We start from the raw sequence: 109,957 nt of genomic DNA on the forward strand, positions 1-109,957 counted from the left end.
CGCCGCGGGCGACTGTCTTCTGGTCAACGACACCGTGACGTTTCATCCCGCGCCGATGCGACCACTGATGGCCGCTCGCCCCGACGCTTTCCGCGGAGTGGTCGACGTCAGCCTGTGGCAGCGGGCTGTCGACACCCACGACGTGTTCGACACGAACCTCATCCCCGAGGCGTCGGTGGGCCCGCTCGAGCATTGCGCGACCGTCTGGATCATCACGCAAGCGGACCCGGGCGCCCCCAAACGCGAAGAGGGAGTGGCGATTCCGCCCGGCCCGCTGTTCGGCGGCACCCGCGCGTTCGCTGTCACCCACGACATGGGCTTCCGGCTGGTCGAGCGGTGGCAGTTCAGCCTGGTGCAGGTGATCCGGGCGCAGCGGTAGGCGTCAGGTGTTGCGCCCGCTGAGGGCGTCACGCACTCGGTCGACCAGGCCGGCCCCCGGTGCGAGGAGCTTGTTGGCCGGCGGATGATCGGGCGCCAGCGGGTGCGGCCGTGTCGGCGCCATTGCCTTGGCGCGCTGGAACTTCCCGCTCAGCTCGTGCAACTCCTCGGGCGCGCAGGAATCGCGGAGCTCGGCAAGCATGTCGTTCTCTTCGTCCTCGATGTGGTGGCGGATCTCGCCGATGAGTTTGCGGACCAGGTCGTCGTACTCGGGGTCGTCGCTGCCGGCCTTTTCGATCGCCTTCATGATCTCCTCGGCCTCGGCGTGCTCTTTCAGCTCGTGATCGGCGAGCTCGTCACCGTCGGGCAGCACGCTTCTGGCGGCCGGATAGAGGTACTGCTCCTCGGCGACGGCGTGCCGGACGATGCCGGCGATCACGTGCTCGACGAGATCGGGCTGGCTGTGCGGGTCGCCGCCGGTTTCGATCTCGGTGAAGACGCTTTCGAACTCGCGATGGTCGGTGATGATGTCGTCGACGATATTGCCGGTATCAGCCATGGTCACCCTCCTCGAGTGAGGCGGCTACCCGCGTGCTGGGCGGCCAAACCTATGCACCTGGAGTCGCTACGCGAATCCGAACACCGGCGGAATGACGAGAACGACCAGCGCCGCCCAGATTCCGAACGTGGGTAGGTACCGGGTCTGCCAGCGTTCCATGGTCGCGAAATCGCGCCGGCTGCGCAGGAAGCCGACGAGCAGGTATGCCGACCACGACAGGTTGACCAGCAGCACCAGGTTCAGGCCGAGCGCGGTCACCTTGTTCGGCGTGAAGCCGAATTCCGCTATCCGCGTGAGCATCGCGACCAACATCAGCACGTCGACCGCCAGCGCGCTGAGCACGAGCACGAGCTGCAGTCGGTCGAACAGGTCCGCCGGCGCCAATGGGTCCCGGGCGGAGATCGCGTACAGCAGCAGGCCGAGAACGAGAACCAGGATGAGGTCCATCAGGATCAACAGGTTCCGGTCGACGTCGACCAAGCTGCCCTCCGCGATGAACGACGCGAGCAGCACGAGCAGCATGATCGTGGTCAGCGGGGTGAACACCCGGGTGAGCACGGGCGCGATGTTCTCCACCACGTTCTGCTTGGCCTCGACGAGCCATGCGGCGACGAGGATCCCGCCCGCCACGCCGATCGGCACGATCCAGTCCTCGATGGCCCATTCGACATCGGTGCCGAGCGCCTCGAACGCGCCGACCGTCAGCGCCATCAGCACGCCGGCGCCGAGGGCGAGCAGGGTCAGGTACACCACCCACTCGCCGGTGAACCGGATGAAATCCATTCTCCGCCGGTCGGATCGCCACTTTCCGCCGACGTAGGCGAAGCCGACGGCGAACCACAACGCGATGGGCGCGTGGATCGTGGCGATCACCGCAGTCGCGCCATCCGGATCGAACGGGTACACGTTGAGCACGACGGCCGCCACGACGAACGGCAGCGTCAGCGCCGCGACCAGGCGCAAGCTCAGCCGGCGCTTCCAGACGAAATAGCCGATCGGGAACGGAAGCACGAAAAGACCGGCATTGCGGGCGAACACCTCGTCGGTGAGCACGGCCGATCCGACCTTGAGCGCCACTGCCCCGCCGAGCGCGAGCGCGAAGACGACGAACAGCTCGCTTCGCCGCTGTCGCCCATCGGCACCCGGTTCGGCCGTCAAGATCAATTGCTTCCACAGCCGGTCGGAATGCTCCTGCGCGAACTCGCGGGAGATGCTGTGCACGTTGCCCATGCGCTTCACCGCGACCAGGAACGCCTCGTCGCTCATCAGGCCGGCGGAGGACAGGTCGGCGATCTGGTTGCGCAGGTGGTCTTCCATCTCGTCGGCGTCGGCGGCCGAGATCGCCCGATGCCGCTCGACGTAACCGCGCCACTGGCCGATCTGCGATTCCAATGCGGCGTCGGAGTCCATCACGCCCATCCTTGCGCCGTCGGAGGAGGTAGCGGGACGCTGCGCCATACCTGGTCGAGCATGCCTGCCACCGTCTCCCACTGAGTTCGCCGCTCGGCGAGCATCTTTCGACCGGCGTCGGTGATCGCGTAATGCTTACGGCGACGCCCGCTGTCGGAGACGCCCCACGACGCCGTCACATATCCCAGGCGCTCGAGCCGATGCAGCAGCGGATACAGCATTCCGTCCGTCCATTGGATCCGTCCGCCGGACAGCTCCTGCACGCGCTTCAAGATGGCGTATCCGTAGGACTCACCGTCGGCGAGGATGCCCAGCACAAGCGGCGTCGCCGAGGCCGCCACCAGATCCTTGTCGATATACATAGCGCCGCTAGCCTAGCAGTTCTAGGTATAGCGCGTGCCATCTTCGTTGCGGCGAGTGACCTCGAGCGCGTCGAGCCTTTCCAGGAGCGGCACCGCGACCCGGCGGGTGGTGTTCATCGCGCGCTTGGCGTCGGCGACGGTGAACGGCTGCGGCAATGCGTTGAGAACCGCTGCGGCACGGTCGAATACGTCCGGGCCGAGCACCACACCGTCGGCGATCTTGGTCAACCGCTTCGCGCGGATCGCCGCCGCGAGTTCGCGCGGTCCCAGCTCGAGGTCGGCCAGCTCGTCGGCCTCCGGCGCGCGGAACGGCTCGGCGGCCAGCCACTCCTCCACCGTCCGCACCGCCTTCTCGACGCGCGCCGGCAGCCCCGCACCGGGCCGGCGCACCACCCCGTCGACGGCCTGCAAGTCCGTGCCCGCCAGCAGGGCGGGCAGCAGTTCGCCGGCAGGCAGACCCGCCTGCTGCCGCAGCGCCTCCAACGGCATGCCCGCCGCGACGTCGTGTTCGGCGGACCACCGTGCGACGGCCGTCATCATCTGTTGCCGCCGCTGCGCCCACCAGCCGTCGTCGACGACCCACTCGCCCACCCACGTGCCGCCGGTGTCAAAACCCATGGCGCGCAACTCGTCAACGCGGGCACACGGCGGCCGGCGCACGCGTCCGGTCGCCAGCTCCTCGCCCCGTTCGCGGGCCGCGCCGCGACGCCGCAACGCCGGCGGCCACACGTCGAGCACCTCGATACCCGCGGCGATGCGGTGCTCACCGGGGTCGCGCAACAGTCCGATGTCGCCGACCCGCAACGGCAGCGGCCGCGCGAACCGCAGCCGGGCGCCCGCCGTGCCGAGCGGCCGAACGCGCACCGGCACCGCCGCCGACCCGATGTGCAGCACCAGCTGCGGGTGCAGTCGGTGCGATTCACTGGGTTCCCTCAGCAGCACGTCGATCTCGGCGGTGTCGAGCCACGCACCCGGGGTCCGGACGGTGTCGCCGCGGCCGATGTGCCGGCGGTCGACACCGCGCAGGTTCACCGCGACGCGCGCGACGGCGCCGACCTCCGAGCGGTCCTGGCCAAGCGACTGCAGGCCGCGGACCGTGACCCGTCGTCCGGTGTGCTCGAGTTCGGCGCCGACGCGCAACGTGCCTGCCGCCAACGTCCCGGTCACCACCGTGCCCGCGCCCCGGACGGTGAACGAGCGGTCCACCCAGAGCCGCACGTCGGCGTCGCGGTCGGGAAGAGGCAGCCCGTCGACAAGCGAAACAAGATGTGTGCGAACAGCATTCAGATCAGTGCCGAGAACGATCGGCGCATCGGGCAGCCGCTCGCGCACCTGCGCGATCGCGCTGGCGGGATCGGCAAGGTCGGCCTTGCTGATCACCACCAGCAGGTGCCGAACCCCGAGCGCTCGCAGCGCGTCGAGATGCTCGTCGGACTGCGGCATCCACCCCTCGGTCGCGGCGACGACGAACACGATCGCCGGCACGGGCCCGACACCGGCGAGCATGTTCGCGACGAACCGCTCGTGGCCGGGCACGTCGACGAACGCGATCTCCCGCCCGTCGAGCGTCGTCCAGGCGAACCCCAAGTCGATGGTCAGCCCGCGGCGCCGCTCCTCGGCCAGCCGGTCCGGCCACATGCCCGTGAGCCGTTCGACGAGCGTGGACTTGCCGTGATCGACGTGGCCCGCGGTGGCTACGACGTACACGCCAGCACCGCCTCGGCCAGCACGCCGTCGTCATCGGCGGCGACGGTGCGCAGGTCGAGCAGGCAGCGGCCGGCTTCGAGCCGGCCGACCACCGCGGGCGTCCCGGTGCGCAGCGGCGCGGCGTAGGACTCGGGCAGGCTGACCGCGGCGCTCGGCAGCGAGACGTCGGGAGCGCCGCCACCGCCGACCGCGGCGATGCACTCGACCGCCTCCGCGCCGGGCAGTTGCGCGGCAAGCTGCTGCGCCCGCGCCCTTAGGTCGGCGATGTCGGCGTCCAGCGCTTGCGCGACCGGTGTCGGCGGGCCGGCCAGCGTGGCCTCCAACGCGGCGAGGGTCAGCTTGTCGACGCGCAGCGCCCGCGCCGCCGGGTGTCGTCGCAGCCGTTCGATGAGCTCGGCGTCGCCGAACAGCAGACCGGCCTGCGGCCCGCCGAGCAGCTTGTCCCCGCTCGCGGTGACGAGGTCGGCGCCGTCGCGCAGCATCGTGGTCGCGTCGGGCTCGTCGGGCAGCAGCGGATGCGGGGTGAGCAGGCCCGAACCGACGTCGGCGACCAGCGGCACATCCAAACCGGCAAGCTCGCGAGTGCCGACCGTCGACGTAAACCCGGTAACCGAGTAGTTCGACGGGTGCACCTTGAGGACGAAGCCAGTGTCGGCCCCGAGCGCGTCCGCGTAATCACGCAGGTGGGTGCGGTTCGTGGTGCCGACCTCGCGGATGCGCGAACCGGTCGACTCCAGCAGCTCGGGCAGCCGGAAGCCGTCGCCGATCTCGATGAGCTCGCCGCGGCTGACGACGATCTCCTTGCCCGGCGCCAGCGTCATCGCGGCGAGCAGCAGCGCGGCGGCGTTGTTATTGACCACGTGCACGCCGTCCGCGGCGGGGACCGCTCGGGCCAGCGCGGTGAGCGCGCCGCGACCGCGTCGGGCCCGGCGACCGGTCTGGAGGTCGAACTCGACGTCGGTGGCGCCGCTCGCGGTGACGATCGCGTCGACCGCGGCCTGCGACAGCGGCGCCCGTCCGAGGTTGGTGTGCACGACGACGCCGGTCGCGTTGATCACCGGACGCAGTGTGGCCGCACTCGTCGGCAGTGCCGCGACCGCGTCGTCGGCGACCCGCTCCGGCGCGATCTCACCGGATCGCGCACGCTGTTGCGATTGTGCGACAACGGTTTTCACCAACGTACGGCCGAGCACCCGCGACGCCTCGGCGAGGCGCGGATCGGCGAGCAGGACGTCGGTGCGCGGCACGCGCCGGCGGGGGTCGGTCATCGGGCCACCCGGCGATTTCGGTGTAGTTGGTTGCGCTGACCGCAACTGTGTACACCGAAATCGCAAACGCATGCGCGCCGAACTCGCATGAGGCCATCATGGCCCATGGCCGCGATCGGGTACACCGATCACATGTTGACGTCGGTGGGACACGGCGCGCTGGACAGATCAGCGCTCACGCAGTTGCTGAAGGGGGCGGGCATCGAAGCGCTCGTCGACATCCGCCGCTACCCGAACAGCAGGCACAACCCCGACGTGGAGACGTCCGCGATCGCCGCGTGGACCCGGGAGGCGGGGCTGGACTACCGCTGGGAGCAGCGGCTAGGTGGGCGCCGGAGCCTGCCCGCCGGAACCGAGACCGAGGACCCGTGGTGGCGGGTCAAGCAGTTCGCCGCCTACGCCGCCTACACCCGCACCGACGAATTCACCGACGCGCTGGGCGACCTCGTCGAGCAGTCGAAACGGCAGCACACCGCGATGATGTGCAGCGAGTCGGTGTGGTGGCGCTGTCACCGGCGAATCGTCGCCGACGTGGCGGTGCTGAGGCTTTCGGTGCCGGTCGGGCACCTCATGCACGACGGCCGGGTGGTTGCGCACGCGCCGTCGGAGGGCGCGCGGATCCGCGACGACGGGCTGGTGGTGTGGGACGCGGACCCGGGCTGAGCGAGCGCGATTCGGGTGTAGTTGGTCGCGGTGAGCGCGACCGGCTACACCGAAATCACCGAGGGACCGTGGCGGAGGCGGACGGGAATCGAACCCGCCAGCGACAGAATCTGCCGCTCAGCGATTTTGAAGACCGCGCCGGTCACCAGACCGGATACGCCTCCCTGACCCACCGCCCGATCATGCCAGGCAGCATGGAGGCCGTGACCGAGCAGACGACCTACCGGCTGACCCAGTACGCGCACGGCGGCGGCTGCGCATGCAAGATCCCGCCCGGCGAACTCGAGGACGTCGTGCGCGGGTTGACCCACGCCGCGCCGCGGGATCCGGTCGGCGAGTTGCTCGTCGGGCTCGACGACGGCGACGACGCGGCGGCGGTGCGCATCGACGACGGGGTCGCGCTGATCGCGACGACGGACTTCTTCACCCCGGTGGTCGACGACGCCTATGACTGGGGGCGGATCGCGGCGGCCAACGCGCTGTCGGATGTGTACGCGATGGGTGGACGGCCGGTCGTCGCGGTGAACCTGCTCGGCTGGCCGCGCGACGTGCTGCCGTTCGAGTTGGCCGCAGAGGTGTTACGCGGCGGCATGGACATGTGCGTGGCCGCGGGCTGTCATCTGGCCGGCGGGCACAGCGTGGACGATCCGGAGCCGAAGTACGGTTTGGCCGTCACGGGTATCGCGGATCCGAATCGGTTGCTGCGCAATGACGCCGGTAAGGCGGGGCTGCCGCTGTCGTTGACGAAGCCGCTGGGCGTCGGGGTGCTCAACAGCCGGCACAAGAACACCGGCGAGACGTTCCCCGCGGCCGTCGAGGTGATGACGGCGCTGAACGCCGACGCCGCACAGGCAGCCGTCGCGGCCGGTATCGAATGCGCAACCGACGTAACGGGTTTCGGGCTGCTGGGCCATCTGCACAAGCTGGCCCGCGCCAGCGGCGTCACCGCGGTGATCGACAGCACCGCGGTGCCCTACCTCGACGGCGCGCGGGATGCGTTGGCGGCCGGCTATGTCAGCGGCGGCACCCGGCGCAACCTCGACTGGGTCGCCCCGCACGTCGACCTGACAGCGGTCGACGAGGACGAGGCGCTGCTGCTGGCGGACGCGCAGACGTCGGGCGGTCTGCTGATCGCCGGTGAGATCCCGGGTGCGCCGGTCATCGGTGAACTGGTGCTGCGTGGACAGCACTCGATCGTGGTGCGCTGACTGGCTTTACCGACCCAGTCAGCCGAACTTCATGCGGGGCGTGTGGTTGCCGACGGATCCCGGTCGGGGCGATCGGAGAACTCGGGGTTGGTCACGGGTTCGGCGGAATCGTCCTGACTGGAGACGAATTCAGGTTTCTGGGGATGGGAGAACAGGTCGTACGACTGCATGCAGCAAGTCCTTCGTTACGTTCCGCGGCGGACGATGTCGAACGTGTCGCGCGGTGTCGAATCGCAGGCTCATCGGCTTTCGAAGGGATTCGATGGCTGCTAACCGGAGAAGGTCTGCTTCCAGGCTACACCCGGCGGTGCGGATGCCGATGCTCAGCGGGTGGCCCCGTTGATCTGCGGCGTGGAGATCATCCCCTTCTCGACACCCCACATGAGCGCGATCGTGCGGTACTCGCCGGTGGAGATCAGGTGGACGAGCGCCTGGCGCAGCGACTCGGCCAGCCCCGAGCCCTTGGCCACCGGCCAGCCGTAGAGCGCAGAGTTGAACACGTCACCGGCGGCTTCCAAGGCCCCGCCCGAGGTCTTGATCGCGAACCCCGTCACCGGGGAATCCGCGGCCATGGCGTCGACCTCGCCGTTGATCAGCGCCGCGTTGAGATCGTCCTGGGTGACGTAGACGACCTTGTCGATCGGCGCCGACCCGGCCGCGACGCAGTCCGCGCTCTTGGCCGGGATCTCCTCCGTCTCCTGCAGCGACGCGTACGAGACGCCGATTCGCAGCCCGCACGCGTCGGCCGGGGTGAGTCCGGACCCGGCGCGCTGCGCCCACAGCGTGCCCGCCCGGAAGTAGGTGACGAAGTCGACCGACTCCTCGCGCTCCTTGGTGTCGGTGAACGACGACATGCCCACGTTGAAGTCGCCGGCGCGCACCGACGGCAGTATCGCCTCGAACGCGGTTTCGCGGTATTCCGGCACCAAGCCCAACGTCCGCGCGACCGCGTTCATCAGGTCGACGTCGAAGCCGACGATCTGCCCGGTGGCGTCCTTGAATTCGTTTGGCGCATAAGGGGTGTTGACGCCGATGACGAGCCGGCCCGTCGACCGGATCTCCTCGGGCACGGTCGACGCGATCGCTTCTACGGCGCCGGGCGCGGCGGTCGGCGTCGCCGTCGTGGCTTCGACGCCGGCCGGTTTCGTGTCGTTGCGATCGGCGCCGCCGCGCCACTGCAGCACGCCGAAGGTGCCCAGCGCCGCCACCAGCACCACCGACCCGGCCACCGCCAGCACCCGCCGCGACACCCGGGGCTTGCGCGCCGGCGCCCGTCGGGCCTGGTGTCGGCCGCTGCCCGCGGTGCGCACCGGGGCGTTGAGCGCCCGGCGCGCGGCCTCGGCCAGGTCACCCGCCTTCTGGTAGCGCTTGGCCGGTTTCTTGGCCATGCCCTTGGCGTTCACCTCGTCGAAGGCCGCCAACCGCGGGTCGACCGCCGACGGTTTGGGCACCTCCTTGGTCATGTGGCCGGCGATCTGCTGCTCGAGGCTGTCGGCCGGATAGGGCCGCACACCGGTGAGGCATTCGTAGAGCACGCAGGCCAGCGCATAGATGTCGGCGGTCGCATCGACCGGCTTGCCCTCGAAGCGCTCAGGGGCCATGTACGCCATCGTCCCCAGCGTGCTGCCGGCGGTCGTCAGGCCCTTCTCACCTGCGGTGCGCGCCAACCCGAAGTCGATGAGGTAGACGAAGTCGCGCTCGGTGATGAGAATGTTCGACGGCTTGATGTCGCGGTGGATCAGGCCCGCCGAGTGTGCGGCGTCCAGCGCCGTGGCGACCTGCTCGACGACCTTGACCGCCAGCGCCGTGTCGATCGCCTTACCGGTGTCGGTGAGGACCGTGCCGAGGTTGCTGCCCTCGATGAGCCGCATGTCGAGGTAGAGCCGGCCGTCGATCTCGCCGAAACCGTGAATCGGCACCACATGGGGGTCGTTGAGCCCGGCGGCGGCCTGCGATTCGCGTCGGAAGCGCTGTTGGAACGTCTCGTCGGCGGCCATGCTGGGCGGCAACACCTTCAGCGCGACGATGCGATCGGTTCTGGTGTCGTAGGCGCGGTAGACCTCGCCCATTCCTCCGCGGCCGATCAGCTGCTGCAGCTGGTAATGCCCGAATGGCGTCGCATCCACCGTCTCTATTAGCCCCTCGACAGCGGCCAACCCCGCATCGTGTGTCGATTGAAGCTACCTCATGTTTGCCAGCGACGCTGAGCAAACGACGCTGCCGCTGATCGACGGCTCGGGCCGGCGGGCGGACACGCTGCTGCCGGGCGCGCTCGCGGAAAAAGACGATGTTTGAGGATTGACGCTGGTGGTAAAAGCACCGGCATGTTGATCAACGTGACGAAGTTTTCACCGCTCTTCGTGGCGGGCGCGGCCGCAGCCGCGATCGCTGCCGCGCCCGTAGGCTTCGCTTCGCCGTCGTTCCTTCCGACCGGTGGCTTGTCGGGCTGTGTCGACCCTGACGGCACGAGCTGCGCGGCCCCCGCACCTGCGCCGGCTCCCGCACCAGCGCCGGCTCCCGCCCCTGCGCCCGCTCCGATGCCCGGTGCCTGGGTCCCGCCGCCTCCGCCGCCTCCGCCCGGCGCGCCCGCTGTGGCCGGCGCCGTTCCGGGTGGACCGGGCGGCGTGGCCGGACCCGAGGGCGCGGCCGGCGCCATCCCCGGCGGACCGGGCGGCGTGGCCGGACCCGAGGGTGCCGCCGGCACCATTCCCGGCGGACCGGGCGGCGTGGCCGGACCCGAGGGCGCGGCAGGCGCGATTCCCGGCGGCCCCTCCGGCGCGGCCGGACCGCAGGGCGCCGCAGGCTGCATTCCCGGCGTCGGTTGCGGCGGCGTGCCCGCCACCGACATCCCCTGAGCGGCTTACGTAGCCGATGACGTGTCGGCGGTGGCGGGTCGGGATTCACCTTGACCCGCCGTCGTCGGCCCGGCAATCTTCCTCGCCGCCACGGTGATTCGCGCGCCACGGTGCGGCGTCATGATCACGTGCTTGAGCTTCTGCCGCTCGCCCGCCGCGCTGGTCGTCGCCAACTCGACGCGCCGCAGCACCTCGCGCAGCACCACGCGCATCTCCACCATCGCGAATCCCGCACCCAGACAACGCCGATTGCCGCCACCGAACGGCAGCCACGTGGTCGGGCTCAGCGTCACGCCGATCATCCGGTCCGGATCGAAGCGGTCGGGTTCGGGGTAGATGTCGGCGTTGTCGTGCACCAGCGAGATGCTCGGCACCACCATAACGCCTGCGGGCAGCCGGTACCCGCCGATGTCCACCGGCTCGGTCAGCGTCCGGCCCACGTCGGGCACCACCGGACGGATCCGCAGCGTCTCCTTGGCGATCGCGTCGAGGTACTCCTCATCGCCGGATTCCGCCGCGCGCACCGCCTTTGCGAGCACATCCGGGTGGCGGGTCAACCGCTCCAGCGCCCACGACAGCCCGGTCGCGGTCGTGTCGTGGCCGGCCACCAGCAGCGTCATCAGCTGATCGCGCAATTCCCGGTCACTCATGCCGGCCCCCTCGTCGACACCGGACCGCACCAGCATCGCCAGCGCGTCGGTGCGGTCGGCGAGGTGCGGATCGGCACGGCGGTCGGCGATCTCCGCATACAGCAGCCGGTCGGCCTCGGCCATGTTGTGGCGCAACCGCTTCCACAACCGGTGGTTCAGCAGCTTCGGCTTGGCGATCGCGAGCGACGCCCACGGCCCCACGCTCAACAGCCGCGGCATCACCTCCCGTAGCGCCGCCAACCGCTCCGGGTCGCTGGCGCCGATCACCGTCCGCAGGATCACCTCGAGCGTGATCTCCGACATCTTCGGCGCCGCCGCGAACGGCTTACCCACCGGCCAGCCGGCGATGTTCTCCGCGGCGATCTCGGCCATCACATCCGCCTGACGCGCGACGGCGTCGCGGTGGAACGGCGCCATCATCAGCCGGCGGCGCTCGCGGTGCACGTCCTCGTCGATCACCAACACCGAGCTGTCCCCGAGCAGGCCGGAAAGCATCGAATTCGCCTCGCCCGCATGGTAGATACATGGGTCACCGGCGAACACGGTCTTGATGTCGGCCGGGTCGCCGAGGTAGACCATCGGGCCGACCATGGAGTTGGCCAGCGTGAAGACCTTGCCGTAGCGGCGCTGGCACATCGACACGATCGGCGTCCACCACCGCATCATCAGCAACAGCAACGCGAACGACGGGAGCCGAGGCCCCGGCGGCAGTGCCGACTCCTTTGTTGGACTCATGCCTAATAGAGTACGTCCGCAACGCGCTCGACGGAATGGCTCCTCGGCACTGGACACGGGCTAAGTTGTCGGCGGGTCGCTACCGACGTGGCCCCCAACCGGAGAAGATCGTTGACTCATGCGCGTTGACGGGCGGGACATCACCGTCTCGGGCAGCCTGCTGCAGCCACTGACGAGGCGGACCAACGACATCGTCCGCGTCGTGCTCGCCGCGCTGTTCCTCGCGGTCGTCGTCACCAGCTCGCTGATCACCCGCAACGAGTGGGTCGCGCTGGAACGCTCGATCTCCGAGATCGTCGCCGTGTTGACCCCGACCCAGGCGGACCTGGTCTACCTCGTCTACGGCATCGCGATCGTCGCGCTGCCGTTCGTGATCCTCGTCGGCCTGATCCTGTCGCGGCAGTGGAAACTGCTCGGCGCCTACGCCGCGGCCGCCGCCATCGCAGGGTTGGCGTTGTCGATCAGCGGCTTCGGACTCACGGCGCCGCGGTGGCACTTCGATCTGTCCGGCCGACTCGACACGTTCTCCTCACAGTTCGTCGACGACCCCCGCTGGATCGCGATGCTCGCCGCGGTGCTCACCGTGTCGGGGCCGTGGCTGCCGACCCGCTGGCGGCGCTGGTGGTGGGCGCTGCTGCTGGCGTTCGTGCCGATTCACCTGATGATCAGCGCGGTGGTGCCGGCCCGCTCGCTGCTCGGGCTGGCCGTCGGCTGGCTGATCGGGGCGCTGGTCGTGCTCGTCGTGGGCACGCCCGGGCTGGAGGTGCCGCTCGACGGCGCCGTGCGGGCGATGGCCCGCCGCGGGTGCGTCGTTTCCAGCATCCAGGTGGTGCGGCCGGCCGGCGCCGGCCCGCTGCTGCTCAACGCCACCTGCGAGGAGCAGCAGTCGACGGCGGTGATGGAGCTGTACGGCCCACACCAGCGCGGCGGCGGTGTGCTGCTGCAGCTGTGGCGCAAGGTGCGGCTGCGCGACCGCGAGACCGCGCCGCTGCATGCGTCGATGCGCCGCCTCGTCGAACACCGCGCGCTGATGGCCATCGCGATCGGCGAGCTCAAGATCGCGAACACCTCGACGATCGCTGTCGCCGCGCTCGACCGGGGCTGGACGCTGTACGCGCACACCCCACCGCGCGGGATACCGATCAACGAGTGCGTCGAGTCGATACCCGTCGGGCGCGTGTGGGAATCGCTGCGCGAACTGCACGACTGCCAGATCTCGCACGGCGACCTGCGCAGCAGCGAGATCACCGTCGACGAAGACACCGTGTTGTTCGGCGGGTTCGACTACGCCGAGTACGGCGCCACCGACGCCCAGCTGCGCACCGACATCGCTCAGCTGCTGGTGACGACGACGCACCTTTACGACGCGAGTTCGGCGGTGCGCGCGGCGATCGACGCGTTCGGCAAGGACACCGTGCTGACCGCGTCGCGACGGTTGACCTCGGCCGCGATGTCGCCGGGCATCCGCCATTCCGTCGAAGACGCCAAGGCGGTGATCTCCGCCGCGCGCGATGAGGTGAAGCGCCAGACCCGCGTCGACGAGATTCGCACCGAGACCGTCACCCGGTTCACCCGCAGCCAGGTGATCCAGTTGGTGCTGCTCGCCGCGCTGGTCTACGTCGCCTATCCGTTCATCAGTTCGGTGCCGACGTTCATCACCGAACTGCGCACCGCGAACTGGTGGTGGGCGCTGCTGGGCCTGACCGCGTCGAGCCTGACGTATCTCGGTGCGGCGGCGGCACTTTGGGCGTGCGCGGACGGACTGGTGAACCTACGTGGTCTGGTCGTCATGCAGGTGGCGAACAAGTTCGCGGCCACGACGACGCCCGCGGGAGTCGGGGGGCTGGCGCTGTCGGCCCGGTATCTACAGAAGGGCGGCGTCAGCCCGATGCGCGCCACCACCGCCGTCGCCCTGCAGCAGTCAGTCCAGGTGATCACCCACCTCGGGCTGCTCATCTTCTTCTCCACCGCCGCGGGCGTATCGGCCGACCTGTCCCGCTTCGTCCCGAACGCGACGCTGCTGTACCTGATCGGCGGTGTGCTGCTCGGGCTGATCGGCACGTTCCTGTTGGTGCCGAAACTGCGCCACTGGCTGGCGACGGCGGTGCGGCCGCGACTGCAGGAGATGATCGGCCACCTCGTCGCGCTGGCCCGCGAGCCCCGGCGGCTGGCGGTGATCATGGCGGGGTGCGCGGCGACCACCCTCGGCAACGCGTTCGCGCTGTGGGCGGCGATCGAGGCGTTCGGCGGCGACACCTCGTTCGTCACCGTCACCGTCGTGACGATGATCGGCGGCACGCTGGCCTCGGCGGCGCCGACGCCCGGCGGTATCGGCGCGGTCGAAGCGGCGCTGATCGGCGGATTGGCCGCATTCGGCATGCCCGCCGCGGTGGCCGTGCCGTCGGTTCTGCTCTACCGGGTGCTGACGATCTGGCTGCCGGTGTTCGCCGGCTGGCAGGTGATGCGCTGGATGACCAGAAACGGGAAAATTTAGCCTGGTGTCGAGCGTCCTCCACTGCCCGACGGACCGAGCAGTGGAGGTAATGTCGACACATCGTGTCGAACAGCCTGCGCGATAGTTGGCCAGTCGATCCCTCAATTGCATCTAAGGGCGGACCGTGACAGGAACATCAGGAACAAAGCAAAGCTCGGCACCACAGGCACAGTCGAAGTGGCTGTCGAAATCCGCATCGGAAACCCGCGGCTCGGACAAGGACGAAGTCCAGTTCCACTACGACATCTCCAATGACTTCTTCAAGCTGTGGCAGGACCCGACCCAGACCTACAGCTGCGCCTACTTCGAGCGCGACGATTACACGCTCGAGCAGGCCCAGCGGGCCAAAGTCGACCTGTCCCTCAGCAAGCTCGGCCTGCAGCCGGGCATGACGCTGCTCGACATCGGCTGTGGGTGGGGCTCGACGATCGCGCGTGCGGTGGAGAAGTACGACGTCAACGTCATCGGCCTGACGCTCTCGGAGAACCAGAAGCAGCACATCGAGGACTACTGGTTTCCCAAGCTCAAGAGCGACCGGAAGATGGAAGTCCGGCTGCAGCCGTGGGAGGAATTCGAGGGCAAGGTCGACCGGATCGTGTCGATCGGCGCGTTCGAGCACTTCGGCTTCAACAAGTACGACGACTACTTCAAGAAGACGTTCAGCTGGCTGCCCGACGACGGCGTGATGATGCTACACACGATCATCATTCCCGAGGATGAGGAGATCAAGGCCAAGGGCCTGCCGCTGACCATGTCCCGCGTGAGATTCATCAAGTTCATCATGGACGAGATCTACCCCGGTGGACGTTTGCCACTGGCGTCGATGGTGCGGGAACACGCAAACAAGGCCGGCTACACGGTCACCCGCGAACAGCACCTGCAGCCGCACTACGTCAAGACGCTCGATACCTGGGCAGCGAACCTGGAGGCCAAAAAGGACGAGGCGATCGCGATCACCTCGGAGCAGATCTACGAGCGCTTCCGCAAATACCTGACCGGTTGTGCAGACCTTTTCCGCGAGGGCTACACCGACGTCGCTCAGTTCACGTGTGAGAAGGCGGCTGCTTAGCCCATTTACGAAAAGTGCGATATATAAGTTGGTCGTTACGCGGTCGTCGGGGTCACGTAACACCCGCATAGGAGGCCAATCGAAGATGTCGGATAGTTCGGGGACGACGATGAAGGTGGCGTACGAGGACGTTCAAGCGCACTACGACATCTCGAACGATTTCTTCGGTCTCTTCCAGGATCCGACACGGACCTACAGCTGTGCGTTCTACGAGCGTGACGACATGACGCTCGAAGAGGCGCAGATCGCCAAGATCGATCGCGCGCTTCGCAAGCTCGACCTCCAGCCGGGGATGACGCTGCTCGACGTCGGCTGCGGCTGGGGCTCGGTGATGAAGCGCGCGATCGAGACCTACGACGTCAACGTCGTCGGGCTGACGCTCAGCCGCAATCAACGTGCGCTCGGCCAGGAGATCCTCGACGCGGTCGAGACGGACCGCTCGCGGCGGGTGCTGCTCAAGGGCTGGGAGGAGTTCGACGAGCCGGTCGACCGCATCGTCTCCATCGAGGCGTTCGAGGCGTGGCCCAAGTCGAAGTACAAGGCGTTCTTCGACACGTGCTACCGGCTGATGCCCGCCGACGGCCGGATGGTGCTGCAGACGATCATGGGACACCCGCTCAAGCGCTGGCCCGAGATGGGGATTCCGATCGTGATGTCGGACTTGAAGTTCATGCGGTTCATCGCCAAGGAGATCTTCCCCGGCGGCGCGGTGCCGTGCGACGAGGACGTCTACGAGTACGCGGGCAACGCGGGTTTTTCCGTCGAGGAACTCGACACGATGACCCCGCACTACGTCCGCACGCTCGACACCTGGGCGGAGAAACTGGAGGCCGCCAAGGACCAGGCGATCGCGGTGACGTCGCAGGAGGTCTACGACCGGTACATGAAGTACCTCGTCGGGTGCTCGGACTTCTTCCAGCGCAACGTCAGCTACGTCGGGCAGTTCACGCTCACGAAGGCTCAGTAAGCGCCGAACGCAAGCGACACGTTGTCGCCGCCGAGGCCGAACGAGTTGCTGATCGCGTAGCGGTAGTCGCCGCTGCGGGCGTTGTCGGCGACGACATCAAGGTCGATCTCGGGGTCTGGTTCTTTCAGGTTGAGCGTGGGCGGGATGACCCCGTCGCGCAGCGCCTGGACCGTCAGCACCGCCTCGATGGCGCCGGCGGAACCCAGAGAGTGCCCCAGGGCCGCCTTCGGTGCATAGACCGCCGGGGCGTGGTCACCGAACGCGTTACGGATGGCGCGGGCTTCGGCCAGATCACCGAAAACGGTCCCGGTGGCGTGCGCGTTGATGTGGTCGATGTCCGTCGGTGTCAGTCCGGCCAACTCGATCGCCCGGGTGATCGCGTCACCGGCCCGCAGGCCGTCGGGGTCGGGCTTGACGATGTCGTAGCCGTCGGAGGTGATGCTTGCGCCCATCAGCCGGGCCAGCGGTTGCGCCCCCCGCGCCTTGGCGTGCTGCTCGGTTTCGATGAGCATCAGCGCGCCGCCTTCGCCGAACACCATGCCGTCGCGGTGCTTGTCGAACGGGCGACAGGCGCCGGCCGGGTCGTCGTTACTGGTCGACAGCAGCTCTTGCATGCAGAACGCCGCGACCGGCACTGCCTCGATGTGGGTCTCGACGCCCCCGCAAATCACCATGTCGGCCTCACCGAGGACGAGCTGTCGCCACGCCAGGGCGATGGCCGCGGCACCCGAGGCGTCGGCCATCACCGGTGATATCACGCCCGCCTTCGCCTGTCGGTCCAATCCGACGGCGGCGGCCGCGCCGTTGGGCATGTACATCTGAATCGTCAGCGGAGAGACAGCGCGCAGGCCCTTCTGCCGCCACAGGTCGTGCTGGAGCGGAATCTCTTCCGTGCTGCCCAACGCCAGCCCGACCGACACCGACAACCGTCGGGTGTCGACCTCGGGCTCGCCCGCGGCCGCCCAGAGCCTGCGGCTCAGGACGGTGGACATCTTCTGCATGTACGACGTCCGGCGCCGCTCCACCCGCCCGAGCTGTTCGTCGAGATCCTCCAGAATGGCCCCGCCGATGCGCACGGGCGAGTCGAACTCCTCGATGAACCACTTGTCGAGGGGCCGGATGCCGCTTCGGCCCTCCTGGAGTTGCTGCCAGGTGTCCTCGGCGTCGGCCGCCAGCGAGGTGGTCGAGACGACAGCGGTCACCACGACGTCGGGGAATGCGTCGCCAGTCTTGAGCGCGGCCATGCCGGATGCTCCTCTGTCCGTTCACACGCCAGCTGAATATGTTGAGGTATCACTGAATACCTTAAGACCCCAGCGGAACTTGGACGACTTGTGGTTGAACTCAATGTGCTCGGCGAGCCGCTGCAGCCGTGCGGCACCGACCCGATGACCGGTTTCTACCGCGACGGCTGCTGCTCGACCGGTCCGGAGGACCTCGGCAGCCACACGATCTGCGCCGTGGTGACCGCCGACTTCCTGCGCCATCAACGCTCGATCGGCAACGACCTGTCCACACCGCGTCCGGAGTACCGCTTTCCCGGTCTGCAACCGGGCGACCGCTGGTGCGTCACCGCGGTGAACTGGTTGAAGGCCCATCAGGACGGCTTCGCCGCGCCGGTGGTGCTGGCGTCGACGCACGAGCGCACGCTCGAGGTGGTCCCGCTGGAGGCGCTGCGGGAGTACGCGGTCGACGTGCCCGACGACCTCGGGTCGTTGTAGCGCCGTTCCGGCGGCGGCCGCACGCGACCCGGAATACCGTGAGCGGATGGCAGAACAATCGCAGGCGGTGACGATCTCGCATCCGCCTGCCGCGGTGCTGCGGGCTGTCAATCCGGTGATCGGCCGGTTGTTGCGCAGTCCGCTGGCGGGGTCGTTACGCAAGCAGATGATGGTCGTCAACGTCACCGGGCGGAAGTCGGGTCGAAGGTACTCGATTCCGGTGAGCGCGCACCGGATCGACGGCGACCTTTACGCATTGACCAGCGCGCCGTGGAAGAACAACTTCCACGACGGGGCGATCGCCGATGTGCTGGTCGATGGCCGGATGACGACGATGCGCGGTGAGCTGATCACGGATCCTGGCGCCGTCGCCGACCTCTCGCACCGGTGCGCGCAGTCCTACGGCGCAAAGCGGGCGCAGACCATGATGGGGTTGAAGTTCCGCGACAACGGGATTCCGACCGTGGAGGAGTTCACCGAACTGGTGCGCCGGGAGCGCTACGTCGCGGTGCGGTTCGTGCCGGCCTGACGTCCTGGCGTCCCGGCGTCCTGGCGTGCTGGCCTTAGGGCGTCCTGGCGTCCTAGCGTCGAAATTGCACTGAGGGTCGTGAATAGCGGCGCGCAACAGCCCTACGCGCAATTTCGAGCCTAGGAGGCGGCAGGCGGGCGTCGGCTATCCAGTGCTTAACCACCAAATGGGTTGCGGCGCAAGGGTGATGCCGATTGTCGGGATGCCTCCCGCGGCTACGGCTGGTCGAGCAGACGCTGCGGGTGCAAGCCGTCGACGGCGCCGACGAACGGCGGATGGATGCTGTAGCCGATCATGCGGCGAATGTCGGCGGAGACCGTACGGGCGATGTCGCGAGGGACTGAAAGGGTGAAGGCCTCCATCGGTCGCAGCCATGGCTGGCAGTACTGGGCGGTGACGGCAAGCCGCGCTTGGGCGGTGGTGTTGGCGCCGCCGCCATGCCAGAGGGTGCCGACGAAGAGGACGCAGGAGCCGGCCGGCATGACGACGGGGAGCGCGGGGTCGTCTGGCCCGGGCCGACGCTTGCCCCAGCGGTTGCTGCCCGGGTAGAGCACCGTGGCGCCGTTGTCGGCGGTGAAGTCGTCGATCGCCCAGATCGTGGCGGCGGCCAAGGGCGGTCGCGGTCGCGGGATCGGGTAGAACCCGTCGTCGTGGTGAGCGAGCTGGGCCGACTCTCCGGGTTGAATGTTGATGGCCTGCAGTGCCGACAGCAGATAGTTGGCCATCAGGAGCCGGTCGAGGACCGCCAGCACCCGCGGATGATCGACCAGCCGGTCGCATGCCCGCGTCCTGCTCAGCACGCTGTAGACGCGTTGGGTGCGCCGTCCCTCGAACGAATTGCGGCCGGGATGTGCGAGGTACGGTCCGACGGCGTCGCGGATCTGCTGACACTCGTCGGCGCTGAGCAGGTTCTTCCAGATGACGTAGCCGTCGTTGTCGAGGGCCGCCATGTCGGCGTCGACGATCGCGGGGTCGACCGAGGCGCCGCTGCTGGGCGTCCACTTGTATCGGTGCGCCAAGTCGCCCCGGAGGTCCTCGAGCGTGGTGTCGGGCTCGTCGTCGATGCTCATCAGCCCCTCTTCCTGGCCGGCACACGTTCGACCGGCCTATACGGAACAGTGGACCTCGGTTGGCCGCTGGTCAAGCGTCCACCGTCTGGTGCGGTTAGGGCATCCGGGATGCCGCAATCGGCTGACTGTGTTGGCGTTGGCTGATCGGAGTGTGGGGTTCGGGGCGCAGTCGAGATCGACGGTCGGCTGTCGGATTTGCGGGACGGCGTCGCCAGGCGTTTGGTGTGTTCTCTCATGTCGTAAATTGCCTGGTGTGAGCTGAGGGTTGCATTCCGTACCTGGGTACGGATTTATCGTCGGTGTATGGCAATCGGTGAGACATCGGGCTGGGTCCCTGAGTCGTGCTCGTTACCGACGCTTGAGCGGCCGCTGCGGGTCGCGGAGTTCGACCGATTGTTCGGCGAATCGGTGCTGCAATCGACGCGGGTGAGTAGCACTCGGTTGGATCTAGTACTGGCCGCTGAATGTGAGCCCACAGCGCGTGATCTGGCCGCCAGAGAGCTCGGCTGCTGTTCCTTCTTCGGCTTCGAGTTCGACTGGACTGGTTCGGATCTGGTGATGCACATCGGAGTTCCGGACTCGCGGACCGAGGTGTTGGATGCACTGGAGGTGCGGATATGCGCCGTTACCGGGAGCGGTGAGTTGCGGTGAGCGAGGCGGGGTTGCGCAGTGGCCAAGTTGCTGCGGCCGCTGGGGTAAATGTCGAGACGCTGCGCTATTACGAGCGGCGCGGCCTGCTTCATGAGCCGCAGCGGAAATTGGGCGGGCACCGGTTATATCCGCCCGAAACGGTGACGACGACGAGGGTGATCAAAGCCGCACAGCGTCTGGGCTTCACCCTGGAAGAGGTCGGTGACCTGTTGGACGCGAGCCGGCTCGCTGGCCGCTCGGACATTGGGTTGAACGCCCGCGCTGGGATCAAGTTGGCCGAGGTCGACCAAAAGCTGGCCGAGCTGAACGCGGTGCGCGACACGCTGCGCGCGGCACTCGCTGCAGGGTGCGATGACCTTCTGGCTTGCGTCGAGAGCCCCTGTTGCCCTTTACCTTTCACCACAGACGATGATCAAGCCGAGGCGAGCGGGGATGTTGCGAACAGTGGGCACGTTTGAGCCTGATGCACATTTCGGCAGTGTCTTGGCCGCCTATGGTGGCGTGTTCATCGCCGGCTCGCTGGCATGGGGATGGCCCTGGATGGATTTGGGCCCGATCGTGAGATGTCGTCGGCGCCTTGGTGTGCCTGGCCGGTGTGGCGGTGATCATGAGTGCACCACGTGGGCACTGACTGGCTGGAAAGGCGCAGCGTGATCGAGTTCCTGCCCCAGCCTACGGGGGATGTTGTTGGTATAAGGGTTGGCGGAAAGTTGAGCCGACTCGACTACCGTGACGTGCTCGCACCGCGCATCGAGTCCTTGCTGGCGCGCTTCGACACGCTGAGAGTGCTGGTCTTCATGGACGAGTCCTTTGAGGGCTGGAGCGTCGCTGCGGCATGGGGCAACACGATTTTCGATCTCAAGCATCGCCAAGACTTCGACAAGATCGCGATAGTGGGCGCGCCGAGATGGGAGGCATGGTGCGTGAAAATTCCTGCGACGTTGCTGATGAAGGGCGACCTGCGAACCTTCCGTCGCGATCAACTCGACGATGCATGGGAATGGCTGCGTGCATGAGCGCAACGGGGCTACTGGCTACGTCACTGCGAGCAGCGCTTTGCCCGGCAGTACCGCATGACGTCGTCGTTCGGCCCTATGGTGGCCTGCCGCCGAATGCCGGGCTCGGTGGCGGCATCGCAGAATTCCGGCCGTCCAATGAATGACACCGATGCAGGGCGGGTACGCAAATGATCAGCGCGTTTGGGCTTGAGCAGGAATCGCCCCAGAGGCTGAATCGTATAGAGACGATATGTTGCCCGACTCCGGCGCTCTGAACAGTTCACCCCGATCGAGGAAGGATCATGGCTTTTCGATTGAACCCGGGTCGAGTCGTTCCCGCAGTCTTGTTCGTCGGTGTGCTCGCCGGTGCCCCCGCTGCCGTGGCGGGGCAACAGGGCCTCGCGACCATGCAGCCTGCCGCACAAAGTGATTGCCCGAACGCGCCGACACACGGTATCTGGTCCACCAACTGTCTGCCGAGTGTCGATGTCCCGCCCGAGCACGTCGACCTCCGTGGACCGAACCAGCTGCCGACGCTGGATGGAATTCCGTGTTCGCCCGGCGAGTGCATCGGCCGCGCTCAGACTCTGCCCTGACAGCGCGAGGATGCGTCACGCTGGCGAGCGGACGTCACCTGCTGGCATCTTGGCGACGCCACCGTGGAGATCCTCAACCTGCTCGCTGACCACTGCTGACTCGCCTTGGCGAGCCGACGACTCTCGACTCGCCGTGGCGAGCAACGCCCGACCCACCCAGACCGGCCGCGACGCCGTCGATCCTTCCTGCGGGCTTTCCCCGGACCCCACCAGGGACTACCAACCCCGAAACGTCCCCACCGGCCGCCCAAAGAAAAAGCCCGAACCCTAAAACGTGGGTTCGGACTATTCCGATGTCGTGAGACATCACAGAGTGGCAGGTGCAGGATTCGAACCTGCGTAGGCGTAAGCCGACGGATTTACAGTCCGAGAAACCCTGTTTCACCGCGTACGGGCGTGACCGCGATCCTGCCGTGAACTGCGCAAAGTGTTCCGCTGTGTGTCGTCGTGTGCCAGCGTGACCCGCGCGAGTTGTGACAACCGCGTGACAATTCGAGACACCGCCCACTGAGAGCTAGCGGTTCGAGATCCGAGCCCGCGCCGGGGCCGTCGAAAACGCTGCAGTGGGTGTTGAGCGGCGGCCCGTACACCGTGGTGTCACATATCCGGCAGATCCAGGAGGTGTGCCCGCCGCCGTGCCCCTGGCACACTGCGTGACCGACGAGGACCCGGCCGGCGGCCAGCAAGCCCGGGCCGATGGTGTAGCGAGCGGATTCTTCGGCGGCGATATAGGCCACGTGTTGCGGTTGGCCGTGCCACGCGCCGTCGAGGAGGCCGAGAGTGGCTTGGGCGGCGAACCAGCGCGCGGCACTGGACTTCCCGGCGCCCGGCCGGCCGGCGAACAGGCGAGGGTTCCGAGTTGGATGCGGCCGCGCCCGTTATAGGTCCAGGCCCACACGGGTACGGCTGTGTTGATCTGGTCGCCGCGCGTCCACCGGATCTCGCGGCCGGTGGCGGGCGGTGCGGCGGGGCCCAGCAGGGTTTCGGCGGCGACTTCGCAAACTTGACCGTTGGATTTCGGTTCGGGGATTCGGCGGGGCCCAACCTTCGCGGCGCTCCCCCGCCGCGCGGAGGCGAGTGTGGCGCGGATTTCGGTGTCGGGCAGGCCAGCTGAGCGGGCGGCGTTGGTGAGAGCGGCCTCGACTTGCTGGGCGTCGAGTGCGCCGGCGTCGACGAAGCTCGACAGGTTGAACGCGGCGCGGTTCAGCGTGTGGTTGCGGGTGCCTTCGGGCGCGGTTTGGACCGCGGTGATTTCGTCGCGGAGGGCCTTTTCGGCGTAGGCGGGGTTGTGGCCGCCGGCGCCGACATGCATCGTGATCGTCGACCCGCTTATGTCCACCATCACCGCCACTGCCGACATCAACAAGAACAACGAGGTCCGCGCCCAGGTGCAGCCCTGGGCGCGCATCGCCGACAACATCGGCGGCATCGTCATCGGCGTAGCGCACCTACGCAAGAACAGCGCAGGCGACGTCGTCGCCGCCGTCACCGGATCCTCCGCGCTCGGCGAGCTCGCCCGCGCCGTCTTCGGCTTCGCCAAAAACAACGAGAACGACACCCGCGTCATGAGCCAACACAAGAACTCCACCGGCTACGAAGACCTCTCGCTGACCTACCAGATCGAGTCCACCACGGTGCGCGTCGCCACCGGCGAGATCGCCGAAGTCGGCACCTTCAACATCCTCTGCGACTCCGAGATCACCGTCGAAGACATCGTGTCCGACCCCACATCGGCCAACGGCGCCAACCTCGAATGCCAACGCTGGCTCGAGGACTACCTCGCCGAACAAGGAGCCTGCGCGTCGCGCGACGTGAAGGCCGAAGCGCACAAATCGATCGGCGTCTCCGCATCCTCTGTCGACCGCGCAGCAAAGAAATTGAAGGTGGTTATCGAGTCCCATGGGTTCCCTCGGCGCACCTACTGGCGGCTGCCTGACACAGTCACGTCAGCCGATCCGACACAGCCACGTCACCAGTCACCTCATGAATAGGGCTGACGTGACTGACGTGACTGTGACGCAACTGTTCTCAGCTGCGTCAACATCAGACCAAAGCCCTCCAGTCACGTCAGTCACGTCACCCAAATGTGTACGCGCGCGACTGGACGTGACTGGACAGCAAAACCCACACCCGAAAGGCGAACGATGACGCTCGACCTCACCGACATCGAGTACTCGACGCACTCACCAACGTCGTATTCACCGACGACTCGGCGATCGTGAACCTCGTCGCTCACAAACGCCTAGCCGAGCGCAACGAGATGCCCGGCGCGCAGATCACCATCACCACCGTCCCGGGAGGTCGAGTATGACCGCGATCATCGAAAGGCCCGCCATGACACCAACCCGCCGGCCACCCAACCTCCCCAACACCGTCGGCGACCTCCGAACCGCCATCCGCGCACTTACCCACCCACAACACACCTACATCCAGCACAGCACGTACGAGGCTCCCAGCCTCTACCGGCAGATCGCGAGATCGATCCCGGGCGAACAGGGCAGCGGCGGGCATGCGAACCGGTCGATGCCCCCGCTGTGGTGCGACGCCCTCGACCTCCTAGCCGACATCGACCACCACGTCGCCACCTGGCTACCGCTACACGGCGAAACCACCGAAAGACGACTCGCATGCCTACTGCGTCTGCGCAAATGGAAGCGACACGACGTCGCGTTCCTCGAGGCCGTCGTACGCAAGCTGCGATGGTGGGAGCGGCGGATCACCGAACTCCTCGCACCCGAATCCGTGAAGCACATCTCGGCTCCCTGCCCGGCCTGCGGCGCCACCACCGCCTACCGGCGAGACTCCGGCGGCGACACGGTACGCATCCCCGCGTTGCAGCTCGTCACCGAGCGCGGCTGCACCTGCGTCGTCTGCCACACCCACTGGGCGCCCGAGTACTACCTGTTCCTCTGCGAGCTACTCCAGTTCGAGCTGCACGCAGGAGTTCTCGAGTGACGAGGGAAGACCTAATTAGTGGCTGGCTTGACGGTCGCGAAGAAATGAACTGGTGAAGGCTACAGCCTCAAGCCATTCCAACGCGGCCTTCAGCGTGAACCGTGGTTCGACAGAGTGTTGCCAGTCGTGTCCGTCAGCGGACGTCCAGTGAAACTGAAACCCGTAGAGCTGGCCGTCTCCTTCGCCGTCATCCTCGACGATCACCGCGATCGGATATCCGAAGTCGTACGCAACAACACCCGCTTCCCATGCGAGCCCGCTGACATCGTCAGCGTCTTTCGGGCATGGCGGTGTGTACACAGTCGTCTTGAATCCCGGAGATTCCTCCGGGTGCGTAACCTCGACGATCACTGGCTCGAGTACTCGGTATCCGCTCATGCCACCCCGGCCGCGTTTAGTTTCTTCACGGTCAGCCCTTCGGCGGATAGGGATCGTTGCCCGGCGGGATTGTGTCCGAATTCCGGATTCGACCGTCGCGACCGTGAACCCGCAACTCGCCACCGCCATCATTGCGGAGAATCTGACGAGCACGATCAACCGCCTGAGCTTGCGTCTCCACATGCGCACTCGCGCGAGAAGCCCCAGGCTTCTTCACATCCCAACCACCATCCGCGTTCGGAACGACCTCGCGACTATTTGCTCGACCTCGCGTCACAGTCCAACCACCTTTCCTTGCTTCCACGATGACCTTCGGAACACCGACCCGTTCCGCCGAGGCGATGGACCGAGGTGAAATCACAACCGTCCGAGGCCGGCCAGGGCGGCGCTCCCATGTCTCACCGAACCGGCGTACCGCTGCCGCATCCCAGACAGCGCCGCCACGCAAATCCGCCAACGGTGCCGGGAACGACGACAAACTCCGCAACTGATGCACTCGCTGCCGCGTAATCCCCAACTCTTCGGCGATTTCGGCCGCAGACATCAACTCGGGCATCGTCGGCGCATTCGCCCGACGTTCCCACTCGACCTCGCTCACGATCTCCGCACCGACCAGTCGGGCATGCACCACATGCCCAACCGCTGAAGCCATCTTTTCTGCCGCTTCAAACATCGGGATGTCACCAGAGGCGTACACCGTCACTTCGACGCCGCGCCCCGGAATCCGCGCCACCGAGGCATCGAGCTCATCGAGCTCGTTCTCCCAGAAATCCATTTCATCGATCACGGGATCGGCATCAAAGGTCAGCGTGATCACCCAATCCACGGTGCTCACTGTGTCTCTCCCTTCTTGCGCTGTGATCGTTGTTCCTTCTTGCTGGGCGGCGGCCACGGCAACCCTGCTTTCCGCAGCGCCACCTTCAAAGACGCCATGCGTCGGTTAGGACGGCTCGGCGTTGCCGGGTAGTAGGTGATGTACTCCCCCTCCGGGTTGTAGAAGCGGGTGTAGCCCTTCGAGTCGTCCTCGACAATCCACTTCTGCGAAGTCGCCCACTTGGCGATGTCGGCGATGTCGCTGTTCACCATTGTCCCCTTAACTCTTGCGGTCTGTCAATAATATAACAGATCACGCGACAATGTATAGGGTTTATGGCACGGGTTTCGACACGCCGCATCGCCGACTGGTTGCGACCAGGCGAAACATTCGGCACACTAGGAACCGCGCTACCAGTGTGTCCACAACACGGTGGCGCTTTTTCATGCCAACAGCACCCCCACGCGTCTGCAACCGCTGCCACAAACCAGCGCCGAAAGGCCGGCCATGCCAATGCCGGCCAGCCTTCGAAGGCAGCACGCACATCCGCGGCCACGACGACCGCCGCATGCAACGCAGCATCGCCGCATACAGAGCCAGCCATCCGCACTGCGAGCAGCCTGGCTGCGGCCGCGTCATGCACCAGGTCGACCACATCGTGCCCCTCGCCGAAGGCGGCGACCGCTACGACTGGTCCAACTACCAGAGCCTGTGCATCGACCACCACAAGCAGAAGACCGTCCGCGACGCCCAACGCGGCAAGACCAGACCGAGGTGAAACCAATGGCACGCGAACTCATCAAGACCGAAGACCCAAGCGGCAGCATCATCACCGTCGACACCCCCGACGACGACGACTGCGGCGCCGACGATAACCGACGATCCCGCCGTGCAATTCCCGACCGTGCTGGGCGTCACCGACGTTCGCGACCGGCTCGAACACACTGCCCGAACTTTGTGGATGATCTTCGACTGGAACGCGTCGAAGTGCTTCGTCAGCGCCGGAGACCCACGCACGATCTGCTTCATCGACGAGGTGCATCTGCACAAGTCGAATGACCTGATTGAGGCGATCGAGACCGGCACGGGTTCGAGAGTGCAGCCGCTGATCCTGTTCATTACGACTGCCGATCAGGGTAAGCGGCACACGCCGTACGACGAGAAGCTCACGCGCATCGAGAAGCTCGCGCGGGGAACATTGAAAGATCCGACCACGTACGGTGTGATCTTCGCGGCCGAGGCGACCGGCGATCCGTTTGTCGAGGCGACGTGGAAGAAGGCGAACCCCGGGTATGGGGTGTCGCCGACGAAGCGGTTCATGGCGACGGCGGCGCGTAAGGCCAAGGATTCGCCGGCCGAGCTCGCCAGCTTCCAACGGCTGCATCTGGGCTTGCGGACGAAGCAGGAGTTCCGGTTCCTGGACATCGGCGCGTGGGATCGCAACGCGTCGATGGTGGTGCCCGAACGGTTGAAGCGTCGGGAGTGCTTCGGCGGCTTGGACCTCGGTGCCACATCGCACCTCACCGCGCTGTGCTGGGTGTTCCCAGACGGTGATGCGTTCGATGTGCTGTTGCGCGCATGGGCGCCCGAGGAGTCGATCGAGGCGCTCGACGATCGCACTGCACGCGCCGCGTCGACGTGGGTGAAACAGAGCTGGCTGACAACAACACCGGGGAACGTCACTGACTACGACTTCATTGAGGCCCAGATCGGCCGCGACCGTGACACTTTCCTGGTTCAGGAGATCGCGTACGACCGGTGGAACGCTCAGCAGCTCGTCAACAACCTGGTGAGCGATGGCGCGCCGATGATCACGATGGGTCAGGGTTTCGCGTCGATGTCGGCTCCGACGAAGGATCTGCAGCGGCTGATCCTCACCGGCACCGAAGAACGACCCATCATCCGGCACGGCGGTAATCCGCTGCTGCGGTGGACGGTCGACAACTTCGCCGTCGCAATGGATCCGGCCGGGAATGTGAAGCCTGACAAGGCGAATGCCGGCGCAAAGGAGTCGGCGATCGCACCGATGGGGCTGTCGCCGATGCGGTACTACCAGCTGCTGAATCGGTTGCTGGCCACGGAGAAGGCGTTGTCGTATGCCGCTGTGACGGTCCATCGGTTACGACGTATTCGCAGCGGGCGGAACCGTCCGTATGCCGCCCACTAGATAGCTACGATCCGGGTATGCGACTTCTGGCAGCGGTCCCTCTGGCAGCCGCTGTGCTGGCCATGGCGCCGTCCGCCGCCGCCGAGCCGGGCGTCTGGCCCGACTGCGACCCCCATGTCCCCGAGGCGATAGCCGAATGCTCCATGCCGCCCAGCGGTGCTTGCGCCCCACCGGCCATTGATGACTACTCGGGTCTCAACGGCGGCGCGTTCGTCTGCGCAGCGTCGGGCCAGTGGGCGTGGCGGTCAATGACCTACGCCGAATGGCAGAACTGCCACCAAATCGTCCTGCAGGGGAAACCGTGCTAGTTGAGATCGTCGTTTGAAGGGGGAGCAGCTATGACGACGTTTGGGAAAGCTGGCGTCGGCGGTGCCGCGCTGGTGATGGCCGGGTGGCTTATCGCGGCACCGGCCGCGCAAGCGAATGAGTACTCGTGCGCCCACGCTGCTGCCTCGAACGGCTACGTCAACGAGAACAAATTCCTCTGGCAGGTCGAACAGGACTGCAAAGTCGCATACGGGATCGCCTATCCAGGCGGCATAAGTACTCGAGCCGAGGCCGTTGCCGCTGTAGCCGCTGCGGAGCAATATTTGCGTTCGCTCGGATACGACGCCGCGACGGTCGAACAGATGGACATCGCCGGACACGGGGTGTAATCACCCGCGCAGGCGCGGTCAACTCGTCGCCGCTCGGGTGCATGATCTATCCATGCCCGAACCACGCCGCCAGTTGCCGCCGGAGATCAAGCGCGTCGAGCTCGCGCAGCGCGCCGGCGGCCGCCCCATCATCCGCTACCAGCTCACCGTCGACGTTGGCGCCGTCGAGGGCAAACGCAAGCAGTATCGGAAGCGGTTCGCGACGGAGAAAGATGCACGCGCGGCGCTCGAGGAGATCCGCGGAGAGGTCCCCCGCGGCACCTACCTCCACCCGGCCAAGACGACGCTGGCCCAGGCATGCGAGGACTGGTTGGCGTCCAAGCACGGGTTGAAGCCGTCGACGCTGCATGGGCATCGGGTGACGCTTGAGGCTGTCACGTCGGTGCTCGGCGATATCGAGGTGCAGAAGCTGACCAAGCGCGACGTCGACGACCTTGTGGCCGCACTGCGCGCGGGCGGCGCCCAGACCAAGCGGGGCGCAGTGATGCGCGCGTGGTCGCCGCGATCGGTGAACTACATGCTCGGGCTGCTCACCGCAGTATTGCGCGACCAGGTTCGCCAAGGGCGTGTGGTGCGCAACGTCGCCGAGCTCGTGGACCGCATCCCGTCAGACCCGAAGCCGCCCAACACGCTCACCGCGGCCGAGTTGCAGAAGCTGCTCGCACACATCGCCGACGACCGCTACGGCATCGCCTGGCAGCTCGCGCTGTCGGGGCTGCGGCGCGGCGAGGTCGCCGGCCTGCGTTGGGCTGACGTCGACCTCGAGGCGCGCACGCTGACTGTCGCGCACACCAGGTTGCGGTTCGGGAAGAACCTCGTCGAGGACACACCGAAGTCGGCGGCCAGCCGCCGCACCCTGCCGCTGCCCGACCATCTCGTCGCCGCGCTGAAGGTTGCGCGGCGGATCCAGGCCGCCGACCGGCTGGCGCTCGGCGAGGCATATCAGGCCAGCGGCTACGTCGTCGTGAACGAGGCCGGGGAGCCGTTGAGTCCGCACGCGCTCACCTCGAGGTGGGCCCGCACTCTCGAAGCGGCCGGCGTCCGGCACGTCCGGTTGCACGATGCGCGGCATACGTGCGGGACGTTGATGCATCTGGAGAGCGTGCCGGTGGCGTTGATCTCGGCGTGGCTGGGGCACGCGTCGAAGGCGTTCACTCTGCAGACGTACGTGCATTCGCAGCCGGATGCGTTGGCGGTGGCGGCGCACAGTTTCGGCCGCTTCACTACCCACCAGTCGATTGGTCCCTAATCACCGAAGTCGACTGGCTCATCACGGTCGACGAGTTGCTGACCTTCTGCCTGCGCGTTTGCGCGGACCGCGGCGTCCACCCTGCGCGCCCAATTGACTATCTCGGCGGTGCTGATACCACCCACCTGGATCCCGAACGCACCGTAGACGACTCGAGTCGGCCGATCGCCCGGCCGCAGTTCGCGCAGCTGCTTCAGCGATCGGCCCTCCTCGACTTGTTCCCAGTGATCGTCGACGTCACGAAGGATCCTTATCAGCTTCTCGTCAGGAAGTTCCGGCATGTCAACACCCAGTTCCCGCAGACCAACTACGCACTTCCGCAGTTGCGCTGCGGCATGCAAGAACATGTACCGCGCCATCGTCAAACGCCACACCGATCCAACCGTTTGAACGCTTGTTGCCTTCGCATATGCGGCCGCAAGTCGTTCTCGCTCGGCAGCTGAGCCTTCCTCGTATTGGTGACGTGTCACCGCATCGAGGCGCGCCTTCAAATTCCTGTCTCGCTCGACTTGTAACTGCTGCTCGGCCTCCTCCACCGCGAACGCCCACATCACTGCGCTTGAGCGGTACTCCGGGATGCCGGGGTCATTGGTTGCGATGTTGCTACCTCGGTCACGGCGGCACAGAGTTTCGCGCGAGTTGTGACAATCCGTGACAGTTGTGGGGGTATTCGAACAGAGCCGGCCTGTCGCAGAAGCAAAAATAGGCTCTGACCAGCGTGGCAGGTGCAGGATTCGAACCTGCGTAGGCGTAAGCCGACGGATTTACAGTCCGCTCCCATTGGCCGCTCGGGCAACCTGCCTGGGTACTGCACCGCCGGGTGACCCGGCTTGGTGCGACTAGCAGGGTACAACGAGGATGGGCCCAAGACGAAAACGGCACCAGAGCATCAGCCGACCAATCAAGGAGGAACGGATCCAATGGCGGATTCATCGTTCGACGTCGTGAGCAAGGTCGACCGCCAGGAGGTGGACAACGCGCTGAATCAGGCCGCCAAGGAGCTGGCCACCCGCTACGACTTCCGCGGCACCGACACGTCCATCGAGTGGCAGGGCGAGGAGACGGTCGTCATCACCAGCCCCACCGAGGAGCGCGCCAAGGCGGCTGTCGACGTGTTCAAAGAAAAGCTCGTCCGCCGTGACATCTCGATGAAGGCGTTCGATGCCGGCGATCCGCAGGCGTCGGGCAAGACCTACAAGGTGAGCGGCCAAATCAAGCAGGGCATCACCAGTGAGCAGGCCAAGAAGATCACCAAGCTGATCCGCGACGACGGCCCCAAGGGCGTCAAGGCGCAGATCCAGGGCGACGAGATTCGCGTCAGCTCGAAGAAGCGCGACGATCTGCAGGCCGTCATCGGGCTGCTCAAGGGCGCGGACCTCGACGTCGCGCTGCAGTTCGTCAACTACCGCTAGACGCCGCCGCGTTCGCAAATACGCCCTCGCCGCCGGACGACGGTCATACCCTGATCGGCATGGCACCTGCGAAACGTGATCCCAAAGTCGTCGTCCTCGGTGGAGGCTCCTGGGGCACCACCGTGGCGTCCATCTGTGCGCGCCGCGGGCCGACGCTGCAGTGGGTGCGTTCCGCGGAGACCGCCGAGGACATCAACGACAACCACCGCAACACGAAGTATCTCGGCAACGAGGTCGAGCTTCCGCAGAGCCTGAAGGCGACGACCGACTTCACCGAGGCGGCGACGGCCGCCGACGTCATCGTCATGGGCGTGCCGTCGCACGGCTTCCGCGGCGTGCTCACCGAACTGGCCAAGGAGTTGCGGCCGTGGGTGCCGGTGGTGTCGCTGGTGAAGGGTCTGGAGCAAGGCACCAACTACCGGATGAGCCAGATCGTCGCCGAGGTGCTGCCCGGACATCCGGCCGGGATCCTGGCCGGGCCGAACATCGCGCGCGAGGTGGCCGAGGGGTACGCCGCCGCCGCGGTGCTCGCCATGCCCGACCCGCAACTAGCCGCGAATCTGGCGAACCTGTTCCGCACCAAGCGGTTTCGCACCTACACCACCGACGACGTGGTCGGCGTCGAGATGGCCGGGGCGTTGAAGAACGTCTACGCCATCGCGGTCGGCATGGGCTATTCGCTCGGCATCGGGGAGAACACGCGGGCGATGGTGATGGCCCGCGCGGTCCGCGAAATGTCCAAGCTCGGCGAGGCGACGGGTGGCCATCGCGACACGTTCGCCGGCCTGGCGGGGATGGGCGATCTGATCGTCACGTGCACCAGCCAGCGCAGCCGCAACCGCCACGTCGGCGAGCAGTTGGGGGCCGGCAAACCCATTGACGAGATCATCGCGTCGATGAACCAGGTGGCCGAGGGCGTCAAGGCCGCCAGCGTGATTATGGAATTCGCTGACCAGTACGGGATTTCGATGCCCATCGCGCGCGAGGTCGACGCGGTGGTCAATCACGGCGCCAGCGTCGAGGACGCCTACCGCGGCCTGATGGTCGAGAAACCCGGCCACGAGGTGCACGGCGCCGGCTTCTAGCGCCCTAGTTGAAGAATGGGTTCGTGCCCTCGGGCCGATCCAGCAGCGGGTCCTTGCCGCCGTTGATGATGTGGCTGCCCGCAGGCGTGAGCACGAAACCGGACTGATTGCGGCTGTCCGAACACGTCGTCACGCCGCCTTCGCTGCCGCAGCTGACGGTCTGATAGCTGATCCGCGAGCCGGCTGGAAGTGGCTTGACCTCACCGACACTCGCGAACACGTCGGCCGTCGTCGCGGAGAACTGCGGCACGCCCGGGCCGCCGCTGACGAAGTTCGCGCCGTTCGGTGCGGCCGGAATCGCGCCGCTGCAGCCATAGCCGCCGTTGCGTTGCAGCACGCACGTCAACCCGTCGGGCGTCCGAAACGCGTACCAGTGGCCGTCCATCACCGCGTACTCGGACAGCTTCACCGGCGCCAGCGAGTTGACGTTCGGCGGTGGCGGGGCCGGCGCCGGTTCCGGCGGCTGCGCCGCCGCGATACCCGGCACACCGATCAGGGCCGTCGCGGACCCCACGACACCGATCAACACCCTGTTCAGCACGGTCCACACCCTAAGGGGTGCGGCCGGGACTCGCAGCATACGGAACACATCGGCGCCGAACACCGCATCGTTACCCACCTCGATGGCATACGAGCGAAAACCCCCCATCTGCGGGGTTGTGGCAGCCGTGACTTGGGCCGACGCTGGACTGCGGGCGAGGGCTCACTCAGGGAGGGGTCATGGCAACCGACAACAGCGTGCTGGTCGTCGGCAGCGGTCCGGCCGGGTTGTCGTGCGCCGGCGAACTGCGTGCGCGCGGGGTGGACGCGACCGTCGTCGAACGCGGCACGCAGATCGGCGCCGCCTGGGCACATCGGTACGACGCCCTGCGGTTCAACACCTGCCGCCGCAATTCGGCCCTGCCCGGCGCGTCTTTCCCCCGTCATTTCGGGCAATTTCCGACCCGCGACCAGTACGTCGACTACCTGCAGACGTATGCCGCGCGACGGCAGGTTCGGGTCCAGTTGGGCATCGACGTGCGCCGGCTCGACCCGGCTCCCGGCGGTGGCTGGGACGTCGCCACCAACCGAGGCGCTCAGCGGGTCCGCCAGGTCGTGGTCGCGACCGGCATCTTCAACCGGCCCTTACTTCCGGACTGGGCAGAAGGCCATGACTTCACCGGTCGTGTGGTGCATGCCGCGCAGTATCGCAACGCCAGCGCGTTCGCGGGGCAACGTGTGCTGGTCGCCGGCGCCGGCTCTACCGGGCTCGAGATCGCCTACGAGCTGAGCCGCTCCGGTTGTCCGGAGGTGACGCTGGCCGTCCGCACCCCGCCGAACATCCTCCTGCGCGAGGTCGGTGGCTTGCCCGCCGACCTGCCGCTGCCGCTGTTTCTGCGGCTGCCCACCGGGCTCGTCGACAAAATGCTGCAAGCCATGCAACGCCGGGTGATCGGCGATCTGAGCGGCTTCGGCCTCGCCGCGCCTCGGGAGGGGCCGATCGCCGGGCTCAAGCGCCGCGGCGCCGGCACGGCGATCGTCGACCGAGAAGTGATCGACGCGATCCGGGACCGCTCGCTGCGTGTGGTGCCGGCCGTCGACCGGCTGGAACACCGTGGGGCGGTGCTCGTCGACGGTACCGAGGTGCAGGTGGACAGCATCATCGCGGCGACCGGATACCGGACCGGGCTGGACGCCATGGTCGGCCATCTCGACGTCCTCGACCAGCGCGGCATGCCGCGCGAGGGCCGCGGCGGGGAGGTCTTGCCGGGTTTGCGCTTCGTCGGTTACGTGTACCGGCCCGGCCTGACGAAGTTCGTCGGCGGGCTGGCCCGCCGGGTGGCCGACGACATCGCCGGGCAGTTGTCGGCTTCGAAGCCGCTAATGCCGGACGACGAGGTCCTGCGACAGTAGCGCGGCGAGCTCCGGGCGACTGTTCACGCCGAGCTTGGTGAAGATCGCCTTGATGTGGCCCCGCAACGTCTCGGAGGTGATCCACAGCCGAGCGGCGATGTCCCTGGTGGACATGCCGGTCAGCAACAGCTGCGTGATCTCCTTTTCGCGACGGGTCAGTTGGTGTAGGTGAACAAGTACGGGCGCGATGTCTGAACGACGGGCCTGCTCCAAAACCACTGCAGTACGGCCTGTTTCGGATCCGCCACGATCGAGACGGATGCCCCGCACCACCAGCCAGTCGCCGCTGCGGCTGCGGGTGCGCGCCATCGCGGGCTCGCCGACACCGTGCTCGGCGAGGGCACGGGCTTGGTGTGCCACCTCGTGCAGCACGATCGCGGTCTCGAGCCGCTCGTCGTCGACGGGGCCGAGCCACTCGGTGACCTGAGGAGTCATCGACTCGACGGTGCCGTCATCGGCGAGTATCAGCAACGCAGCCGGCCCTGGGCTGGTCGGGCCGGGCTGGCCTGCCAGCTGTAAGCAGGCGCGAATCGCGTTGCCCACGTGCGGGCAGAGCCTGGCCATGGCCGCGACCTCGTCGTCGGTGAAGAAGGGATCGGCGGCGCGGCGCGTCAGGCAGAAATGCCCCCACGTCGCCGCACCGGAGCTGAACACGCCCCGCATCTCGTCGCCGTATCCGTTGGGCCGGTACACCTTCGACCAGCGGGCGCTGCGGCTGAGGTCTCCGCCGGTGGCTGCGCTCAGAGATGCCGCCGGAACCTCGCGACGGGCCAGGTCGACGAACTTGTTGACGTCGTCTGTCGTGAGCTCACATTCGATCAATGCGAGATGTTGTGCGCGCGAAACGTTTTCGGCGTGCACGCCGGTGAGGAGCAGCGTGTCGGGGTCGGTGAGCAGCCATCCCGCTGCCTCATAGGCGATGTCTTTTCGCACCTCCGCGGCAACCGCCGCGAGCAGCTCGATCGGGTCGCGGCCACGCGCGCAGATGCGGGTGACTCGTTCTTCCAGCCGGCCCAGCCGGCACCCTGGCATCGCGGCCCACCACCCTTTCCGTGCGTTCGACGCAGCGCGTCCTTGACCGGTCCGCTTTCCGTTCTACTCCGCTCGTGCGATTTCGGTGCCCAAAGGTGCGCTGAGCGCAACTGGCGACACCGAAGTCGTGTGTCAGTAGTAGCCCGGGCCTTCCCGATGTCCAGGGCCCGCCATCGCCTCCAGTCGCGCGATCCGGTCGGTGATCGGCGGGTGCGTGGAGAACAACTTGCCGATGCGCTCGCCCGCGCGGAACGGGTTGGCGATCATCAGGTGCGCCTGATCGGCCAGCTTGGGGTCCGGCGGCAGCGGCGCCTGCTCGACGCCGACGCTGATCTTGCGCAGCGCGCTGGCCAACGCCAACGGATCGCCCGTCAACTCCGCGCCCGACTGATCGGCCTGGTACTCGCGCGACCGCGACACGGCCAGCCGGATCACCGTCGCCGCGATCGGTCCCAACAGCGAAACCAGAAGGATTGCAAAGGGATTCGTGCCGCCCTCGCGGTTCCCGCCGAACATGCTGGCGAAGAACGCCAGGTTGGCCAGCGCGGTGATCACCGACGCCATCGCGCCCGCCACGCAGGAAATCAGGATGTCGCGGTTGTACACATGGCTCAGCTCGTGGCCGAGCACGGCGCGCAGCTCGCGCTCGTTGAGCAGCTGCAGGATCCCCGTCGTACAGCACACTGCGGCGTTGCGCGGGTTGCGGCCCGTCGCAAACGCGTTCGGCGCGGCGGTGTCGCTGATGTAGAGCCGCGGCATCGGCTGTCGGGCAGTGGTGGCCAATTCGCGCACGATGCGGTACATCACCGGCGCCTGCATCTCGTTGACCGGCTGGGCGTGCATCGCCCGCAGCGCCAGCTTGTCACTGTTGAAGTAGACGTACACGTTCATGCCGACGGCGAACAGCACGGCCAGGAACATGATGTTGCGGCCGAACATCGCACCGACGCCGACGATCAGGCCAGAGAACAGCACCAACAGTGCGAACGTCTTGGCCGTGTTGCCGTGCGGATGCCAGGTCATCAGGGCGCCCTCCTACGAACGTGTCCGCTGATCCAACGCTCAGCCGGGCTGCGCGAGTTCCGCCCCGTCAGCCGTGCCGGTTCACGGTGTAGTCGACCAGCAGCGCAAGGGCGTGCCGGCCCGGACTCTCGGGCAGGTTGGCGAGCTCCTCGCGGGCCTGCACGGCATACTGCGCGACGGTTCGCTTGGCCTTCACCATCCCGGGCGAGCGGCGCAGCAGCTGCAGCGCCTCGGCGACGTCGTCGTCGTCCTGCACCGGCCCGGCCAGCAGCTCTCGCAACCGGTCGCCGTCGGGGCCCGCCTCGCGCAACGCGTAGAGCACCGGCAGGGTGTGCACGCCCTCGCGCAGATCTGTGCCGGGCACCTTGCCGGATTCGTCCGGATCGCTGTCGATGTCGATGATGTCGTCGGAGATCTGGAATGCGGTGCCGACGATGCCGCCGAGGCGGCTCAACCGTTCGATCTGCTCCTCGTCGGCGCCGGAGAACGTCGCACCGAACCGGCCGGACGCCGCGATCAGGCATGCGGTCTTCTCGTAGACGACCTTGAGGTAGTGCTCGACGGAGTCGACGTGCTCAGCGGCGCCGCGGGTCTCGCGCATCTGGCCGGTCACCAACTGGGCGAAGGTGTCGGCGATGATGCGCACCGCCTCGGGCCCGAGCCGGCTGACGAGGCGTGACGCCGTGGCGAACAGATAGTCGCCCGCCAGGATCGCGATGTTGTTGCCCCAGCGGGCGTTGGCGCTGTCGGCGCCGCGGCGGACCTCGGCCTCGTCCATCACGTCGTCGTGGTACAGCGTCGCCAGATGTACCAGCTCGATGACCGCGCCGGCGACGGTGACCTGCCACGCGTCGGGCTCGGGGCCCAGCTGGGCCGACAGCACGGTGAACAGCGGACGGAACCGCTTGCCACCCGCCTGGAACAGGTGCTGGACCGCGTCGGCCATCAGCTCGTCGGCTTTGCCCAGCTCAGTGGCCATCAGGTCCTCGATGCGGGCCACGCCGTCCCGGACATCCTGCGCAAAGGCGGGATCCCCGAAGTCGACCCCCGCCACCACGGTCGCTGGTGTCCTCACCCTGCCAACATACTGGGAACTATGGATACGCGAGCGGACGTGGTTGTCGTGGGGGCCGGCCCCGCCGGTTCTGCTGCCGCGGCATGGGCGTGTCGGGCCGGCCGCGATGTGCTCGTCATCGACTCCGCGCAGTTTCCGCGCGACAAGGCCTGCGGCGACGGGCTCACCCCGCGCGCGGTGCTGGAGATGCAGCGGCTGGGCCTGGGTTCGTGGCTGGCCGGGCGGGTACAGCACCGGGGCTTGCGGATGTCGGGGTTCGGCGCCGACGTCGAAGTCGAGTGGCCGGGTCCGTCGTTCCCGGCGACGTCGAGCGCCGTGCCGCGGACCGAACTCGACGACCGGATCCGCATGGTGGCCTCCGACGACGGTGCGAAAATGATGCTCGGCGTGAAAGCCGTTGATGTGCGCCATGATTCGTCTGGCCGCGCGGAGGCGGTGGTGCTCGACTCGGGCGCCGAGATCGGCTGCGGCGAGCTGATCGTCGCCGACGGCGCACGTTCGACGCTGGGGCGCGTGTTGGGCCGCGAGTGGCATCAGGAGACGGTCTACGGCGTGGCGGTCCGCGGGTACATCGCCACGCCGCGGGCAAGCGAGCCGTGGATCACGTCGCACCTGGAACTGCGCTCGCCGGAGGGCAAGGTGCTGCCCGGGTACGGCTGGATCTTCCCGCTCGGCAACGGCGAGGTGAACATCGGCGTCGGGGCGCTCGCCACCGCGAAGCGCCCGGCCGACGCGGCGCTGCGGCCGCTGATGTCGTACTACACGAAGCTGCGCCGCGAAGAGTGGGGCTTCGACGGGGAACCGCGCGCCGGGCTCTCGGCGCTGCTGCCGATGGGCGGAGCGGTGTCGGGCGTCGCCGGGCCGAACTGGATGCTGATCGGCGACGCCGCCGCATGCGTCAACCCGTTGAACGGCGAGGGCATCGACTACGGGCTCGAGACCGGCCGGCTGGCGGCCGAACTGCTGGGCACCGGCGATCTGACCGCGGCGTGGCCGGCGGTGCTCTCGGCCCACTACGCACGGGGGTTCTCCGTGGCGCGCAGGTTGGCCCTGTTGCTGACGTTTCCGCGGTTCCTGCCGTCGACGGGACCTCTCGCCATGCGGTCAGCGGCGCTGATGACCATCGCGGTCCGGGTGATGGGCAATTTCGTCACCGACGAGGACGAGGACTGGACCGCCCGGGTGTGGCGCGGCGCCGGTCTGCTGTCGCGGCGCATCGACGACCGCGCGCCGTTCAGTTAGTTGTCAGGTTCCTTGCGAGAAGTGGTGGAGGCCGTGAGACCCAAAGCGATGAGCACGTCGGCGGCGGTGATGAACAGACCGAACCAGTACGCCCACCTCACCGTGGGGTCCGGCTGCGATGCGAAGTACATGATCAAGAAGATCGGCCCGACGACGCCGAAGACGAACATCATCGCCTGAAACATCAGGTAACGCTTGAACGTCTCCATCGCGGGGCAGAATATCCCGGGTGGCTCAGGTGTACCGGGCTCCGATGCGGACCCGCCGCGACGACATCGATCCGCAGGGGGCGATCGACCGCGCCCTCGCAATGGGTCTCGTCGGATTCGGCGACGCGGGGTTCGGTGACCGGTTGGCTCGTCGAATCGCCCGGGTCGCGGACATCCACGACGGGTCGTTCGTCTGGACCCGCGACGCGGACGGGCTGTTCTGGCTGGGCCGCATCGACGGCCCGTATCGTCGCGACGACCACGCGGATGCCGTCGCCGTGGACCTCGTACACGTGCGGCCGTGCCGCTGGCTTGTCGAACCGGTAGGCGAATCCGGCGTTCCCGCAGCCGTTCTCGCGACGTTCGGCCGAGGCGGACGCAACTTCCAGCAGACCCACAGTCCGGACGTCGGCCCGCAGACGGAACGCATCTGGCACAGCCGCGTCGGGCGAAAGTTGTAGAGCTCGACTAAATGTAAGTCAAGCTAGCGGAGCTGTTCACCGACAAGTCTCGGGATTACCCTGGCACACAGAGGCGTTCAAACTAGGCATCGGCGGAAGGAACCTCGATGCTCGGTCTGACAGTTCGATACATACTTTCCGCGATCGCCGTCGCGGCAGCGGCTTTGGGCTTCGCGGCCACCGCACCTGCCACGCCGCAGGGGCCGTGTGCGGACGTGCCTTTTGTCGGTGTGTGTACGCCGTGGCGCGAGGCACCACGCGGTGCGTCCGCGAATTCGCGGTTCGATCCGACACTGCCGATCGTCAAGAGCGACCCAGGCAATCCGCAACAGCCCGCCGACTTCGGCTAGCAGGTAGGTTCCTCATCGGCTGGGCCAGCGCGTGTCGACGATGTCGAGAAAATGCGGCAGGCCAGCGCGGTAGCGGGCGCGATCGGCGTTCTTGAACGGCACCCACCACGGCGCCTGGAACAACTCGACGATCTTCACCATGTCGCCGTTGTAACCCGAGGCCTGCAGCACGCCGTTGGCGGCATAGCGGCCGCCCTCGTTGGCACCTTCCATGGTGGTGACGTTCTGGTCGGTCTTGATCCACTCGCCGGCGAGAAAGAGATTGTCGATGCCGGTGACCGCGGTAGGACGACGGTTCCATGACCCGGGGTCCTGGATGAACAGCGGTTCGTCGTTGCGCACATCGGGCGTACCCGAGTCGATGATCGCGGGGTCGAGGAACCAGGAGTGCACCATGTCGTCGTCGACGACCTTGTCGGTGTCGTTGAGATGGGCCTTGATCTGTGCCCAGGCCTCCTTGGCGATCTCTTGTGGGGTGCAGTCGCGGGCGCTTCTGCGGTTGAAGTTGCCCGGTGTGCTCCAGTCCGAAATGATCGCCGAGAGACACTCTTTGACCGTGCCGTCGCCGTACGTCGTCAGGCTCTTCTTCCAGAACTGCTCTTCGCTGATCGACGTGATCGCCCAGCCGGAGTCGACGTAGTTGACGTGTCCCTTCGTCACGTCGACGCGCTCCTTGAGGTAGAACATCAGCCCGTTCATCCACTCGGTGCGCAGCAGCGCGATGTTGGCCAGTTGCGGGTCGGCCTCGAGTAGGTCCGGCGTCAGCACCGCGGCCAGTTTCTCGCATGGGATTGCCGAGACGTACCAGTCGGCGGTGACCTGTTGCGGTACCCCGCTGTCGCTGACCACGGTCGCCGCCTGAATGTGCTTGCCGTCGGCGGTGAGCCGCGCGAGTGCCTGGCCGATGCGGAACGTCACGCCCTGCTCGCGTAGGTACTCCACCCAGGGGTCGAGCCACTGCGAGCTCGTCGGGCCGTTGAGCACCCGGTCGAATCCCTTGTTGTCGGAGTCGTTTCCGAACAACAGGATCGACCAGACCGATGCCTCACCGACCAAACCGATCGAATGTGCGCTGGCGTCTTTGGATTTCGATGCCGCGAGGTTGCGAATGATGCCGTCGGCGAGATAGCGGTTGTATTCGGCGGACTTCTTGTTCGCGCCGATGTAGTCCTCCCACGTCATGTGCTCCCACTGGCCGAGTTTGCGTTCGGTGCTGCTGGTGACGTAGACGGCGAGTTTCTGTGCGGCGTAGATGGCTTCCCATGGCGGCAACCGGAACAGCGTTTCGAAGACGGTGGCCACCGAGTCGATGAACGCCTTCGGCGTGATCGGATTCGGGATCATGGGCAATGGGAACGGCAGCGGGATCGTCAGATCGTGACGCCCGAGCCCGGAATGCAGATACGACGTCGCCCGGGTCAGGTTGTCCCAGGCGCCATTGGCGTTGCCAGGAAACGGAACCCGACGCATCGTGTCGGTGACGTTGCGATAGAAGCCGGGGAAGAACCGGAAACCGTGCTCGGCGGGCAGCGGTGTCGAGCCGGAGTTCGGCACCGGAATGGACCTGGCCTTACCGCCGAGCGCCTTGCGCTCATACACCGTGACGCTGTAGCCGCGCTCGACGAGTTCGTGTGCGGCAGTCAGTCCCGCGATCCCGGCGCCGAAGACCGCGACCGACTTGCCGGGCGCCGCGCGGGCGGTCGGCGGTATCGCCATCAGAGCCGCCGCGGTGGCCGTGCCCATCACGAACGTCCGGCGCGACAACCGTCGCGATTCGCCGCCACCCGACATCCCGCCACCGCCTTGTTCGCGGACCCCGTCGAAGCAATAAGTTAACGGCGATTCTCACGACTGCGTTGTACGACACGCCGGGTGACACCGGTTTCAGCGGGACGAAGTTGTCGGTTGAGTCGTCAGTTCAGCGGCTTGGTGGCCGCGTGCAACGCGACGATGCCGCCGGTCAGGTTGCGCCAGCGCACCCCCGACCAGCCGGCACCGGAGATCTGACGCGCCAGCTGCGCCTGGTCGGGCCAGGCACGAATCGACTCGGCGAGGTAGACGTAGGCCTCCGGATTCGACGACACCGCCCGGGCGATCCGCGGCAGCGCCTGCATGAGGTACTCCTTGTACGCCGTCGCGAACACGCGGTTCGTCGGCGTGGAGAACTCGCACACCACCAGCCGGCCGCCGGGGCGGGTGACACGCGCCATCTCGCGAAGACCCGCGGTGTGGTCGACGACGTTGCGCAGCCCGAAACTGATCGTCACCGCGTCGAAAACGCCGTCCGCGAACGGCAGTCGCGTCGCGTCGCCTGCCACCTTCGGCACGTCGCGGGCGCTCCCTGCGGACAGCATGCCGACGGAGAAGTCCGCCGCCACGCACCACGCGCCTGAGGCGGCCAATTCGACCGTCGACACCGCGGTCCCTGCCGCGAGGTCGAGCACCTTGTCCCCCGGCCCGATGCGCAGCGCCTCGCGCGTCGCCCGCCGCCAGAACCGGTCCTGGCCCAGCGACATCACGGTATTGGTCAGGTCGTAGCGCCGGGCCACCGCGTCGAACATCGACGCCACATCGTGTGGGTCCTTCGCCAAGGTTGCGCGGCTCATGCCGTTTACCGTAGCCGTGGCTGTTCCCTCTCCGCGAGCGACCGCGTTTGCACGCCAATGTGCGGCGTGTCGGTGGACAGACACGGTCGCTCGCGGAAGGGGGTCAGGCGGCGACGTGCCGGCGGCGCCGGCCGATCACGTCCTCGTAGTGGCCGAGGAGTTCGTCGCAGATCGTCGGCCACGTCCGGTTGAGCACGCTGCGGCGCGCGGCCGTCGAATACCGTTGCCGCTCAGAGATCAGATGATCGACGGACTGCGGCAGCCGCGCCTCGAACTCGTCGACTGCCAGCAGCAGGCCGGTGCGGTAGGGGGCGACGAGGTCGCGGGGGCCGCCGGCATCCGGCGCGATCACCGGCAGGCCCGACGCCATCGCCTCCTGCACGGCCTGACAGAAGGTCTCGTGTTCTCCCGGATGCACGAACACGTCCATGCTGGCATACGCGCTCGCCAGTTCCCGGCCGTACAGCGCACCGGTGAAAACGGCTGCCGGCATGAGGTTTTGGAGCTTGGCCCGGTCAACGCCGTCGCCGACGATCACCAGTTGCAGGTCGTCGCGCGTCGCCAGACCCGCCAGCCGCTCGACATGCTTCTCCGGAGCCAGCCTGCCGACAAAGCCGACGACCGGCTTGCCGTCGGGCGACCATTGCCGCCGTAGGCCGTCATCGCGGGCCGAGGGCGCGAAGCCGGTGATGTCGACACCGCGAGCCCACTTATGGACCCGCGGAACACGGTGGGCCATCAGGTTTTCCATCGCGGCCGTCGACGGCGCCAGGGTGCGGTCGGCGCGGCTGTGCAGATGGCGTGTCCATGCCCATGCGGCGCGCGCGGTGAAGCCGACGCCATAGCTCTCGGCGAAACCCGCGACGTCGGTCTGGAATACGGCGACGGTCGGGACACCGAGGCGGCGCGCGGCGTGCAAACCGCCGTAGCCGAGCAACGCCGGCGACGCCAGATGCACCACGTCGGGGTCGAATCCCCTTAGCACGCCGAGCATCCGGGGCCGCGGCACGCCGAGGGGCAACGATGTGATCTTGGGGAACATCCGCGCCGGCACCCGATGTACGCGGACGCCGTCGTGCACGCGGTCGGCGGGCGGTTCACCGCGGGGGGTGTCGGGAGCGATGACGAGGGCTTCGTGTCCGGTGCGGCGGAGATGCTCGATCACGCGAAGCACCGAGTTGGTGACGCCGTTGACATTCGGGAGGAACGACTCTGCGACGATTGCAACGCGCACGCCCGAATACTCTCAGCGAAGCGTGTCGCGAAGGTTGCCGTCAGGAAGATGGCACGCGAAAAACTCGTGCGCTCAACGGGTGCTGCGTAGCGTTGCCGTCGAGTATCGTGCGCACCAGGAAGGGGCGGTTGACATGCGGATATCCCGAATCGCGGCGGTTTTGGCGCTGTCGGCGCTACTCGCCGCGGTGGGTTGCACCAGACAGGTCGCGGGCACCGCGCAGCGCCATCCCGACCAACCCCCGCTGACGGTCAGCGAAGACGGGTACGGCGTGGTCGCCGGGTTCGCGGACGCCCCGGTGCGGATCGAGATCTTCACCGAACCCCAGTGCACCCATTGCGCCGACCTGCAAGCCGATTTCGGCGATCAGCTCGCCTACTACATCGGTGTCGGCCAGCTCGAGGTCACCTACCGGCCGCTGATCTTCCTCGACCAAGAGACCGACGGTCATTCGGCGCGGGTGAGCAATGCGCTGTTTCTCGCCACCGAAAGCGGCGCGACGGGCACGCAGTTCCAACGCTTCGTCGAAGAGCTGTGGGCCAACCAGGATCCCGGTGGGCGTGGCCCCAGTGACGACGAGATGGCCGACATGGCCCGGTCAGCGGGTATGCCCGACGAGGTGGTCCAGCGGGTCGCCGGTGGGGGCTCGGCGGTGAACATCGTCGAGATGGACGAGAGCAACTTCGGATATTTGTTCGAGGTCGACCCGCTCGCGACCGGCACACCGACGGTCTACGACCCCGCCGCCGACGAGAAAATCGACATCTACGACAACGACTGGCTCGACAAGCTCATCCAGTCCTGAATTTCCCGGCCGGCTGGGCCCACACCGAAGGTAGGGGAACGCAAAGTGACCCTTTTCGCGGCGGTCTTGCGGCACTTTGCGCCTTTTCGCGAATTAGTTCACGGGCGGCGCGCGGAGATTCGGCGCTCGACGAAAGTCACGCCGGCCAGCGCGACGCCGGCGATCAACCAGCCGACCACCGCGATCGAACTCGCCGGGATGATCGCCAACGCGGCGTTGCGATGCTGCACGCGAACGAGATCCGGGTTGTTGACGTCGTATTCGACGTAGATGTTCATTCCGGTCTCGAGTTCCGACGGATAGAGCACACCCAACTCCGGGCGGTACGTCACACGGTCGGGAGTGACGAACTCGATCGTCGACCGGCGCGGTCCGGCGCTGAGCACCGTCGCCTCGGCCACTCCGAGATGGCGTTCGATCTGCCGGTCGTTTCGCCACGCGCCCAGCACCATCAGCACCGACTGCAGTGTCACCAGACACCCGAGGATGACGATCCCGATGCGGATGCGACGGAACACCCGCTGCCGCCGCGTCTCGGTCGGGTCGGCCGTCAGCCGGGGAAGGACGCGGCGCGCCCACCGGATCGGTTTCATCAGGCGGCCGATGGCTACCGTCCCGCTCACGGAAGCAGTCTCGTTCGCTCCGCTCACGGAAGCAGTCTCGTTCGCTCCGCTCACGGAAGCAGTCTCGTTCGCTCCGCTCACAGGGCTGCCTTGATCGACGCGTGCAGCGCCCGCAGCGACGACCGGTCGGCCTTCACCTCCAGCACCCGCATGCCGTCGTAGGGTTCGCCGAGCGCGGCGGCCAGGTCGTCCACCTCGAGCTGGCGGCTCTCGACGTGATACGCCCGGCACAACGCGCCGACGTCGACGTCGTGTGGGGTTCCGAAGACCCGCGACGATACGTCGGAAAACCGCGGATCGCCCTGCTCGAGCAGTTCGAAGATCCCGCCGCCGTTGTCGTTGGACACCACGATGGTCAGGTTGCGCGGCGTCGGCTCGGTCGGCCCGATCAACAGACCCGAGCTGTCGTGCACGAACGTCAAATCCCCGAGCAGCGCGATCGTGCGCCTCGGCCCGCTGCCCTCACCCGCCCGCTCGTGCGCGAGGGCCGCCCCGATCGCCGTCGACACCGTGCCGTCGATACCCGCGACGCCGCGGTTCGAGCGCACCTTGACGTCGTGGGTGTCCAAGCCGACCAGCGCGGCGTCGCGCACCGGGTTCGACGCCCCCAACACCAGCTGGTCGCCCGGCCGGACGGCATCGGCCACCGCCGCGGCCACGTGCAGGCCGGTCTTGAGCGGATGCGCCTCCAGTTGCGTACGGACCGCCGCCATCGCGTGCCGGTGCACCTCGGCACAGCGGTCCAACCAGGCCGGATCCGGCGCGCCCGCGGTGACGGCGCGGGTGCCGGTGGCTTGCGAGTTCCCCGACACGTCGGGCCACCGGGGGCCGGTCGTGAGCGCAAATACCGGCACCGACGGATCGGCCAGCAGCGCCGACACCGGTCGGTGCAGCGTCGGGCGGCCGAGCATGATGACCTGCTTCGGACGCACCAGCCGCAGCGCGAAGGGGTGCAGCGGGTTGTCGGCGGGCGGCGCCGTGGGTTCGGCGACGGTCGGCAGCGCCGCCAGGTTCGGATGCTCACCCGCGCCGTGTCCGGCGATCACGACGGTGTCTGGGGTCAGGTCGATGTCGAGCGGCTGGTCGAACGTCACCGGCGGGGTGTACGTCCACGGCTTGCCGCCCGGCCGGCCCTCCGGCACATAGCCGCCCGGCTCCCTCGCCTCGCTGGCGTCGGGGACAAGCGGCTCCCGCAGCGGGATGTCGAACTGCACCGGACCGGCGTTGGCGGTGCGAGACCCCTTGGCGGCCACCAGTATTCGGCACACCGCCGAGCGCCATTGGGCGTTCAACTCGTCGAGTCGTTCAGGGGCTTCCTCCGCCAGGCCCAGGCTGATCGACGCCCGCACCTGCGTACCGAAGTAACCCAGCTGCTCGAAGGTCTGGTTCGCGCCGGTGCCCAGCAACTCGTACGGCCGGTTGGCGCTGAGCACGACCAGTGGCACCCGCGCGTAGTTCGCCTCGACCACCGCCGGCCCCAGGTTCGCGACCGCGGTGCCCGACGTCATCGCGATGCAGACGGGCGCGCGTTCGGCGACCGCCAACCCGATGGCCAGGAAACCCGCGGTGCGCTCGTCGATTCGCACGTGCAGCCGGATTCGCCCGACGCGGTCGGCGTCCTGCAGCGCGAACGCGAGGGGCGCGTTGCGCGAGCCGGGGCACAGCACGACGTCGCGTACGCCGCCGCGAATCAGTTCGTCGACGACCACGCGGGCCTGCGCGGTCGAGGGGTTCACCACTACAGCCTATCGGCGAGGAAATCCAGCGCCGCTTTGTTGACCGCGTCGGGTCGTTCGAGAAAGCCGAGGTGGCCGGTGTCCGCAATCTCCAGGAAACGGCCGTTGGGGATGGCGTCGGCGACCTCGCGGCTCAGGTGCGGCGGCAGCACCAGGTCGTCGGAGAAACCGATGACGAGCGTCGGCGCCGTAATACTTCGGTAAGACGGCAGATGATTGCCCTGGGGGCTGATCCCGAGCTGTGTGCGCCCGCCGGGCGTCGACTTGGCCGGCCACATGATGAACATGTCGATCCAGTCGCGGACCTTGGCGTCGTCGTTGAGCGTGGCCGGCGAAAAGCTTTCCAGCAAGCGGATTTTCGCGTCGTACTTCGGCGGCAGCGTCAAACCGGACTCAACGAGTTCCCGCTCGGCGGTGCGGAAGAACTCGCGGGTGCGGTCCTCGCGGCCGCGGGTGGCCATCAGCACCGCCCGGTCGACGAGTTCGGGGCGCGCCACCATGAGCTCCTGGGCGATGAACGAGCCCATCGACACGGACACGATGCGCACCGGCGCCGCGTCGAGCTTCTCGATCAGCGCCGCCGTGTCGGCCACCATCGTCTCCGTGGTGAAGCCGGAGGCGTTCTCGGTGGCGCCCACCCCGCGGTTGTCGAACGTGATGCAGCGATAGCCGGCGCGCAGGAACTCGGGCACCTGGTGCAAGTGCCAGGTGCGGCCTGCGCCGCCGTGGCCGGCGATGAACAGGACTGGTGGACCGCTGCCGCGGTCGTCGTAGGCCAAATTCACCTCGACGACGGTACTGCACGGCTGAGCATCCCAGCGCGCCCACGGTGGTGATACTTGCCTGCTGCACATTGTGCATTTCGCACGACCTTCTTAAGCTGGAAGCCCGTCGCCGCAGCTTCGGCGCGCGGTGACGGCGCAAAGGAGGTTGTCGTGAAAGTCGCGATCAGCGGCGCAGGGGTCGCAGGCCCGGCCTTCGCCCACTGGATGCTTCGCGCCGGGCACGAGGTGACCTTGATCGAGAAGGCGCCGAGTTTTCGCACCGGCGGCTATGTGATCGATTTCTGGGGTCTCGGCTATCGCATCGCGCAAAAGATGGGCATCGAGGAGGACGTCCTCGATGCCGGCTACCAGGTTGACGAGCTTCGGTCCGTCCGGGCGGATGGGCGCGTCGCGGCGAGCTTCGACGTCGATCCGATCCGGCGGGCGACCGTCGGCCGGTACACCAGCCTGCCCCGTGGCGACCTGGCAGCAGCGATCTACCGCAGCGTCGAGGACCACATCGAGACGCTCTTCTCCGAGAGCATCTGCGACATCGACGATCGCAGCACCGGTGTGATGGTGGAACTCGAGCGCGAAGGCACGCGTGCGTTCGACATGGTCATCGGTGCCGACGGATTGCACTCCAACGTCCGGAACCTGGTGTTCGGGCCGGAGTCGGCCTATGTGCGCTATCTCGGCTGCCAAGTGGCCGCCTGCGTGCTCGACGGCTATCGGCCGCGCGATGAGCTCGTATACGTGACGCACAACATGCCGGGCCGCCAGATCGGGAGGTTCGCCCTCGACGGAGATCGCACATTGGTGCTGTTCATCTTCCGGTCCTCGGATCCCCAGGTTGCGCCCGACACGGAGTCGAGCAAGAAGCTGCTGCGAGCGGAGTTCGCCGGCGGTGGCTGGGAATGCTCTCAGATTCTCGACGCCCTCGACGGTGTCGACGACATATATTTCGACGTCGTCAGCCAAATCCGGATGGACCGGTGGTCGGCGGGGCGCGTCGCCCTGATCGGTGACGCCGCAGCGTGCGTGTCGCTGCTGGCCGGTGAAGGTACCGGCCTAGCGATGGTGGAGGCGTATGTGCTGGCCGGCGAGCTGGCGAGGAGCCCGGAGGACATCGGCAGGGGGTTCGCCGAATACGAGGCGCGGCTGCGTCACTTCATCGGCCAGAAGCAAGCCGGAGCAACGAAATTCATCTCGTTCTTCGTCGCCCGAACCGGTCTCGGCGTGTGGCTGCGCAACATGGCACTGCGGGCGATGAACTTTCGGCCCCTCGGAGATCTCGTCGTGCAGCGCTCAATTCGCGACGACATCGAGCTGCCCGAGTACGAGCTATGAGCACGACCCCCGGAGCACCCGCTGATCCGAGCCGGCAGTCCGACGACTTCCTGACCGAACTCGAGCGAGCGACCCGCGGACTGCTCGACGTGAATGTGTTGGCGCTCGACCACATAGAGAAACGCATCGGTCTCGCGCCGCTGCGCGCGCTGCAGGCGTTGGACCGGCTCGGTCCGAGTCGGGTCACCGAGTTGGGCGACGAACTCGGCATGCTGCCGTCCACCGCGAGCCGGCTCAGCGACCGACTCGCCGACGCTGGCTACATCACTCGTCGGGTCGCACCGACCAACCGGCGCGCGACGCTGTTGGAGTTGACCGACGGCGGCCGCGCCGTGCTCGACGAGCTCATCGCCCTTCGTGTGCAGGCGTTCGGCGAGGTGACCCGTCATGTCAGCGAGACCGATTGCGCCGCATTGATTCAAGGCGCACGCGCCTTCACTGCCGCGCACCGCAAACTCTCCGAACGGGCACGGACCGAGGCCCCTGATCGCCTCAGGCGAGCTCGGTGAACGCGACGACCGGGATCCGTCGCGGGCCCGCCATCTTCTCGTAGTCGGCGTAGTTCGGGACGAACCGCTTGGCCAGTTCGAACAGCCGGTCGCGTTCCGCGCCGGTGATCTCCTCACCGACGAAGGTGCCGGAGTAGCCGCGGGCCGACAACGTCACGCGCGGATGCGCCTTGACGTTGTGAAACCAGGCGGGATGGCGGTCGCCGCCGTAGTTGGAGGCGATGACGATCACCCGGCCGCCGTCGGTGAAGTAGGTCAGCGGGGTGCTGCGCTTCTTGCCGGTCTTCGCGCCGGTGTGCGTGAGCAAGACCTCTGGCATCACCAGCGACATCGACACATGGCCGTTGGTCGCCTTGATGAGCGCGCGGTCGATGCGCCAGCCATAACGCCGCAGAAATCGACGCGCCCCGCCCGTGCCCATGAGCTTGGCGCCCGCGCGGAACAACGGCGACGGCTGGGTCGGCTCGACCTCGGGAATCCCCACGCCCGCGACGGTAGCGCAGCTGGGATTTCGGCGCGCCACCGATCGCTGCGCTGCTGTCAGCGCGCCGAAACCGCCTTGCCGGAGCGGTCGCGGATGCGCTTGATCGCGGCGTCCCACACCAGCTGCGACGCGGCCTTGAGCTGGGCGGGCTTGATCAGATCGCGGCTCATCAGGGCGGCCGCGGCGGCCTTCGTGGCCGCCGATGCCTTGGACATGTGTCCCGAGTCGAACGGCGGCTGCGGGTCATACTCCATGGACAGCTGGATGGTCTTGGCCTTGGCCTCGCCGCCGATTTGGCCGGCCAGCCACAATCCCAGGTCGAGCCCGGCGGAAACGCCCGCCGCCGTCACGATGTGGTCGCTTTCATGGACGATGCGCTGATCGCCGACGGGCGTGGCGCCGAAGGTTTTCAGGAACGGCAGCGCCGCCCAATGGGACGTGGCCCGTTTTCCCTCGAGCAGGCCGGCTGCCGCGAGGATCAACGCCCCGGAGCACACCGATGCGGTCCACGTCGCGCTCTGGTGGGCTTGCCGTACCCACGCCAGCAGCTTCTCGTCGCGGGCGTGCTCGATGGTGCTGAACCCGCCGGGGATCAGGATGATGTCGGGCGACGGCGTCTCGTCGAACGTGTGCGTCGCACCGATCAGCAGCACACCGGAGTCGGCGGCGATGGGGCCGGGTTCGTGCCACAGGAACCGCACCTCGGTGTCGGGTAGAAAACGCAGCGACTCGTAGGGGCCGATGAAGTCCAGCGCGGTGAAGCCGGGATACAGGACGATGGCAATCTGCATGGTGTCTCCTCAGGCGAACGTTTTGCGGTATTGGTCGGGCGAGATGCCCAGTCGGCGAACGAAATTGCGGCGCAAGGTCTCTGCGCTGCCGAAGCCGCACCTGGCGGCGATGACGGTAACGGTGTCGTCGGTCTCCTCGAGTTGGCGGCGTGCGGCCTCCGTGCGAATCCGTTCGACGTAGGCGCCGGGGGCTTCGCCGACTTCGTCGGTGAAGACACGGGTGAAGTGGCGTGGGCTCATCGCGGCGCGGCGGGCCAGTTCCGGAATGCTGTGCGTCGCACCGGGTTTGTATTCGATGGCTTCCTGCACCGCCCGGATCGGCGCCCGCTTGGCGCGCGGCATCCACACGGGCGCGGCGAACTGGGTCTGGCCACCGGGCCTGCGCAGGTACATCACCAGCCAGCGCGCGACCGTCTGGGCGGCCTCAGTCCCGTGGTCGTCCTCGACGAGTGACAGCGTCAGGTCGATCCCCGCTGTGACGCCGGCGGCCGACCACACGCGGTCGCTGCTGCGGACGAAGATCGGCTCGGGATCGACCGATACATCGGGAAATTCACGCGCCATTCGGTCGGTGAACGCCCAGTGCGTGGTCGCCACACACCCATCGAGCAGGCCGGCCTCCGCGGCGAGGAACGCACCCGTGCAGACGCTGACGACGCGACGCGCGTCCTTCGCGACGGTCTGGATCCAATCGATGACGTCGGGATCGCGGCGGGCCTCGTCGACGCCGTAGCCACCGGGCAGAATCACGGTGTCGACCGGGCGGCGGGGATCGGGTAGTGGTTCCGCGGCGAACGTCAGTCCCGTGCCGGTGCTGACCGATTCGCCGTTCCGGCTGACGACGCTGACGGCGTAGCCCTCGCGCCCCTGTCCCTGCAGGTACATGGATGCGCCGGTGAACACCTCGAACGGGCCGACCAGGTCGAGGGCCTGGACGCCCGGGTAGCCGAGGATGAGCACCGTTCGCACGGGTTCAGTGTCGACCAGCGACGGCGTGGCGTCCATGCCATGTATCCCACAGATTAGGCCATTGCCGTTAAAGACCAGCGAGAAGCTACACACGTGAAGAAAATTCCTACACGAACATAGGAAAAAGCTTCACATATGAATAATTCGTGGTAACTTCGCCCCGTGGCGATAGTCAGTCGGCCTAAAAGGCGCAGCCGCGCGGCCCATCTCGGCCCGGAGCGCCGTCGGCCGCAGGTGCTCGATGCGGCCTTGACCATCACCGTCGAACAAGGAGTGAGCCAGGTGACCATCGGCTCGATCGCCGAGCGTCTCAACGTCACGCGCCCGGTGGTCTATGCCTGCTTTTCCGATCGGGTGCAGATCATCACCGCGCTGTTGGAGCGTGAGACGGCCACGTTGCGCGATGCGCTGGTCGAGTCGTTGCACTCCGCCCGCGGCGACAATCCGGAAGAGGCGTTCGTCGCCGGCTATCAGGCGCTGCTGCGAGTCGTGGTGGCTCGTCCGCAGTCCTGGCGGTTCGTCTTCTTCGCCACCCCTGACCCGGCGGTGGCCAGCCGGTTCGTGCGCGTGCGGGCGCAACTCGGCGAGGCCACCGCGGCATGGCTGCGGCCGGTGCTGACCAAATGGTGGTCGATGACCGAGGCCGAAGCCAAGCTGCCAATCCTGGTCGAGTTGCTGATGTCGTCGTGCGAGGCGGCCGTGCGGTCGCTGCTCGAAGACGAAAACCAATGGACCGCCGACGATCTCGGCGCGCTGTACGGACGGATGATGAGCCACGCCTTCAGCGTGGCTTAGGTGCCGCAACACATTCGGGGCAGCTGGGCTGCCGCCACTCACTTGATGAAGGGAAAATTGCATGTCGACAAGGACTTCGGATAACAGCAGGGCTCGCCCGCTCAAGCGGGCGCTGACGGAGGCACGAGCCGTCGCCACGAAGAAGGACCGCTCGAGCGTCACCCCGCACGGCGACTATGGATTCTTCGGTCCCGACTCGGTGACTTGGAAGGTGTGGGGCTACCCGACGTCGTTGACGGTCGGGTTCCAGCGCGCGGTCGTCATCGAGGAACTCGACCCGAATCTGATCGCGGCGGTGGACACCACCCACGACATCTACAAGCGGCCCCGCACACGCTACGACCGCACCCTGCACTACTTCGCCCTGGTGGCGTTCGGCGGGTCCCACGAAACCACCACGGCCGCCGATGTTCTGGTCAAGATCCACTCCAAGGCGATCGGCACCGAACCCTACGGCGGCGGCCGCTACGACGCCAACGACCCCGACTCCCAACTGTGGATCCACCTGACCGCATGGCATTCGATCCTCTACGCCTACGAGAAGTACGGACCCGGTCCGCTGACGGCCGAAGAGGAAGCCCGGTACTGGCAGGACTGCGCCGTGGCGGCCCAGCTGCAGACCTGCTCACCCGACGACGTGCCCAGCACCCGCGACGGAATCCGGGACTACTTCGACCAGATGCGGCCGCAGTTGGCGGCCAGTGGCATCGCCGTGCAGGCGATGCGTCACCTCCTCGATGCCGAGGTGATGATGCCCAAGATGCCGCGGGCCGCCCGACCGGTCTCCTGGCTGGCCGCCAAGGTCCTGCGGGCCGGCACCATCGCCACCATGCCTCGCTGGATGCGCCAAGCAAGCGGGTGCGACCAACCCCGCATCGTCGACGTCGCCGTCCGGCCGATCCTATGGACCGCGTTTCGGCTGATCTCCCTCAGCCCCCGCGCCGAGCTGGCGGTGCTCAAGATCCTCTCGCCGATGACCCATCCCGTCGTGGCTCCCGTCAAACTCGGCGTGCCACCGGTCAATCCGGAGATCGTGTCGCCCGCCGAGGCTCAGCGTCGCTACGGCGTCGAGCCACCAGCACGCGCTCATCGGGAGCTCCGCGCCCGCCAGGCAGCGCGAGTCTTCGGCCAGGGCATCGAGCCAAGCGACGAAGGACTCATCGAGTCCGAACCGATCCTGGGCTCCCTGAACTGAGCCGACACCGACAAGACGAGAACACCATGAAAATCGCTGCCATCCTTCGGGACCGCGTCACGATCGCCCTAGCAGCCGCCGCGATGATCGGGGCGGGGTTCTTCGCCCTGTACTGGCCGACGTCCCTGAACGAGTACGACCCGTGGGGGGTTCGCATCCAATGCGGATCGGGTTTGGCCGCCGACTTCGATCAAGCAACGATTGCCGAGGACGTCGGCACCGCGAATTCGGTCGCCGCGAACTTGGTTGCCGCACCGCCCAATCCGAGTTACGTCGACCGGTGCCGCACGGCGCTCTGGCAGCGCCGCGCTTGGGCCGCTGCCCTGTTGTCGGTCGGCGTGGTCGTGGCGATCGCCCTCCTACTCGCGCGACATCGCCAGCAGTCGACACCCCCTTTCGCTGACGCCGAACGCAATCGATGACCAACCCGTATCCGCGGCTGCTCTCACCGCTGGACCTTGGCTTCACCACGCTGCGCAATCGCGTGGTGATGGGGTCGATGCACACCGGCCTGGAGGATCGAGCACGTGACGTCGACCGCCTCGCCGCCTACTTCTCCGAGCGGGCCCGCGGTGGCGTGGGCCTCATCATCACCGGCGGGTACGCACCGAACCGGACCGGGTGGTTGCTGCCGTTCGCCGCGGCGATGACGTCGTCGGCCGACGCCAAAAGGCACCGGCGCGTCACGTCGGCGGTCCACGCCGAGGACGGCAAGATCCTGCTGCAGATCCTTCACGCCGGCCGCTACGCCTACCACCCGCTGTCGGTGTCGGCGTCATCGATCAAGGCGCCGATCAACCCGTTCCGGCCCCGCGCGCTGCGCGACGTCGAGGGAACCATCGACGACTTCGTGCGCTGCGCGGTCCTGGCCCGCGATGCCGGCTACGACGGCGTTGAGATCATGGGCAGCGAAGGCTATCTGCTCAACCAGTTCCTGGCGCCGCGGACCAACCGGCGCACCGACGCGTGGGGCGGGACGCCCGAAAAGCGGCGCCACATGCCGGTCGAGATCGTCCGCCGTACCCGCGCGGCGGTGGGCCGTGACTTCATCGTCTGCTACCGCATGTCGATGGCCGACTTCGTGCCGGACGGCCAGAGCTGGGACGAAATCATGGCGCTGGCAACCGAAGTCGAGGCGGCGGGCGCGACGATCATCAACACCGGCATCGGATGGCACGAGGCGCGCGTGCCGACGATCGTCACCTCGGTTCCCAACGCGGCGTTCGTCGAATACAGCAACGCGGTCGCCGCACATGTTTCGATTCCGGTCATGGCATCCAACCGCATCAACATGCCGCAGTCGGCCGAACAGATCCTCGCCGACGGTCGCGTCCAATTGATCTCGATGGCCCGTCCCCTGCTCAGCGACCCCGAGTGGGTACGCAAGGCCGCCTCGGACGCCGCCGACGAGATCAATACGTGCATCGCGTGCAATCAGGCGTGTCTGGACCATGCGTTCGCCCACCGAACCGTGTCGTGTCTGCTCAATCCCCGCGCGGGTCGCGAGACCACGTTGGTGCTGCATCCGGTGCGCCGGCGTAGACGCGTGGCGGTCGTCGGCGCCGGACCCGCGGGACTGTCCGCGGCGGTCACCGCCGCCGGACGTGGACACACCGTCACCCTTTTCGAGGCCGACACTGCGATCGGCGGTCAATTCGACCTGGCGCGAAGGGTTCCCGGCAAGGAGGAGTTCGCCGAAACCATCCGCTACTACACGCGGATGCTCGACAAGCACGGTGTCGACGTGCGACTGGGTACCCGGGCCACGGCCGACGCCCTGACCGACTTCGACGTCGTCGCGCTCGCCACCGGCGTCGCGCCACGCATGCCGGACATCACGGGCATCGACCACCCAAAGGTGCTGTCCTATCCGGAGGTACTGCTCGGTGCGCCCGTCGGCGCCCGCGTGGCGGTGATCGGGGCGGGAGGCATCGGGTTCGACGTATGCGAATTTCTGGTCACCGACGAGTCGCCGACCCTCGACCTCGAGAAGTGGAGGGCCGAGTGGGGGCTGCTGGAGCCCGGTCGGGGGCCGCACGAGGCACGCGGGGCGCTGACCGACCCGATACCGCTAGCCCCCGCCCGCGAGGTGTACCTGTTGCAGCGAACGAACAGTCCGCAGGGCAGGCGTCTGGGCAGGACGACCGGCTGGGTGCACCGCGCGTCGCTGAAGGCCAAAGGCGTCCAGCAACTCTCCGGAGTCAACTACGAGCGCATCGACGACGAGGGACTGCATGTCAGCTTCGGCCGGAACCACTCCGGTGCCCGAGTGCTCCACGTGGACAACGTCGTGGTGTGCGCCGGCCAGGAAGCGGTTCGCGACCTCGTCGACGCCCTCGAAGCTCTCGGCACCACACCGCACGTCATCGGAGGTGCCGCAGTGGCCGCCGAACTGGACGCCAAGCGCGCCATCCGCGAGGGCACCGAACTCGCCGCCCGGCTCTGAGCCGCTCACCACACCAGCGGCGCCAGGTGCTTCTGAGCGTAGGCGCGCACGGCGTCGTCGTCGGTGACATCGAGTACCGGTGTGCGCACCTGCGCGAGCGAGCCCGCGAGGCGGATGTGCAGTTCGCTGACGGCCAGCAGGTCGTCGTCGGGCATCCTCGCACCGGCCGCACGCAGCGCCTTGGCCATGGCCGCCGACGCGCTCTCGAGGAATTCCTCGGCCTCGTCGAACATCCCCGACATCGCGGTCAGGTCGCCGTCGAGTTGCAGGAACCGGCGCATGATCGGCTCGCCGGTGAGCAGCCGCAGGCCTTCGCAGAACGCCGCGACGGCGGCTTCCTTGGCACCCGACTCGATGCCGACGGTCTGCAGCCGCGCCATCGCGAAATCGAATGTCTGCCTGCCGAGTTCGGTGATCAACGCGTCGCGGCTGGGGAACCGGCGGTAGAGCGTGCTGCGGCTGACGCCGGCCTGCCGCGCGATGACGTCCATGCTGGCCCGGCCCACACCGACCAGCGCGACCTCTTCGGCGGCGGCCTTGAGGATCGCCGCCTCCTGCTCGGTGCGGCTGGCGTTGTTGCGGAGGCGTCGCATCGTTGCAGACTAAACCGGGCAGCCGGGCGGCGGCGCGAACGAATCGAGGGCGACCGAGCGGTGCAGCCGGACCAGCTTCTCGTACTCCAACCGGTTGCGCGCCAATGGGATCAACAACAGCCTGTCGGGCAGCACCCGCCAAGCCAGCTGCAGCACCCGGGTGTAGAGCTCGAACTCGCGGTCGTGCCGTGCCGTCCATTGGAAGCCGGTGAGCTCGCGGATACCCGGATGAAGGATGCCGAACGAACACACCTTCACCACGCGGCCGGCGATCGGCCGCAGCAGCAGCCACGGCGGCGTCAACGCAAGTCGCAGCGGCGGCGGCAGCAGCAAGGTCGGCAGCGGAAGCCGCGTCAGGTTGTCGGTGACGCGGCGCAGGAACGGGTTTGAGGCGAGCTCCGTTTCCACCATGGCGTCGTAGTAGCGGACGGCGTCGGCGTACGTCGCGGGCAACTTCGCGTTCTTGCCGGGCAGCTCCAACGACCGGAACGCATCGAGCAGCTGCTGGTAGGCGGCGTCCTTCTCGGCGTCCGACAGCGTGATCCCGGTGCACGGCGTGAACGAGTTGAGCACCACGAACATCCCGCTCACCGCGATCCAATTCCACAGCTTCGGATCCAGCGCGCTGTAGCGCACACCGGAAAAGGCGCCGCTGCCACGTCCGCGTACGTCGCGATGCAGCTGTTTGAGCCGGTCCGATTCGGCGACCCGGTCGGCGGGGTCGCCCCATATCGCGAGAAACGCCGAAAAGCCGCTGCGGACACCGCGATCGGCGAAGTTGGCTTCGAAGCGCCCAGTTTTGTCGACCGCCGCGGCGACCGGCACCAGCGCCACCTCGTCGTAGGCCGCCGCCCCAAAGAACCCGCCGAGCGTGCTGCCGGAGTGCTTACGGAATTCGGCCATCACCTTGGGGCGGACCTCGCCACGCTGGATCGGCGATGCTTCGACGGTTTCGGACATGGCGCCTCCAGACTGGGTTGACACACAGAGTAGCGATTTGTGTCAACGTGTCAACGGATGGCAGGCACTCACCCGCTCGATCCACCACTGCCGGCGCTCGGGCGGGGCGGCCAACGCCTGCAGCCGTGCCGGATCCGGCAGCACCGGTGCGACCGGCAAGTAGCCGCCGTCCGGCCTGACCGGCTCGGCGACGTCCTCGACGAACAATCCGCCGGTCCCCAGTCCGCAGGCGTGTCGCAGCTCCGGCAGTGCGGCGGCGGCGAGCAACCCGCGGCCGATGCCGACCGCGGAGTCCAGCGCGCTGGACACCACGATCGGGATGTCGATCTGCGTCGCGATGTCGAGCAACCTGCGCACCCCGCCGAGCGGGGCGACTTTGAGCACCGCGACATCGGCCGCCTTGGCCCGCACGACGTACAGCGGGTCGTCGGCCTTGCGGATGCTCTCGTCGGCGGCGATCGGCACGTCGACCCTCCTACGCAATTCGGCGAGTTCGGCGACCGTCGCGCAGGGCTGTTCGAGATACTCCAGCGGGCCGTCGGCGGTCAGCGCGGCGGCCGCTTCCACGGCCTCGGCGACCTCCCACCGCGCGTTGGCGTCGACCCGAACCGTGGGAACCAGCGCGCGCACGCCGTTGACCCGCGCGACGTCGTCGGCCAACGACTGACCGGGTTCGGCGACCTTCACCTTCGCGGTGCGCGCACCGGGGAAGCGAGCCAGCACCTCGGGCACGTCAGCGGCGTCGACAGCCGGGACGGTCGCGTTGATCGGGATGCGGCTTCGGTGCGCTGCGGGCGCTGGTTCGTAGGCTGCTTCGAGGGCCGCGGCCAACCAGTGCGCGGCTTCAGGCGGCTCGTATTCGAGGAACGCGCCGAACTCGCCCCAGCCTGCCGGTCCGTCGATCAGCGCCACCTCGCGAACGGTGATGCCGCGGAAGCGAACTCGCATCGGCAGCGCCACGACGTGCAGGCGGTCGAGGATGTCGTCGAGATCCGGCACGCCCACCATACTGCCGCGTCGAGGCCGATGTTTGAACCAAACCGGCCCCGGGCATGCTTAAGAAACTTAAATGAATGCGAGGAGCGACGTGCGAATTCGAACCCTGATCCCGTCCGGTCTGGCCGTCACGGCGACGGCGGTCATCGGTGGGCTGGCGAGCCGGTCCGCGCAATCCGCGTGGTACGCGAACCTGCGCAAGCCGCCGTATCAGCCTCCGCGCCAAGCGTTTCCGATTGTCTGGCCGGCGCTGTACGCCGACATCGCGGTGGTGTCGGCCTCGACGCTCGACGAGTTGGACCGCCGCGGGCAGTCCGACCAACGACGCCGCTACCTCGCGGCGCTGGTGACCAACCTGGTGCTCAACGGGAGCTGGTCCTGGCTGTTCTTCAACCAGCACCGCTTGGCAACGTCCGCGGTGGCGGCCGGTGCGCTGACGGTCAGCAGCGCCGACCTCACGCGTCGAGCGATGGCCGTACAGGGCGGGCGTGCCACCCCGCTTGCGCTGTACCCGCTGTGGTGCGCATTCGCCACCGCGCTCTCGACGCACATCTGGTGGTTGAACCGGCGGTGATCGGTTCCCGGCCGGCACCGGGCGGCATCTGGCCCATCGATCAGCGGCGACCGCGGCGGCCGACGGCCTTCAGTTCGTCAAGGCACTCATCGATGACGGTTGACAGCTCCCGGTCCTCACCATCGGTGAGCCAGCGCTCGAAAGCGACCTTGAACACCGCGATTGCCGCTTCGGCGGTCAGGCTGGCGGCGGGTTCACCAACTCCGCGGCGGCGCAGGGCATCCGACGTCGCCGCGGCGAGTCGAGCCATCTTGATCAGCTCGCGCTCCTGCAACGACGGGTTCGCGGCGATGATCTGTCGGCGCGTGCGGTCGTGTTCGCGTCGCCCGCGAATGAGTTCGGCGAAGGCACGCAGGCCGTCTGCGACGGCGTCGATCGGCGGGACCGATTCGCCCGCTTCCGCCACCGCACGGGTGACCAACTCTTCGAGCGCACCGTCGCCGCGGAACAACACCTCGCGCTTGTCGGCGAAATAGCGGAAGAACGTTCGCTCCGTCAGGCCGGCCCGCTGTGCTATCTCGGTGACCGTCGTCCGGTCGAAGCCGCGCTCGCTGTAGAGCTGCAGCGCGGCGTCCTCGAGGCGACCGCGCGCATTGGGCTCCCATCGGCTCATGGCAGAGATCCTAGGTGATGACAGTTCCTGTCATCAGTAGTACAGTGATGTCAGTAACTGCCATCACCGTGGTCGGACGTCGAGCGCACGGAAGGAAACCCATGCCACGCAGAAGCTTCGACATCACGATTCCCGACCTGTCCGGCAGACGTGCCGTCGTCACCGGTGCGAGCGACGGCATGGGTCTGGGCATCGCCACTCGACTTGCCGCGGCGAGCGCGGAAGTCCTGATGCCGGTGCGCAATCCACGCAAGGGCGAGACCGCACTGGCCACCATTCGTCAGCAGGTGCCCGATGCGGACGTGTCGCTGCGCGCACTGGACCTTTCGTCGCTGCGCTCCGTCGCCGCGCTCGGCAAGACCCTGCTGGACGAGGGCAAGCCGATTCACATCCTCATCAACAACGCCGGGGTGATGACGCCGCCCGATCGGCAGACCACCGCGGACGGCTTCGAGTTGCAGTTCGGCACCAACCACCTCGGCCACTTCGCCCTGGTCGCCCACCTCCTGCCGCTGCTACGTGCCGGGCGGGCGCGCGTGACCTCGCAGATCAGCGTTGCGGCGAACCGCAACGCGATCAACTGGAACGACCTGAACTGGGAGCGGTCCTACAACGGTATGCGCGCCTACAGCCAGTCGAAGATCGCGTTCGGTCTCTTCGGTCTGGAACTGGACCGGCGCAGCGAGGCCGGCGGCTGGGGCATCACCAGCAACCTGTCCCACCCTGGAGTCGCCCCGACTAACCTGCTCGCCGCCCGCCCCGAGGTCGGACGCGACACCGACACCCTGGGCGTGCGTGCGATCCGCGCCCTGTCCGCCCGCGGCATCCTCGTCGGGACCGTGCAGAGCGCGCAGCTTCCCGCCCTCTACGCCGCCACCGCCCCCGACGCCACGGGCCGTGGGTTCTACGGGCCCCGCGGACTCGGGCATCTCGGCGGCCCTCCCGGTGAGCAGAAGCTCTACAGCCGACTGCGCAGCACCGATGACGCCCAACGCATCTGGCGTATCTCTGAAGAACTCGTCGACTGCACCGTTAGACGCCGATTGTGAAACTGGCGACGCTTTGAGCCGCTACAGCGTCGCCGGATTCACAATCGGGCGTTGAATTACACCGTCGCGCGGTCGCGGCCGTCCCAGTACGGCTTGCGCAGCTCCTTCTTGAGGACCTTGCCGGTCGGATTGCGCGGCAGCTCGTCGGTGATGTCGACGGTCTTCGGGCACTTGTAGGCCGCGAGCCGCTCACGGCACCAGGCGATGATCTCCTCGGGGGTGGCCTCACCCTCAAGCGAGACAACGGCTTTGACCACCTCACCCCACTTCTCGTCGGGCACCCCGATGACCGCGACGTCGGCCACCGCCGGATGCTCGGCAACGACGCGTTCGACCTCGATCGAGTAGATGTTCTCCCCGCCGGAGATGATCATGTCCTTGAGCCGGTCCTCGACGAAGATGTAGCCGTCCTGGTCGATCCGACCGATGTCGCCGGTGCGGAACCAACCGTCGCTGGTGATCGCCTCCGCCGTCGCATCGGGCTTGTTGTGGTAGCCCTTCATCAGTTGCGGTGTCCGGAACCACAATTCACCTTGCTCACCCGTGGCCACGTCTTCCATCGTTTCCGGGTCCACCACGCGCACCTCCGCGCCGGGTATCACCCGCCCCGCGCTGACCATCCGCTCTTCGATCCCCGAGCGGTGGTCCTCGGGCAGCAACTGGCTGATCACGCCGCACACCTCGGTCAGCCCGTACACCTGGATGAAATCGGTGTTGGGCCAGGCTTCCAACGCCGCCCGCAGCAGCGGCAGCGGCATCGGCGACGCGCCGTAGACGTAGGTCTTCAACGACCCGAACAGCTTCACCGCGTCCTCGCCCGATTCCAGCACCTTCGCCAGCACCGCGGGCACCAGGAAGGTGCGGTTCGCGCCCTTGAGGATCGCGCCCGCCAGCGACATCCCGTCGACCTCGCGGGTCATCACGGTCGGCACGCCGTCGTGAATTCCGAACTGCACGTAAGAGGATCCGCCGACGTGGAACAGCGGCATCGACACCATGCTCTTGTCGCCCTCGTCGAAACCCCACCCGTTGTGGGCGTTGATGGTGTGCGCGATCAGGTTGGCGTGCGTCAGCTGCACACCCTTGGGACGTCCGGTCGTCCCCGACGAGTACATGACGATGACGACGTCGTCGGGCTGCACCTCGTCGCCGTGACCGACTGGTTTCGCCGCGGCGAGCATCGCCTCGTACTCGTCACCGTCACCACCTTCGGGCGTGACCTCGACGATCTGCTCTACGTTCGCCAACTTGTCGCGGATCTTCTCGATCGACGGCTTGAACTCGGTCCCGACGATCAGCAGCTTGGCGCCGGAGTCGTTGATCACGTAGTCGAGTTCGTCGGCGGCCAGCCGGAAGTTGATGATTGCGTTGGCCGCTCCCAGCGATGCGGCCGCGAGCGTCAGCTCGACACACGCCGGATGGTTCTTGTCCAGGAACGCCACCACGTCGCCGCGGCCGACGCCCCGCTCCTTCAGCGCACCGGCGAGCCGGCGCACCCGGTCGTTCCACTCGGCCCATGTCCACGTGCGGTCGAGGAAGGTCATCGCCTCGGCGTCGGGTTTGGTTTCGGCCCAGTGTGCGAGCCGTTCGTCGAGGAAGCGCGGGACAGGCAGGTCAGACATGTATCGAGCCTGCCATGACAAGGCCCGGGGTCAGTCGGGATTGGCCGAGATCGGGGCCTGCGCATCGGCCGGGGCGTGTTCGCGGCGCAGGCCGCGGCGGTCGTAGAAGCGGGTGACGACGGCGCCGACGACGAGGCCGATCGCCAGCCCGATCGTCGACATGACAATGGCGTGGGTGAGGCCGGCGTCCGCGCGTCCGTCGAAGTACAGCAGGGCACGGGCGCCGAGGAACACCTGGTGCATGGGCTCGAACCTCGCGAGCCAACCGAAGAACGAGGGGGCCGCCTCGAGAGGGATGGTCGCGCCGTTCGACGGCAGGCCGAGCATCACGAAGATGAACAGGTTCACCAGCAGGCCCATCGAGCCAAGCGCGGCGATCAGAGAGGTCGCGGTGATTCCCACCGCGGTGATCGTGAAGGCGCCGTACGCCCACAACGTCCACACGTTGGGCACCGGCATGCCCAGCGCGGCGCCGATCGCGATGTAGATCGCGGAGGTGAGCACGGCGAGGATGACCATGAACAACCACTTCACCAGCAGCGTGCGGAACCGGGAGATCTTGACCTGCTCCGCGAGCCGGTACACCGGGCCCAGCTCGGCGGGCACGAAGCCGAGCATCGAATCGACCAGCGAGCTGACGATGATGCTGCCGGTGAATCCGGCAAGTAGCAGCAGGAGCGCGTAGTAGAAGGCGGACAGCCCGTTGCCGGTGCCGTTGGGCAGCGGGTCGGCGTCGCTGACCTGAACGTCGATCGGGTTTGCCAGTAGCAGCGACGCCGCTGCGGGCAGCGGCCCGGCGGCCTCGCGCGTCACCCGTGCCGACAGCTGTTCGCCCACCCTGGCGTTGATTTCACGGACGGCCTTGCCCAACGCCTCCCCCGCGATGCTCGCGCCGAGTGTGGAGGCGCGGGGGTTGAGCGAGATCGTGACGACCGGCCTGCTCAGCTGCCCGGGCCGCAGGGCGCCCTGTCCGAACTGCTCGAGCTTGGCCGAGAAGTCCTGCGGTATCTGGACCGCCCCGTAGATTTCCGCGGTGCCCAACTGCCGCTCGGCCTCGTCGGCCGTGAGCACGCGCACGTCGAACTGTTCGGGGTCGAGCCCGGAGGTGAGGCCGTCGGCGATCTGCTTTCCGGCGGGTCCGGCATCGGCGTTGACGACCGCGACCGGGAAGTGCCGCAGATTCGTCGTCGGGTTGAGGATGCCGGCGAGGTAGAGCGCGGCCAGCGCCGAGAACACCGTCAGCGCAACGACGATCGGCGAGAGCCAGAATCGCGGGGTGCGCAGCGTGGCGTAGGGATTGGGCGCGACGTGGCGTGGGGTGCGGACATGTGTCATCGGAGCTCCTCCTCGGTTGTGCGACTCGGTCGAAGCAGCGCCAGGGCCAGCACGATGGCGGCGATCGGCACCGCGGACATCATGAGGCTGAGGGTGTGGATGGCGTCGAGCATGCTCGCGGAGGCACCCTCGACGACTTCCCGAGCACGTTGTGGGTCAACGATATTGGCGCCGCCGGTCGACGCGACGGAGGCGCCGTGGGCGACGCGCAGCGCCTCGCGCGCCTCATCGACGGTGAGGCCGGACCCGGCGAGCCTGCGCATGGCGTCGTGCGCGAACAGCGTGGTGCCGATCAGCGCGAACAACGCCGGCCCCAACGAGTATCCGGCTTGCCCGACCGCTGATTTCACCGCCGACACCGAGCCTCCGAGGTCGGGCGGCGCGGCCGACATCATGATCGTCGACTGCGGCGTCTGCACCACCGCGCCACCGATCGCGTTCAGCGCCACCGCGATGAAGAACACGATCAGCGATGTGTGCTCGTCGACGACGGTCAGCAGCAGAAGCGCCGCAAGAAGCAGCAGCAGGCCGCTCACGAGAACCGCACGGTCGCCGTACTTTTCGGCGGCTCGCCCTGAACCGGTCGCCGCCAGTGCCTGCAGCACCGTCGCCGGCACCAGGAGCATACCCAGCAACGCCGGAGACTCGCCACGTACGGTGACCAGATAGAAGGCGAACAGGATCGTCGACCCGCCGGTCAAGAAGTTGAACGTCGTTCCCGCAATGACCGCGGCGTTGAACCGGCCGGAGCGGAATATCCGCAAGTCCAGCGCCGGGTCGGGGGTCCGGTTCTCCCGCATCACGAACGCCGCGCCGGCGACGACACCCACGAGGATGGAAACGAGCGCATCGCTGTGCAGCCCGCCCTGCAATCGCGAGATGCCGTACACCAGTGCGAGCAGCGAGGTGGCGACCAGGACCAGGCCGGCGACATCGAGTCGGCGTGGCGCGCGGGGCGTTTCGGGCACGAAACGCAGATGAATGCCCAGCGCGACGAGCGCCGCGACCGGCGCTACCAGAAATCCTGTGCGCCAACTGATATGCTCGGCCAGCAGGCTGCCCACCGCAGGCATCGGCGTCGTCAGCGCGAAGCCCGCGCCGAGGTACAACGCGATCGCCGCCGCGCGGCGCTCCGGCGGAAAGACCGCGTTGATGATGGCCAGCGACAAGCCCAGCAGGAACGCGAACGCCACGCCGCTGCCGGCTCGGGCGGCGATCAGCACCGCGCTGTTCGGCGCCGCGGCGGCGAGCACACCGAACACAATCGTGCCGAGCAACCCGAGGGTGAACATCCGGCGCATGCCGTAGAGGTCGCCGAGCGCACCCGCACCCAACACCGCGGCGGCCAACGTGAGGGTGGCCAGGCTGGCCACGAAGCTCGCCGTACTCGGCGACAGGTGCAGGCCCGCCCGGACCTCGGAGATGTTGGCCGACAGGATCGTCGGGTCGGCGGCGGTGATGCTGTAGCCCAGGCCCATCGCCGAGACCGTCATCGTCGCCGCGAGCCCCGTCACCACGGGCAGGTCGCCGTCGGTGTCGGCGGCCGGCCGGGTCATTCGCCGTGAACCTGCTTGCCCGCCAGGAAGGTCGCCCGCACCTCGAGGTCGGCGATCTGCTCCGGCGGCACCGCGCGCGGATCGGCCGACAGCACCACCATGTCGGCGTACTTGCCGACCTCCAGCGAGCCGATCACGTCGTCGGAGAACAGTTGATATGCGGCGTCGAGCGTCTGCGCGCGGATGGCCTGTTCGACGGAGATCCGCTGCTCGGGACCGATCACCCGACCGCTGGGCGCGGTGCGGGTGGCCGCGACGCTGATGTTGCGCAGCGGCTCTTCCGGGGTGACCGGCGGATCGTTGTGCAGCGAGATGCGCATCCCGGTCGCGACCGCGGATCCGCAAGGCATCCAGCGGGTTCCGTGCTCGGCGCCGAACAGGCCGTCGACGATGATGTCGCCCCAGTAGTGGATCTGGTCGACGAAGATGGAGCACGTCACGCCGAGGTCGTGAGCGCGCTGAAGCTGCTCGTCGCGGATCGCGCCGACATGCTCGAGCCGCAGTCGGTGATCGTCGCGCGGCCAGCGCCGCAGCGCGTCCTCGTACACGTCGAGGATGGTGTCGACCCCGGCGTCGCCCTGCACGTGGCAGGCCATCGGCCAGCCCTTCGGGAAGTAGGCGTGCACGATCTCGGTCAGCTGCTCGCGGGTGTAATTGGCGTGCCCGCACGAGCCCGGCGCGACACCGATCGTGCGGACGGCGTCGGTGTCGAGATACGGGAACGACAGGTCGATGTTGCCGATCCACGGTGACCCGTCGACCCAGATCTTGATCCCGGTCTGCCGGAACAGATCGTCGCCGTTGCCCGGCGACATGTCGGTGGCCATCTGGGCGTTGGAGATCTCGTAGACCCGTAGTCGCACCGTCAGGTCGCCGCGCAGCTGCTCGATCACCGGCCGGAACACCGGATCGAACGCCATCTCCGAACACGTCGTCAACCCGGCCTGGTTGAGCCGGCGCAGTTCGGCGTGCAGCATCTCCGGGTAGTCGCTGGGGTTGATGACGCCGGCCAGCAGGCCGAACACGGCGCCGGTCTCTTCCGCGGTGCCGTCGAGATCGCCGTTGGCGTCGCGGCCGTAGCGCGCGCCCTTCGGGTCGGGGGTGTCGCGGTTGAGCCCGAGCTTGCGCGCGGCGGCGCTGTTGAAGTACGCCTTGTGTCCGGAGTTGTGCACGATCACCAGCGGCGTCTCGGGCGCCTGCTCGTCGAGCCAGGCCAGCGTCGGCTCCGGCAGGCCCGGCTGCAGCAGCGGATCCCAGCCGTTGAGAAACGCACCGTCGCTCCCCCGGGCGGCGACCTCGCGCCGGATCGCGTCGACGACCGCCGACGCGTCGCGCAGCGTGACCGGCCGGATGTCCACCATCCGCTCGGAGAGCACGACGGCCTCCATCAGCGGATGCCCGTGCGCCTCCACCAGCCCGGGCATCACGCAGCCATCTCCGATGTCCAGCGTGCGAGTGTCGGGGCCGATCCATGTGTCGATATCGCCGCGGTCCCCGACCGCCACGATGCGGCCGTCGGCCACGGCGAGCGCCTCGGCGGTCGGCTGTCGGTCGTCGACGGTGAGCACGGTTCCACGAATGACCAGGTCAGCGCTCGCCATTGGGTCATCCTCTCAGTCGGGGTAAAAATTCTTCGGAAAAATCTGGGCGCCGTGTCGATTGCACAGGGGTGCCGTTCGACGTAGTTGCGAGGGCACGATGAACGAGCCCGTCACCCACCGAAGAAGGAGACGAGAACGATGGCGCGTTACATGCTGATCATGCGGTCCACCCCCGAGGCCGAAGCCGCGATGGCCGAGATGGAGATCGACTTCGACCAGATCATCGAGGAGATGGGTCGCTTCAACGAGGAGCTCATCAAGGCCGGCGTGATGTTGGCCGGCGAGGGTCTGACGGGACCCGAGGAGGGGTTCGTCGTCGATTTCAACTCCGACCCGCCGGTCGTCACCGACGGGCCCTACACCGAGGCCAAGGAGCTGTTCAACGGGTTCTGGATCCTCGACGTGTCGTCGAAGGAAGAGGCCAAGCAGTGGGCGCAGAAGATTCCGCTGGGCAAGGGTGTCAAGGTCGAGGTGCGGCGAGTCTCGGAGACGAGCGAATTCCCGCAGGACAACCCGTGGATCAAAAAGGAGATCCGATGGAAGGCCGAGCTCGCCGAGAAGATCGCGGCGCAGGCCCGCGCGGAGGCCGACCGGCTCAGCTGAGCGTTCGCGCCTAAATGGTGCGGACGTCAGGTGTTCCGACAGAGCGGCGCTGCCTTCGAGGCAGCGCTGCTTTGTCATGCCTACGCGACCTTCTCCAAGGTGAAGTCGCTTTGGTAGGTGGCCCCGGCCGGATCTCCACACTCCGCGGCGGCCTGGGTGTTCACGGCGGTGCCGCTCAACGTTGCCGCGTCGATTGAAAAGGCAACTGTGCCAGGGACAGTCACATGGTCACCGGGCGGCTTGCACCGAACCGCCTGGGCGTACTGGACGGTCATGTCCCAGCGCCCGTTGTTCAGCATTGCGCGTCCGCCATACGGCGTGACCCTCGGGTCGGTGACGGGTGTGACGGCTACGTCGGCGCACCCCGGACCACACGGCGTGATCACCCATGTGTTGACCTTGCCGGTATCGGATCGATAGTGGTAGGTACCGCTCAGCGCGGCCGCTGAACCCTGCGGAGGCCCGCCGGCCCAGGCAGCGCCGGCCGATCCGATCGCCACGCCGGCAGCGACGATGAACACTGCAGACAGCTCGCGCGTGATGGTCATGCCGTTCCTCTCTTTGACGAAAAGCTCAGGCAGCCTTCTCCAGTGAGCTCCAGATGACGCTGCCGCGGGGCGCGTTGGGGGGTCGAATCAGACGTGTCCGGGCATCCCTCCCATGCCGCCGACGTGGCCCATGCCGCCCATACCGCCGATGTGGCCCATTCCGCCCATACCGCCGATACCACCCATGCCGCCGATACCACCGATATGGCCCATTCCGCCCATGCCGTCGTTGATCCCGCCGAGACCGCCCATACCGGTCGGTGCCATCGCGGGCGGTGCGATCGGCGGCGGTGCGATCGGCGCGATCGGCGCGATTGGATCCATCGGTGGCGGTGCGATCGGATCCATCGGGGGCGGCGCGATCGGCGCCAATGGCGGCGGTGCGATCGGCGGCGCCGGCGGTGGCGCCAGTGGCGGCGGTGCGACCGGCGGTGCCGGTGGTGGCGGCGGCGGCGTCGGCAGCCCGTACGGGCCGCCGGCACATATCGGGTTGGCAGGCTGGCTGATGCATGCGGGATCTGCCGGGCCGGTAGGCGGCCCCGTCATGGGTGACGGAGGCGGAGGTGGCCCCGGCGGAGGCGGAGGCGCATACGGGCCGCCCTGGCACACGGGGTACGTCGGCATCGCCGCACATCGGGGATCATCGGGGCTCGTCGGAGGTCCAGGCGGCGGGCCGGGAGGCTGCAGCGGCGCCGGCGCAAGGGATAGTCCTGCGAGGGCTGGCATTCCACTCGCCGGCACGGCGGCGCCCATCGCGGCAATGACGATGAGCGCCCCGGCCACCGCACCTTTCGCCACGATGTCGCGGACTTCGGAGACTTTGGGCCAACTCATCTTTCGCTCCTCAGCGCGGCACCCGATGGCGCGTCATCCAAAATTATTGACGCTGAAGCATATTCGCCCATACCTACTCCCCGACGAGTCGAACTGCTCGAACGCTAACCCATCGAGCTTGCCCCGGCAGCGATTCGGGAGAACTTTGCCGACACCGGGCTCAGTGGCCGGCCTGACTGCTACGCGACCGGCGGCGTACTCACGTCGCGCGGATCCGGATGGGACCCCGCCACGTCGCGTCCGGATCGACCACCTCGCCCTTCTGGGTGATCTCGACCTCGCCCCGGCGCGCCAGGTCCCTGGCGACGTCGCGGGCGTCGTTCATGAGGTCGCGCCAGTCCTTACCACCGACTGAGCGGGCGGCGTCGGACGGGCAGATCGTCTTGTCCGGGCCGCGTTCCCGGGCGAGGCGCAAAATGACGCTGCGGAGGCGCTCGATATCGCCGGACATGGCGCCTCCCGACTTCCTTGTTGGCACAAGACTGCTGGTGCGATCTTATCGAGGGGTACGGCGAGACACCCGGTTTCACGCCCCAGCGCACACTCCGGAGTCGCGGATCGCCCGGCCATAGACGTTGGCCGTTGCGATGTTCGCGTTGATCTGTCCTGACGGCAGCCGGCGCTTGATCTTGTCGCTGATCTGGGTGAACTGGTACCGGAGCCGGTAGATCGAATCCCCGTGGAAGAGCGGCGAATACTCGCTCTGATCCGGGTAGTTGACGATGAACAGCGTGTGCGCGCGGGGATCGAGGAAGGCCGCGGACTGGTCGAGGTTGGCGGCGACCACATCACCGGCTTCCGTCACGCCCGGTGTCGACCAGTCGTCGCCCTTGTCGCCGAGGAAGTCCTGAAAGCCGTACACCTGGGTCATGAGTTCGTCGTACTGGGCGTTGAACCACTGGCACGAGTCACGTTGTGCCGTAATCTGCTCCGGCGTGACCCGCACCTGCCAAAGGTTGTACGGGAATACGGTGTAGTCGGGCGACCAATTCGACGGGTACGGAACGAACACCGGCAACGTCGGGGCGGCGGGTTCGGCCCGGCTCACCGGTGCGAACACCAGCAGCCCTGTCAGTAGCACGGCGAATGTTCGAAACATCGCTATGCACCGCCGAATTCGGGGCGCAGGACGGGCGCCAACGCCGCGAGTGGGATATGGGCTTGCACAGTGCCGCCGTCCATCGCCCACTGCATGCGGCCGATCGTGTAGTCCAACGGGGTGTCGCGGCCGACCGGATAGTCGGGCATGTAGAGGATCAGCTCATCCGGTGTGAGCGCCCAGGCCCGGTACCCGCCGGAGTACACCTTGTCCGGGGTCCAGCGGTCCGGGGTGAACGGATAGGTGCCGGGCTGGTGCGGCGGCGGTGCGGTGTCGAGTGCGGCGACGATGAACGGCGCACCCAGGCGTGGGATTTCGGCCCGGTGGTCGACGTCCGGTTTGAACAGGTCGGCCAGTTGCAGCTGCCGTCCGCCGGCGAAGGTGAAGGTGCGGTAGGCGTCGCTGACGATGGGCGCGTTCGGATGTGCGAGGGCGTCGGTACCGACCGTGCCCGAATACATCTCGTGGAACACGGCAGTCATCGCGCCGCCATGCTGGAAGATCTCGAAGTGCTGCTCGCCGAAGCTGTCCTGGACCATCATTTTGGCGGCGGTGCGCCAGTTGTTCATCAGGTTGGTCAGGTACTCCCGGATGACGGGGTTTTCCACCAGGTCGCCGGGCAACGCCATCTTGATGTTGCGGACCGCTTCGCGCTCCGAGATCACCGACGTGCTGCAGAACTGTCCGTCCCACTGACCGCCGAGCTCATCGCAGAACGAGGGGGCCGACGCCGACACGGGTGGCGCGGTGGCGATTACCAGCGCAGTCACCACCGCCATCGCGCTGCCCAGATTCCGCGGGCGCATGATTACGGCAGCTCGACTTTGCTTGCGCGCCAACGGCCGTCGACGTACTCCATGGTCATCTTGATCCGGCTGCGATCGATGCGCGGATCCGGGACGCTGGCGTTTTGCACCGCCTGGTCGACGAACAGCAACACCACCGCCTTGTCCTTGGTGGCGGATTGCACTGCCGACTCCAGCACCACTCCGTGCGCGGAGGCCTTGTTGTCGATCAACAACTGGCGCAGCTCGGTGCTGGACTGCGAGTACATGTCCTTGAACTCGCCGGTCGCGCCGTCGAGCACGGCCGCGAAGTTCTCGTCGACCTTGTTCGAGTCGATGCTGGTAAGCACTTGCGCGTACTCGACAGCCGCCTGCTGCGCGGCATTGCCGGCTCGTTCCACCTGCCGCTGCTGCCACAGCTGCCAGCCCAGAAAGCCGGAGCCGGCCAGCACCCCGACAACCAGGATGGCCAGTGCGGCGAGTCGGATGCGGCGGGGCCAGTTCGCCTCGCTCTCCGTGCCGGAGGCCGGGTCGTCGGGTGTCTGGTCGTCACCGCCCGATGCGCTTTCAGGCCCGTCGGATCCGTCCGCCTCGTCGGGCGCCGGGTCCGGCGTTGTATCAGGCGTTGCCTCAGTTGTGTCGCTGTCACCGTCGGGCTTCTTGTCGGTGTCGTCGTTGGTAAGGGAGTCGCTGGTAATTGACATCTTCATCTCCTAGCGCGGTGGCTCGATCGGCAGGGTGGGCCCGCCGTAGGGGGTGGGAATGGTGAACCGGCCCTTCGGGGTCGGATCCGTCTGCCGGCCGAGATCGGCACCGGGCGGGGGCCCGCGGTGTCGTCGCCGGCCGGCCGTGGCGCGTTCTTGGCTCCGCGGACCAGCATCCCGGGGTGATCGTCGCGGCAGTAGGTGTACATGAACGGTTCCGGGTAGTCCGCATTCGACGGTGGCAGGCGCGGCGTTCCGTAGTCGCAGTGATACCGCGGGTAGATGTCGCCGGTGGCCCACAGCCCGTTGTCGTGCATCGCGGTGCCCAGCGCGTCGAGCAGCGAGGTGCGATAGTCCGGAAACAGTGCATTGAGTGCCGGCACCCGCAGGTACAGCAGCCGGGAGACAGTCGTCAGGTTGCCCAGTAGTTGCACCATGGTGTCGGAGTTGTCGATGAACAGGTTGTCGACTGCGGTCAGCGCATCCGGACCCTGGTTGGTGAGCCGGCGATAGCCTTCGCGCATCTTGTTGATGCCGACAAAGCTGTGCTCCAGATTGTCTGAGGCGACGGCGATTCCGGCGTTCTTGTCGGCGGCCAACGTGAGCACCACCCGGCTGGTCCGCAGCAGGCTGCTGGTCTCCGGCAACACCGAGTCCATCGTGGACAGCAGGAACGTGCCGCCTTCGACGATGTCCTCCAGCTTCTGCGGGCCGGCCTCCGACAGGCTCAGCTCTCGCCGGATCAGCTCGAGTTTCTCGGTATCGGTCTGCGCCAACGCCCCGTCTGCGTCGGCCAGCAGCTCGGCCAGGCTGACGGACACCGTGGCCCTGCCCTGGCCGATGACGGCGCCGTCGGCCAGGAACGGACCTTGGTCGGACTCCGGCACGAAGTCGATGTACTGCTCACCGGCCGGCGAGAGGCCCGACACCCGGACATCGCTGGACTCCGGGATCTTCATCGTCGATTTGACGTTGACCACCGCGTTCACCCCGGCCGGGGTGATGTCGAGCCGGTCCACCCGGCCGATCGGCACGCCACGCATCGTGACGTCCTGATTGGGCAGCAGGCCGGCCGACTCGGGCAGTTGGACGGTGAGTTGATACTGCGAGGCGAACGGGTTCACCCGCAATGCACCGAGCAGCAGGTAGCCGGTCGCCACCACCAGAACCATGACCAACCCAGCCGCCGAAAGCCAGGCGCGGCGGCGGTGGCCGAACCGGACGAGTTCGACCAGCCGGTCGGCAGTGCTCGAGATCATTGTGGTGCCTCCGCCGGCAGCGGCGCGGGTGCGGGCGGCGGGGCGGGCGCGGGTGGCTGCGGTGGCCCCGCCACCGGCCCGAGTGCCGGCAGTGGAATATCGGTTGCCGGTGGCGCGACGGGCAGCGGTGCCGGCGGAGTCGGTGGGCCGGGCGGTGGCCCCGCAACCTCCAATTGCCCCGGCTCGGTCGGGCTGGGGATCACCGGGACCTGCGGCACGCCGGGGCCCTTACCGACGATCTTCTCCTGCAGCCGGAACAGCGTGTACTTGAACGAGCCCACAAGGTGAAACCAGTTGTGCCACTTGGGTCCGTGGAACCCCGGGTCTCCGGCGAAGCCGATATCGGGTATGTGTCCCAGGATCAACCGGTCGATGCTCGCGTTCACCGCGAGCGCATTGCCGGTCGTCCCTTTGACGAATGGGGGCATCAGCCGGTTGAGCGCATAGAGCGTCGCGTCGGGGGTGAGCACAACGTCGTTCCACGCGCCGGCGACGGTGTTGGCATCGGCGATGACGCTTCGGCCGCTGGTGTCGGTGCCGGCGATCGACGGGAACTTGCGCGCCTGGTCGGACACGTCACCGATCTGCTCGACGAGGTCGGCGATCTGGGTGGTGTGCGCCGCCAGCGTGTCGGTGGCCGGTCGGGCTTCGGCCATCACTTCGCTGATGGTCTGGTTCTTGGCTTCAATCGCCTCGACGAGCCGGGAGGTTTCGGTGATCGCGTTCGAGATCTGCCCGGACCGGGCGTTGAGCGTGCCCAAGGTGTCGTTGGTCTTGCGGATGAGGTTGCCGAACGCCTCGCCCTGATCGCCGGTCGCCTTGCCCAGTCCGTTGATGATGTTGGTGAAGTTGCGCACCGCACCGCCGTTCACCAACACCGCCGCCGAACTGAGCACCGATTCCACCGTCGCGGCCGCTGTCGTGTGGTCCAACGGGATCGTGTCGCCATCGGACAGCAGCGGCGCATTCGGATCGGCGGGAGACGGCGGCTTGATCGCGACGAAAATATCGCCAAGCGGTGTCGCGGACCGTAATTCGGCGGTGCTGCCCCGAGGCAACTGCACTCCGTCCATGATGCGCAAGGTGGTCACCGCCGTGTAGTTACGCGCCTCCATCGACTCCATCTGGCCGACATCGGCACCGGCCAGCTTCACCTTGGCGTTGGCGGGCAGGTTCAGCGCGTTGGAGAACACCGCCGTCAGCCGATAGCCGCCGGACCCGACGCCGGGCGCCGGTAGCGGAAGGCTGGCCAAACCGCCGGTGCCACAGCCGGAAAGGGCCAGGCACGCCGCCGTCACGAGCGCTATCGGCCACGGCCTGCGGATCGCGGTCGTCATTTCTGTCCCATCGCCGCGAGTCCGTCCAGCATGTGCGTCAGCCCGAAGTCCGGCCCGAAGTCCTGCAACGTCCCGGTGCTACAGCCCAGTTGCCGCAGCCCCATCACGTTGCACACCTCTTTGATGAACTGGTTGTCGAACAACACCCGGTCGGTGAGCACCTTGACCCGTAAGGCGCCGTTCTTCTGGTCGACGATGTTGTACAGGTTGTCCAGTGTCATCGGCGCGACGTCGAGGAATTCCTTGAGATCGCGTTCGTGATCGACAGCGGTGTTCAGCACGATGTCGCCGTTGGCGACGAGGTCCTTGATGGCATCGCGATGAATTTCGAGCACCTCACGGGTGTTGGTCAGAACCTCGTTGATCTTCTTGCCGGTGGTACCGCTGCCGAGGTTCTCGTCGGCCAGGATCTGACTGAGCGCCCGCACCGACGAGCCGAATTCCCGCAGCGTCTCGTCATTCCTGGCCGCCGCCTCCGACAACGAACTCAAGTTCCGGACGATGGTGGTCAGCTGATCCCTGGTCACCGTGCCCCGATCGGCGCTGAGCCGCAGGGCATTCGACAGCTCGCCGAGCGCGTCCTTCATCTGCTGGCCGTTGCCGTCGGCGATCGCGGCGCTGGCGTTGACCACATCGGCGATCGGGCCGTTACCCTTCCCGTCGCCCTTCAGCGAAACCGATAGCTTGTCGAGAACGTCGAGCACTCGGGCGAATTCGACCGGAGTCTGGGTGCGATTCAGCCCGATGGTTGCGTGATTCTGCAGGATGGGACCGCTGCCCGAGTAGGGCGGCGTCAGTTCGATCTGCCGGTCGGTCAGAATCGAGTTGGAGATCGTCACCGCCTGGGCGTCCGCGGGAACCTTGACATCCTTGTCCACGGTGAAACGGACCTCGACGTAGCCGCCCTTGGGGGTGATCTTGGTGACCTCGCCGACCGGCATACCGAGCACCGCGACGGTGTTTCCCTCGTATAGACCGGCGGCGCTGTCGAATTGGGCCGTCACAGTCATGGTGTCGAGCTGGTCCTTGGTGTAGATCACAGCGACGGTGGCCAACGCCAGACCGACGACCAGTGCGATCGCACCGGCAACCAGCAGCTTGGTCTTGGTGATCCTCATTTGCAGTCCTGGAAGTACTCGATCATGGAAAATTGCTTGGCGCGGCCGCTGATGGCGCACATCCACGAGTCGACCAGCAGGCCGTTGGTGGCGTTGAACCCAGCGGCATTGCCGCTGCCGGTGGCGTTGGCCAAGCCACGCAGCGCGATTGGCCCGGACTGCAGGATGCTGCGCAGGAAGCCATCGCCGTCGCGGGCGAGCAAAGTGGACAGCTCACGCAGATTGCGCAGCAGTTCCTCGAGTTCCGGCCGGTCCTCGATGACGACGCCGCTCAAAGTCTCGACGAGGTTGGTGAGCGCATCCATCATCGCGTGGAATGTGGCACGCGAGGCGACGAACTCACCGAGCAACGAGTTGCCCTGATTCACCAGGCTACCGATGGTCGACTGCTGACGACGTAGCGTATTGCTGACCACCTCAGTGGTTTTCAGCAGTTCGCCCAGTTGGTCGCGACGCTCGGCGATGATCGTCGACAGCGTGTGGGTGTTCTCCAAGGCCTGCGGCACCACCGGCGGCAACGTCTTCATCTGCTCGCCCAGGACGGACAGCGTCTCGGCGAACTTGTCCGAGTCGACCTGCTCGTAGGTTCTGGTGACGTCGGCCAGTGCTTCCTGCAGATCGTAGGGAACCTCGGTGTGGGTCAGGTCGAAGGTGTCGTTCGGTAACGAGCCCGCACCATCGGGAAACAGGGCCAGATACCGCGAGCCCAGGATTGTCGTGATCTTGATCGACGCCCGCGAATCCTCACCCAGCACCACGTCATTGCGCACCTTGAGCTTGGCCTCGACGTAGTCGCCGGCGAGTTTCATGCTCAATACCTCGCCCACCGGGATTCCGGCAACGGTGACCGGGTTACCGACTTGCAAGGCGGCGGCCTGCAGGAAGTGTGCGGTGTACTGCCGGTAGCCGAAGTTGGCCACCTTGAACAACAGCAGTGTTCCGACGAGCAACGAAACCACCAGGACGGCAACGACACCCATCCAGGTCTTGTTGCGGTTCTCCAGTGGGCGGCGGCGCTTTTTCGTTGGGTCCGCCGTCGTTTGATCCGCCTTCGTTTGATCAGCCATTGGCCATGTTCCTGCACTTCGGGGTGTAACGCGCCTTGTTGCCCGGGGTGGCGGCGTCCACGATGATCGGCACCACGTCGTTGAGGCCGGGGAAAAATCCTTGGATGTTCAGGTCGCATGCGTAGGCGTTGGCGAAGGAGCCTTCGCTGGTGATGCGCGCGAAGCCCTTCAGCAGCAACGGGAGGTTGGCGCCGGTGAACGCCAGCTGGTTCTCCAGGCCGACCATGTGCGCCGCGAATCCCGGTTCGCGGGTGACCATTTCCTTCAGTGACGGGTACACCTCGTCGGAGATCGTCGACAATTGCCGCACCACCTTCGCGATCGAACTCATCGACTCCACCAATTCGGGGCGTCGCGCGTCGAAGGTCGACACCACCGTGCGGGCTTCGCCGATGATGTGGTCGAGGTCGTCGTTATGCCGGGCGAGGTTGGCCACCACGACGTTCAGGTCAGTGATCACCTCACCGAGTTGCTCGTCCTGACCGGCGAACGACTCGGTGAGCCGGCCGGTCTGGTCCACCAGGGCGGTGATGGACCCCTTGTCGCCCTGCAGCGATTGGATGACTCCCTTGGTCAGGTTGTCGGCGTGCTTGGGGTCGAGCACACTGAACAGCGGCTCGTAGCCGTTGAGCAGCCGGCCGACATCGAACGACGGATCGGTGCGCTCGACGGGGATGACGCTGCCGGGCTTCAGCGGTCCCGGGTCACCGAGATTGCCCAGCGACAGACCGAGATATCGCTGGCCGACGATGTTCTGGTAAGTGACCGAGGCGACGGTGGTGCCGAGCACCTGCTGGTCGTCCTGCACCACGAACGACACTTTGGCGAGATCGCCGGCCAGCTCGATCTTTTCCACCCGGCCGACGCGGACGCCGGCCATCCGGACGTCATCACCCTCCCGCAGGCCGAACACGTCGGTGATCATCGCCGCGTAGGGCACGGTCCGGCCGACGACGTCTCGACGCAGCGTGACGTACACCAGCCAGGTCAGCGTCACGGCGACCACCATGAACAGCGACAGGCCGATCAGTGCGCCGCGGTACCTCATCGGGCCTCCTGGTCAAGCGAGACGGTCGTGCCGCGGGCCACCGGTCCGAGCAGCAGCTGCGTCGCCGTGGTGGCCGGTTGGCCGGTGATGACGGAGAGTTGGTTGCGTTCCTGTTGGCTACCAACGGGTCCCACGTTCCCGCCGAAGGCCGCCGGCTGAGCCGGCAATCCAGCAGGAGCCGGCTGAGCCGGCAATCCAGCAGGAGCCGGTGCAGCCTCGGCGGGCTGGGGACCGGCGGGCGGCGGCGGATCCCACGGTTTGGGCGCGACCGGTGCCGGCGGGGACTGGTTCACTGCCGGCGGCGGCGTGGGTTCTAGCGCCGGGTTGGCCGATCCGGGTACCGGTGGCGACGGCGAAACTCCCGGTGGCAGCGGCGGATTCGGATCGGCCAGGTTGGGATACGGGTTCACCAGCGGCGGTCCGACGGCGACCAGGTTGCCGTTCTCCCCCAGGACCGTGCCGGGCGGGGGCGCCAAATCCTTCGGCGGCTGGAAGTTCTGTGGCAACAACGTGTCCGGCAACGGCGGCCGGACCGGTACCAACGGCGCGGTGTAACAGCTCGGGCCCTTGAGTTCGCCGTACTGCGGGCAGTCGGCGCGGGTATAGGTGTAGGTCGGCGTGAACGACAGGTTCACCCGCATGTTGCCGATGTCGCGATCGTGCATCCACACCTCGTCGAAGAACTTGTCGGACAGCTGATTCAGCTTGACGAAGGCCGGCACCCAGTGGCGCGAGGTATCGGCCAGGTTGCCGACCACCGGAGTCAGCTCCGAGGTGATCTTGACCATCCGGTCGGTGTGGTTGTTCAGCGCGGTATGCGTGGTGTTCATGGTGTGGACGCCACCGCTGACCAGCGCGTCGAGCTGGGCCCGCTGCTCGACCAGGACCTGCATCGGTCGCACCGCCTTCTGCAGCGCGTCGAACAACTCAGGTGTGGTCTGCTGCAGTCCCACGGCCGCATCGGTGAGCGCCGACACCGTCGTCGAGTCCGGCTCGGTGGCCACGATCGCATCGACTTCATTGATGAGCCGGTCCAATTGCGCGCCGGCGGCGAGCAGTTGGGTACGGCGATCCTCGGTGGCCTCGTTGACCGCGGCGAGGATGCCGATGGTTTTGTCCTCGCGACCCCGCCCAGTCGCGGCCAGGATGTCGCGCAGCTTGCTGATCGTGGTCTGGAACAACACCGTCGGTAGCTCGGTGTCCTCCGGAATGTGCGCACCCGCCTGAATCGGCGATCCAGGCTTCCCGCCGTTGGGCGGCCCGCCGGGGTCGACGAGTTGCACCGAGGACACCGCGAACACGTTGCTGGGCACCACCCGGGCCGTCACGTTGTTCGGAATCGACGGTGCGTATTCGGGTTTGAGGTTGATGTGGACGAAGTTCGGATTTCCGTGCGCGGCCGGGGTGACACTGTGGACGGTACCGACCAAGACGCCGTGGTACTTCACGTCGGAGCGTTGCGGCAGTCCGTCGCCGACGTTGACGAGGTTCGCGACCACGCGCACGAAGGGATCCAGGCGTCCTGTCGCCTTCACCAAAAGGGTCGTCGTAACCAACGCTGCCACAAGAACAACGACGATCCCCGCACCGATCAACTGGCGGTCGGTTGGGCCGCGCCCGTCCAGGTCAAAGGAATTCGCCACCTACCCCCCAAACCTCGCGCCGGCGTCTACGTTCCACAGCGCCATGGTGAGCAGCATGTTGACGATGATCACCACGGTGATACTGGCCCGCATGGCGTGTCCGGCCGCAACCCCGACGCCCTCGGGACCACCGCTGGCATAGAAGCCGTAGTAGCACTGGATCGTCGTGGCGATCCAGACGAAGACGATCGCCTTGAGCAGCGAGTACAAGATGTCTTGACCCGACAGCATCAGCGTGAAGTAGTGCAGATACGAGCCGGTCGCACCACCGCTGATGACTTGCACGACAACCTGTGTCGTCAGATAGCTGACCGCCAGGCAGACGACGTAGAGCGGAATGACCGCGATCACCGAGGCCATCAACCGGGTGGTCACCAGATAGGGGATGGGACGGATTGCCAGTGAATCCAAGGCATCGATTTCTTCGGAGATTCGCATGGATCCCAGCTGCGCGGTGAATCGGCAGCCGGCCTGCGTGGCGAACGCCAACGACAACGCGATCGGGGCGAGTTCGCGGGTGTTCACCAGCGACGAGATGATTCCCGTCGCGGGGCCCAAGCCCAGCAGGTCGAGGAAGTTGTACCCTTCGATGCCGACGAGCGCACCCACGGTGACGCCGAGAACGATCGCCACCCCCGCGGTCCCGCCGCCCACCACCAAAGAGCCGTTGCCCCAGGCGATGTCGGACAGCAGTCGGATGAACTCTTTGCGATAGTGCCGTAGCGCGACGGGGACCGCGACGACCGCGCGGACGAAGAACACCAGCATGTGGCCGAGCTGCCCGATCGGCGGCATGACCTTCTCGTAGAGGCGGACGAAGGGCGCGAGCAGCGGCGGTACGAACGTCGACGCCATGTCACAGACCAACCCGGGGAAACAGCATGATGTAGAGCTGGCTGATCGCGACGTTGACGACCATGAGGATCAGAATGGACTCGACCACGGCGGCATTGACCGAGTTGGCTACCCCGGTCGGACCGCCCTGAGTAGACAGTCCCTTCTGGCACGACACCACCGCGACGATGGCGCCGAAGACGACTGCCTTCACCAAAGCCACGATCATGTCGCCCGTCGTCGTGAACGACGCGAACGTCGCGACGAAGCTGCCCGGAGCGCCGTTCTGGAAATACACGTTGAACAGGTAGCTGGCGAGGAAGCCGACGAAGCACACCACACCGGTGAGCGCCACGCCGATCATGATCGCCGCGGCGAACCGCGGAACGACCAGGCGGCGAATCACCGACACCCCCATGACTTCCATCGCGTCGGTCTCCTCGCGCATCTTGCGGGAACCGAGGTCTGCGGTGATCGCCGAGCCGACAGCGGCTGCCATCAGGATCGCCGCGGTCAGAGATGCGGCCTGGCGAATCACCGCCAGACCGCTGGCCGCGCCGGCCAGTGACGTGGCGCCGACCTGGCCGGCCAGCAGTGCGAACTGGATCGAGAGGGTCACGCCGACGGGCAAGGCCACCAGGACCGTCGGCAGCACCGCCGTTCCCGCCATGAACGAGGCCTGGCGGACGAACTCCCACCACTGGAAACGTCCGGTGAACAGGTCGATGAACAGGTACTGCAGCGTGCGCGCGCCGATCACGAACTGATCGCCGACCGTCGCGAGCGATGCCAGGGGGTGACGCTTGACGTAGCCACCGGCCCATGCGCCGATGACCTCGACCCCGTCACCCCGTGTCGTCATGATGAACAGCCATTCACTTAATGCCCTACACCCCTCGTCGGCAGCATTCACTATGGCACCAGGTCGCCGCAGCGTATTCGGAATATCTCCGCCGGACGACATCGGCAGCCGCCTCGGCAACCTAGCCCCAAAGCTCGGCAGTTGTAACTCGGATGCGACGAGTATGCACATTAACTTAAGCCGAGGCGGGGCTTTCCTGAATACACCTCCGAGCCGGACCGCTGACGCGGTTACGACTGCAGGCTCCTTCGATTCGCGTTTCGTGCAGCGGCGTTGCCCGTCGGTTTCAGCGTGGAGCGCCACGGCCGGGCATTTTCCCGGGGACCCGATGACTGAGATTGGAACACGTTCTAGTCTGAGGGCCATGAGTGATGACCTGCTGCGCCATCCCATCCACTCCGGCCACCTGACCGTCGGCGCGCTCAAGCGCAACAAGGACAAGCCCGTGCTGTTTCTCGGCGACACCACGCTGACCGGGGGGCAGCTCGCCGAGCGCATCAGCCAGTACATTCAGGCGTTCGAGGCGCTGGGTGCCGGTACCGGCAGCGCGACCGGTCTGCTGTCGCTGAACCGGCCCGAGGTGCTGATGATCATCGGCGCCGGGCAGACCCAGGGATACCGCCGCACGGCACTACACCCTCTCGGTTCTCTGGACGATCACGCGTACGTGTTGACCGACGCGGGCGTCTCGGCGCTGATCATCGACCCGACCCCGCAGTTCGTCGACCGGGCGCTGGGCCTGTTGGAGAAGGTGCCCAACCTCAAGCAGATCCTGACGATCGGGCCGGTTCCCGAGGCGCTCGCGGGCGTGGCCGTCGACCTGACCGCCGAGGCCGCCAAGTACTCGCCGCAGCCGTTGGTGGCCGCGGACCTGCCGCCCGATCACATCGGCGGGATGGCCTACACCGGCGGCACCACCGGCAAGCCGAAAGGGGTGATCGGCACCGTCCAGTCGATCACCACGATGACGACGATCCAGCTCGCCGAGTGGGAGTGGCCCGAGCGTCCGAAATTCTTGATGTGCACGCCGCTTTCGCACGCCGGCGCGGCGTTCTTCGTCCCGACGATCATCAAGGGCGGCGAGTTGGTCGTACTGACGAAGTTCGACCCGGCCGAGGTGCTGCGGGTGATCGAGGAGCAGAAGATCACCGCGACCATGCTGGTGCCGTCGATGATCTACGCGCTGATGGACCACCCCGACTCGCACACCCGCGACCTGTCCTCGCTCGAGACGGTCTACTACGGCGCATCGGCGATGAACCCGGTCCGGCTTCGCGAGGCGATCCGGCGGTTCGGCCCGATCTTCGCGCAGTACTACGGCCAGTCCGAGGCGCCGATGGTGATCACCTATCTGGCCAAGGGCGATCACGACGAGCAGCGGTTGACGTCGTGCGGCCGGCCGACGGTCTTCGCGCGGGTGGCGCTGCTCGACTCCGACGGAAACCCGGTGCCGCAGGGCGAGGTCGGCGAGATCTGCGTGTCCGGCCCGCTGGTTTCCGGCGGCTACTGGAACAAGCCGGAAGCGACGGCCGAGACGTTTCGCGACGGCTGGATGCACACCGGCGACCTGGCCCGTGAGGACTCCGACGGGTTCTACTACATCGTCGACCGCACCAAGGACATGATCGTCACCGGCGGCTTCAACGTGTTCCCCCGTGAGGTGGAAGATGTTGTGGCCGAACACCCTTCGGTCGCGCAGGTCTGCGTGATCGGCACGCCCGACGAGAAGTGGGGCGAGGCGGTGACGGCCGTGGTCGTGCTGCGACCGGACGCCGATCGTTCCGAAGATGCGGTGGCCCGCATGACGACCGAGATTCAGACCGCGGTCAAGGAGCGCAAGGGGTCGGTGCAGTCGCCCAAGCAGGTCATCGTCGTCGACTCGGTGCCGGTGACCGCGCTCGGCAAGCCCGACAAGAAGGCGGTGCGCGCGCAGTTCTGGGAGGGTAGCGAGCGCGCCGTCGGCTGAGCCGACAATCCAGCATCAGTCGGCTGAGCGTCCGTTCGGCGAGCGAGCATCAGTCGGCTGACTGTCCGTTCGGCGAGCGACCGCTTTTGTACAGGCGGACACGGCGTGTCGGTGCACAAACACGGTCGGTCGCGCCTAGAGGGTGACGCGGCGGCGGTGCTGCAGGAGCGCCTGGAGGCGGTCAGTCCAGGAGCGCATCGATCTCGGCGGCGAACCGAGCAAGCCGTTCTTGTTCGCTGGGGATGCCCTGCTGCTCCTCGGCGGCGCGTTGCCAGCCCAGCCGCCACATCCGCGCGACGGCCCGATCACCCAGCCCCGCATACGGGTTGGCGAGCGTGTGCGGGAATGCCTTGCGGCCTTCCCGGTACGCGGTGACCAACCTGTGGGTCATAGCTCTCACTCTCCTGCCCGAGCAGACGTAAAGTGCTCCATTTCCTCGGCGTGTCGTGGTCCTTTTGCGTCTGCTCGGCAGAATGAGGAGACCCGGCAGAATGGGCGCGTGACGAGCGACCTGCGCGAGACCGTCGATGCGGTGTGGCGGATGGAGGCGGCCAAGATCGTCGCCACGTTGACCCGCACGGTCGGTGACGTCGGGCTCGCCGAGGACCTCGCCGCCGACGCGCTCGTCGATGCCCTCGAACAGTGGCCGAGGATCGGTGTGCCCCGCAACGCCGGAGCCTGGCTGACGACCGTCGCCAAACGCAAGGCGATCGACCACTGGCGCCGCCAGGAGAATCTCGACGGCAAGTACGCGGCGATGGCGCGCGAGCTGGAAACCCATGTCCGGGATTTCCCTGAATCGTGGGATCCCGACCGCATCGACGACGACGTGCTGCGGCTGATCTTCATCTCGACGCACCCCGTGCTGTCGCGCGAAGGCCAGATCGCGTTGACGCTACGGGTGGTCGGCGGTCTCACCACCGAGGAGATCGCCCGCGCGTTCCTCGCGTCGACCCCGACCATCGCCGCGCGCATCACCCGCGCGAAGAAGACGCTGGCGGCCGCCGATGTGCCGTTCGAGGTGCCGGATCGCTCGGAGTATCCGCAGCGACTGTCGGCGGTGCTCAGCGTCATCTACCTGATCTACAACGAGGGCTACTCGGCGTCGTTCGGGCAGCGCTGGATTCGCGACGAACTCTGCAGCGAGGCACTGCGTCTCGGGCGGGTGCTGGCGGCGCTGGTGCCCGACGAACCCGAGGTGCACGGCCTGGTTTCGCTGATGGAGTTCCAGTCGTCGCGGTTCGCCGCCCGCACCGACAGCGACGGCAGGCCGATCCTGCTCGAGGACCAGAACCGCGCGAAGTGGGACCGCGCGCAGATCCAGCGCGGCGTCGCAGCGCTCGAACGCGCCGCGAATGCGGTGCAGCGCAAAGGCTCCGGCTGGGGCCCGTACGCGCTGCAGGCCGCGATCGCCGAGTGCCACGCCACCGCCCCGACTGCCGCCGACACCGACTGGCGTCGAATCGTCGTACTGTACGACGGGCTGGTCCAGGTGTCGCCGTCGCCGGTGGTGGGACTCAACCGGGCGGTGGCGGTGGCGATGGCCGACGGCCCCGAGGCCGCGCTGAGGATCGTCGACGGGTTGACCGGCCTGGACGGGTCATACCTGTTGCCGAGCGTGCGCGGGGAACTGCTGGTTCGCCTGGGCCGCGGGGCCGAGGCCGCCACCGAGTTCGACCGCGCCGCCGCCATGACCGACAACGAACGTGAACGAGAAGTGCTGCGGGACAAGGCCGATCGGATACGCGGTTAGGATGGCGTGGTGACCACGGTACGCGCGGTGCTGTTCGACTACTCCGGCACGCTGTTCCGGCTCGAGGAGGACGAGAGCTGGTTTCACGGCATGGCGGTCGATGACCGCGAGGTCGACGGGCACGTGCAGGCCGAGCTGATGCGCAGGCTCACCGCGCCGACCGGCCAGCACGTCGAGATGGGCCCGGACGCGTATCACGCCTGGCTCAACCGCGACCTCGCGCCGCACCTGCATCGCGAGGCCTACCTGCATGTGTTGCGGGAGTCCGGCCTGGCCGACCATCACGCCGAATCGCTGTACGGCATCCTGATCGACCCGTTGAACTGGACGCCGTATCCGGACACCGCCGAGGTGCTCGGGGGTCTGCACCGGCGCGGTGTCAAGACCGCGGTCGTGTCGAACATCGCCTTCGACGTCCGGCCGGCGTTCGTATCGATCGGTGCAGCCGAGTTCGTCGACGAGTTCGTGCTGTCCTACGAGGTCGGGGCCGTCAAGCCGGACGCGGCGATCTTCGAGACGGCGCTGACCCGGCTCGGCGTGACCGCGGCGGACGCGCTCATGGTCGGTGACAGCGACGAGGCCGACGGCGGCGCCCGCGCGGCCGGCTGCCAGTTCAGCCTCGTCGACCCGCTGCCGACCGCCGACCGGCCCGATGGCCTGCGGGTCGCGCTGTCCGAGCACGGCGTCGCGATCTGACCAATACCGTTATGGCATGGACGCTCGGGGTGCACCGCCGCGGTGGCTGAAGTACGCCAACAAGCTGTTGATGGTGGCGCTGCGCCTCGGGTTGCCGATCTCGCGGCACGAATCCCCCGTCGTGCTCACGGCGCCGGGGCGCAGGACCGGTAAGCCCCGCGCGACGCCGATCACCCCGATGGCCATCGACGGCATCCGCTACGTCGTCAACGCCTATCCGGATGCGGACTGGGCGCGCAACGTGCGCGCGGCAGAGCACGTCACGCTGGGCACGGGCCGGCGCACCGAGCGGGTGCGTCTCATCGAGCTGGATCCAGCCGAGGCGCGACCGGTGCTGCGGGAGTTCCCGGCCCAGGTGCCCGTCGGCGTCGACCTGATGAAACGCGCAGGCATCCTGGAGTCCGGCAGCCCCGACGAACTCGAGGGCATGGCCGGCCGCCTGCCCGTGTTTCGCATCGACCCGATCACGTAGCGTCACGGCTATGTCCGACATTCGGTTGCCGTGGTGGCTGAAGTACGTCAACAAGGTGATGATCGGCCTGCAGAAGCTGGGCATTCTCGGCGAGAAGGGGCCCGTCGTACTGTCCGTTCCAGGCCGGAAAACCGGCAAGCGGCGGATGACCCCGGTCACGCCGATGGTCGTCGACGGACACCGTTACGTGGTCGGCGGAGTGCCCGGCTCCGACTGGGCCGCCAACGTCAGGGCGGCCGGCGAGGCCACGTTGCACATCGGCCGCCGCAGCGAACGGGTGCGGATGGTGGAGATGCCCGTCGAGGAGGCGCGACCGCTGCTGCGGGAATTCCCGGTCAAGGTGCCCACCGGCGTCGACTTCATCAAGAACGCCGGACTGGTCACCGGGCCTGACCCCGACGAGTTCGAGGCACTCGCCGGTCGGTGTCCCGTGTTCCGCATGGATAAGGTAATCCAGTGAGCGCCAACCCATTCGATCCGACCCTGTGGCAACCCGTCGACGGCTTCGGGTTGACCGACATCACGTACCACCGCCACGTCGTCGACGGCGTGAAGCAGCCCACGGTGCGTGTCGCGTTCGACCGGCCGGAGGTGCGCAACGCGTTTCGCCCGCACACCGTCGACGAGCTGTACCGCGTGCTCGACCACGCGCGGATGTCGTCGGACGTCGGCGTCATCCTGTTGACCGGCAACGGGCCGTCGCCGAAGGACGGCGGCTGGGCGTTCTGCTCCGGCGGCGACCAACGCATCCGCGGCCGCAGCGGCTACCAGTACGCGTCGGGCGACACCGCCGAGACGGTCGATCCGGCGCGCGCTGGACGGCTGCACATCCTCGAAGTGCAGCGGCTGATCCGGTTCATGCCCAAACCGGTGATCTGCCTGGTCAACGGCTGGGCCGCCGGCGGCGGGCACAGCCTGCACGTGACCTGCGACCTGACGCTGGCCAGCCGCGAACACGCCCGGTTCAAGCAGACCGACGCCGACGTCGGCAGCTTCGACGGCGGGTACGGCAGCGCGTATCTGGCCAAGCAGGTCGGCCAGAAGTTCGCCCGCGAGATCTTCTTCCTCGGTAGGCCGTATACCGCTGAGCAGATGCACGCGATGGGCGCGGTCAACGAGGTCGTCGACCATGCCGAGCTGGAGAACGTCGGGCTGGAATGGGCGGCGGCGATCAATGGCAAGTCGCCGCAAGCGATCCGGATGCTGAAGTACGCGTTCAACCTCACCGACGATGGACTGGTGGGCCAGCAGTTGTTCGCCGGGGAGGCGACGCGGTTGGCCTACATGACCGACGAGGCGGTCGAGGGCCGCGACGCGTTCCTGGAGAAGCGCGACCCCGACTGGAGCGCGTTCCCGCGCTACTTCTAGCTGCGATTTCGGTGCTCAAACAGTCGCGACGCGATCGTTCGGACACCGAAATCACCCTTTAGACTCGCGGGTCGTGAGTAAGAACCCGCTGCGCCGGCTGGCCGACCAGCTGCTGCTGACCACCATGCGCCCGCCGATCGTCCCCGAACTGCTGCAGTTCCAGCCCGGCCGCGAAGTCGTCGACCTGCGAGGCAAGCGCATCCTGCTCACCGGCGCGTCGTCGGGCATCGGCGAGGCCGCCGCGGAGAAGTTCGCCCGCCGCGGCGCCACCGTGGTGGTGGCGGCGCGCCGCCAGGAGTTGCTCGACGCGCTGGTCGACCGGATCACCGACAACGGCGGCGACGCCTGGGCGCATGCCTGTGATCTCTCGAACCTCGACGCGGTCGATGAGCTCGTCGCCAGGGTCACCGAGGAACTCGGCGGGGTGGACATCCTGATCAACAACGCGGGGCGCTCGATTCGCCGGCCGCTCGCCGACTCGCTGGAGCGCTGGCACGACGTCGAGCGCACCATGGCGCTGAACTACTACTCCCCGCTGCGGCTGATCCGCGGGCTGGCGCCCGGGATGCGCGAGCGGCGCAACGGCCACATCATCAACGTGTCGACGTGGGGTGTGCTGTCCGAGTCGTCGCCGTTGTTCGCGGTGTACAACGCGTCCAAGGCGGCGCTGACGGCGGTGAGCCGCGTCATCGAGACGGAGTGGAGCGGCGACGGAGTCCATTCGACGACGTTGTTCTACCCGCTGGTGCGCACGCCGATGATCGCCCCCACCCGGGCCTACGACGGAGTCGCCGGATTGACCGCTTCCGAGGCCGCCGACTGGATGATCACCGCCGCGCGCACCCGACCCGTGCGCATCGCGCCGCGGATGGCCGTCACCGCCCAGGCCGTGAACAGCCTCGCGCCGGGTTTCGTCGACATGGTGATGAAACGGCAACGCGTCCAACCGAACTCCTGAGATGCCACACCCCGACGTCGCGACCGTCGCCGACATCGCGCGTGTCTACGGCGCCGAACGCCCCGACGCGGTCGCGTTGGTCGCCGGTGACCGAACCCTGACGTTCGCCGACCTCGACGAACGGTCCAACCGGGCGGCGCAGGCGTTCCGCGCGGCGGGTGTCGGGTTCGGCGACCGCGTCGCGTTCATCGAGAAGAACGGTATCGAGTTCTTCGAAGTCGTCTGCGCCCTGTCGAAACTCGGCGCGATCGTCGTACCGGTCAACTGGCGGCTGGCGCCTGCCGAGATGGCCCACATCATCGACGACGCCGATGCCCGCGTGGTGGTCGTGGGCACCGAGTTCTTCGGCCATGTCGAGGCGATCGAAAACCGGCTGGCGGCCGCCGTCGTCGCCGTTGGTGAACACCCTCGGTGGCCGCGGTTCGACGCCTGGCTCGCCGAGCATCCCACAGAAGACCCTTGCGTCACAACGCAACCCGACGACGTCGCGTTCCTGATGTACACGTCGGGAACGACCGGCGCGCCGAAGGGCGTGATGCTGACCAACGACAACTACTTCTGTAAGGCCACCGGTATCGCCGAGAAGTGGCGCTTCGACGCCGACAGTGTGAGCCTCGCCGTGATGCCGATGTTCCACATGGCGGGTTCGGGCTGGGCCCTGGTCGGTTTGTGTGAGGGGGCGCGCACCGTCGTGCTGCGCGACGTCGACCCGCCGGCTATCCTCGAAGCCGTTGGCCGACACGGTGTTACGAATATGCTGCTGGTGCCGGTCGTGATCCAGCGGCTGCTCGAGACCCCTGGTGTCGAGAGGACGGATTTCACCAGCCTGCGCGCGATCGTCTACGGGGCATCACCGATCACCGACGACGTTCTGCTCAAGGCGCTCGAGCGGTTCGACTGTGACCTGCTGCAGGTGTACGGGCAGACCGAAACCACCGGCTCCATCACCCAACTCGACCGCCACGATCCCGAACTGCTGCGGTCGTGCGGCAAGCCGTTCCCGTGGGTTCAGGTGCGCATTGTCGACCCCGAAGGCCGCGACGTGCCCGTCGGCACCGTCGGTGAGCTGTGGACCCGCTCGCGGCAGAACATGCGCGGCTACTGGAACAACCCGGCCGCGACGGCCGCCACGCTCACCGACGACGGCTGGCTCAAGACCGGTGACGCCGGCTACCTCGACGGCGAGGGTTATGTGTTCCTGCATGACCGCGTCAAGGACATGATCGTCTCGGGTGGCGAGAACGTGTATCCCGCCGAGGTCGAGAACGTGCTGATGACCCATCCTGCGGTCGTTGACGCCGCCGTGATCGGCGTTCCCGACCCGACTTGGGGTGAGGCGGTCAAAGCGATCGTCGTCCCCGCCTCGGGCGGCGGCCCCACCGAGTCCGAGCTGATCGCCTATACGCGCGACCGACTCGCCGGGTTCAAGCTGCCCAAGTCGGTGTCGTTCGCCGAGGACCTGCCCCGCACCCCGAGCGGAAAGGTGCTCAAGCGGGCGCTGCGCGAACCGTACTGGGAAGGTGTCGGGCGGCGGATCGGCTGACCCGGCGTGATAGACACGATGCCATGGAGATTCTGGCCAGCCGGATGCTGATTCGGCCGGCGGACTATCAGCGGTCGCTGGCGTTCTACCGCGACGAGCTGGGCTTGGCGATCGCCCGCGACTACGGTGCGGGCACCGTGTTCTACGCCGGGCAGTCGCTGATCGAACTCGCCGGCCACGGCGGACCGCGCGCGGGCGGCACGATGTGGTTGCAGGTCCGCGACGTCTACGCCACCGAGAAGGAGCTCTTGGGTCGGGGCGTGCCGATCACGCGGGAGGCTCGCCAGGAACCGTGGGGACTGCACGAGATGCATGTCAGCGATCCCGACGGTGTCCTGCTGATCTTCGTGCAGGTGCCCGAGACCCACCCGCTGCGTCGCGACTCCCGGCAGTAGGGTCTCAGCGCGACGGGGCGGCCAACGGCCAGCCGACCGACGCCAACCGCGACGCAACCTGGTGCATCTCTTCAGGATTCGGTTCCTGGGCGGTGACTCGGTGGATCGCGTCGCGGATCTCGCCTTCGGTCACGGTGTCGGCTGTGGCGCCCCTGAGCACGGTCTGCGCGGCGCTGACGACCTCGTCTTCGGTGAGCGACCGCTTCAGCAGGGCGAGTAGGGGGAAGTAATCCTTGGGCGGCACACCGTCCGGGTAGCCGCGACGCAGCCACGAAAGCACGTTGTCCAACACGTTGAGGTTCTCTGCCATGGTGTCGCCGTTCATCTCTCGGGCATGAAGGGGAACAGGTCGATACCGGTGTGGTGGATGATGGTGGACCGGGTGATCCACAGCACCGCGGTGACGATCACCCACCCCACGAACACGAACAGCGCCACGCCAAGGTATTTCCGGCCCGGGTTGGGTGCGGTCACGGTGCCGTCGGCGGCCTCGTCACCCGATCCGCTGGAGAAGGCCACCAGTCCCGTCGCGAACAGCGCGGGCAGGCCCGCCCCCAGCACCAGCCCCACCACCAGCACCTTGAGGATGCTTTCCAGATAAGTCATCGAGTTCCTCCGCTACACCGTCGCCGCAGTCTTGATCTGCGTCTCGCGCAGTTCGGCGGGCACGACGGAGTTGGTGGCGTCGTCCCAGTCGGCGTTGACGTTGTTGTGGTCCACCTTTTGCTGCTGGGCCCGCCACCACATGTAGAACGAGAGCCCCACGAGCGCGAGGAAGATCAGGCTGTCACCGGCGAGGCCGGACCCGGTCAGCGTCTTCACACCGTGCGAAAGCCAGAACGAAAGCGCGCCAACGAATCCCGCGGCAGGCAGCGTGATCAGCCACGCGGTGGCCATCCGGCCGGCCACCGCCCACCGGACGTCAGCGCCCGGCTTGCCGACGCCGCTGCCGAGGATCGATCCGGTGGCGACGTGGGTGGTCGACAGCGCCATGCCGGCGGCGCTGGAGCTGAGAATGATTGCGGCCGAGGATGCTTCGGCGGCGAAGCCTTGCGGGGAGTCGATCTCCACAAGCCCCTTGCCCAAAGTGCGGATGACGCGCCAACCGCCGAGATAGGTGCCCAGGCCGATCGCGACCGCACAGCTGAAGATGACCCAGAACGGCAGGCCGTTCTCCTTGACGTCGCCGCTGAGGTGGCCGGTGGTGATGAGCGCGAGCGCGATGACGCCCATCGTCTTCTGCGCGTCGTTGGTGCCGTGCGACAGGGCGACCAGCGACGCGGTCGCGATCTGACCCCAGCGGAAGCCTTCGCGACGGCGACTCACCGCCACCTTGCGGGTGATCCGGTACACCAGCCAGGTGCCACACGCGGCCACCAGGCAGGCGATGACCGGCGCGGCGACCGCGGGGATCAGCACCTTCTGCGTGATGCCGCTCCAGTTGACGCCCGCGGTGCCGAGCGCGGCGAGGCCCGCACCGATCAGCCCGCCGAACAGCGCGTGCGACGAACTCGACGGGATGCCGAACAACCATGTCAGCAGGTTCCACAGGATCCCGCCGATCAGCCCGGCGAAAATGATCGTCAAACCCGTCGAGGCATCGATCGACGGCAGCAGAGCGCCGCTCGTGCCGTCCTGCACGTTGAGCACCGACGTGGTCACCGTGACCGCGACCTCCACCGAGAGGAACGCGCCGACGAGGTTGAGGACACCGGCCAACAGGACAGCGGTCTTGGGCTTGAGAGCACCGGTGGCAATCGACGTCGCCATCGCATTGCCGGTGTCGTGGAAGCCGTTGGTGAAGTCGAATGCCAATGCGGTCGCGATCAACAGCACGAGGACGATCAGCTCGGTGCTCACGGCGCTAATTCTGCGGCCACGGCGGCCCTTTCGCCTAATTCATGGCCACTTTCGAGGGGCGTGTCGAGCAGGGAATTCGCCGTCCTGGGCAATCTGTTCATCGATTGTTAACCCGATGGCGGTCGGGTGTTAGCCGACGGCGTCGGACTCGACTTGTTCGGGCTCGCACTAGCATCATCCAATCGGCAGCGGGTAAACCCGATGCGACACGCGGGAGGGCACAGTGACGAAGTTTCTGGCCAGAATTGTCGCGTGGATCACAGCGGGTTACCCCGAGGGGGTGCCCGGGCCGGACCGGGTGCCGCTGTTCTCGCTGCTGCGGCGACGGCTCACCGACGACGAGGTGCGGACCGTTGCGATGGAGTTGAAGCGGACGGGCGAGTTCGACGACGCCGACATCGGCGTGCTGATCACGTCGATCATCGACGCGCTGCCCACACCGGAGGATGTCGAGCGGGTGCGCCAGCGACTGGCGGTGCGGGGCTGGCCACTCGACGACCCGCGCGATCCGGAGGACGACCCATAACCGTCCTGACCCCCGTCGCGGTCGGCTCGGGTACCGCGGCCCTGTCGCTCCTGCCCACGGTGCAGGAGATGCTCGCCGGACGCGCCAGCATCCTGCCGTTGCCCGCCGACAACGAACGCGAATCATCGCTGCTGTCAACGTCATTGCGTGCCGGCGCCGAGATAGACGACGACGTCGCCGTCGTGGTCTCGACATCCGGCACGACCGGAACGCCCAAGGGGGCGATGCTGACCGCCGCGGCGTTGACCGCCAGCGCGGAGGCCACACACCATCGGCTCGGCGGGCCGGGTCAATGGCTGCTCGCGCTGTCGGCGCATCACGTCGCCGGATTGCAGGTGCTGGTGCGTAGCGTGGTCGCTGGCACCACCCCGGTAGCAATCTCGCCGAGTTTTGCTGCGGATGAACTGGTTTCGGCAATAGCGGCGTTCGGACCCGGGCGGCGCTATGCCTCACTGGTGGCCGTGCAACTCGACAAAGCGCTGCAGGATACGGCGGCGGCGGCCGCCTTGGCGAGCCTGGACGCCGTACTGGTCGGTGGCGGACCGATGCCCGCCCCACTCGCTGAAAAGGCCGTAGCAGCAGGTATTTCGGTGGTGCGGACGTACGGCATGAGTGAAACCGCCGGCGGGTGCGTGTACGACGGCGTGCCGCTGAACGGGGTACGGGTCCGGATCGTCGACGGAGCCGCGCGGTCGGCGACATCAGACCCTGGCCGGATCGTTCTGGGCGGGGCGACGGTCGCGAAGGGCTACCGCAACCCGGTGGCTCCCGACCCGTTCGCTGAAGCGGGCTGGTTTCGCACCGATGACGTTGGCGCCCTTGATGCCTCGGGACGGCTGACCGTGCTCGGCCGTGCGGACGACGCGATCAGCAGCGGCGGGCTGACCGTCATCCCGCAGGTAGTCGAGACCGCGGTGGGCGGGCATCCGGCGGTCGCCGAATGCGCAGTGTTCGGGGTGCCCGACGAGCGGTTGGGCCAGCGGGTGGCCGTGGCCGTGGTGCTCGCGCCCGGCTGCGACGCGCCCACGCTTGCCGAACTCCGCGGGCGCGTCGGGTTGACGCTGGACGTCACGGCGGCGCCCCGCGAGGTTCACGTCGTCGACGAGTTGCCGCGGCGCGGCATCGGCAAGATCGACCGCCGGGCGCTTGCGGCCCGGTACTCCGTCCCGGACTAGGCGGTCACGGCGCGGGCTTGAGCGGATCGTGGCCGATAGTCATCAGCCGGTGCCGCCAGTTCTCCTGTCCCGCCGTGGGCTCGAGATCGTCACGGCGTTCGGCGTGGATGCGGTCGACCACCTTGCGCATCACGCGTTCATCCTCGTCGGTCAGGTCACCGCGCCGCTTCTGCAACACCTCCAGCACCGCGCGGCCGGTCTGCGTGCCGGCCTGGTCCGGCATCTCCTCGGAGTCCTCGCCGGCCGACCGTGTGCGCAACCAGTCCATCAGTTCCCGCGAGGTCATGTTCACCACCCGGTGGAACTCCTCCCAGAGTGCGGGGTCGACGTCGACATGATGGGCCATCACTCTCACCTCCGCGGATCGGCTACCCGGCGATCCGGGGAGCTAACCCGATCCGATGGTGGGCGAGCATCATCGAGCATTATGAAGCGATGCGCCGTGAAGTCAGCACCGTCGAGCAGTTGCGAGCGATCGTCGGGCAGCCGGACCGCTATGTCGCCAACAAGGTGAAGGACCGGCTGTCACCGGTCCAGCGTGACTGGCTTGCGCACTCGCCGTTGGGTTTCGTCGCGACGACGGATGCCCGCGGCCGCGTCGACGTGTCGCCGAAGGGTGATCCCCCCGGATTCGTCCACGTCATCGACGACACCACGATCGCGATTCCCGAGCGGCCGGGCAACAAACGTGTCGACGGCTACCTCAACGTCCTGCAGAACCCGCATGTCGGCACGCTGTTCCTGATTCCGGGCCGCGGCGACACGCTTCGGATCAACGGCACGGGCAGAATCCTCTCCGACGCGGACTATTTCGATGCGTTGGCCGTGAAAGGAAAACGACCGATCCTGGCCCTGGAGGTTGCGATCGAAGAGGTGTTCTTCCACTGCGCCAAAGCGTTTCTGCGTTCGGACGCATGGGATCCGACGACCTGGAATCCGTCGGCGCTGCCGAGCGTTGCGCAGCTGCTCAAGGCGATTCGGTACGACTGGAGTCAGGCCGAACTCGACGAGTACTACAGCGAGGAGAACACCCGCGGCCGCCTGTACTGACGCCCCGGCGATTCGGGTGTAGACGGTCGCGGTGAGCGCAACCAACTACACCGAAATCACCAGTCATTAGGGTGGCGGAATGCGGACAGGGCGCAGGGAGGCGGTGGCCGTCGCCGTCGGCGTGGCGCTGGTCGTCGCGGCGTTCGTCGTACCGCACCTGCATCTGGGCATCGTCACCCCGCTGATCAACGCGACGCCCAAGCGCCTCCACGACTACGCCGACACCGCGCCGATCTTCGGGTGGTGGGACGCACACGTCGGGTGGGGCACGCTTCCGGCGATTCTGATCGGCGCGGCGGCGGTGCTGTGGGGGCCGTCGCTCGCGCAGCGGCTGCCGTGGCGCGCGGTTCCGTGGATCACCTGGCTCACGGCGTGCGCGTGGGCGTTCTCGCTGGCGATGGTCGACGGCTGGCAGCGCGGCTTCGCCGGCCGGCTCACCGCCCGGCACGAGTACCTGCGACAGGTACCCACCGTCACCGACATCCCGCACGCGCTGCGCACCTTCGCCGACAGAATCCTTGACTATCAACCGGATTCGTGGATAACCCACGTATCGGGACATCCGCCGGGCGCGCTGCTGACGTTCGTCTGGCTGGACCGAATCGGGTTGGGCGGCGGCGCATGGGCGGGTCTGCTGTGCCTACTGGTCGGCTCCAGCGCGGCCGCGGCAATCGTGGTGGCGGTGCGCGCGCTGGCCGAGGAGAAGACCGCCCGGTGGGCGGCGCCGTTCGTCGCCGTGGCGCCGACGGCGATCTGGATCGCGGTGTCGGCCGACGGCTACTTCGCGGGCGTGGCGGCGTGGGGTATCGCGCTGCTGGCGCTGGCCGTCGCGCGCACGCCCCGGTGGCCGGTGCTGGCGTCCGCGGGCGCCGGTCTGCTGCTGGGCTGGGGCATTTTTCTCAATTACGGGCTGGGTCTGATGGTGTTGCCGGCACTCGCGGTGCTGCTGTGCGCGCCGGACTGGCGGGCCTCGCTGCGCGCGGCGGTGCCGGCGATCGTCGTTGTCCTCGTGGTGGTGGGAATTTTCGCGATCCTGGGCTTCTGGTGGTTCGACGGTTATCACCTGGTGCAGGAACGGTATTGGCAGGGCATCGCCAACGACCGCCCGTTCCAGTACTGGGGGTGGGCGAATCTGGCCTCCGTGGTGTCTGCGATCGGCCTGGGCAGCGTGGCCGGGATCGGCAAGGCGTTCGACATCGCCGCGATTCGACGTCGATCCGGCCTGCACATGATCCTCGCGGGGGCGCTGCTGGCGATCGTGTTCGCCGACCTGTCGATGCTGAGCAAGGCCGAGACGGAACGCATCTGGTTGCCGTTCACAATCTGGCTGACCGCTGCGGGCGCGCTGCTGCCGCACCGGACACACCGTTGGTGGCTGGCGGTCAACGTGGTGGGCGCCCTGCTGCTCAACCACTTCATCCTGACGAATTGGTGACGGCCGTCTACGCCATCCGGCCGGCGGGCAGACGCTAGGACAGCGTCAGGCTCGCGACCACCCGGTTGCCGATCGGATGGACCCTGGTCAACGCCAGCCCGGCGTTCTCGGCGATCTCGGCGGCGCAGTCGATGCCGACCGAGGCCCACTGGAACCAGGGGCCGACCGTGCGCGAGGACTCCAGCCGAACCCAGCCGGTGCGGATACCGTTTGTCAGCGCCTCGAACTCGGCGATGCAGCGACCGCCACGACGCAGCAACTCCGCCGCCCTGCGCAGCACCCGCAGCGGATCACCACCGAGACCCACGTTGCCGTCGGCCAGCAACACGGTCTGCCACCGACCGGTCGCAGGCAGCTGCCCGAACACGTCCCGGCGCAACACCGGAGCACCGTTGCGGCGGGCCAGGCCGACGGCGGTCGCGGACTGGTCGACACCCAGTGCGGGGACACCGCGTCGGATCAGCTCGATCACCAACCGGCCGGGGCCACAGCCGAGGTCGATCGTCGGCCCTTCGCACAGGTCGACGACGGCCCGGTCGAACCTGCCGTCGGCGTGCACACCGCCGATCCAGTTGTGCACGGGCAGGTTTCGCACCTCACCGTCATCGTGGCGGATCCAACAGCGCTCGCCGTCGAGGGCGCGGTCGTAGAGGTGTCCCAGCATCAGGCCCGCACCGCCTTGGCCGCATGAGCGAACCGGCTCTGCGGCAGGCACTTTCGCCGCACGACGTCGATGTCGTCGAGGGTGTCGAAGTCCGCGAGCACGTCGACCATGGCGACGTCGACCCCGTCGCTGCGCAACGCCGCGAGGGTCATCGCGCCGGTGTCGGGCCGCGACATCGGCACTGTTCGCAGGCAGTCCGCCATGGACGGCCGCGAGACGCCCAGCACCCACCATCCGCCGTCCTCGGCGAGTCCGAGCACCGCGTCGGTGTCGATCAGGCCCCGGCCGCAGTCGGCGAGCAGATCAGCGCTCACCTGCGGGGTGTCCATTCCGATCTGCAGGACCGGGATACCGGTGGACGCGTCGGCGTGCGCGTTTGCCAATCGCTCGGCGAAGTCGGCGCCACGTTGGGCCAGCACGGTGAAATCGGCGAGGCGGCAGCGTATTTCGTCTCCGCGGCTAGCGCGGTTCAGGTCGCCGGTCATTGCGACGACCCTGCGCTCGACAGGCGCGGCAGCCACGGCGTCGAGCGTGTCGAGCAGCGCGGCGGCGGCGATGTCCGCGGCGGCGGTGGCACCGATCGAGGCCGCGAGGCGGGTCTTCGCCAAACCGGGTACCGGCGCCTTGGCCACGACCAGCACGGTCACCGGGAGCACGGTCACGAGATCACCCGCCAGAAGTCCAGCGCCGCCACCACGCTGCCGCGAACCGACCCGCTGACCTTCGACTTGCCGCCGGTGCGGGCGCCGTAGTCGACGTCGCGCTCGACGACGCGCCAACCCGCGGCCGCGGCCCGAACGAGCAGCTCGAGCGGATACCCGGAGCGGCGGTCGGTGACCCCGAGTTCGAGCAGCGCATCGCGGCGGGTGACGCGCATCGGCGCGATGTCGTGCACCGCCAGGCCGTGGCGCCGGCGCAGCCGCCAGCACACCGCCGCGGTGCCGAGCCGGGCGTGCCACGGCCACTTCACGCCGGGCACCGGTCGGCGCCGACCGATCGCCATGTCCGCGCCGCGGTCGAGCTCGTCGACCAGTGCCGGCAGGTCACCGGGGTCCAGTGAGCCGTCGGCGTCGAGGACGGCCACGATCGGCGTCGTCGCCGCCACCACCCCGGCATGCACCGCAGCGCCGTAACCGGGGCGCGTCTCGGCGACCACTTCGGCGCCGTGCCGCAGCGCCACCTGCGCGGTTGCATCGGTGCTGTTGTTGTCGACCACCAGCGGCCGGTATCCGGCCGGCATCGCCGCGAGCACGCCGGGCAGTGATTCCGCCTCGTCGAGGCACGGCAGCACCACGGTCACCGGACAGTCGGGCATGGTGTCGAGGCTAACCACCACCCCACTACCCCAACCAGCCGATTGATGACGAATCCGTGACATCGGCGCAGGTCGTGGCCGCATCGGGCTACTCTCGGGAAGTGTGACGCGCGTATTGATCGCCGACGACGACACCGTCGTGCGCGACGTCGTGCGTCGCTATCTCGAACGCGACGGGCTCGACGTGGCGATCGCCCACGACGGGACGGAGGCGCTGCGGTTACTCGGTTCCCAGCGCATCGACGTCGCCGTGCTCGACGTGATGATGCCTGGCCCGGACGGGCTGACTCTTTGCCGCAACCTGCGCCAGCGCGGCGGCTACACGGTCCCGGTGATTCTGTTGACCGCGCTCGGCGAAGAGGACGACAGGATCGCGGGCCTGGAGGCCGGCGCCGATGACTACCTCACCAAACCGTTCAGCCCGCGCGAACTGGCGTTGCGAGTGCGTTCGGTGCTGCGGCGCGCACCCGCGCCCACGGCAAGGCTTCCGCTGAACGTCAGCGTCGGCGGTCTGACGGTGTCGACGGCCGCGCGCACGGTGACCGTCGAGGGTGCGCCGGTGTCGCTGACCAACCGGGAGTTCGACCTGCTGCTGTTCTTCCTCACCCACACCGACGTGGTGTTCAGCCGCGAAGAGCTGTTGAAGCGGGTGTGGCACTGGGATTTCGGCGATCTGTCGACTGTGACGGTGCACGTCAAGCGGTTGCGTTCCAAGCTCGGTGAACACCATCGGGTGCAGACGGTCTGGGGCCGCGGCTATCTGTGGAGCAGTGAAGCGCGCTCACCGGAAGGGCAGAGCGCCTAGTGCCGACCGACCTGTGGGAGATCATCGGGTTGGCGTTGGCGTGCTCGGTCCCCGTGGTGCTTGCCGGCGCGCTGGTCATCCGCCTGGCCCGGTCCTGGTCGCTGGCGGTGAGCATGGTGGCGCTGGTGCTCATCCCCGTGCTGGCGACGTTCACCGGCGTGCTCGGCGCCAGCGGCTTCATGATCACCGAGACCTTCGAGCAGACCGCGATCGTCTTGGTGATCGTCTCGGTGGTGACGATCCCCGCCGCGGTGATGCTGGCGCGCTATCAGGCCCGCCGCACCGTGTGGGAGCAGGAGATCCGCGAGTCCGAACGGGCCGCCGAACAGTCGCGTCGCAGGCTGGTTGCGTTCGTCAGCCACGATCTGCGCACCCCGCTGGCCGGGATACGGGCGGTGTCCGAGGCGATCGCCGACGGTGTGGTACCCGACGCCGAAGTGCGGGTGCACGCGAAAACCATTGAGCACGAGTCGGTCCGACTGTCGGAGATGGTGGACGACCTGTTCGAGATGTCGAAGATCAACGCGGGTGCCGTCCAGCCCGTGTTCGACAAGGTTGCGCTCGACGAGGTCGTCGACGATGTGCTGACCGCCCACCGCATCGCCGCCGAGCGCGCAGGTGTGGCGTTGACAGTCGACCTCCCCGCGACGCCCGTGCGGGTGCTGGGCAGCGACCGCGCACTGGTGCGGGTGTTGTCCAACCTGGTGGCCAACGCGATCGCGCACACGCCGGCGGGGGGCCGAGTGTTGCTGGCGCTGGGGTCCGACGAGAACGGCGCGTGGGCGCGCGTCGACGACACCGGTGTCGGTATCGACGAGGCGGACCTGCCCCGGGTGTTCGACGTCGCGTACCGCGGCTCGAACGACCGCGTGCCACGGGCGGACTCGTCGCTGCCCAGCGGCTCGGGATTGGGTCTGGCGATCGCCGCGGGCCTGGTGCAGGCGCATCGCGGCACGCTGTCGGCGCGCAACCTGCGCACCGGCGCTCGGTTCGAGGTGCGATTGCCGCTGGCGCCGGACTAGCACGCCATCTCTCTCGCGAGTCCAGGCTTGTTTTTGAGTGATCACTCAATTAACGTCGGTAACTCGAGACCGAGTAGGAGGTTGCAATGGCGACGAGAAGTGCCGACAGGGCGGTTCGGAAGTTCAAGCTGGAACGGCAACTCGGCCGGGTCCTGATGAATCCGGTGGTCGCGGCGCTCGACCGCGTGGGCATCCGGTCGTCGCTGGTGGTCGATCTGGAGACGATCGGCCGCAGGACCGGCGAACCCCGCCGCGTGCCGTTGGCCGGCCGCGCCGACGACGCCGGCGTCTGGGTGATCTCTCAGCACGGCCGCCGCGCCGGCTGGGCCCACAACATCGCCGCGAACCCGAAGGTGCGCGTGCGCATCAACGACGAATGGCGCACCGGCACCGCAACGTTCGAGCCCGAGGACGATGTCCGCGCACGGGCCCGCAGCTTCGGCGGAGCGGGCAAGCTCAGCCAGTCGGCCACCGCGTTGACGATGCGCGCGATGGAGAGCGATCCGATCTCGGTACGGATCACCTTCGCCGACGAGTGATTTAATCGGGCAGCGAGTTGCTCAGGCGTTCGGTCGCGGCGACGTAGTCCTCGATGAACTCCCGCACGACTTCGCGAGCGGGTTTGACCTTGTTCATCAGCCCCACGCCCTGGCCGACGAAATACGTCGCCAACGCCTGGGCACCCGGATGGCCCTGCGAGGCGAGCACGTCGATCCGGCGGATGACCGGCTCGGACAGCATTGACTGCAACGGCAACGGCAACGGCCGCTGACCGCCGTCGCTCGGCAGCCACGCTTGCGTCCAATCCGAAACGAGTTGGCGCGCAGGCTTTCCCGTCCTGCCCGCCGAACGGACGGTATCGCGCGACGTCGCGGCCAGGAACTTCTGCTTGGTGTACGGCGCGGTCTCGGCCTCTTCGGTGGTGAGCCACACCGATCCGGTCCATGCCCCGTCGGCGCCCATCGCCACCGCCGCCGCCATCTGCCTGCCCGTGACGATCCCGCCCGCGGCGAGCACCGGAACCTTGGACCCGACAGCCGCCACAGCCTCGATGACTTCGGGGATCAACACCAGCGTCGTCACCTCGCCGCAGTGCCCACCGGCTTCGGTGCCCTGCGCCACGATCAGGTCGACGCCGGCGTGCACCTGTTTCACCGCGTGCTCCTTGGCCCCCACCAGCGCCGCGACCGGGATGCCGTTCTCCTTGCCCGCTTCGATCATGTAGTCCGGCGGAACACCGAGCGCGTTGGCGATCAGCTTGATCGGATGGCTCATCGCCACGTCGAGCAGATCCTTGCCGGTGTTGCCGGACAGGATGGGCGGACCGGTGCGCGGCGACGCCTCCGGCTCGATGTCGTGGGCCGCCAGCAGTTCGGCGATGAAGCCGCGGTACTCGTCCGGGATGCGGGCGGCGAGGTCGCCAGTCGACAGCTTCTCCCCCTTGCCCTCGAACTTCGCGGGCACGATGATGTCGAGGCCGTACGGCTTGCCGCCGACGTGGTCGTCGATCCACGACAGTTCCTGGTCCAGCAGCTCGGGGGTGTAGGCGGTCGCGCCCAGCACGCCGAAACCGCCGGCGTTGGTCACCGCGGCTACGACGTCACGACAGTGGCTGAAGGCGAAGAGCGGAAAGTCGATACCGAACTGTTCGCAGATGGCGGGCTTCACGCCACCAGTATCACTAAGTCAAACCTGTATCCGAGAGAAACCTCCGGATCTCGTCGAGCATCTGGCCGCCGACGAGCAGCTCCGGGTCGTTGTGTCCGGCGCCCGGCACCAGCACGTAACGCTTCGGCTCGTTGGCGGCGTCGTACAGCCGGCGGCTCATCGACTCGGGCACGATGTCGTCGCGAGCCCCCGCGATCACCAACAGCGGTACCCGGACCGACGCGATGCGGTCGATCGATGGGTAGCGGTCGGTCAGCAGCCAACGCACCGGCAGCCACGGATAGTGCACCGCGCCGACATCGGGCAGCGAGGTGAACGGTGAGCGCAGCACCAGCGAGTGCGGCGGCCGTTCCACGGCGAGCCCGACAGTAACTGCGGCGCCGAGGGATTCGCCGAAATAGACGATCTTCTCGACGCCCGGCTGTGCGGCCAGCCAGGTCTGCGCGGCCCGCGCATCGGCGGCCAGGCCCTCCTCCGACGGGCGGCCCGCATTACCGCCGTAGCCGCGGTAGTCGAACAACAGCACCGAGCAGCCCATCCGGTTCAGCGCCGAGGCCAGCGGCACGCGCATCGACCGGTCGCCCGCGTTGCCGTTGAACACCAGCACGGCGGGAGCGTTGCCCTTGACCGGGAAAAACCAACCCGCCAATCGGATTTCGTCGTCGGTCTCGATCACGACGTCCTGCCCGTTGGGCAACATCGTGGCGGCGGGCGGCAGCGGACCCGGCGACGGGAAGTAGATCAACCGCCGCTGCTGGGACCACAGGAGACCGATCAGACCCGCCGCCACGAGCGTGACGATAACGAGTATGCCGACCGTCCGGCGCATCAGGCCCGCAACGGCGCGAACGCGAACTCGCGCAGCCCGTCGCGTGGGTCCACCGCCGCGTGGAAGCCGAGCAGCCGAGCCGCTTTGGCGGGGTCCGCGACGATATGGCGGACGTCGCCGCTGCGGTACTGCCCGGTGACCACCGGCGGCGCGTCACCGCGTGTTTCGCACAGCTCGGTGGCCACCTCCAGGATCGAGATCGGCCGACCCGAACAGATGTTGAACGCGCCGAACCCCTCCAGCCGGGATTCCACGGCCACCACGTTGGCCGCTGCAACGTCGTCGACGTGGACGAAGTCGCGCATCTGCCCGCCATCCTCGAAAACCCGCGGTACGTCACCTGATTCGAGTTCCGACCGGAAGATCGCCGCCACTCCCGAATACGGGGTGTCGCGCGGCATGTAAGGGCCGTAGACGTTGTGGTACCGCAGGGCGGTGACGGCACCGCCGACCGCCTCGGCCCACGCCAGCGCGTAGTGCTCCTGGGCCGTCTTGCTGGCCGCGTAGAGGCTGCGGGGCCGCAGCGGCGCGTCCTCGCCCACCAGCCGCCACTGGACCAGCGCCCCGCACTGCGGGCACCGGTGCTCGAACACGCCGGCGTCGAGGTCGGCCCGGGTGCGCGGGTGCGGGTCGACCGGCCCGTGTTCCGGGCAGTCATAGCGGCCCTGGCCGTAGACGACCATCGACGACGCCAGCACCAGCCGCTGACAGCCCGCCGCGAACATCTCGGCCAGCAGCACCGAGGTGGCGTAGTCGTTGTGACTGGCGTACGACGGCGCGTCGGCGGCGTTCACGCCCGCTCCGACCACCGCCGCCTGATGGCACACCACGTCGACGCCCTTCATCAGCGGCGCCAGCGCGGACGCGTCGCGAATGTCGAGCACCCGGCAGTCGGCGGGCGCCTCGGCGCCGGACCCGTGGGCGGCGGGCAGCATGGCGTCGACGGCGATCACGTCGTGGCCGCACTCGCGCAGCGCCGCGTCGACCCGGGCGCCGATGAAACCGGCCGCGCCGGTCAGCAGGACTCTCACGGGAGTTCGAACGGCAGTCGGACGCCCTCATGCGCCAGGCAGTGCGTACAGGAATTGACCTGGGCTGTGCTTTCTATCGCCTCGTGCACGAGTTTCTTGAACGGCACCATGTTGCGTTCGAATTCGGCGAACACGTCGACCGTCCGCACGCCGGCGCCGGCCTCGATGCCGGCGTCCAGATCGGTCACCAACGCTATTGCGGCATAACACATCTCGAGCTCACGCGCCAGCGCCGCCTCGGGATAGCCGGTCATGTTGACCAGGGTGAAGCCCTGGTTCGCGAACCACCGGCTCTCGGCGCGGGTGGAGAACCGCGGCCCCTGCACCACCACCATGGTGCCGCCGTCGACGACGCCGGGCAGGTCGGCGGCCGTCGCGCGCAACGTCGGGCAGTACGGGTCTGCGAAGGCGACGTGGATGCCGCCCGAATCGAAGTAGGTGTCGGCGCGGCCGCTGGTGCGGTCGACGAGTTGGTCGGGCACCACCATGGCGCCCGGCCCGAGCTCGGGTGTGAGGCTGCCCACCGCGCACGGTCCGAAGATGCGTCGCACGCCGAGTGTGCGCAGCGCCCACATGTTGGCGCGGTACGGCACCGTGTGCGGGGAGAATTCGTGGTTGACGCCGTGCCGCGGCAGGAACGCCACTTCGTGTTCGCCGACGGTGCCCACGGTGATCGGGGCGCTCGGCACGCCGTACGGGGTGTCGAGGTTGACGCTGCGCGCGTCGGGTCCGAAGAAGCTGTAGAAACCGCTCCCGCCGATGACTCCGAGCACGGTCTAAGTGGGCGGTTGATCGTCGACTTCGTCGAGCCGTTGCGACGCGAGGCGCACGGTGTCGCGGATCTCGAACGCGTCGGTGGCGAAGCCGCCGACGGCGTTGGCGACGTCCTTGACCGCGGTGGTGATGATCGAGACCACCTCACCGACGGTCGATACGCCGGAGTCGAAGATCTCCTGCACGGCGTCCTTGCGAATCTCCGCCTTGCTGAGTCGGTCCTCCATGCGCTCAGTCTGCCACGGTCCGGGCCCGTGGGAGACTGGCGCTCGTGGCCACATTCGCCCAATGGGTCGAAGGCGCGCGACCGCGCACCCTGCCCAACGCGATCGCGCCGGTGATCGCGGGCACCGGCGCCGCGGCCTGGCTGCACGCCGCCTGCTGGTGGAAGGCGCTGCTGGCGCTGGCTGTGGCCGTCGCTCTGATCATTGGGGTGAACTACGCCAACGACTACTCGGACGGGATCCGCGGCACCGACGACGTTCGGGCCGGCCCGCTGCGGTTGGTCGGGTCGAAGGTCGCCACGCCGAAGGCGGTGCTCACGGCCGCGGTGGTGAGCCTGGCCCTGGCGGCGGTGGCCGGCCTGGTGCTGGCGGCGGTGAGCGCGCCGTGGCTGATCGCGGTCGGCGCGGTGTGCATCGCGGGGGCGTGGCTCTACACCGGCGGCAAACGGCCCTACGGCTACCTGGGGCTGGGTGAGATCGCGGTGTTCGTGTTCTTCGGGTTGGTGGCCGTGCTGGGCACGCAGTACACCCAGGCGCTGCGGATCGACTGGGTGGGCGCCGCGGTCGCTGTCGCGATGGGCGCCATGTCGTCGGCGGTGCTGGTGGCCAACAACCTGCGCGACATCCCGACCGACAAGGAGTCCGGGAAGATCACGCTGGCCGTGCGACTCGGCGACGCCCGCACCCGGTTGTTGTATCAGGCGCTGATGGCCGTCGCGTTCGCGTTGACGTTGGTGCTGATGCTTGCGACGCCGTGGACGGCCGTCGGCTTGGTGGCGTTGCCGCTCGCGGTGCGCGCGGCCGCGCCGGTCCGGAAACGCCTCGGCGGCAAGGAGTTGATCCCGGTGCTGCGCGACACGGGGCTGACGATGCTGGTGTGGGCCGTCGCTGTGGCGCTGGCGCTCTGGCTGGCTGGGGGTGTTCTTTGAACGGTCCTATGGGCGAGATTGCAATCAGGGCTGTGGAGTAGGCGGCTCATGGCCCAACAACCCTGACTGCAATCTCGGCCCTAGCCGCGGAGGAGGCAGTCCCTGTACCGGCCTACGTAACGGTCGTCGGGGCGTCGGCGGCCTTGACCAACCGGACCTCGGGCCGGGCTGGCACCGCATCGGCGAGGAACCACCGGAACGCCAGGTTGCCGCGCGGATAGTCCACCGTGGTAACCGAATTCGGGTGTGCGGTCATCCCGCGGGAGATGACGACCGTGACCGATCCGTCGGAGTTGGGCACCGCGCTGTAGCCGTTGACCGATGTCCTGGCGTCGGTGACGCCGGCCATGAACTGGTTCCACACCACCAGGTTCCAGAACCGGCACGCCGGCGGCCGGTGCGTGACGACCAGCGCCTCGTCCTCGGAGAGCACGAAGCTGCCGTAGGCGTAGCACGCATCACGCGCGGACCAGCCGAAGTTCGCGTCGGGCACCTGGTACGGCTCGGCGAATTGGTTTGCCACTTGCGATATTTCGTGGCCGAGCGTGTGATGGTCGTCGCTTCGGACGCCGACCGCCAGCGGCACGATCGCGAACATCGTGCGCAGCCACGCCGCACTGGCCCGTAGCGCGGCCGCGGTCTCTGCGTCGCCGTGGCGGATCGGGTCGGGCTCGTCGAGCGCCTCGATCCGCCACGCCACCGGCCTGCCGGTCAGCGGGTCGGCCTGGTAGTCGCGGGTCACCAGCACCACGCCGTCGTCGGTGGGCCCGTAGGCGAATGAGAAGTTGCCGTCGCGGTCGATGTCGAGGTCGTCGTCGCGGACGATGGCCACCACGCGGTCGGACCACGCGCCGGGTGACGGCTCGTTGTAGGCGGTCACCGAGAAGTACACGCTGTCGCCCTTGTTACCGCTGATGCGGTAGCGGCGCTTCGGGTCGACCGGGCACATGAAGTACCAGGCGTCGGTGTTGTCGCCGCCCCAGCGGCGGTCGCGACGGAACGGGGTGTTGAGCTCGACCCACTGCGGCCGGCTCGGCTCGGCGAACAGGTAGGTGTCGAACGCGACGCCGAGCGTGGTGGCCAGCATGCGGTAGCCGTCGGCGACGTGGCGGTCGTCGGTAACGGCGCGATCCCCCTCGATGAAGCTGCGGTCCAGCCCGCCGAGTGTGTCGAGCAATTCGTGCCACGCCTTCGTGGATTCGTGGTCGGTCATGCGCTGAGTCCTCTCGTGATGAATTCGGCGGTGCGGTCCACCCATCCGTCGTCCAGGCCGTCGCCGCGGGTGATCAACGCCATGAACGTCATGCCCGCCACCGCCTCGACGACCTCGGCGGCCGATACGTCGGGCCGGACTTCCCCCCGCGCGACGGCCGCGTCGAGTCGGTCGGTCAGCCCGCGCGACAGCACGTCGGCGAAGCGTTCGAGCAGCGCCACGTGCAGTGTCGGGTTCGCGGCCATCTCACCGACCAGCCCGGGGAGTGCGGCGCGGGCGGCGGGAGTGGTCAGCACGCCGGCCGTCCGGCGGACCATTTCGCGGATGTCCCTGGGCAGCGATCCGGTGTCGGGAAGTTCGGTGGCGGTGCTGACCGGAAACACCGCCTCGTGCACGACGTGCGCCTTGCCCGGCCAGCGCCGGTAGATCGCGGGCTTGCTGGTTCCCGCCCGACGAGCGATCGCCTCGACGGTCAGGTCCGCGTAACCGGTCTCGCCGAGCAGCTCGACCGTCGCGCGCAAGACGGCGCCGTCGATGCGTTTGTCACGAGGTCGCCCGATTTCCGTCGTCATTACGAAACTGACAGTAACATAACTCGCTGTGACCGACACCACAGCACCCGCGCCCGTCGTGCTCGACGACCTCGCCGAGCCCCGCTTCCCCGCCGAGATGGAGCCGCTGCGCGAGATGATGGCCGCGATGGCGCCCGACTGCCCGCTCGACGCCGACGCGCTGCACGCCAAGGCCAGCGCCGAGACCGGGCTCGACGACTTCGGAGCGGACGACTACCGCGAGCGCCTCGACGTGTTTCTCGCTGCGCTGCAGGAGATCCCGGGTCTTCACGATGCGGGCGTCGTCAACTTCCACGCCCAGCTGTTGCAGTGGCTGAAGAACCGTCTGCTTCTCACCGACCTACTGACCCGGCATCCCGAGATCCACGAGATCGAGTTGGCGCCGCCGGTCGTCATCGCCGGTTTGCCGCGCACCGGCACGACGCATCTGCACAACCTGCTCGCCGCCGCGCGGACCTTTCGGACCGTCCCCTACTGGGAAAGCAATGAGCCGTTTCCGCTGCCGTCGGAGGCCGGCATCGAACCGGACCCGCGGCGAACCCGGATGGACGCCGCGGTGGAGTTCATGAACGCGGTGATGCCGCACTTCGCGCTGATGCACGAGATGACGACCGACCACGTGCACGAAGAGATCCAGCTGCTGGCCAACGACTTCTCGTCGATGCTGTTCGAGACGCTCGGGCACGTGCCACGGTGGCGCGACTACTACCTGAGCCACGACCAGACACCGCACTACGAGCACCTGGCCACCCAGTTGAAGGCGCTGCAGTTCCTGCGCGGCGGCAGGCGCTGGTTGCTCAAGTCCCCACAGCATCTCGAGCAGTTGCCTGTGCTCGACCGCGTGTTCCCCGGCGTGGTGGTGATCGCCACCCATCGCGATCCGGTGCCGGTGGTGTTGTCGATGCTCGCGATGCTCACGTACTCGGCGCGGATGCACTGCGCGCCGGTGCCGGTCGAGCAGATCGCGGCGTGCTGGGTGGACCGGCTCGAGCTCATGCTCAACGCATTGATCCGCGACCGCGATGCCATCGGGCCACAGCGCTCGATCGACGTTCGCTTCGACGACTTCATGGCCGACGAAATCGGGACCGCCGCAAGTGTTTACGAGCTGGCCGGTGAGCCACTCACCGATGAGGCACGCGCCGCGATGACCGACTATCTGACCGGACACCAACGCGGCCGGCTGGGCCGGGTCGCGACGTCAGCGGAGATGTTCGGGCTGGACCCCGAAGACCTGCGACGGCGGTTCGCCCCCTACGTCGATCGATTCCTGGCTTAAGCGGCCTCGTCGAGCAGTCCGACGACTTCTTCGCGCAGCCGATCCGCATCGACGTGCTCGGTGATCAGCCCGACGGCCGAGCGGTCACCACTGCGCAGGATGCCCAGGACCACGTGTTCGCAGCCAATCGTCGAATCCTTGTGCGCCAACGCTTCTCGCAATGCGAGTTCGAGCGCCTTCTTCGACGCCTTGGTGAACGGAAGGTGGCCGTATCGGCGCCTGCGCCGACCCGACTTGCGCAGCGCATTGTTCCAGGCGTCCTCACCGAAGGTGCGAGCGATCTTGTCCCGAACGGCGTGCAGGTCGATCCCAATGGCGCGCAACGCTTCTGCGTCGTCCTCGAATGTCGGGTCGTCCGCGTCATCGGACGGTTCCAACCGGCCGCGGACCGACTCGGCGGTCAACCCGTACGAGCCGAGCAGTCCCGACAGTCCACGACCCGCGCTCTGCAAGACGCCCACCAACAGGTGTTCGGGCCGGATCTCTTCTGCGCTCAGCTCACGGGCCTCCTCCTGCGCCAGCACCACGGCGACGCGGGCACTACGGGCGAATCGCTCGAACATCGTCATACCTTCCGGTTGTATTTCTTGTGCACGGCCTGTCGGCTGACACCCAGCGCGGCGGCGATGTCCTGCCAACTCCACCCCCGCTCGCGGGCGTTGGCGACGTGAATCGCCTCCAGTCGTTCCTGCAGTCGCTGCAGCGCCCGGATCGCACGCAACCCGTCGGCGGGTTCCGTGCTGGTGGCACCGTCGAGCATCGCTTCCAACAGGTCCTCATCTGTCATGTGTCAATCTTAGTTGACGACAGCTCCGTATGACAACCGTGTGTCGATACTCTGGCCCGGGTATCCGCATCCGGCAGCCGGACCCGAAAGGCATTCATGACCGCAGCACGGACACGCATCGACCAGCACGATCTCGCGGAGGCGCAGCGCATCGTCGCCGCGGTCTCCGACGCGTTCTCGACCAAGGTGGTCGGCCAGGAGAACCTCCGCGAGTCGTTGCTGATCGGCCTGCTCGCGGGCGGCCACATCCTCATCGAGAGCGTGCCGGGGTTGGCGAAGACGACCGCCGCGCGCGTCATCGCCGAGTCCATCGACGGCGGGTTCCGCCGTATCCAGTGCACGCCGGATCTGCTGCCGAGCGACATCATCGGCACCCAGGTGTACGAGTCGGCGACCAATTCGTTCGTCACCCAGCTCGGCCCGGTGCACACCAACATCGTGCTGCTCGACGAGATCAACCGGTCCAGCGCCAAGACCCAGAGCGCGATGCTCGAAGCGATGGAGGAACGCCAGACCACGATCGCCGGCACCGAGTACCCGATTCCCGAGCCGTTTCTGGTCATCGCGACGCAGAACCCCGTCGACCAGGAAGGTACCTATCCCCTGTCCGAGGCGCAGACCGACCGGTTCATGCTCAAAGACGTCGTGCACTACCCCTCCGCCGAGCAGGAGGTGGAGGTGATGTTCCGGATGGACGCCGGGCTGTACGACAAGAACCACCGCAGCAGGCCAGTCGCCGGTCTCGACGAGATTCGGCGGCTACAGGATGTCGTGCGTCACATCCACATGGACCGCGCGCTGATGCACTAC

120 protein-coding genes, 3 tRNA genes and 3 pseudogenes (1 of these 126 cut by a window edge) are annotated in these 109,957 nt (G+C 67.5%); 56 read left to right on the forward strand and 70 right to left on the reverse strand.

What is annotated here, in order from left to right:
- Positions 1-379 (forward strand): annotated as a pseudogene (locus tag AU185_RS25300) (glycosyltransferase family 39 protein); the annotation flags it as partial.
- A gap of 3 nt (positions 380-382) precedes the next feature.
- Here the strand turns inward: AU185_RS25300 and AU185_RS08525 are convergent.
- The 5 genes from AU185_RS08525 to selA all read right to left on the reverse strand — a co-directional run bounded on the left by AU185_RS08525 (position 383) and on the right by selA (position 5,684).
- Positions 383-937, reverse strand: coding sequence for a hemerythrin domain-containing protein (locus AU185_RS08525; protein WP_059101219.1), 555 nt, complete (start codon positions 935-937; stop codon positions 383-385).
- 66 nt (positions 938-1,003) lie between these two features.
- Positions 1,004-2,347, reverse strand: coding sequence for a permease prefix domain 1-containing protein (locus tag AU185_RS08530; RefSeq protein ID WP_059101490.1), 1,344 nt, complete (start codon positions 2,345-2,347; stop codon positions 1,004-1,006).
- Positions 2,347-2,709: a PadR family transcriptional regulator gene (locus tag AU185_RS08535; RefSeq protein ID WP_059101218.1), complete on the reverse strand. Its 363-nt coding sequence runs from the start codon at positions 2,707-2,709 to the stop codon at positions 2,347-2,349. The genes AU185_RS08530 and AU185_RS08535 overlap by 1 nt, the downstream gene beginning before the upstream one ends.
- Positions 2,710-2,730: 21 nt before the next feature.
- On the reverse strand, positions 2,731-4,416 hold the full coding sequence (locus AU185_RS08540) for a selenocysteine-specific translation elongation factor (RefSeq protein WP_059101217.1): 1,686 nt from the start codon (positions 4,414-4,416) through the stop codon (positions 2,731-2,733).
- Positions 4,404-5,684: an L-seryl-tRNA(Sec) selenium transferase gene (gene selA / locus AU185_RS08545; protein ID WP_059156959.1), complete on the reverse strand. Its 1,281-nt coding sequence runs from the start codon at positions 5,682-5,684 to the stop codon at positions 4,404-4,406. The genes AU185_RS08540 and selA overlap by 13 nt, the downstream gene beginning before the upstream one ends.
- Positions 5,685-5,816: 132 nt before the next feature.
- Between selA and AU185_RS08550 the strand changes: the two genes are divergently transcribed.
- On the forward strand, positions 5,817-6,347 hold the full coding sequence (locus AU185_RS08550) for a DUF488 domain-containing protein (RefSeq protein ID WP_059101489.1): 531 nt from the start codon (positions 5,817-5,819) through the stop codon (positions 6,345-6,347).
- Positions 6,348-6,416: 69 nt separating this feature from the next.
- Here the strand turns inward: AU185_RS08550 and AU185_RS08555 are convergent.
- Positions 6,417-6,511 (reverse strand) — tRNA-Sec (locus AU185_RS08555).
- Between the two features lie 30 nt (positions 6,512-6,541).
- On the opposite strand from AU185_RS08555, the gene selD reads away from it, so the two are divergent.
- Positions 6,542-7,555, forward strand: a complete 1,014-nt coding sequence (selD, locus tag AU185_RS08560; protein WP_059156966.1) for a selenide, water dikinase SelD — start codon at positions 6,542-6,544, stop codon at positions 7,553-7,555.
- Between the two features lie 323 nt (positions 7,556-7,878).
- On the opposite strand, the gene stpK7 is transcribed toward selD, so the two are convergent.
- Positions 7,879-9,681, reverse strand: a complete 1,803-nt coding sequence (stpK7, locus tag AU185_RS08565; protein ID WP_059101215.1) for a serine/threonine protein kinase StpK7 — start codon at positions 9,679-9,681, stop codon at positions 7,879-7,881.
- A 198-nt stretch (positions 9,682-9,879) separates the two neighbouring features.
- On the opposite strand from stpK7, the gene AU185_RS08570 reads away from it, so the two are divergent.
- The gene (locus tag AU185_RS08570) at positions 9,880-10,410 is read left to right on the forward strand and encodes a hypothetical protein (protein ID WP_059101214.1); all 531 of its coding nucleotides are present in this window, start codon (positions 9,880-9,882) and stop codon (positions 10,408-10,410) included.
- A 5-nt stretch (positions 10,411-10,415) separates the two neighbouring features.
- Here AU185_RS08570 and AU185_RS08575 read toward each other — a convergent pair whose 3' ends face one another.
- The gene (locus AU185_RS08575) at positions 10,416-11,795 is read right to left on the reverse strand and encodes a cytochrome P450 (RefSeq protein WP_059101213.1); all 1,380 of its coding nucleotides are present in this window, start codon (positions 11,793-11,795) and stop codon (positions 10,416-10,418) included.
- 118 nt (positions 11,796-11,913) lie between these two features.
- On the opposite strand from AU185_RS08575, the gene AU185_RS08580 reads away from it, so the two are divergent.
- The 3 genes from AU185_RS08580 to AU185_RS08590 all read left to right on the forward strand — a co-directional run bounded on the left by AU185_RS08580 (position 11,914) and on the right by AU185_RS08590 (position 16,325).
- Positions 11,914-14,289 carry a lysylphosphatidylglycerol synthase transmembrane domain-containing protein gene (locus tag AU185_RS08580; RefSeq protein ID WP_059101212.1) on the forward strand — a complete coding sequence of 792 codons (2,376 nt, stop codon included), beginning with the start codon at positions 11,914-11,916 and terminating at the stop codon, positions 14,287-14,289.
- 124 nt (positions 14,290-14,413) lie between these two features.
- On the forward strand, positions 14,414-15,358 hold the full coding sequence (locus AU185_RS08585; protein ID WP_059101211.1) for a cyclopropane mycolic acid synthase family methyltransferase: 945 nt from the start codon (positions 14,414-14,416) through the stop codon (positions 15,356-15,358).
- Positions 15,359-15,443: 85 nt separating this feature from the next.
- A complete protein-coding gene (locus tag AU185_RS08590) occupies positions 15,444-16,325 on the forward strand; it encodes a cyclopropane mycolic acid synthase family methyltransferase (RefSeq protein WP_172800378.1) in 882 nt (293 codons plus the stop codon).
- On the opposite strand, the gene AU185_RS08595 is transcribed toward AU185_RS08590, so the two are convergent.
- Positions 16,319-17,569: a KasA/KasB family beta-ketoacyl-ACP synthase gene (locus AU185_RS08595; RefSeq protein WP_059101209.1), complete on the reverse strand. Its 1,251-nt coding sequence runs from the start codon at positions 17,567-17,569 to the stop codon at positions 16,319-16,321. The genes AU185_RS08590 and AU185_RS08595 overlap by 7 nt on opposite strands.
- A gap of 90 nt (positions 17,570-17,659) precedes the next feature.
- Here AU185_RS08595 and AU185_RS08600 point away from each other — a divergent pair, with 90 nt between their 5' ends.
- Positions 17,660-18,046: a DUF2237 family protein gene (locus AU185_RS08600; RefSeq protein ID WP_059101208.1), complete on the forward strand. Its 387-nt coding sequence runs from the start codon at positions 17,660-17,662 to the stop codon at positions 18,044-18,046.
- A gap of 46 nt (positions 18,047-18,092) precedes the next feature.
- Positions 18,093-18,575, forward strand: a complete 483-nt coding sequence (locus AU185_RS08605; protein WP_059101207.1) for a hypothetical protein — start codon at positions 18,093-18,095, stop codon at positions 18,573-18,575.
- Positions 18,576-18,790: 215 nt separating this feature from the next.
- Here the strand turns inward: AU185_RS08605 and AU185_RS08610 are convergent, their stop codons facing one another.
- On the reverse strand, positions 18,791-19,645 hold the full coding sequence (locus tag AU185_RS08610) for a phytanoyl-CoA dioxygenase family protein (protein WP_059101206.1): 855 nt from the start codon (positions 19,643-19,645) through the stop codon (positions 18,791-18,793).
- A 303-nt stretch (positions 19,646-19,948) separates the two neighbouring features.
- Between AU185_RS08610 and AU185_RS08615 the strand changes: the two genes are divergently transcribed.
- The 4 genes and pseudogenes from AU185_RS08615 to AU185_RS08625 all read left to right on the forward strand — a co-directional run bounded on the left by AU185_RS08615 (position 19,949) and on the right by AU185_RS08625 (position 21,312).
- The gene (locus AU185_RS08615) at positions 19,949-20,296 is read left to right on the forward strand and encodes a hypothetical protein (protein ID WP_059101205.1); all 348 of its coding nucleotides are present in this window, start codon (positions 19,949-19,951) and stop codon (positions 20,294-20,296) included.
- Positions 20,293-20,754 carry a MerR family transcriptional regulator gene (locus tag AU185_RS08620; RefSeq protein ID WP_059101204.1) on the forward strand — a complete coding sequence of 154 codons (462 nt, stop codon included), beginning with the start codon at positions 20,293-20,295 and terminating at the stop codon, positions 20,752-20,754. Before AU185_RS08615 ends, AU185_RS08620 begins: the two co-directional genes overlap by 4 nt.
- Positions 20,648-20,927, forward strand: a pseudogene (locus AU185_RS25555) (YnfA family protein). Before AU185_RS08620 ends, AU185_RS25555 begins: the two are co-directional and overlap by 107 nt.
- The gene (locus AU185_RS08625; protein ID WP_231740407.1) at positions 20,917-21,312 is read left to right on the forward strand and encodes a SpoIIAA family protein; all 396 of its coding nucleotides are present in this window, start codon (positions 20,917-20,919) and stop codon (positions 21,310-21,312) included. Before AU185_RS25555 ends, AU185_RS08625 begins: the two are co-directional and overlap by 11 nt.
- Positions 21,313-22,204: 892 nt before the next feature.
- On the opposite strand, the gene AU185_RS25070 is transcribed toward AU185_RS08625, so the two are convergent.
- Both AU185_RS25070 and AU185_RS08635 read right to left on the reverse strand, forming a co-directional pair.
- A tRNA-OTHER gene (locus tag AU185_RS25070) sits at positions 22,205-22,303 on the reverse strand.
- Between the two features lie 101 nt (positions 22,304-22,404).
- On the reverse strand, positions 22,405-23,232 hold the full coding sequence (locus AU185_RS08635) for a hypothetical protein (RefSeq protein WP_156425448.1): 828 nt from the start codon (positions 23,230-23,232) through the stop codon (positions 22,405-22,407).
- On the opposite strand from AU185_RS08635, the gene AU185_RS08640 reads away from it, so the two are divergent.
- The 3 genes from AU185_RS08640 to AU185_RS08645 all read left to right on the forward strand — a co-directional run bounded on the left by AU185_RS08640 (position 23,204) and on the right by AU185_RS08645 (position 24,845).
- Complete coding sequence (locus AU185_RS08640; RefSeq protein WP_059156961.1) at positions 23,204-23,881, forward strand: AAA family ATPase; 678 nt, start codon at positions 23,204-23,206, stop codon at positions 23,879-23,881. The genes AU185_RS08635 and AU185_RS08640 overlap by 29 nt on opposite strands.
- A gap of 119 nt (positions 23,882-24,000) precedes the next feature.
- Positions 24,001-24,201, forward strand: coding sequence for a RusA family crossover junction endodeoxyribonuclease (locus AU185_RS25880; protein ID WP_502687984.1), 201 nt, complete (start codon positions 24,001-24,003; stop codon positions 24,199-24,201).
- A complete protein-coding gene (locus AU185_RS08645) occupies positions 24,198-24,845 on the forward strand; it encodes a DUF7341 domain-containing protein (RefSeq protein WP_059101200.1) in 648 nt (215 codons plus the stop codon). Before AU185_RS25880 ends, AU185_RS08645 begins: the two co-directional genes overlap by 4 nt.
- Positions 24,846-24,860: 15 nt before the next feature.
- On the opposite strand, the gene AU185_RS08650 is transcribed toward AU185_RS08645, so the two are convergent.
- The 3 genes from AU185_RS08650 to AU185_RS08665 are packed head-to-tail and all read right to left on the reverse strand — an operon-like array spanning position 24,861 to position 26,306.
- Positions 24,861-25,196 carry a hypothetical protein gene (locus AU185_RS08650; RefSeq protein ID WP_059101199.1) on the reverse strand — a complete coding sequence of 112 codons (336 nt, stop codon included), beginning with the start codon at positions 25,194-25,196 and terminating at the stop codon, positions 24,861-24,863.
- A 58-nt stretch (positions 25,197-25,254) separates the two neighbouring features.
- Positions 25,255-25,998 (reverse strand): DUF2188 domain-containing protein, encoded by a 744-nt coding sequence (locus AU185_RS25560; RefSeq protein ID WP_353647408.1) that lies wholly within the window; start codon positions 25,996-25,998, stop codon positions 25,255-25,257.
- A 56-nt stretch (positions 25,999-26,054) separates the two neighbouring features.
- Complete coding sequence (locus AU185_RS08665; RefSeq protein WP_059101485.1) at positions 26,055-26,306, reverse strand: hypothetical protein; 252 nt, start codon at positions 26,304-26,306, stop codon at positions 26,055-26,057.
- Positions 26,307-26,605: 299 nt separating this feature from the next.
- On the opposite strand from AU185_RS08665, the gene AU185_RS25565 reads away from it, so the two are divergent.
- The 5 genes from AU185_RS25565 (at position 26,606) to AU185_RS08690 (ending at position 30,109) form a co-directional block, all read left to right on the forward strand.
- Positions 26,606-26,815 (forward strand): HNH endonuclease signature motif containing protein, encoded by a 210-nt coding sequence (locus AU185_RS25565; protein ID WP_059101198.1) that lies wholly within the window; start codon positions 26,606-26,608, stop codon positions 26,813-26,815.
- A 111-nt stretch (positions 26,816-26,926) separates the two neighbouring features.
- On the forward strand, positions 26,927-28,204 hold the full coding sequence (locus AU185_RS08675; protein ID WP_197413455.1) for a terminase TerL endonuclease subunit: 1,278 nt from the start codon (positions 26,927-26,929) through the stop codon (positions 28,202-28,204).
- Between the two features lie 17 nt (positions 28,205-28,221).
- Entirely contained in the window at positions 28,222-28,512 is a 291-nt protein-coding gene (locus AU185_RS08680) for a hypothetical protein (protein WP_059101197.1), read from the forward strand.
- A gap of 30 nt (positions 28,513-28,542) precedes the next feature.
- On the forward strand, positions 28,543-28,860 hold the full coding sequence (locus AU185_RS08685) for a hypothetical protein (RefSeq protein WP_059101196.1): 318 nt from the start codon (positions 28,543-28,545) through the stop codon (positions 28,858-28,860).
- A 52-nt stretch (positions 28,861-28,912) separates the two neighbouring features.
- Positions 28,913-30,109 (forward strand): tyrosine-type recombinase/integrase, encoded by a 1,197-nt coding sequence (locus AU185_RS08690; RefSeq protein WP_059101195.1) that lies wholly within the window; start codon positions 28,913-28,915, stop codon positions 30,107-30,109.
- Here AU185_RS08690 and AU185_RS08695 read toward each other — a convergent pair.
- Together AU185_RS08695 and AU185_RS08700 are read right to left on the reverse strand one after the other, a co-directional pair.
- A complete protein-coding gene (locus AU185_RS08695) occupies positions 30,106-30,645 on the reverse strand; it encodes a hypothetical protein (protein ID WP_156428050.1) in 540 nt (179 codons plus the stop codon). The two genes, AU185_RS08690 and AU185_RS08695, sit on opposite strands and share 4 nt — an antisense overlap.
- Positions 30,646-30,828: 183 nt before the next feature.
- A tRNA-Tyr gene (locus AU185_RS08700) sits at positions 30,829-30,911 on the reverse strand.
- 118 nt (positions 30,912-31,029) lie between these two features.
- Here AU185_RS08700 and AU185_RS08705 point away from each other — a divergent pair.
- Positions 31,030-31,521 (forward strand): YajQ family cyclic di-GMP-binding protein, encoded by a 492-nt coding sequence (locus tag AU185_RS08705; protein ID WP_059101193.1) that lies wholly within the window; start codon positions 31,030-31,032, stop codon positions 31,519-31,521.
- Between the two features lie 59 nt (positions 31,522-31,580).
- On the forward strand, positions 31,581-32,606 hold the full coding sequence (locus AU185_RS08710; RefSeq protein ID WP_059101192.1) for an NAD(P)H-dependent glycerol-3-phosphate dehydrogenase: 1,026 nt from the start codon (positions 31,581-31,583) through the stop codon (positions 32,604-32,606).
- A gap of 4 nt (positions 32,607-32,610) precedes the next feature.
- On the opposite strand, the gene AU185_RS08715 is transcribed toward AU185_RS08710, so the two are convergent.
- On the reverse strand, positions 32,611-33,186 hold the full coding sequence (locus tag AU185_RS08715; RefSeq protein WP_059101484.1) for a hypothetical protein: 576 nt from the start codon (positions 33,184-33,186) through the stop codon (positions 32,611-32,613).
- Between the two features lie 140 nt (positions 33,187-33,326).
- Between AU185_RS08715 and AU185_RS08720 the strand changes: the two genes are divergently transcribed.
- A complete protein-coding gene (locus tag AU185_RS08720; protein ID WP_059101191.1) occupies positions 33,327-34,499 on the forward strand; it encodes a flavin-containing monooxygenase in 1,173 nt (390 codons plus the stop codon).
- Here AU185_RS08720 and AU185_RS08725 read toward each other — a convergent pair.
- From AU185_RS08725 to grcC1, 3 genes are all read right to left on the reverse strand, one after another.
- Positions 34,467-35,531 carry a helix-turn-helix transcriptional regulator gene (locus AU185_RS08725; RefSeq protein ID WP_059101190.1) on the reverse strand — a complete coding sequence of 355 codons (1,065 nt, stop codon included), beginning with the start codon at positions 35,529-35,531 and terminating at the stop codon, positions 34,467-34,469. The genes AU185_RS08720 and AU185_RS08725 overlap by 33 nt on opposite strands.
- Before the next feature lie 132 nt (positions 35,532-35,663).
- Complete coding sequence (gene htpX, locus AU185_RS08730; protein ID WP_059101189.1) at positions 35,664-36,554, reverse strand: zinc metalloprotease HtpX; 891 nt, start codon at positions 36,552-36,554, stop codon at positions 35,664-35,666.
- Between the two features lie 67 nt (positions 36,555-36,621).
- A complete protein-coding gene (grcC1, locus tag AU185_RS08735) occupies positions 36,622-37,629 on the reverse strand; it encodes a nonaprenyl/(2E,6E)-farnesyl/geranylgeranyl diphosphat synthase (protein ID WP_172800284.1) in 1,008 nt (335 codons plus the stop codon).
- Positions 37,630-37,650: 21 nt separating this feature from the next.
- Between grcC1 and menJ the strand changes: the two genes are divergently transcribed.
- On the forward strand, positions 37,651-38,871 hold the full coding sequence (menJ, locus tag AU185_RS08740) for a menaquinone reductase MenJ (protein ID WP_059101187.1): 1,221 nt from the start codon (positions 37,651-37,653) through the stop codon (positions 38,869-38,871).
- Here the strand turns inward: menJ and AU185_RS08745 are convergent.
- Complete coding sequence (locus tag AU185_RS08745) at positions 38,868-39,080, reverse strand: hypothetical protein (RefSeq protein WP_059101186.1); 213 nt, start codon at positions 39,078-39,080, stop codon at positions 38,868-38,870. The two genes, menJ and AU185_RS08745, sit on opposite strands and share 4 nt — an antisense overlap.
- A gap of 20 nt (positions 39,081-39,100) precedes the next feature.
- Here AU185_RS08745 and AU185_RS08750 point away from each other — a divergent pair, with 20 nt between their 5' ends.
- On the forward strand, positions 39,101-39,541 hold the full coding sequence (locus AU185_RS08750; protein WP_156425450.1) for a GAF domain-containing protein: 441 nt from the start codon (positions 39,101-39,103) through the stop codon (positions 39,539-39,541).
- A gap of 107 nt (positions 39,542-39,648) precedes the next feature.
- Complete coding sequence (locus AU185_RS08755) at positions 39,649-39,891, forward strand: hypothetical protein (protein WP_059101185.1); 243 nt, start codon at positions 39,649-39,651, stop codon at positions 39,889-39,891.
- A gap of 12 nt (positions 39,892-39,903) precedes the next feature.
- On the opposite strand, the gene AU185_RS08760 is transcribed toward AU185_RS08755, so the two are convergent.
- The 3 genes from AU185_RS08760 to AU185_RS08770 all read right to left on the reverse strand — a co-directional run bounded on the left by AU185_RS08760 (position 39,904) and on the right by AU185_RS08770 (position 43,731).
- Positions 39,904-41,682 (reverse strand): hydroxysqualene dehydroxylase, encoded by a 1,779-nt coding sequence (locus tag AU185_RS08760; protein ID WP_059101184.1) that lies wholly within the window; start codon positions 41,680-41,682, stop codon positions 39,904-39,906.
- Between the two features lie 122 nt (positions 41,683-41,804).
- Positions 41,805-42,497 carry a demethylmenaquinone methyltransferase gene (locus AU185_RS08765; protein ID WP_059101183.1) on the reverse strand — a complete coding sequence of 231 codons (693 nt, stop codon included), beginning with the start codon at positions 42,495-42,497 and terminating at the stop codon, positions 41,805-41,807.
- A gap of 103 nt (positions 42,498-42,600) precedes the next feature.
- Positions 42,601-43,731 (reverse strand): glycosyltransferase family 4 protein, encoded by a 1,131-nt coding sequence (locus AU185_RS08770; protein WP_059101182.1) that lies wholly within the window; start codon positions 43,729-43,731, stop codon positions 42,601-42,603.
- A 133-nt stretch (positions 43,732-43,864) separates the two neighbouring features.
- Here AU185_RS08770 and AU185_RS08775 point away from each other — a divergent pair, with 133 nt between their 5' ends.
- Positions 43,865-44,536, forward strand: coding sequence for a DsbA family protein (locus AU185_RS08775; protein WP_059101181.1), 672 nt, complete (start codon positions 43,865-43,867; stop codon positions 44,534-44,536).
- A 98-nt stretch (positions 44,537-44,634) separates the two neighbouring features.
- On the opposite strand, the gene AU185_RS08780 is transcribed toward AU185_RS08775, so the two are convergent.
- The 3 genes from AU185_RS08780 to AU185_RS08790 form a co-directional block, all read right to left on the reverse strand.
- Entirely contained in the window at positions 44,635-45,129 is a 495-nt protein-coding gene (locus AU185_RS08780; RefSeq protein WP_059101180.1) for a DUF3592 domain-containing protein, read from the reverse strand.
- A gap of 107 nt (positions 45,130-45,236) precedes the next feature.
- Positions 45,237-46,895, reverse strand: a complete 1,659-nt coding sequence (gene menD, locus AU185_RS08785; protein WP_059101482.1) for a 2-succinyl-5-enolpyruvyl-6-hydroxy-3-cyclohexene-1-carboxylic-acid synthase — start codon at positions 46,893-46,895, stop codon at positions 45,237-45,239.
- A gap of 2 nt (positions 46,896-46,897) precedes the next feature.
- Positions 46,898-47,680 (reverse strand): alpha/beta fold hydrolase, encoded by a 783-nt coding sequence (locus tag AU185_RS08790; protein WP_059101179.1) that lies wholly within the window; start codon positions 47,678-47,680, stop codon positions 46,898-46,900.
- 150 nt (positions 47,681-47,830) lie between these two features.
- On the opposite strand from AU185_RS08790, the gene AU185_RS08795 reads away from it, so the two are divergent.
- Positions 47,831-49,009, forward strand: a complete 1,179-nt coding sequence (locus AU185_RS08795; RefSeq protein ID WP_059101178.1) for an FAD-binding domain — start codon at positions 47,831-47,833, stop codon at positions 49,007-49,009.
- The gene (locus AU185_RS08800) at positions 49,006-49,518 is read left to right on the forward strand and encodes a MarR family winged helix-turn-helix transcriptional regulator (protein ID WP_059101177.1); all 513 of its coding nucleotides are present in this window, start codon (positions 49,006-49,008) and stop codon (positions 49,516-49,518) included. The genes AU185_RS08795 and AU185_RS08800 overlap by 4 nt, the downstream gene beginning before the upstream one ends.
- Here AU185_RS08800 and AU185_RS08805 read toward each other — a convergent pair.
- Genes AU185_RS08805 through AU185_RS08815 form a run of 3 tightly spaced genes read right to left on the reverse strand, consistent with a single transcriptional unit; the run spans position 49,502 to position 51,798 of the window.
- Positions 49,502-50,002 (reverse strand): nitroreductase family deazaflavin-dependent oxidoreductase, encoded by a 501-nt coding sequence (locus AU185_RS08805; protein WP_059101176.1) that lies wholly within the window; start codon positions 50,000-50,002, stop codon positions 49,502-49,504. The genes AU185_RS08800 and AU185_RS08805 overlap by 17 nt on opposite strands.
- 56 nt (positions 50,003-50,058) lie before the next feature.
- Positions 50,059-50,793, reverse strand: a complete 735-nt coding sequence (locus AU185_RS08810; RefSeq protein WP_059101175.1) for a DJ-1/PfpI family protein — start codon at positions 50,791-50,793, stop codon at positions 50,059-50,061.
- A gap of 9 nt (positions 50,794-50,802) precedes the next feature.
- Positions 50,803-51,798 carry a GlxA family transcriptional regulator gene (locus AU185_RS08815; protein ID WP_059101174.1) on the reverse strand — a complete coding sequence of 332 codons (996 nt, stop codon included), beginning with the start codon at positions 51,796-51,798 and terminating at the stop codon, positions 50,803-50,805.
- A gap of 126 nt (positions 51,799-51,924) precedes the next feature.
- On the opposite strand from AU185_RS08815, the gene AU185_RS08820 reads away from it, so the two are divergent.
- The 4 genes from AU185_RS08820 to AU185_RS08835 all read left to right on the forward strand — a co-directional run bounded on the left by AU185_RS08820 (position 51,925) and on the right by AU185_RS08835 (position 56,198).
- Positions 51,925-52,557, forward strand: a complete 633-nt coding sequence (locus AU185_RS08820; protein WP_059101173.1) for a TetR/AcrR family transcriptional regulator — start codon at positions 51,925-51,927, stop codon at positions 52,555-52,557.
- 61 nt (positions 52,558-52,618) lie between these two features.
- A complete protein-coding gene (locus AU185_RS08825) occupies positions 52,619-53,752 on the forward strand; it encodes an oxygenase MpaB family protein (RefSeq protein WP_082683800.1) in 1,134 nt (377 codons plus the stop codon).
- Positions 53,753-53,778: 26 nt separating this feature from the next.
- Positions 53,779-54,174, forward strand: coding sequence for a hypothetical protein (locus tag AU185_RS08830; RefSeq protein WP_059101172.1), 396 nt, complete (start codon positions 53,779-53,781; stop codon positions 54,172-54,174).
- Positions 54,171-56,198 (forward strand): NADPH-dependent 2,4-dienoyl-CoA reductase, encoded by a 2,028-nt coding sequence (locus AU185_RS08835; protein WP_059101171.1) that lies wholly within the window; start codon positions 54,171-54,173, stop codon positions 56,196-56,198. The genes AU185_RS08830 and AU185_RS08835 overlap by 4 nt, the downstream gene beginning before the upstream one ends.
- 5 nt (positions 56,199-56,203) lie before the next feature.
- Here the strand turns inward: AU185_RS08835 and AU185_RS08840 are convergent, their stop codons facing one another.
- Genes AU185_RS08840 through AU185_RS08850 form a run of 3 tightly spaced genes read right to left on the reverse strand, consistent with a single transcriptional unit; the run spans position 56,204 to position 58,759 of the window.
- Positions 56,204-56,791, reverse strand: a complete 588-nt coding sequence (locus AU185_RS08840; RefSeq protein WP_059101170.1) for a TetR/AcrR family transcriptional regulator — start codon at positions 56,789-56,791, stop codon at positions 56,204-56,206.
- 9 nt (positions 56,792-56,800) lie between these two features.
- On the reverse strand, positions 56,801-57,751 hold the full coding sequence (locus AU185_RS08845; RefSeq protein WP_059101169.1) for an oxygenase MpaB family protein: 951 nt from the start codon (positions 57,749-57,751) through the stop codon (positions 56,801-56,803).
- A 42-nt stretch (positions 57,752-57,793) separates the two neighbouring features.
- Positions 57,794-58,759, reverse strand: coding sequence for an o-succinylbenzoate synthase (locus AU185_RS08850; protein WP_059101168.1), 966 nt, complete (start codon positions 58,757-58,759; stop codon positions 57,794-57,796).
- 79 nt (positions 58,760-58,838) lie between these two features.
- Here AU185_RS08850 and AU185_RS08855 point away from each other — a divergent pair, with 79 nt between their 5' ends.
- Complete coding sequence (locus AU185_RS08855; protein ID WP_059101480.1) at positions 58,839-59,321, forward strand: TspO/MBR family protein; 483 nt, start codon at positions 58,839-58,841, stop codon at positions 59,319-59,321.
- 40 nt (positions 59,322-59,361) lie between these two features.
- On the opposite strand, the gene AU185_RS08860 is transcribed toward AU185_RS08855, so the two are convergent.
- Positions 59,362-59,934, reverse strand: a complete 573-nt coding sequence (locus tag AU185_RS08860) for a TetR family transcriptional regulator (RefSeq protein WP_059101167.1) — start codon at positions 59,932-59,934, stop codon at positions 59,362-59,364.
- Positions 59,935-60,035: 101 nt separating this feature from the next.
- On the opposite strand from AU185_RS08860, the gene AU185_RS08865 reads away from it, so the two are divergent.
- Positions 60,036-60,983 carry an SDR family oxidoreductase gene (locus AU185_RS08865; RefSeq protein ID WP_059101166.1) on the forward strand — a complete coding sequence of 316 codons (948 nt, stop codon included), beginning with the start codon at positions 60,036-60,038 and terminating at the stop codon, positions 60,981-60,983.
- A 56-nt stretch (positions 60,984-61,039) separates the two neighbouring features.
- Here the strand turns inward: AU185_RS08865 and AU185_RS08870 are convergent, their stop codons facing one another.
- The 4 genes from AU185_RS08870 to AU185_RS08885 are packed head-to-tail and all read right to left on the reverse strand — an operon-like array spanning position 61,040 to position 67,097.
- Positions 61,040-62,605 (reverse strand): long-chain-fatty-acid--CoA ligase, encoded by a 1,566-nt coding sequence (locus tag AU185_RS08870; RefSeq protein ID WP_059101165.1) that lies wholly within the window; start codon positions 62,603-62,605, stop codon positions 61,040-61,042.
- Between the two features lie 30 nt (positions 62,606-62,635).
- Complete coding sequence (locus AU185_RS08875) at positions 62,636-63,940, reverse strand: YhgE/Pip domain-containing protein (protein WP_082683801.1); 1,305 nt, start codon at positions 63,938-63,940, stop codon at positions 62,636-62,638.
- Complete coding sequence (locus AU185_RS08880; RefSeq protein WP_231740405.1) at positions 63,937-65,496, reverse strand: MFS transporter; 1,560 nt, start codon at positions 65,494-65,496, stop codon at positions 63,937-63,939. Before AU185_RS08880 ends, AU185_RS08875 begins: the two co-directional genes overlap by 4 nt.
- Positions 65,493-67,097: an amidohydrolase gene (locus tag AU185_RS08885; RefSeq protein WP_059101164.1), complete on the reverse strand. Its 1,605-nt coding sequence runs from the start codon at positions 67,095-67,097 to the stop codon at positions 65,493-65,495. The genes AU185_RS08880 and AU185_RS08885 overlap by 4 nt, the downstream gene beginning before the upstream one ends.
- Before the next feature lie 138 nt (positions 67,098-67,235).
- Here AU185_RS08885 and AU185_RS08890 point away from each other — a divergent pair, with 138 nt between their 5' ends.
- Complete coding sequence (locus AU185_RS08890; RefSeq protein WP_059101163.1) at positions 67,236-67,700, forward strand: YciI family protein; 465 nt, start codon at positions 67,236-67,238, stop codon at positions 67,698-67,700.
- Positions 67,701-67,780: 80 nt separating this feature from the next.
- Here the strand turns inward: AU185_RS08890 and AU185_RS08895 are convergent, their stop codons facing one another.
- From AU185_RS08895 to AU185_RS08960, 14 genes and pseudogenes are all read right to left on the reverse strand, one after another.
- Positions 67,781-68,248, reverse strand: a complete 468-nt coding sequence (locus tag AU185_RS08895; RefSeq protein WP_059101162.1) for a hypothetical protein — start codon at positions 68,246-68,248, stop codon at positions 67,781-67,783.
- Between the two features lie 87 nt (positions 68,249-68,335).
- Positions 68,336-69,082, reverse strand: a complete 747-nt coding sequence (locus AU185_RS25075; protein ID WP_156425451.1) for a hypothetical protein — start codon at positions 69,080-69,082, stop codon at positions 68,336-68,338.
- Positions 69,083-69,281: 199 nt separating this feature from the next.
- Entirely contained in the window at positions 69,282-69,533 is a 252-nt protein-coding gene (locus tag AU185_RS08905) for a DUF3253 domain-containing protein (RefSeq protein WP_059099461.1), read from the reverse strand.
- Between the two features lie 75 nt (positions 69,534-69,608).
- A complete protein-coding gene (locus AU185_RS08910; RefSeq protein WP_059099462.1) occupies positions 69,609-70,181 on the reverse strand; it encodes a hypothetical protein in 573 nt (190 codons plus the stop codon).
- Between the two features lie 2 nt (positions 70,182-70,183).
- The gene (locus AU185_RS08915; protein WP_059099463.1) at positions 70,184-70,987 is read right to left on the reverse strand and encodes a mannan-binding family protein; all 804 of its coding nucleotides are present in this window, start codon (positions 70,985-70,987) and stop codon (positions 70,184-70,186) included.
- 2 nt (positions 70,988-70,989) lie between these two features.
- A complete protein-coding gene (locus AU185_RS08920; protein WP_059099509.1) occupies positions 70,990-71,670 on the reverse strand; it encodes an Rv1363c family protein in 681 nt (226 codons plus the stop codon).
- 9 nt (positions 71,671-71,679) lie between these two features.
- Positions 71,680-72,929 (reverse strand): annotated as a pseudogene (locus tag AU185_RS08925) (MlaD family protein).
- The gene (locus AU185_RS08930; RefSeq protein WP_059099464.1) at positions 72,926-74,266 is read right to left on the reverse strand and encodes an MCE family protein; all 1,341 of its coding nucleotides are present in this window, start codon (positions 74,264-74,266) and stop codon (positions 72,926-72,928) included. Before AU185_RS08930 ends, AU185_RS08925 begins: the two are co-directional and overlap by 4 nt.
- Positions 74,263-75,384 (reverse strand): MCE family protein, encoded by a 1,122-nt coding sequence (locus AU185_RS08935; RefSeq protein ID WP_059099465.1) that lies wholly within the window; start codon positions 75,382-75,384, stop codon positions 74,263-74,265. Before AU185_RS08935 ends, AU185_RS08930 begins: the two co-directional genes overlap by 4 nt.
- The gene (locus tag AU185_RS08940) at positions 75,381-76,451 is read right to left on the reverse strand and encodes an MCE family protein (RefSeq protein WP_059099466.1); all 1,071 of its coding nucleotides are present in this window, start codon (positions 76,449-76,451) and stop codon (positions 75,381-75,383) included. The genes AU185_RS08935 and AU185_RS08940 overlap by 4 nt, the downstream gene beginning before the upstream one ends.
- Entirely contained in the window at positions 76,444-77,499 is a 1,056-nt protein-coding gene (locus tag AU185_RS08945; protein WP_059099467.1) for an MCE family protein, read from the reverse strand. The genes AU185_RS08940 and AU185_RS08945 overlap by 8 nt, the downstream gene beginning before the upstream one ends.
- Complete coding sequence (locus tag AU185_RS08950; protein ID WP_059099468.1) at positions 77,496-79,142, reverse strand: MlaD family protein; 1,647 nt, start codon at positions 79,140-79,142, stop codon at positions 77,496-77,498. The genes AU185_RS08945 and AU185_RS08950 overlap by 4 nt, the downstream gene beginning before the upstream one ends.
- Entirely contained in the window at positions 79,143-79,997 is an 855-nt protein-coding gene (locus AU185_RS08955; protein WP_059099469.1) for an ABC transporter permease, read from the reverse strand.
- A 1-nt stretch (position 79,998) separates the two neighbouring features.
- The gene (locus tag AU185_RS08960) at positions 79,999-80,838 is read right to left on the reverse strand and encodes an MlaE family ABC transporter permease (RefSeq protein WP_059099470.1); all 840 of its coding nucleotides are present in this window, start codon (positions 80,836-80,838) and stop codon (positions 79,999-80,001) included.
- A 364-nt stretch (positions 80,839-81,202) separates the two neighbouring features.
- On the opposite strand from AU185_RS08960, the gene fadD8 reads away from it, so the two are divergent.
- A complete protein-coding gene (fadD8, locus tag AU185_RS08965) occupies positions 81,203-82,804 on the forward strand; it encodes a fatty-acid--CoA ligase FadD8 (RefSeq protein WP_059099471.1) in 1,602 nt (533 codons plus the stop codon).
- Between the two features lie 181 nt (positions 82,805-82,985).
- Here fadD8 and AU185_RS08970 read toward each other — a convergent pair whose 3' ends face one another.
- Positions 82,986-83,195 carry a ribosome modulation factor gene (locus AU185_RS08970; RefSeq protein ID WP_059099472.1) on the reverse strand — a complete coding sequence of 70 codons (210 nt, stop codon included), beginning with the start codon at positions 83,193-83,195 and terminating at the stop codon, positions 82,986-82,988.
- A gap of 150 nt (positions 83,196-83,345) precedes the next feature.
- Here AU185_RS08970 and AU185_RS08975 point away from each other — a divergent pair, with 150 nt between their 5' ends.
- From AU185_RS08975 to AU185_RS09010, 8 genes are all read left to right on the forward strand, one after another.
- A complete protein-coding gene (locus AU185_RS08975) occupies positions 83,346-84,557 on the forward strand; it encodes an RNA polymerase sigma factor (RefSeq protein WP_172800380.1) in 1,212 nt (403 codons plus the stop codon).
- 6 nt (positions 84,558-84,563) lie between these two features.
- The gene (locus AU185_RS08980; RefSeq protein WP_059099474.1) at positions 84,564-85,253 is read left to right on the forward strand and encodes an HAD family hydrolase; all 690 of its coding nucleotides are present in this window, start codon (positions 84,564-84,566) and stop codon (positions 85,251-85,253) included.
- A 16-nt stretch (positions 85,254-85,269) separates the two neighbouring features.
- The gene (locus tag AU185_RS08985) at positions 85,270-85,725 is read left to right on the forward strand and encodes a nitroreductase/quinone reductase family protein (RefSeq protein ID WP_059099475.1); all 456 of its coding nucleotides are present in this window, start codon (positions 85,270-85,272) and stop codon (positions 85,723-85,725) included.
- Positions 85,726-85,735: 10 nt separating this feature from the next.
- Entirely contained in the window at positions 85,736-86,185 is a 450-nt protein-coding gene (locus AU185_RS08990) for a nitroreductase/quinone reductase family protein (protein ID WP_059099476.1), read from the forward strand.
- Positions 86,182-87,093: a 1,4-dihydroxy-2-naphthoyl-CoA synthase gene (locus AU185_RS08995; protein WP_059099477.1), complete on the forward strand. Its 912-nt coding sequence runs from the start codon at positions 86,182-86,184 to the stop codon at positions 87,091-87,093. The genes AU185_RS08990 and AU185_RS08995 overlap by 4 nt, the downstream gene beginning before the upstream one ends.
- 73 nt (positions 87,094-87,166) lie before the next feature.
- A complete protein-coding gene (locus AU185_RS09000; RefSeq protein WP_059099478.1) occupies positions 87,167-88,051 on the forward strand; it encodes an SDR family oxidoreductase in 885 nt (294 codons plus the stop codon).
- A 1-nt stretch (position 88,052) separates the two neighbouring features.
- On the forward strand, positions 88,053-89,594 hold the full coding sequence (locus AU185_RS09005; protein ID WP_059099479.1) for a long-chain-fatty-acid--CoA ligase: 1,542 nt from the start codon (positions 88,053-88,055) through the stop codon (positions 89,592-89,594).
- A 23-nt stretch (positions 89,595-89,617) separates the two neighbouring features.
- Positions 89,618-89,989 (forward strand): VOC family protein, encoded by a 372-nt coding sequence (locus tag AU185_RS09010; RefSeq protein WP_059099480.1) that lies wholly within the window; start codon positions 89,618-89,620, stop codon positions 89,987-89,989.
- A 4-nt stretch (positions 89,990-89,993) separates the two neighbouring features.
- On the opposite strand, the gene AU185_RS09015 is transcribed toward AU185_RS09010, so the two are convergent.
- From AU185_RS09015 to AU185_RS09025, 3 genes are read right to left on the reverse strand one after another with little or no spacing between them, the layout of a single operon-like run.
- Positions 89,994-90,299 carry a DUF3349 domain-containing protein gene (locus tag AU185_RS09015; RefSeq protein ID WP_059099510.1) on the reverse strand — a complete coding sequence of 102 codons (306 nt, stop codon included), beginning with the start codon at positions 90,297-90,299 and terminating at the stop codon, positions 89,994-89,996.
- Positions 90,300-90,310: 11 nt separating this feature from the next.
- Complete coding sequence (locus AU185_RS09020) at positions 90,311-90,595, reverse strand: hypothetical protein (RefSeq protein ID WP_059099481.1); 285 nt, start codon at positions 90,593-90,595, stop codon at positions 90,311-90,313.
- A 12-nt stretch (positions 90,596-90,607) separates the two neighbouring features.
- A complete protein-coding gene (locus tag AU185_RS09025) occupies positions 90,608-91,849 on the reverse strand; it encodes an inorganic phosphate transporter (RefSeq protein WP_059099482.1) in 1,242 nt (413 codons plus the stop codon).
- A gap of 223 nt (positions 91,850-92,072) precedes the next feature.
- On the opposite strand from AU185_RS09025, the gene AU185_RS25570 reads away from it, so the two are divergent.
- Positions 92,073-92,375 carry a DUF3349 domain-containing protein gene (locus AU185_RS25570; RefSeq protein ID WP_059099483.1) on the forward strand — a complete coding sequence of 101 codons (303 nt, stop codon included), beginning with the start codon at positions 92,073-92,075 and terminating at the stop codon, positions 92,373-92,375.
- A gap of 41 nt (positions 92,376-92,416) precedes the next feature.
- Positions 92,417-93,550: an o-succinylbenzoate--CoA ligase gene (gene menE / locus AU185_RS09035; protein WP_286143049.1), complete on the forward strand. Its 1,134-nt coding sequence runs from the start codon at positions 92,417-92,419 to the stop codon at positions 93,548-93,550.
- A gap of 4 nt (positions 93,551-93,554) precedes the next feature.
- Here menE and AU185_RS09040 read toward each other — a convergent pair whose 3' ends face one another.
- Positions 93,555-93,896: a DUF3140 domain-containing protein gene (locus AU185_RS09040; RefSeq protein ID WP_059099484.1), complete on the reverse strand. Its 342-nt coding sequence runs from the start codon at positions 93,894-93,896 to the stop codon at positions 93,555-93,557.
- An 89-nt stretch (positions 93,897-93,985) separates the two neighbouring features.
- Here AU185_RS09040 and AU185_RS09045 point away from each other — a divergent pair, with 89 nt between their 5' ends.
- Together AU185_RS09045 and AU185_RS09050 are read left to right on the forward strand one after the other, a co-directional pair.
- Entirely contained in the window at positions 93,986-94,600 is a 615-nt protein-coding gene (locus AU185_RS09045; protein WP_059099485.1) for a pyridoxamine 5'-phosphate oxidase family protein, read from the forward strand.
- Positions 94,601-94,679: 79 nt separating this feature from the next.
- Positions 94,680-96,035, forward strand: a complete 1,356-nt coding sequence (locus AU185_RS09050) for a hypothetical protein (protein WP_059099486.1) — start codon at positions 94,680-94,682, stop codon at positions 96,033-96,035.
- A gap of 34 nt (positions 96,036-96,069) precedes the next feature.
- Here the strand turns inward: AU185_RS09050 and AU185_RS09055 are convergent, their stop codons facing one another.
- From AU185_RS09055 to AU185_RS09065, 3 genes are read right to left on the reverse strand one after another with little or no spacing between them, the layout of a single operon-like run.
- Entirely contained in the window at positions 96,070-96,699 is a 630-nt protein-coding gene (locus AU185_RS09055) for a methyltransferase domain-containing protein (RefSeq protein ID WP_059099487.1), read from the reverse strand.
- Positions 96,699-97,355 carry a DUF2064 domain-containing protein gene (locus AU185_RS09060; RefSeq protein WP_156425453.1) on the reverse strand — a complete coding sequence of 219 codons (657 nt, stop codon included), beginning with the start codon at positions 97,353-97,355 and terminating at the stop codon, positions 96,699-96,701. The genes AU185_RS09055 and AU185_RS09060 overlap by 1 nt, the downstream gene beginning before the upstream one ends.
- Before the next feature lie 2 nt (positions 97,356-97,357).
- Complete coding sequence (locus tag AU185_RS09065) at positions 97,358-98,014, reverse strand: glycosyltransferase family 2 protein (protein ID WP_059099489.1); 657 nt, start codon at positions 98,012-98,014, stop codon at positions 97,358-97,360.
- Positions 98,015-98,117: 103 nt separating this feature from the next.
- On the opposite strand from AU185_RS09065, the gene AU185_RS09070 reads away from it, so the two are divergent.
- From AU185_RS09070 to AU185_RS09080, 3 genes are all read left to right on the forward strand, one after another.
- On the forward strand, positions 98,118-98,819 hold the full coding sequence (locus AU185_RS09070; RefSeq protein ID WP_059099490.1) for a response regulator transcription factor: 702 nt from the start codon (positions 98,118-98,120) through the stop codon (positions 98,817-98,819).
- The gene (locus AU185_RS09075; protein ID WP_059099491.1) at positions 98,819-99,841 is read left to right on the forward strand and encodes a sensor histidine kinase; all 1,023 of its coding nucleotides are present in this window, start codon (positions 98,819-98,821) and stop codon (positions 99,839-99,841) included. Before AU185_RS09070 ends, AU185_RS09075 begins: the two co-directional genes overlap by 1 nt.
- 86 nt (positions 99,842-99,927) lie before the next feature.
- A complete protein-coding gene (locus tag AU185_RS09080; protein WP_059099492.1) occupies positions 99,928-100,380 on the forward strand; it encodes a nitroreductase/quinone reductase family protein in 453 nt (150 codons plus the stop codon).
- Position 100,381: 1 nt separating this feature from the next.
- On the opposite strand, the gene AU185_RS09085 is transcribed toward AU185_RS09080, so the two are convergent.
- From AU185_RS09085 to AU185_RS09105, 5 genes are read right to left on the reverse strand one after another with little or no spacing between them, the layout of a single operon-like run.
- Entirely contained in the window at positions 100,382-101,509 is a 1,128-nt protein-coding gene (locus tag AU185_RS09085; RefSeq protein ID WP_059099493.1) for an NAD(P)H-dependent flavin oxidoreductase, read from the reverse strand.
- A 13-nt stretch (positions 101,510-101,522) separates the two neighbouring features.
- Positions 101,523-102,338, reverse strand: a complete 816-nt coding sequence (locus AU185_RS09090; RefSeq protein WP_059099494.1) for an alpha/beta hydrolase — start codon at positions 102,336-102,338, stop codon at positions 101,523-101,525.
- Positions 102,338-103,369: an NAD-dependent epimerase/dehydratase family protein gene (locus AU185_RS09095; protein ID WP_059099495.1), complete on the reverse strand. Its 1,032-nt coding sequence runs from the start codon at positions 103,367-103,369 to the stop codon at positions 102,338-102,340. Before AU185_RS09095 ends, AU185_RS09090 begins: the two co-directional genes overlap by 1 nt.
- Positions 103,366-104,142 (reverse strand): S-methyl-5'-thioadenosine phosphorylase, encoded by a 777-nt coding sequence (locus tag AU185_RS09100; protein ID WP_059099496.1) that lies wholly within the window; start codon positions 104,140-104,142, stop codon positions 103,366-103,368. Before AU185_RS09100 ends, AU185_RS09095 begins: the two co-directional genes overlap by 4 nt.
- 3 nt (positions 104,143-104,145) lie before the next feature.
- Positions 104,146-104,370, reverse strand: coding sequence for a hypothetical protein (locus tag AU185_RS09105; protein WP_059099497.1), 225 nt, complete (start codon positions 104,368-104,370; stop codon positions 104,146-104,148).
- A gap of 44 nt (positions 104,371-104,414) precedes the next feature.
- Between AU185_RS09105 and AU185_RS09110 the strand changes: the two genes are divergently transcribed.
- The gene (locus tag AU185_RS09110; protein ID WP_059156964.1) at positions 104,415-105,296 is read left to right on the forward strand and encodes a 1,4-dihydroxy-2-naphthoate polyprenyltransferase; all 882 of its coding nucleotides are present in this window, start codon (positions 104,415-104,417) and stop codon (positions 105,294-105,296) included.
- A 112-nt stretch (positions 105,297-105,408) separates the two neighbouring features.
- Here the strand turns inward: AU185_RS09110 and AU185_RS09115 are convergent, their stop codons facing one another.
- Both AU185_RS09115 and AU185_RS09120 read right to left on the reverse strand, forming a co-directional pair.
- Entirely contained in the window at positions 105,409-106,509 is a 1,101-nt protein-coding gene (locus AU185_RS09115; protein WP_059099499.1) for a DUF1214 domain-containing protein, read from the reverse strand.
- On the reverse strand, positions 106,506-107,081 hold the full coding sequence (locus AU185_RS09120; RefSeq protein WP_059099500.1) for a TetR/AcrR family transcriptional regulator: 576 nt from the start codon (positions 107,079-107,081) through the stop codon (positions 106,506-106,508). The genes AU185_RS09115 and AU185_RS09120 overlap by 4 nt, the downstream gene beginning before the upstream one ends.
- A gap of 97 nt (positions 107,082-107,178) precedes the next feature.
- On the opposite strand from AU185_RS09120, the gene AU185_RS09125 reads away from it, so the two are divergent.
- Positions 107,179-108,360 carry a sulfotransferase family protein gene (locus tag AU185_RS09125; protein WP_082683808.1) on the forward strand — a complete coding sequence of 394 codons (1,182 nt, stop codon included), beginning with the start codon at positions 107,179-107,181 and terminating at the stop codon, positions 108,358-108,360.
- Here the strand turns inward: AU185_RS09125 and AU185_RS09130 are convergent.
- Both AU185_RS09130 and AU185_RS09135 read right to left on the reverse strand, forming a co-directional pair.
- Positions 108,357-108,923, reverse strand: a complete 567-nt coding sequence (locus AU185_RS09130) for a Clp protease N-terminal domain-containing protein (protein ID WP_059099512.1) — start codon at positions 108,921-108,923, stop codon at positions 108,357-108,359. The two genes, AU185_RS09125 and AU185_RS09130, sit on opposite strands and share 4 nt — an antisense overlap.
- Before the next feature lie 2 nt (positions 108,924-108,925).
- Positions 108,926-109,147 carry a helix-turn-helix domain-containing protein gene (locus AU185_RS09135; RefSeq protein WP_059099502.1) on the reverse strand — a complete coding sequence of 74 codons (222 nt, stop codon included), beginning with the start codon at positions 109,145-109,147 and terminating at the stop codon, positions 108,926-108,928.
- A gap of 96 nt (positions 109,148-109,243) precedes the next feature.
- Here AU185_RS09135 and AU185_RS09140 point away from each other — a divergent pair, with 96 nt between their 5' ends.
- A protein-coding gene (locus AU185_RS09140) for an AAA family ATPase (protein WP_059099503.1) crosses the window boundary here: on the forward strand, positions 109,244-109,957 show its 5' portion. Its footprint extends 288 nt past the window's final position; the window shows 714 of its 1,002 coding nt (coding positions 1-714); the start codon lies at positions 109,244-109,246; its stop codon lies beyond the right edge, outside the window.

This window comes from Mycobacterium sp. GA-0227b (assembly GCF_001499855.1).
In the GTDB taxonomy this organism is placed as follows: domain Bacteria; phylum Actinomycetota; class Actinomycetes; order Mycobacteriales; family Mycobacteriaceae; genus Mycobacterium.

Bases quoted from the DNA above. Each gene is read 5' to 3' on its own strand.
- AU185_RS08525 (WP_059101219.1), bottom strand. From the start codon at position 937: ATGGCTGATACCGGCAATATCGTCGACGACATCATCACCGACCATCGC.
- AU185_RS08530 (WP_059101490.1), bottom strand. From the start codon at position 2,347: ATGGACTCCGACGCCGCATTGGAATCGCAGATCGGCCAGTGGCGCGGT.
- AU185_RS08535 (WP_059101218.1), bottom strand. From the start codon at position 2,709: ATGTATATCGACAAGGATCTGGTGGCGGCCTCGGCGACGCCGCTTGTG.
- selA (WP_059156959.1), bottom strand. From the start codon at position 5,684: ATGACCGACCCCCGCCGGCGCGTGCCGCGCACCGACGTCCTGCTCGCC.
- AU185_RS08550 (WP_059101489.1), top strand. From the start codon at position 5,817: ATGTTGACGTCGGTGGGACACGGCGCGCTGGACAGATCAGCGCTCACG.
- selD (WP_059156966.1), top strand. From the start codon at position 6,542: ATGGAGGCCGTGACCGAGCAGACGACCTACCGGCTGACCCAGTACGCG.
- AU185_RS08570 (WP_059101214.1), top strand. From the start codon at position 9,880: ATGTTGATCAACGTGACGAAGTTTTCACCGCTCTTCGTGGCGGGCGCG.
- AU185_RS08575 (WP_059101213.1), bottom strand. From the start codon at position 11,795: ATGAGTCCAACAAAGGAGTCGGCACTGCCGCCGGGGCCTCGGCTCCCG.
- AU185_RS08580 (WP_059101212.1), top strand. From the start codon at position 11,914: ATGCGCGTTGACGGGCGGGACATCACCGTCTCGGGCAGCCTGCTGCAG.
- AU185_RS08590 (WP_172800378.1), top strand. From the start codon at position 15,444: ATGTCGGATAGTTCGGGGACGACGATGAAGGTGGCGTACGAGGACGTT.
- AU185_RS08595 (WP_059101209.1), bottom strand. From the start codon at position 17,569: ATGGCCGCGCTCAAGACTGGCGACGCATTCCCCGACGTCGTGGTGACC.
- AU185_RS08605 (WP_059101207.1), top strand. From the start codon at position 18,093: ATGGCAGAACAATCGCAGGCGGTGACGATCTCGCATCCGCCTGCCGCG.
- AU185_RS08610 (WP_059101206.1), bottom strand. From the start codon at position 19,645: ATGAGCATCGACGACGAGCCCGACACCACGCTCGAGGACCTCCGGGGC.
- AU185_RS08615 (WP_059101205.1), top strand. From the start codon at position 19,949: ATGGCAATCGGTGAGACATCGGGCTGGGTCCCTGAGTCGTGCTCGTTA.
- AU185_RS08635 (WP_156425448.1), bottom strand. From the start codon at position 23,232: ATGGTGGACATAAGCGGGTCGACGATCACGATGCATGTCGGCGCCGGC.
- AU185_RS08645 (WP_059101200.1), top strand. From the start codon at position 24,198: ATGACCGCGATCATCGAAAGGCCCGCCATGACACCAACCCGCCGGCCA.
- AU185_RS25560 (WP_353647408.1), bottom strand. From the start codon at position 25,998: ATGGATTTCTGGGAGAACGAGCTCGATGAGCTCGATGCCTCGGTGGCG.
- AU185_RS25565 (WP_059101198.1), top strand. From the start codon at position 26,606: ATGCAACGCAGCATCGCCGCATACAGAGCCAGCCATCCGCACTGCGAG.
- AU185_RS08680 (WP_059101197.1), top strand. From the start codon at position 28,222: ATGCGACTTCTGGCAGCGGTCCCTCTGGCAGCCGCTGTGCTGGCCATG.
- AU185_RS08685 (WP_059101196.1), top strand. From the start codon at position 28,543: ATGACGACGTTTGGGAAAGCTGGCGTCGGCGGTGCCGCGCTGGTGATG.
- AU185_RS08690 (WP_059101195.1), top strand. From the start codon at position 28,913: ATGCCCGAACCACGCCGCCAGTTGCCGCCGGAGATCAAGCGCGTCGAG.
- AU185_RS08705 (WP_059101193.1), top strand. From the start codon at position 31,030: ATGGCGGATTCATCGTTCGACGTCGTGAGCAAGGTCGACCGCCAGGAG.
- AU185_RS08710 (WP_059101192.1), top strand. From the start codon at position 31,581: ATGGCACCTGCGAAACGTGATCCCAAAGTCGTCGTCCTCGGTGGAGGC.
- AU185_RS08715 (WP_059101484.1), bottom strand. From the start codon at position 33,186: ATGCTGCGAGTCCCGGCCGCACCCCTTAGGGTGTGGACCGTGCTGAAC.
- AU185_RS08720 (WP_059101191.1), top strand. From the start codon at position 33,327: ATGGCAACCGACAACAGCGTGCTGGTCGTCGGCAGCGGTCCGGCCGGG.
- AU185_RS08725 (WP_059101190.1), bottom strand. From the start codon at position 35,531: ATGCCAGGGTGCCGGCTGGGCCGGCTGGAAGAACGAGTCACCCGCATC.
- htpX (WP_059101189.1), bottom strand. From the start codon at position 36,554: ATGACCTGGCATCCGCACGGCAACACGGCCAAGACGTTCGCACTGTTG.
- menJ (WP_059101187.1), top strand. From the start codon at position 37,651: ATGGATACGCGAGCGGACGTGGTTGTCGTGGGGGCCGGCCCCGCCGGT.
- AU185_RS08745 (WP_059101186.1), bottom strand. From the start codon at position 39,080: ATGGAGACGTTCAAGCGTTACCTGATGTTTCAGGCGATGATGTTCGTC.
- AU185_RS08755 (WP_059101185.1), top strand. From the start codon at position 39,649: ATGCTCGGTCTGACAGTTCGATACATACTTTCCGCGATCGCCGTCGCG.
- AU185_RS08760 (WP_059101184.1), bottom strand. From the start codon at position 41,682: ATGTCGGGTGGCGGCGAATCGCGACGGTTGTCGCGCCGGACGTTCGTG.
- AU185_RS08765 (WP_059101183.1), bottom strand. From the start codon at position 42,497: ATGAGCCGCGCAACCTTGGCGAAGGACCCACACGATGTGGCGTCGATG.
- AU185_RS08775 (WP_059101181.1), top strand. From the start codon at position 43,865: ATGCGGATATCCCGAATCGCGGCGGTTTTGGCGCTGTCGGCGCTACTC.
- AU185_RS08780 (WP_059101180.1), bottom strand. From the start codon at position 45,129: ATGAAACCGATCCGGTGGGCGCGCCGCGTCCTTCCCCGGCTGACGGCC.
- AU185_RS08800 (WP_059101177.1), top strand. From the start codon at position 49,006: ATGAGCACGACCCCCGGAGCACCCGCTGATCCGAGCCGGCAGTCCGAC.
- AU185_RS08810 (WP_059101175.1), bottom strand. From the start codon at position 50,793: ATGCAGATTGCCATCGTCCTGTATCCCGGCTTCACCGCGCTGGACTTC.
- AU185_RS08815 (WP_059101174.1), bottom strand. From the start codon at position 51,798: ATGGACGCCACGCCGTCGCTGGTCGACACTGAACCCGTGCGAACGGTG.
- AU185_RS08825 (WP_082683800.1), top strand. From the start codon at position 52,619: ATGTCGACAAGGACTTCGGATAACAGCAGGGCTCGCCCGCTCAAGCGG.
- AU185_RS08830 (WP_059101172.1), top strand. From the start codon at position 53,779: ATGAAAATCGCTGCCATCCTTCGGGACCGCGTCACGATCGCCCTAGCA.
- AU185_RS08835 (WP_059101171.1), top strand. From the start codon at position 54,171: ATGACCAACCCGTATCCGCGGCTGCTCTCACCGCTGGACCTTGGCTTC.
- AU185_RS08840 (WP_059101170.1), bottom strand. From the start codon at position 56,791: ATGCGACGCCTCCGCAACAACGCCAGCCGCACCGAGCAGGAGGCGGCG.
- AU185_RS08845 (WP_059101169.1), bottom strand. From the start codon at position 57,751: ATGTCCGAAACCGTCGAAGCATCGCCGATCCAGCGTGGCGAGGTCCGC.
- AU185_RS08850 (WP_059101168.1), bottom strand. From the start codon at position 58,759: ATGGTGGGCGTGCCGGATCTCGACGACATCCTCGACCGCCTGCACGTC.
- AU185_RS08860 (WP_059101167.1), bottom strand. From the start codon at position 59,934: ATGAGCCGATGGGAGCCCAATGCGCGCGGTCGCCTCGAGGACGCCGCG.
- AU185_RS08865 (WP_059101166.1), top strand. From the start codon at position 60,036: ATGCCACGCAGAAGCTTCGACATCACGATTCCCGACCTGTCCGGCAGA.
- AU185_RS08870 (WP_059101165.1), bottom strand. From the start codon at position 62,605: ATGTCTGACCTGCCTGTCCCGCGCTTCCTCGACGAACGGCTCGCACAC.
- AU185_RS08875 (WP_082683801.1), bottom strand. From the start codon at position 63,940: ATGACACATGTCCGCACCCCACGCCACGTCGCGCCCAATCCCTACGCC.
- AU185_RS08880 (WP_231740405.1), bottom strand. From the start codon at position 65,496: ATGACCCGGCCGGCCGCCGACACCGACGGCGACCTGCCCGTGGTGACG.
- AU185_RS08885 (WP_059101164.1), bottom strand. From the start codon at position 67,097: ATGGCGAGCGCTGACCTGGTCATTCGTGGAACCGTGCTCACCGTCGAC.
- AU185_RS08890 (WP_059101163.1), top strand. From the start codon at position 67,236: ATGGCGCGTTACATGCTGATCATGCGGTCCACCCCCGAGGCCGAAGCC.
- AU185_RS08895 (WP_059101162.1), bottom strand. From the start codon at position 68,248: ATGACCATCACGCGCGAGCTGTCTGCAGTGTTCATCGTCGCTGCCGGC.
- AU185_RS25075 (WP_156425451.1), bottom strand. From the start codon at position 69,082: ATGAGTTGGCCCAAAGTCTCCGAAGTCCGCGACATCGTGGCGAAAGGT.
- AU185_RS08905 (WP_059099461.1), bottom strand. From the start codon at position 69,533: ATGTCCGGCGATATCGAGCGCCTCCGCAGCGTCATTTTGCGCCTCGCC.
- AU185_RS08910 (WP_059099462.1), bottom strand. From the start codon at position 70,181: ATGTTTCGAACATTCGCCGTGCTACTGACAGGGCTGCTGGTGTTCGCA.
- AU185_RS08915 (WP_059099463.1), bottom strand. From the start codon at position 70,987: ATGCGCCCGCGGAATCTGGGCAGCGCGATGGCGGTGGTGACTGCGCTG.
- AU185_RS08920 (WP_059099509.1), bottom strand. From the start codon at position 71,670: ATGTCAATTACCAGCGACTCCCTTACCAACGACGACACCGACAAGAAG.
- AU185_RS08930 (WP_059099464.1), bottom strand. From the start codon at position 74,266: ATGACGACCGCGATCCGCAGGCCGTGGCCGATAGCGCTCGTGACGGCG.
- AU185_RS08935 (WP_059099465.1), bottom strand. From the start codon at position 75,384: ATGAGGATCACCAAGACCAAGCTGCTGGTTGCCGGTGCGATCGCACTG.
- AU185_RS08940 (WP_059099466.1), bottom strand. From the start codon at position 76,451: ATGGCTGATCAAACGAAGGCGGATCAAACGACGGCGGACCCAACGAAA.
- AU185_RS08945 (WP_059099467.1), bottom strand. From the start codon at position 77,499: ATGAGGTACCGCGGCGCACTGATCGGCCTGTCGCTGTTCATGGTGGTC.
- AU185_RS08955 (WP_059099469.1), bottom strand. From the start codon at position 79,997: ATGGCGTCGACGTTCGTACCGCCGCTGCTCGCGCCCTTCGTCCGCCTC.
- AU185_RS08960 (WP_059099470.1), bottom strand. From the start codon at position 80,838: ATGACGACACGGGGTGACGGGGTCGAGGTCATCGGCGCATGGGCCGGT.
- fadD8 (WP_059099471.1), top strand. From the start codon at position 81,203: ATGAGTGATGACCTGCTGCGCCATCCCATCCACTCCGGCCACCTGACC.
- AU185_RS08970 (WP_059099472.1), bottom strand. From the start codon at position 83,195: ATGACCCACAGGTTGGTCACCGCGTACCGGGAAGGCCGCAAGGCATTC.
- AU185_RS08975 (WP_172800380.1), top strand. From the start codon at position 83,346: ATGGAGGCGGCCAAGATCGTCGCCACGTTGACCCGCACGGTCGGTGAC.
- AU185_RS08985 (WP_059099475.1), top strand. From the start codon at position 85,270: ATGGACGCTCGGGGTGCACCGCCGCGGTGGCTGAAGTACGCCAACAAG.
- AU185_RS08990 (WP_059099476.1), top strand. From the start codon at position 85,736: ATGTCCGACATTCGGTTGCCGTGGTGGCTGAAGTACGTCAACAAGGTG.
- AU185_RS09005 (WP_059099479.1), top strand. From the start codon at position 88,053: ATGCCACACCCCGACGTCGCGACCGTCGCCGACATCGCGCGTGTCTAC.
- AU185_RS09010 (WP_059099480.1), top strand. From the start codon at position 89,618: ATGGAGATTCTGGCCAGCCGGATGCTGATTCGGCCGGCGGACTATCAG.
- AU185_RS09015 (WP_059099510.1), bottom strand. From the start codon at position 90,299: ATGGCAGAGAACCTCAACGTGTTGGACAACGTGCTTTCGTGGCTGCGT.
- AU185_RS09020 (WP_059099481.1), bottom strand. From the start codon at position 90,595: ATGACTTATCTGGAAAGCATCCTCAAGGTGCTGGTGGTGGGGCTGGTG.
- AU185_RS09040 (WP_059099484.1), bottom strand. From the start codon at position 93,896: ATGGCCCATCATGTCGACGTCGACCCCGCACTCTGGGAGGAGTTCCAC.
- AU185_RS09045 (WP_059099485.1), top strand. From the start codon at position 93,986: ATGCGCCGTGAAGTCAGCACCGTCGAGCAGTTGCGAGCGATCGTCGGG.
- AU185_RS09050 (WP_059099486.1), top strand. From the start codon at position 94,680: ATGCGGACAGGGCGCAGGGAGGCGGTGGCCGTCGCCGTCGGCGTGGCG.
- AU185_RS09055 (WP_059099487.1), bottom strand. From the start codon at position 96,699: ATGCTGGGACACCTCTACGACCGCGCCCTCGACGGCGAGCGCTGTTGG.
- AU185_RS09065 (WP_059099489.1), bottom strand. From the start codon at position 98,014: ATGCCCGACTGTCCGGTGACCGTGGTGCTGCCGTGCCTCGACGAGGCG.
- AU185_RS09080 (WP_059099492.1), top strand. From the start codon at position 99,928: ATGGCGACGAGAAGTGCCGACAGGGCGGTTCGGAAGTTCAAGCTGGAA.
- AU185_RS09090 (WP_059099494.1), bottom strand. From the start codon at position 102,338: ATGCGCCGGACGGTCGGCATACTCGTTATCGTCACGCTCGTGGCGGCG.
- AU185_RS09105 (WP_059099497.1), bottom strand. From the start codon at position 104,370: ATGGAGGACCGACTCAGCAAGGCGGAGATTCGCAAGGACGCCGTGCAG.
- AU185_RS09115 (WP_059099499.1), bottom strand. From the start codon at position 106,509: ATGACCGACCACGAATCCACGAAGGCGTGGCACGAATTGCTCGACACA.
- AU185_RS09120 (WP_059099500.1), bottom strand. From the start codon at position 107,081: ATGACGACGGAAATCGGGCGACCTCGTGACAAACGCATCGACGGCGCC.
- AU185_RS09125 (WP_082683808.1), top strand. From the start codon at position 107,179: ATGGAGCCGCTGCGCGAGATGATGGCCGCGATGGCGCCCGACTGCCCG.
- AU185_RS09130 (WP_059099512.1), bottom strand. From the start codon at position 108,923: ATGTTCGAGCGATTCGCCCGTAGTGCCCGCGTCGCCGTGGTGCTGGCG.
- AU185_RS09135 (WP_059099502.1), bottom strand. From the start codon at position 109,147: ATGACAGATGAGGACCTGTTGGAAGCGATGCTCGACGGTGCCACCAGC.